Annotated in this window: 104 protein-coding genes, 2 pseudogenes and 1 riboswitch; of the genes and pseudogenes, 43 read left to right on the plus strand and 63 right to left on the minus strand. The window is 56.0% G+C overall.

The window, feature by feature from the left end; genetic code table 11:
• The 7 genes and pseudogenes from uca to CKF42_RS17160 all read right to left on the minus strand — a co-directional run.
• The coding region (gene uca, locus CKF42_RS17130; protein WP_111208720.1) for an urea carboxylase at positions 1 to 3388 on the minus strand (3388 nt) is incomplete at its 3' end.
• A 163-nt stretch (positions 3389 to 3551) separates the two neighbouring features.
• Complete coding sequence (locus CKF42_RS17135; RefSeq protein WP_111208721.1) at positions 3552 to 4187, minus strand: urea amidolyase associated protein UAAP2; 636 nt, start codon at positions 4185 to 4187, stop codon at positions 3552 to 3554.
• A gap of 10 nt (positions 4188 to 4197) precedes the next feature.
• Positions 4198 to 4926, minus strand: coding sequence for an urea amidolyase associated protein UAAP1 (locus tag CKF42_RS17140; RefSeq protein ID WP_111208722.1), 729 nt, complete (start codon positions 4924 to 4926; stop codon positions 4198 to 4200).
• Entirely contained in the window at positions 4923 to 5708 is a 786-nt protein-coding gene (locus tag CKF42_RS17145; protein WP_111208723.1) for an ABC transporter ATP-binding protein, read from the minus strand. Before CKF42_RS17145 ends, CKF42_RS17140 begins: the two co-directional genes overlap by 4 nt.
• Positions 5705 to 6520, minus strand: a pseudogene (locus CKF42_RS17150) (ABC transporter permease). The gene CKF42_RS17145 and the pseudogene CKF42_RS17150 overlap by 4 nt, the downstream one beginning before the upstream one ends.
• 24 nt (positions 6521 to 6544) lie before the next feature.
• On the minus strand, positions 6545 to 7603 hold the full coding sequence (locus tag CKF42_RS17155) for a putative urea ABC transporter substrate-binding protein (protein WP_111208724.1): 1059 nt from the start codon (positions 7601 to 7603) through the stop codon (positions 6545 to 6547).
• Between the two features lie 60 nt (positions 7604 to 7663).
• Positions 7664 to 7762: riboswitch (guanidine-I (ykkC/yxkD leader) on the minus strand.
• A gap of 355 nt (positions 7763 to 8117) precedes the next feature.
• Entirely contained in the window at positions 8118 to 8504 is a 387-nt protein-coding gene (locus CKF42_RS17160; protein WP_009092973.1) for a cupin domain-containing protein, read from the minus strand.
• 290 nt (positions 8505 to 8794) lie between these two features.
• Between CKF42_RS17160 and CKF42_RS17165 the strand changes: the two genes are divergently transcribed.
• Entirely contained in the window at positions 8795 to 9592 is a 798-nt protein-coding gene (locus CKF42_RS17165; RefSeq protein ID WP_009092972.1) for a MetQ/NlpA family ABC transporter substrate-binding protein, read from the plus strand.
• 150 nt (positions 9593 to 9742) lie between these two features.
• On the opposite strand, the gene CKF42_RS17170 is transcribed toward CKF42_RS17165, so the two are convergent.
• Positions 9743 to 10450 carry a phage antirepressor KilAC domain-containing protein gene (locus CKF42_RS17170; RefSeq protein ID WP_009092970.1) on the minus strand — a complete coding sequence of 236 codons (708 nt, stop codon included), beginning with the start codon at positions 10448 to 10450 and terminating at the stop codon, positions 9743 to 9745.
• A gap of 377 nt (positions 10451 to 10827) precedes the next feature.
• Here CKF42_RS17170 and CKF42_RS17175 point away from each other — a divergent pair, with 377 nt between their 5' ends.
• Together CKF42_RS17175 and CKF42_RS17180 are read left to right on the plus strand one after the other, a co-directional pair.
• Positions 10828 to 11262: a 6,7-dimethyl-8-ribityllumazine synthase gene (locus CKF42_RS17175; RefSeq protein ID WP_009092969.1), complete on the plus strand. Its 435-nt coding sequence runs from the start codon at positions 10828 to 10830 to the stop codon at positions 11260 to 11262.
• A 63-nt stretch (positions 11263 to 11325) separates the two neighbouring features.
• Complete coding sequence (locus CKF42_RS17180) at positions 11326 to 11799, plus strand: nuclear transport factor 2 family protein (protein ID WP_111208726.1); 474 nt, start codon at positions 11326 to 11328, stop codon at positions 11797 to 11799.
• 45 nt (positions 11800 to 11844) lie between these two features.
• Here CKF42_RS17180 and CKF42_RS17185 read toward each other — a convergent pair whose 3' ends face one another.
• Positions 11845 to 12240 carry a hypothetical protein gene (locus tag CKF42_RS17185; protein WP_046102667.1) on the minus strand — a complete coding sequence of 132 codons (396 nt, stop codon included), beginning with the start codon at positions 12238 to 12240 and terminating at the stop codon, positions 11845 to 11847.
• A 362-nt stretch (positions 12241 to 12602) separates the two neighbouring features.
• Here CKF42_RS17185 and CKF42_RS17190 point away from each other — a divergent pair, with 362 nt between their 5' ends.
• From CKF42_RS17190 to CKF42_RS17200, 3 genes are all read left to right on the plus strand, one after another.
• The gene (locus CKF42_RS17190) at positions 12603 to 13373 is read left to right on the plus strand and encodes a MerR family transcriptional regulator (RefSeq protein ID WP_111208727.1); all 771 of its coding nucleotides are present in this window, start codon (positions 12603 to 12605) and stop codon (positions 13371 to 13373) included.
• A 124-nt stretch (positions 13374 to 13497) separates the two neighbouring features.
• Entirely contained in the window at positions 13498 to 13887 is a 390-nt protein-coding gene (locus CKF42_RS17195; protein WP_009092965.1) for a DUF1090 domain-containing protein, read from the plus strand.
• 455 nt (positions 13888 to 14342) lie between these two features.
• Positions 14343 to 15617, plus strand: coding sequence for a Glu/Leu/Phe/Val dehydrogenase (locus tag CKF42_RS17200; protein ID WP_111208728.1), 1275 nt, complete (start codon positions 14343 to 14345; stop codon positions 15615 to 15617).
• Positions 15618 to 15657: 40 nt separating this feature from the next.
• On the opposite strand, the gene CKF42_RS17205 is transcribed toward CKF42_RS17200, so the two are convergent.
• Positions 15658 to 16827, minus strand: a complete 1170-nt coding sequence (locus CKF42_RS17205; protein ID WP_111208729.1) for an ROK family transcriptional regulator — start codon at positions 16825 to 16827, stop codon at positions 15658 to 15660.
• 293 nt (positions 16828 to 17120) lie between these two features.
• Between CKF42_RS17205 and CKF42_RS17210 the strand changes: the two genes are divergently transcribed.
• The 5 genes from CKF42_RS17210 to CKF42_RS17230 are packed head-to-tail and all read left to right on the plus strand — an operon-like array spanning position 17121 to position 22150.
• Positions 17121 to 18368, plus strand: coding sequence for an extracellular solute-binding protein (locus CKF42_RS17210; RefSeq protein ID WP_111208730.1), 1248 nt, complete (start codon positions 17121 to 17123; stop codon positions 18366 to 18368).
• 9 nt (positions 18369 to 18377) lie between these two features.
• Positions 18378 to 19286, plus strand: coding sequence for a carbohydrate ABC transporter permease (locus CKF42_RS17215; protein ID WP_009092961.1), 909 nt, complete (start codon positions 18378 to 18380; stop codon positions 19284 to 19286).
• Positions 19276 to 20115, plus strand: a complete 840-nt coding sequence (locus tag CKF42_RS17220) for a carbohydrate ABC transporter permease (RefSeq protein WP_111208731.1) — start codon at positions 19276 to 19278, stop codon at positions 20113 to 20115. The genes CKF42_RS17215 and CKF42_RS17220 overlap by 11 nt, the downstream gene beginning before the upstream one ends.
• A gap of 2 nt (positions 20116 to 20117) precedes the next feature.
• Positions 20118 to 21065, plus strand: a complete 948-nt coding sequence (locus tag CKF42_RS17225; protein WP_111208732.1) for a carbohydrate kinase family protein — start codon at positions 20118 to 20120, stop codon at positions 21063 to 21065.
• Positions 21066 to 21067: 2 nt separating this feature from the next.
• The gene (locus CKF42_RS17230) at positions 21068 to 22150 is read left to right on the plus strand and encodes an ABC transporter ATP-binding protein (protein WP_111208733.1); all 1083 of its coding nucleotides are present in this window, start codon (positions 21068 to 21070) and stop codon (positions 22148 to 22150) included.
• Between the two features lie 121 nt (positions 22151 to 22271).
• Here the strand turns inward: CKF42_RS17230 and CKF42_RS17235 are convergent, their stop codons facing one another.
• Entirely contained in the window at positions 22272 to 24212 is a 1941-nt protein-coding gene (locus tag CKF42_RS17235; RefSeq protein WP_111208734.1) for a methyl-accepting chemotaxis protein, read from the minus strand.
• A gap of 520 nt (positions 24213 to 24732) precedes the next feature.
• On the opposite strand from CKF42_RS17235, the gene CKF42_RS17240 reads away from it, so the two are divergent.
• Positions 24733 to 25860 carry a Fic family protein gene (locus CKF42_RS17240; RefSeq protein ID WP_111208735.1) on the plus strand — a complete coding sequence of 376 codons (1128 nt, stop codon included), beginning with the start codon at positions 24733 to 24735 and terminating at the stop codon, positions 25858 to 25860.
• A gap of 65 nt (positions 25861 to 25925) precedes the next feature.
• Here the strand turns inward: CKF42_RS17240 and CKF42_RS17245 are convergent, their stop codons facing one another.
• The 4 genes and pseudogenes from CKF42_RS17245 to CKF42_RS21380 form a co-directional block, all read right to left on the minus strand.
• The gene (locus CKF42_RS17245) at positions 25926 to 27320 is read right to left on the minus strand and encodes a glycoside hydrolase family 1 protein (protein ID WP_111208736.1); all 1395 of its coding nucleotides are present in this window, start codon (positions 27318 to 27320) and stop codon (positions 25926 to 25928) included.
• Positions 27321 to 27332: 12 nt separating this feature from the next.
• Positions 27333 to 29195 carry a PTS beta-glucoside transporter subunit IIABC gene (gene bglF, locus CKF42_RS17250; protein WP_111208737.1) on the minus strand — a complete coding sequence of 621 codons (1863 nt, stop codon included), beginning with the start codon at positions 29193 to 29195 and terminating at the stop codon, positions 27333 to 27335.
• Between the two features lie 136 nt (positions 29196 to 29331).
• Complete coding sequence (gene licT / locus CKF42_RS17255; RefSeq protein ID WP_111208738.1) at positions 29332 to 30165, minus strand: BglG family transcription antiterminator LicT; 834 nt, start codon at positions 30163 to 30165, stop codon at positions 29332 to 29334.
• A 162-nt stretch (positions 30166 to 30327) separates the two neighbouring features.
• A pseudogene (locus tag CKF42_RS21380) lies at positions 30328 to 30430 on the minus strand (hypothetical protein); the annotation flags it as partial.
• 411 nt (positions 30431 to 30841) lie between these two features.
• Here CKF42_RS21380 and CKF42_RS17260 point away from each other — a divergent pair.
• A complete protein-coding gene (locus tag CKF42_RS17260) occupies positions 30842 to 31117 on the plus strand; it encodes a hypothetical protein (protein WP_009092952.1) in 276 nt (91 codons plus the stop codon).
• A gap of 64 nt (positions 31118 to 31181) precedes the next feature.
• Here the strand turns inward: CKF42_RS17260 and CKF42_RS17265 are convergent, their stop codons facing one another.
• The 3 genes from CKF42_RS17265 to CKF42_RS17280 all read right to left on the minus strand — a co-directional run bounded on the left by CKF42_RS17265 (position 31182) and on the right by CKF42_RS17280 (position 34427).
• A complete protein-coding gene (locus tag CKF42_RS17265) occupies positions 31182 to 32807 on the minus strand; it encodes a cholesterol oxidase substrate-binding domain-containing protein (protein WP_111208739.1) in 1626 nt (541 codons plus the stop codon).
• Positions 32808 to 32835: 28 nt separating this feature from the next.
• Complete coding sequence (locus CKF42_RS21530) at positions 32836 to 33096, minus strand: phage holin family protein (protein ID WP_071987832.1); 261 nt, start codon at positions 33094 to 33096, stop codon at positions 32836 to 32838.
• Between the two features lie 1004 nt (positions 33097 to 34100).
• A complete protein-coding gene (locus tag CKF42_RS17280) occupies positions 34101 to 34427 on the minus strand; it encodes a YebG family protein (RefSeq protein ID WP_009092949.1) in 327 nt (108 codons plus the stop codon).
• Positions 34428 to 34659: 232 nt separating this feature from the next.
• Here CKF42_RS17280 and CKF42_RS17285 point away from each other — a divergent pair, with 232 nt between their 5' ends.
• The gene (locus CKF42_RS17285; RefSeq protein ID WP_111208740.1) at positions 34660 to 35622 is read left to right on the plus strand and encodes a benzoate transporter; all 963 of its coding nucleotides are present in this window, start codon (positions 34660 to 34662) and stop codon (positions 35620 to 35622) included.
• A 102-nt stretch (positions 35623 to 35724) separates the two neighbouring features.
• On the opposite strand, the gene CKF42_RS17290 is transcribed toward CKF42_RS17285, so the two are convergent.
• The 12 genes from CKF42_RS17290 to CKF42_RS17345 all read right to left on the minus strand — a co-directional run bounded on the left by CKF42_RS17290 (position 35725) and on the right by CKF42_RS17345 (position 46339).
• Complete coding sequence (locus tag CKF42_RS17290; protein ID WP_146239951.1) at positions 35725 to 36141, minus strand: hypothetical protein; 417 nt, start codon at positions 36139 to 36141, stop codon at positions 35725 to 35727.
• 23 nt (positions 36142 to 36164) lie between these two features.
• On the minus strand, positions 36165 to 36959 hold the full coding sequence (locus CKF42_RS17295; RefSeq protein ID WP_009092947.1) for an SIR2 family protein: 795 nt from the start codon (positions 36957 to 36959) through the stop codon (positions 36165 to 36167).
• Positions 36956 to 37516 (minus strand): non-canonical purine NTP pyrophosphatase, encoded by a 561-nt coding sequence (locus tag CKF42_RS17300; RefSeq protein WP_009092945.1) that lies wholly within the window; start codon positions 37514 to 37516, stop codon positions 36956 to 36958. The genes CKF42_RS17295 and CKF42_RS17300 overlap by 4 nt, the downstream gene beginning before the upstream one ends.
• Positions 37517 to 37672: 156 nt before the next feature.
• Positions 37673 to 38524: an ABC transporter substrate-binding protein gene (locus CKF42_RS17305; protein ID WP_369974607.1), complete on the minus strand. Its 852-nt coding sequence runs from the start codon at positions 38522 to 38524 to the stop codon at positions 37673 to 37675.
• Between the two features lie 53 nt (positions 38525 to 38577).
• Positions 38578 to 39372, minus strand: a complete 795-nt coding sequence (locus tag CKF42_RS17310; protein WP_009092943.1) for an amino acid ABC transporter ATP-binding protein — start codon at positions 39370 to 39372, stop codon at positions 38578 to 38580.
• On the minus strand, positions 39356 to 40288 hold the full coding sequence (locus tag CKF42_RS17315; protein WP_046102680.1) for an amino acid ABC transporter permease: 933 nt from the start codon (positions 40286 to 40288) through the stop codon (positions 39356 to 39358). Before CKF42_RS17315 ends, CKF42_RS17310 begins: the two co-directional genes overlap by 17 nt.
• 9 nt (positions 40289 to 40297) lie before the next feature.
• On the minus strand, positions 40298 to 40810 hold the full coding sequence (locus tag CKF42_RS17320; protein WP_009092941.1) for a GNAT family N-acetyltransferase: 513 nt from the start codon (positions 40808 to 40810) through the stop codon (positions 40298 to 40300).
• A 9-nt stretch (positions 40811 to 40819) separates the two neighbouring features.
• Positions 40820 to 41761 carry an ABC transporter substrate-binding protein gene (locus CKF42_RS17325; protein ID WP_009092940.1) on the minus strand — a complete coding sequence of 314 codons (942 nt, stop codon included), beginning with the start codon at positions 41759 to 41761 and terminating at the stop codon, positions 40820 to 40822.
• A gap of 11 nt (positions 41762 to 41772) precedes the next feature.
• Positions 41773 to 43086, minus strand: coding sequence for an LLM class flavin-dependent oxidoreductase (locus CKF42_RS17330; RefSeq protein WP_111208743.1), 1314 nt, complete (start codon positions 43084 to 43086; stop codon positions 41773 to 41775).
• An 84-nt stretch (positions 43087 to 43170) separates the two neighbouring features.
• Positions 43171 to 44322 (minus strand): amidohydrolase, encoded by a 1152-nt coding sequence (locus tag CKF42_RS17335; protein WP_111208744.1) that lies wholly within the window; start codon positions 44320 to 44322, stop codon positions 43171 to 43173.
• A 23-nt stretch (positions 44323 to 44345) separates the two neighbouring features.
• Positions 44346 to 45344, minus strand: a complete 999-nt coding sequence (locus tag CKF42_RS17340; protein WP_111208745.1) for an MsnO8 family LLM class oxidoreductase — start codon at positions 45342 to 45344, stop codon at positions 44346 to 44348.
• A gap of 260 nt (positions 45345 to 45604) precedes the next feature.
• A complete protein-coding gene (locus CKF42_RS17345) occupies positions 45605 to 46339 on the minus strand; it encodes a GntR family transcriptional regulator (protein ID WP_009092935.1) in 735 nt (244 codons plus the stop codon).
• Positions 46340 to 46758: 419 nt separating this feature from the next.
• On the opposite strand from CKF42_RS17345, the gene CKF42_RS17350 reads away from it, so the two are divergent.
• The 7 genes from CKF42_RS17350 to CKF42_RS17380 all read left to right on the plus strand — a co-directional run bounded on the left by CKF42_RS17350 (position 46759) and on the right by CKF42_RS17380 (position 55979).
• Entirely contained in the window at positions 46759 to 47208 is a 450-nt protein-coding gene (locus CKF42_RS17350) for a PTS sugar transporter subunit IIA (RefSeq protein ID WP_111208746.1), read from the plus strand.
• Positions 47209 to 47256: 48 nt separating this feature from the next.
• Positions 47257 to 47538, plus strand: coding sequence for a PTS sugar transporter subunit IIB (locus tag CKF42_RS17355; RefSeq protein WP_009092933.1), 282 nt, complete (start codon positions 47257 to 47259; stop codon positions 47536 to 47538).
• Between the two features lie 29 nt (positions 47539 to 47567).
• Positions 47568 to 48941 (plus strand): PTS ascorbate transporter subunit IIC, encoded by a 1374-nt coding sequence (locus CKF42_RS17360; RefSeq protein WP_009092932.1) that lies wholly within the window; start codon positions 47568 to 47570, stop codon positions 48939 to 48941.
• 510 nt (positions 48942 to 49451) lie between these two features.
• Positions 49452 to 51014 (plus strand): aspartate aminotransferase family protein, encoded by a 1563-nt coding sequence (locus CKF42_RS17365; RefSeq protein WP_009092931.1) that lies wholly within the window; start codon positions 49452 to 49454, stop codon positions 51012 to 51014.
• 1 nt (position 51015) lies between these two features.
• On the plus strand, positions 51016 to 52308 hold the full coding sequence (locus CKF42_RS17370; RefSeq protein WP_046102688.1) for a lysine N(6)-hydroxylase/L-ornithine N(5)-oxygenase family protein: 1293 nt from the start codon (positions 51016 to 51018) through the stop codon (positions 52306 to 52308).
• A 1-nt stretch (position 52309) separates the two neighbouring features.
• Positions 52310 to 54664 carry a GNAT family N-acetyltransferase gene (locus CKF42_RS17375; protein WP_111208747.1) on the plus strand — a complete coding sequence of 785 codons (2355 nt, stop codon included), beginning with the start codon at positions 52310 to 52312 and terminating at the stop codon, positions 54662 to 54664.
• Between the two features lie 79 nt (positions 54665 to 54743).
• Positions 54744 to 55979, plus strand: a complete 1236-nt coding sequence (locus CKF42_RS17380) for an MFS transporter (RefSeq protein WP_111208748.1) — start codon at positions 54744 to 54746, stop codon at positions 55977 to 55979.
• A 71-nt stretch (positions 55980 to 56050) separates the two neighbouring features.
• Here the strand turns inward: CKF42_RS17380 and CKF42_RS17385 are convergent, their stop codons facing one another.
• Both CKF42_RS17385 and CKF42_RS17390 read right to left on the minus strand, forming a co-directional pair.
• A complete protein-coding gene (locus tag CKF42_RS17385; protein WP_158526770.1) occupies positions 56051 to 57103 on the minus strand; it encodes an NAD(P)-binding domain-containing protein in 1053 nt (350 codons plus the stop codon).
• Positions 57072 to 57479 (minus strand): FAD/NAD(P)-binding protein, encoded by a 408-nt coding sequence (locus tag CKF42_RS17390; protein ID WP_111208750.1) that lies wholly within the window; start codon positions 57477 to 57479, stop codon positions 57072 to 57074. The genes CKF42_RS17385 and CKF42_RS17390 overlap by 32 nt, the downstream gene beginning before the upstream one ends.
• A gap of 358 nt (positions 57480 to 57837) precedes the next feature.
• Here CKF42_RS17390 and CKF42_RS17395 point away from each other — a divergent pair, with 358 nt between their 5' ends.
• Together CKF42_RS17395 and CKF42_RS17400 are read left to right on the plus strand one after the other, a co-directional pair.
• On the plus strand, positions 57838 to 58977 hold the full coding sequence (locus CKF42_RS17395; RefSeq protein ID WP_111208751.1) for an amidohydrolase: 1140 nt from the start codon (positions 57838 to 57840) through the stop codon (positions 58975 to 58977).
• Positions 58978 to 58997: 20 nt separating this feature from the next.
• Positions 58998 to 59843 carry a VOC family protein gene (locus CKF42_RS17400; protein WP_111208790.1) on the plus strand — a complete coding sequence of 282 codons (846 nt, stop codon included), beginning with the start codon at positions 58998 to 59000 and terminating at the stop codon, positions 59841 to 59843.
• Positions 59844 to 59899: 56 nt separating this feature from the next.
• Here CKF42_RS17400 and fhuE read toward each other — a convergent pair whose 3' ends face one another.
• Positions 59900 to 62122 carry a ferric-rhodotorulic acid/ferric-coprogen receptor FhuE gene (gene fhuE, locus CKF42_RS17405; protein WP_111208752.1) on the minus strand — a complete coding sequence of 741 codons (2223 nt, stop codon included), beginning with the start codon at positions 62120 to 62122 and terminating at the stop codon, positions 59900 to 59902.
• 434 nt (positions 62123 to 62556) lie between these two features.
• On the opposite strand from fhuE, the gene pagP reads away from it, so the two are divergent.
• Entirely contained in the window at positions 62557 to 63135 is a 579-nt protein-coding gene (pagP, locus tag CKF42_RS17410) for a lipid IV(A) palmitoyltransferase PagP (protein ID WP_304598459.1), read from the plus strand.
• 8 nt (positions 63136 to 63143) lie between these two features.
• Here the strand turns inward: pagP and CKF42_RS17415 are convergent, their stop codons facing one another.
• Positions 63144 to 64193 (minus strand): site-specific integrase, encoded by a 1050-nt coding sequence (locus CKF42_RS17415; RefSeq protein ID WP_111208792.1) that lies wholly within the window; start codon positions 64191 to 64193, stop codon positions 63144 to 63146.
• Between the two features lie 371 nt (positions 64194 to 64564).
• Here CKF42_RS17415 and CKF42_RS17420 point away from each other — a divergent pair, with 371 nt between their 5' ends.
• Positions 64565 to 66739: a TonB-dependent siderophore receptor gene (locus CKF42_RS17420; protein ID WP_186806401.1), complete on the plus strand. Its 2175-nt coding sequence runs from the start codon at positions 64565 to 64567 to the stop codon at positions 66737 to 66739.
• A gap of 87 nt (positions 66740 to 66826) precedes the next feature.
• Here CKF42_RS17420 and CKF42_RS17425 read toward each other — a convergent pair whose 3' ends face one another.
• Complete coding sequence (locus tag CKF42_RS17425; RefSeq protein ID WP_111208754.1) at positions 66827 to 67936, minus strand: SDR family oxidoreductase; 1110 nt, start codon at positions 67934 to 67936, stop codon at positions 66827 to 66829.
• A gap of 571 nt (positions 67937 to 68507) precedes the next feature.
• Between CKF42_RS17425 and CKF42_RS17430 the strand changes: the two genes are divergently transcribed.
• Together CKF42_RS17430 and CKF42_RS17435 are read left to right on the plus strand one after the other, a co-directional pair.
• Positions 68508 to 68729 carry a hypothetical protein gene (locus tag CKF42_RS17430; RefSeq protein ID WP_009092919.1) on the plus strand — a complete coding sequence of 74 codons (222 nt, stop codon included), beginning with the start codon at positions 68508 to 68510 and terminating at the stop codon, positions 68727 to 68729.
• A 378-nt stretch (positions 68730 to 69107) separates the two neighbouring features.
• On the plus strand, positions 69108 to 69464 hold the full coding sequence (locus CKF42_RS17435) for a hypothetical protein (protein ID WP_009092918.1): 357 nt from the start codon (positions 69108 to 69110) through the stop codon (positions 69462 to 69464).
• Positions 69465 to 69518: 54 nt separating this feature from the next.
• On the opposite strand, the gene CKF42_RS17440 is transcribed toward CKF42_RS17435, so the two are convergent.
• On the minus strand, positions 69519 to 70136 hold the full coding sequence (locus CKF42_RS17440) for a TetR/AcrR family transcriptional regulator (RefSeq protein WP_111208755.1): 618 nt from the start codon (positions 70134 to 70136) through the stop codon (positions 69519 to 69521).
• 165 nt (positions 70137 to 70301) lie between these two features.
• Here CKF42_RS17440 and CKF42_RS17445 point away from each other — a divergent pair, with 165 nt between their 5' ends.
• The 3 genes from CKF42_RS17445 (at position 70302) to CKF42_RS17455 (ending at position 73728) form a co-directional block, all read left to right on the plus strand.
• Entirely contained in the window at positions 70302 to 71501 is a 1200-nt protein-coding gene (locus CKF42_RS17445; protein ID WP_111208756.1) for an MFS transporter, read from the plus strand.
• 710 nt (positions 71502 to 72211) lie between these two features.
• Entirely contained in the window at positions 72212 to 72922 is a 711-nt protein-coding gene (locus tag CKF42_RS17450; RefSeq protein ID WP_111208793.1) for a bacteriorhodopsin, read from the plus strand.
• 23 nt (positions 72923 to 72945) lie between these two features.
• Entirely contained in the window at positions 72946 to 73728 is a 783-nt protein-coding gene (locus CKF42_RS17455) for a Brp/Blh family beta-carotene 15,15'-dioxygenase (RefSeq protein ID WP_111208757.1), read from the plus strand.
• A 7-nt stretch (positions 73729 to 73735) separates the two neighbouring features.
• Here the strand turns inward: CKF42_RS17455 and CKF42_RS17460 are convergent, their stop codons facing one another.
• Positions 73736 to 74626: a LysR substrate-binding domain-containing protein gene (locus CKF42_RS17460; protein WP_111208758.1), complete on the minus strand. Its 891-nt coding sequence runs from the start codon at positions 74624 to 74626 to the stop codon at positions 73736 to 73738.
• 117 nt (positions 74627 to 74743) lie between these two features.
• Here CKF42_RS17460 and CKF42_RS17465 point away from each other — a divergent pair, with 117 nt between their 5' ends.
• Positions 74744 to 76276 (plus strand): MFS transporter, encoded by a 1533-nt coding sequence (locus tag CKF42_RS17465; RefSeq protein ID WP_111208759.1) that lies wholly within the window; start codon positions 74744 to 74746, stop codon positions 76274 to 76276.
• A gap of 3 nt (positions 76277 to 76279) precedes the next feature.
• Complete coding sequence (locus CKF42_RS17470; protein ID WP_111208760.1) at positions 76280 to 76981, plus strand: O-methyltransferase; 702 nt, start codon at positions 76280 to 76282, stop codon at positions 76979 to 76981.
• Here the strand turns inward: CKF42_RS17470 and CKF42_RS17475 are convergent.
• Positions 76968 to 77993 carry an NAD(P)-dependent alcohol dehydrogenase gene (locus CKF42_RS17475; protein ID WP_111208761.1) on the minus strand — a complete coding sequence of 342 codons (1026 nt, stop codon included), beginning with the start codon at positions 77991 to 77993 and terminating at the stop codon, positions 76968 to 76970. The genes CKF42_RS17470 and CKF42_RS17475 overlap by 14 nt on opposite strands.
• A 106-nt stretch (positions 77994 to 78099) precedes the next feature.
• Here CKF42_RS17475 and CKF42_RS17480 point away from each other — a divergent pair, with 106 nt between their 5' ends.
• Positions 78100 to 79020, plus strand: a complete 921-nt coding sequence (locus CKF42_RS17480; protein WP_111208762.1) for a LysR family transcriptional regulator — start codon at positions 78100 to 78102, stop codon at positions 79018 to 79020.
• Between the two features lie 438 nt (positions 79021 to 79458).
• Positions 79459 to 80079, plus strand: coding sequence for a protein phosphatase CheZ (locus CKF42_RS17485; RefSeq protein WP_111208763.1), 621 nt, complete (start codon positions 79459 to 79461; stop codon positions 80077 to 80079).
• Between the two features lie 55 nt (positions 80080 to 80134).
• Here the strand turns inward: CKF42_RS17485 and CKF42_RS17490 are convergent, their stop codons facing one another.
• The 4 genes from CKF42_RS17490 to CKF42_RS17505 all read right to left on the minus strand — a co-directional run bounded on the left by CKF42_RS17490 (position 80135) and on the right by CKF42_RS17505 (position 82409).
• On the minus strand, positions 80135 to 80623 hold the full coding sequence (locus CKF42_RS17490) for a DinB family protein (RefSeq protein WP_111208764.1): 489 nt from the start codon (positions 80621 to 80623) through the stop codon (positions 80135 to 80137).
• A gap of 161 nt (positions 80624 to 80784) precedes the next feature.
• Positions 80785 to 81303, minus strand: a complete 519-nt coding sequence (locus CKF42_RS17495) for an anti-virulence regulator CigR family protein (protein ID WP_111208765.1) — start codon at positions 81301 to 81303, stop codon at positions 80785 to 80787.
• Positions 81304 to 81590: 287 nt separating this feature from the next.
• Positions 81591 to 81941 carry a DUF3147 family protein gene (locus CKF42_RS17500; RefSeq protein WP_009092904.1) on the minus strand — a complete coding sequence of 117 codons (351 nt, stop codon included), beginning with the start codon at positions 81939 to 81941 and terminating at the stop codon, positions 81591 to 81593.
• Between the two features lie 132 nt (positions 81942 to 82073).
• Positions 82074 to 82409 (minus strand): DUF305 domain-containing protein, encoded by a 336-nt coding sequence (locus CKF42_RS17505; RefSeq protein WP_369974608.1) that lies wholly within the window; start codon positions 82407 to 82409, stop codon positions 82074 to 82076.
• Between the two features lie 175 nt (positions 82410 to 82584).
• On the opposite strand from CKF42_RS17505, the gene CKF42_RS17510 reads away from it, so the two are divergent.
• A complete protein-coding gene (locus CKF42_RS17510; RefSeq protein ID WP_111208767.1) occupies positions 82585 to 82968 on the plus strand; it encodes a Rid family hydrolase in 384 nt (127 codons plus the stop codon).
• 13 nt (positions 82969 to 82981) lie between these two features.
• Here CKF42_RS17510 and CKF42_RS17515 read toward each other — a convergent pair whose 3' ends face one another.
• On the minus strand, positions 82982 to 83902 hold the full coding sequence (locus CKF42_RS17515; RefSeq protein ID WP_111208768.1) for an AraC family transcriptional regulator: 921 nt from the start codon (positions 83900 to 83902) through the stop codon (positions 82982 to 82984).
• 105 nt (positions 83903 to 84007) lie between these two features.
• Here CKF42_RS17515 and CKF42_RS17520 point away from each other — a divergent pair, with 105 nt between their 5' ends.
• Positions 84008 to 84841, plus strand: coding sequence for an oxidoreductase (locus tag CKF42_RS17520; RefSeq protein ID WP_111208769.1), 834 nt, complete (start codon positions 84008 to 84010; stop codon positions 84839 to 84841).
• Here the strand turns inward: CKF42_RS17520 and CKF42_RS17525 are convergent.
• Positions 84838 to 86316 (minus strand): MFS transporter, encoded by a 1479-nt coding sequence (locus tag CKF42_RS17525; protein ID WP_111208770.1) that lies wholly within the window; start codon positions 86314 to 86316, stop codon positions 84838 to 84840. The two genes, CKF42_RS17520 and CKF42_RS17525, sit on opposite strands and share 4 nt — an antisense overlap.
• 97 nt (positions 86317 to 86413) lie before the next feature.
• Positions 86414 to 87160, minus strand: a complete 747-nt coding sequence (locus CKF42_RS17530) for an SDR family NAD(P)-dependent oxidoreductase (protein ID WP_111208771.1) — start codon at positions 87158 to 87160, stop codon at positions 86414 to 86416.
• A gap of 124 nt (positions 87161 to 87284) precedes the next feature.
• Between CKF42_RS17530 and CKF42_RS17535 the strand changes: the two genes are divergently transcribed.
• A complete protein-coding gene (locus CKF42_RS17535; RefSeq protein ID WP_111208772.1) occupies positions 87285 to 88145 on the plus strand; it encodes a LysR family transcriptional regulator in 861 nt (286 codons plus the stop codon).
• 24 nt (positions 88146 to 88169) lie between these two features.
• On the opposite strand, the gene CKF42_RS17540 is transcribed toward CKF42_RS17535, so the two are convergent.
• The 8 genes from CKF42_RS17540 to CKF42_RS17575 form a co-directional block, all read right to left on the minus strand.
• A complete protein-coding gene (locus tag CKF42_RS17540) occupies positions 88170 to 88787 on the minus strand; it encodes a DUF308 domain-containing protein (protein WP_233501055.1) in 618 nt (205 codons plus the stop codon).
• 29 nt (positions 88788 to 88816) lie between these two features.
• Positions 88817 to 89392, minus strand: coding sequence for a hypothetical protein (locus tag CKF42_RS17545; RefSeq protein ID WP_146239952.1), 576 nt, complete (start codon positions 89390 to 89392; stop codon positions 88817 to 88819).
• A 207-nt stretch (positions 89393 to 89599) separates the two neighbouring features.
• Entirely contained in the window at positions 89600 to 90190 is a 591-nt protein-coding gene (locus CKF42_RS17550) for a TetR/AcrR family transcriptional regulator (protein WP_111208775.1), read from the minus strand.
• A gap of 54 nt (positions 90191 to 90244) precedes the next feature.
• Complete coding sequence (locus tag CKF42_RS17555) at positions 90245 to 90826, minus strand: cytochrome b (RefSeq protein WP_111208776.1); 582 nt, start codon at positions 90824 to 90826, stop codon at positions 90245 to 90247.
• Positions 90826 to 91869 (minus strand): catalase family peroxidase, encoded by a 1044-nt coding sequence (locus CKF42_RS17560; RefSeq protein ID WP_111208777.1) that lies wholly within the window; start codon positions 91867 to 91869, stop codon positions 90826 to 90828. The genes CKF42_RS17555 and CKF42_RS17560 overlap by 1 nt, the downstream gene beginning before the upstream one ends.
• Positions 91870 to 92184: 315 nt before the next feature.
• Positions 92185 to 92754, minus strand: coding sequence for a DUF4142 domain-containing protein (locus CKF42_RS17565; protein ID WP_111208778.1), 570 nt, complete (start codon positions 92752 to 92754; stop codon positions 92185 to 92187).
• Between the two features lie 93 nt (positions 92755 to 92847).
• Positions 92848 to 93033 (minus strand): general stress protein, encoded by a 186-nt coding sequence (locus tag CKF42_RS17570; protein ID WP_072215481.1) that lies wholly within the window; start codon positions 93031 to 93033, stop codon positions 92848 to 92850.
• Between the two features lie 600 nt (positions 93034 to 93633).
• Complete coding sequence (locus tag CKF42_RS17575; protein ID WP_111208779.1) at positions 93634 to 94326, minus strand: SOS response-associated peptidase family protein; 693 nt, start codon at positions 94324 to 94326, stop codon at positions 93634 to 93636.
• A gap of 135 nt (positions 94327 to 94461) precedes the next feature.
• Between CKF42_RS17575 and CKF42_RS17580 the strand changes: the two genes are divergently transcribed.
• Positions 94462 to 94665, plus strand: coding sequence for a hypothetical protein (locus CKF42_RS17580; RefSeq protein ID WP_009092886.1), 204 nt, complete (start codon positions 94462 to 94464; stop codon positions 94663 to 94665).
• A gap of 98 nt (positions 94666 to 94763) precedes the next feature.
• Here the strand turns inward: CKF42_RS17580 and CKF42_RS17585 are convergent, their stop codons facing one another.
• From CKF42_RS17585 to CKF42_RS17620, 8 genes are all read right to left on the minus strand, one after another.
• Positions 94764 to 95456 carry an amino acid ABC transporter permease gene (locus tag CKF42_RS17585; protein WP_111208780.1) on the minus strand — a complete coding sequence of 231 codons (693 nt, stop codon included), beginning with the start codon at positions 95454 to 95456 and terminating at the stop codon, positions 94764 to 94766.
• Between the two features lie 16 nt (positions 95457 to 95472).
• On the minus strand, positions 95473 to 96162 hold the full coding sequence (locus CKF42_RS17590; RefSeq protein ID WP_199559888.1) for an amino acid ABC transporter permease: 690 nt from the start codon (positions 96160 to 96162) through the stop codon (positions 95473 to 95475).
• 79 nt (positions 96163 to 96241) lie between these two features.
• Positions 96242 to 97057 (minus strand): transporter substrate-binding domain-containing protein, encoded by an 816-nt coding sequence (locus tag CKF42_RS17595; protein WP_058957115.1) that lies wholly within the window; start codon positions 97055 to 97057, stop codon positions 96242 to 96244.
• A gap of 20 nt (positions 97058 to 97077) precedes the next feature.
• The gene (locus tag CKF42_RS17600; protein WP_111208782.1) at positions 97078 to 97815 is read right to left on the minus strand and encodes an amino acid ABC transporter ATP-binding protein; all 738 of its coding nucleotides are present in this window, start codon (positions 97813 to 97815) and stop codon (positions 97078 to 97080) included.
• A 12-nt stretch (positions 97816 to 97827) separates the two neighbouring features.
• Positions 97828 to 98394 carry a peroxidase-related enzyme gene (locus CKF42_RS17605; protein WP_046102724.1) on the minus strand — a complete coding sequence of 189 codons (567 nt, stop codon included), beginning with the start codon at positions 98392 to 98394 and terminating at the stop codon, positions 97828 to 97830.
• Positions 98391 to 98873 carry a CMD domain-containing protein gene (locus CKF42_RS17610; RefSeq protein ID WP_046102725.1) on the minus strand — a complete coding sequence of 161 codons (483 nt, stop codon included), beginning with the start codon at positions 98871 to 98873 and terminating at the stop codon, positions 98391 to 98393. Before CKF42_RS17610 ends, CKF42_RS17605 begins: the two co-directional genes overlap by 4 nt.
• Complete coding sequence (locus CKF42_RS17615) at positions 98870 to 100324, minus strand: NAD(P)-binding domain-containing protein (protein ID WP_111208783.1); 1455 nt, start codon at positions 100322 to 100324, stop codon at positions 98870 to 98872. The genes CKF42_RS17610 and CKF42_RS17615 overlap by 4 nt, the downstream gene beginning before the upstream one ends.
• A gap of 346 nt (positions 100325 to 100670) precedes the next feature.
• Entirely contained in the window at positions 100671 to 101630 is a 960-nt protein-coding gene (locus CKF42_RS17620) for a LysR family transcriptional regulator (protein WP_111208784.1), read from the minus strand.
• A gap of 246 nt (positions 101631 to 101876) precedes the next feature.
• Between CKF42_RS17620 and CKF42_RS17625 the strand changes: the two genes are divergently transcribed.
• Entirely contained in the window at positions 101877 to 102578 is a 702-nt protein-coding gene (locus tag CKF42_RS17625; RefSeq protein WP_111208785.1) for an aspartate/glutamate racemase family protein, read from the plus strand.
• A gap of 102 nt (positions 102579 to 102680) precedes the next feature.
• On the opposite strand, the gene CKF42_RS17630 is transcribed toward CKF42_RS17625, so the two are convergent.
• Positions 102681 to 104159, minus strand: a complete 1479-nt coding sequence (locus tag CKF42_RS17630) for a SulP family inorganic anion transporter (RefSeq protein WP_111208786.1) — start codon at positions 104157 to 104159, stop codon at positions 102681 to 102683.
• 520 nt (positions 104160 to 104679) lie between these two features.
• Between CKF42_RS17630 and CKF42_RS17635 the strand changes: the two genes are divergently transcribed.
• Complete coding sequence (locus CKF42_RS17635) at positions 104680 to 105963, plus strand: DUF2254 domain-containing protein (protein ID WP_369974606.1); 1284 nt, start codon at positions 104680 to 104682, stop codon at positions 105961 to 105963.
• Between the two features lie 173 nt (positions 105964 to 106136).
• On the opposite strand, the gene CKF42_RS17640 is transcribed toward CKF42_RS17635, so the two are convergent.
• The gene (locus CKF42_RS17640) at positions 106137 to 106316 is read right to left on the minus strand and encodes a general stress protein (protein ID WP_009092874.1); all 180 of its coding nucleotides are present in this window, start codon (positions 106314 to 106316) and stop codon (positions 106137 to 106139) included.
• A gap of 1129 nt (positions 106317 to 107445) precedes the next feature.
• Between CKF42_RS17640 and CKF42_RS17645 the strand changes: the two genes are divergently transcribed.
• From CKF42_RS17645 to CKF42_RS21255, 3 genes are all read left to right on the plus strand, one after another.
• Positions 107446 to 107814 carry a hypothetical protein gene (locus CKF42_RS17645; RefSeq protein ID WP_111208788.1) on the plus strand — a complete coding sequence of 123 codons (369 nt, stop codon included), beginning with the start codon at positions 107446 to 107448 and terminating at the stop codon, positions 107812 to 107814.
• Between the two features lie 64 nt (positions 107815 to 107878).
• A complete protein-coding gene (locus CKF42_RS21105; RefSeq protein WP_071987830.1) occupies positions 107879 to 108172 on the plus strand; it encodes a hypothetical protein in 294 nt (97 codons plus the stop codon).
• 132 nt (positions 108173 to 108304) lie between these two features.
• Complete coding sequence (locus tag CKF42_RS21255; RefSeq protein ID WP_199559887.1) at positions 108305 to 108556, plus strand: hypothetical protein; 252 nt, start codon at positions 108305 to 108307, stop codon at positions 108554 to 108556.
• The last annotated feature ends 226 nt before the right edge of the window (positions 108557 to 108782 follow it).

The following is a 108782-nucleotide window of genomic DNA, read 5'->3' on the forward strand; positions in this document are numbered from 1 at the left end:
CCTGCTCCCCGGCCTGAAGCGGCGCGTCTCCCGTTTCCGCCACCTCACTCTCCTGCGTGGTGTAATGTGCCTGTCCGCTGGCTAGCCAGCGGTCACGCTCAGCTTTGAACGCCTGTTGCTGATGTTGACGAAACGCGCTGATGCTTCCGGCTTCGCGGTCGAGGAAATGCTGATATTCCGCCAGCCGCAGCGTGCCCTGTTCTATGCGCAGCGGATAGCGTCCTACGGGAAAATCGCGACGGATCTGCAGCAGCTCATCAGCCGAAACCGGATAGAAACGAATCTGGTCGAAAAAGCGCAGCAGCCAGGGCTTACCGCCAAAATCGGCGACATCGCGATAGCGATTCCACATCTGCAGCGTGCGGCCAACAAACTGATAGCCGCCAGGCCCTTCCATGCCGTAGACACAGAGATAAGCCCCGCCAATGCCCACCGAGTTTTCGGCTGTCCAGGTGCGTGCCGGATTATATTTCGTGGTGACCAGACGATGGCGGGGATCCAGCGGTGTGGCGACGGGCGCGCCGAGATAGACGTCGCCCAGCCCCATCACCAGATAGCGGGCATCAAACACCGTCTGCCATACGGCTTGTTTATCCGGCAGATCGTTGATCCGGCGGATGAACTCCAGGTTGTCCGGGCACCAGGGGGCGTCCTGCCGCACGGTGGTCATATATTTTTCGACCGCTTTCTGACAGGCGGGATCGTCCCAGGAGAGCGGCAGATGCACCACGCGCGTCGGCACCTGAAGGTCATCACTTGTGCAGACCCCCTCCCACGCCTCCCGCACCCACGCCAGCAGCGCCTCCGGAGTCAGGGTTTCCGGCTGGAAATGGATCTGCAGGGAGCGGATGCCGGGCGTGATATCAACGACCCCCGGACGGGATTGCGCTTCCATCGCCTGCATCAGCGCGTGGATGCGAAAACGCAGCACCAGATCCAGTTCCGGCTCGCCAGCTTCCAGCAGCAGATGCGTATCGCCTGAGAGACGCGCCACCAGACGCTTATCCTCTTTACCGCAGGTCATCACGACAGGCGACGTGAGCGGTGCCGGCTGCCAGGCGATCGTCTGTGGCTGAAGCGTTGCCAGCTCGGCACGTCCTCCTGCGGCCAGTCGGCGGGCGGTGGGAATATCCACCGCCACAAACTGCACCTTATCACCGGCTTTAAGCTGGCCCAGCTGCCAGAGATCCGCTTCGATGACCGTCACCGGGCAGACGAAGCCGCCCAGACTGGGGCCATCGGGACCGAGAATGACCGGCATGTCGCCGGTGAAATCCACTGCGCCAATCGCGTAAGGATTATCATGAATGTTGGAAGGATGCAGTCCCGCCTCACCCCCGCTCTCGCGGGCCCAGATCGGCTTCGGTCCAATCAGGCGAACACCGGTACGGCTGGAGTTGAAGTGCACTTCCCATTCGGTGGCAAAGAAAGTCCCGATATAGTCGGGCGTAAAAAACTCCGGCGCGCCGTGGGGGCCATAAATTACCCTCAGCGTGCGCACTGCGGCCAGCCCCGTGCAGAGCGAGGCGGGCAGTGCTGTGCCCGTCACGTCTGCCGGGCGCGGTGCCAGGTGAAGCACATCGCCGCTGCGCAGCGCCCGGCCTCCGTGTCCCCCGAACTGACCGAGCGTAAAGGTGCTTTTGCTCCCCAGATAATCCGGCACCTGAATCCCGCCGCTCAGGCAGAGGTAGCTTCTGACGCCTGGACCGGCGATCGCGCCCAGCTTCAGCGTTGAGCCTGCCGGAACAGCAAAGACAGTATTCATCGGCTGATCGACCCCCTCCAGCGTGACGGGGAGCGGCGCTCCGCAGACCACCGCCTGCACATCGGTATTCAGTTTCAGGGTCGGGCCGTTAAGGGTGATCTCCAGCGCGGCGTCGCCCTCAGCGTTGCCCAGCAGGCGGTTGCCGAAGCGCAGCGCGCGGTCATCCATCGGTCCCGAAGGCGGCACCCCCACCGCCCAGTAGCCAAGACGGCCGGGATAGTCCTGCACGCTGGTCTGGGTTCCGGCACTCAGCACCTCCAGCGTGGCCGCCTGATAATCGAGCTGCTCCAGACAGCGGGTCCAGGGTTTCCCCGTGGTGAATGGCGCAAAAGCCAGTATCTGCAGCAGATAGAGGCGATTGGTCTCGACGCCATATAACCGGGTTTCCGCCAGCGCCTGAGCGAGCGTGGCAATGGCTTCGTCGCGAGTGGGACAGCAGGCGATGGTTTTCGCCAGCATCGGATCGAAAAAGGGCGGCACTTCACTGCCCGCTTCTACCCAGCGGTCGATACGCAGCGTTTTTCCCCCGGCTGGCGGGAAAAAAACATCGGTCAGCAGACCGGGTGATGGCTGAAACTGCCGTCCCGGATCTTCCGCGTAGATCCGGGCCTGAATGGCGTGGCCCTGTGGTTTCAGCGTGGCGGCTAAACGATCCAGCGGCGGGAGCTCCCCGGCGGCCAGTTCTATCATCCACTGCACCAGGTCAACCCCCCACACCTGCTCCGTGACCCCATGTTCGACCTGAAGGCGGGTGTTCACTTCCAGAAAATAGAAGTGCTGCGCAGCGCTGTCATAGACAAATTCCACCGTTCCGGCGCTGCGATAGTTCACCGCTTTGCCCAGCGCGATGGCGGCGGAACAGAGTGCCTCTGCCATGCCGTCAGGCAGATTGGGTGCCGGTGTCTCTTCAATGACTTTCTGATTACGGCGCTGAACCGAGCAGTCACGCACCCCCAGCGCGATCACTGCGCCTTTGCCATCACCGAAAATCTGCACCTCAAGATGACGGGCGCGTTCGATATATTTTTCGAGAAAGACCCCGGCATCGCTGAAGTTGTTCTGGCCAAGACGCTGCACCGTGTCAAACGCGTCGGCGAGTTCATCCTCATCGCGGCAGACGCGCATACCGATGCCGCCGCCGCCTGCGGTGCTTTTCAGCATGACCGGATAGCCGACCTGGGCCGCTGCCCGGCGGGCTTCATGGCGGTCCGCCAGCAGTTCACTTCCCTCCAGCAGCGGAATGCCTTCGGCTTTTGCCAGCGCGCGTGCCGTGTGTTTCAGGCCGAAAGTACGCAGCTGCTGCGGCGTGGGACCGACAAAAATCAGGCCCGCCGCCTCGCACGCCTCGGCAAAGGCGGCATTTTCCGAGAGGAAACCGTAGCCGGGGTGGATCGCTTTCGCCCCGCTCTGCCGTGCGGCGGCGATGATCTTCTCCACCACCAGATAGGTTTGCGCGGCGGGCCCGTCGCCCAGGCTGATCGCGCTATCCGCCTCACGGATATGCAGGCTGCTCAGGTCAGCCTCAGAATAAACGGCGACGCCTTTCACCTGCATGGCGTGCAGGGTACGCAGGATGCGGCAGGCGATCGCGCCGCGATTGGCAATCAGTAACGTATCAAACATAGGTGATGCTCACAGGGAGGCGGGTCGTCCCGCAGAATTTGCTATTCCCTGGGGCCGTCCCCGGGGATGACCGGCACCTGACAGTGCAGCGGCGGTAGAGGCAGACAGGCGATCGATCAGAGCGGGAATGTCAGGCCCGGCTGTCGCGCAGTCGGATGCAGATTCAGTTCCACACCAGCACCTCTGCAGGCGTCGGGTTCCAGCCGTTGCAGGGGTTATTGAGCTGGGGACAGTTCGAGATCAGCACCATCACGTCACACGCCGCGATCAGATCAACATATTTGCCAGGGGCTGACAGTCCATCTTCAAAGGTCAGCCGCCCTTCCGGCGTCACCGGAACGTTCATAAAAAAGTTGATATTGGCGCCGATGTCGCGCTTGTGAAGGCGGCCATCATGCAGGCAGGCGCAGAGAAAGTTATCCCGGCAGCTATGCATGTAGCGCTTATCGTGGGCATAGCGCACCGTGTTGCTCTCCTGGGAGCAGGCCCCGCCCAGGGTGTCGTGGCGTCCGCAGGTATCGGCAACCAGGGCCAGCAGCGGATTACCAAGATTGGAGTAGAGCACGCTGCCGGTAGTCAGATAGACCTTTCCCTGACGACGCAGGGTGCGCTGGGGATCGTAACGCTCGCGGGGGTTATCGGCGCGATAGAACAGGGTATCGATCGCCTGGTTACCTTCGAGATCGAGCAGCCGCAGCCGCTGCCCTTTTTTGACCTCGAACAGACAGGGCTCCCCGGCCGGGATCACATGACGCCAGACTGCCGTTTCAGGATGATAATCAGGGGTAATCGCTGTCATCACAGCCTCCTTACAGGGAAAAGTGTTGGGTGTTTTGCATGGCGCGCTGATTTTCATCGCGGGTGAAAATGGCGTCGCTAAGGGCCTGACCCGCATCGGCCTGATACCAGTTCAGCTGAATCGGGCGCGGCAGATACTCAGTGGCGGGATCCTGAGGATGAGGCAGCGCGGTCAGGACGATCAGCACGTCCATCGGCGCATACAGCTCAACAAAATCGCCGGGCTGACTGTTGCCTGAAATGAAGGCAAAGCGCCCCGCCTCATCCACCGTGACTTTGCTGAAAAAGTTCACCACCATCAGCAGGTCTTGCAGGCCGAGATCCCATTTACCCATCTCCACCAGCAGGTTATCGACGCCGTTACGGTAGAAACCGTTGCGCAGTTCCTGATAGCGTCCGCTGCCGTACTTGTCGTGCGTCTCTTCGGCGTTAAGGACGCCGCCGAACGGGTCATGCCAGCCGCAGCTGTCCGCCACGATAGCCGCCAGGACGCGACCCATATCAGAGTAAAAACAGTGGCCGGTGGTCAGCCGCGCGGTGTGCTGACCCTTGAGGGTGTCGGGCAGGTTCAGCCGTTCACTTTTTTCGTGCGGATTGAGCATCATGGCGCTGACGTTAGCCCCGCCATCAATATCGGTCAGGCGCAGGATCCCGCCCTTACGCAGGATCAGCGAGGTATGCGCGCCGCCAGGAATCTGCTCTTCGCGCAGGCTGGGGCCGGAGTGAAAAAGTGCAGTCATTGAGCGATCTCCTTTAAGGGGTAAATGTTGTCTTTGCGGCCAGTCGCCAGCTGGGACAGCCGCGTCTCGTTGAGCGGAATGTCATAGGTGATACGCGCTCCCCACGCATTGGGTGCCTGGGGATCGAGGCGCACCTTGTCAAAAACCAGCAGCCGGGTACCCAGGTTGAACCCTTCGGCAAGGTCGTGCGTGACCATAAAGACGTTCATGCGGGTTTCGCTCCAGAGCTGAAGCAGCAGGGCGTGCATATCTTTGCGGATGCCAGGGTCGAGTGCGCCAAAGGGCTCATCCAGCAGCAGCACCCGTGGCTGCATGACAAACGCCTGGGCAATCGCCAGCCGCTGCTGCATCCCGCCTGACAGCTGCGCCGGATATTTGTCGAGCGCGTGGCTCAGCCCCACTCGCTCCAGCATCTCTCTGGCCTGCTGACGCGCCTGACGTTTTCGGGCGCCCAGCAGCCGGCCCCACAGCGGTGACGCCGGCAGTTCCAGACCGATGGTGACGTTATCCAGCACGTTGAGATGAGGAAAAACCGAGTAGCGCTGAAAGACCACGCCGCGACTGCGATCGGGCTCCGCCGGCAGCGGCTCACCATCGAGCGTGATGGTGCCGCGCGTTGGTTGCTCCTGACCGAGCAGCAGTCGTAAGAAAGTCGATTTCCCGCAGCCGGAGGCACCCACCAGCGAGCAGAACTCCCCTTCCCTGACCTGCAGATTGATGCGCTCCAGCACCACGTGGTCGCCATATTCCTGCCAGATGTTTTTGATATCGATAAAACTCATTCCCGGCCTCCTTCCGCCCACGGGAAACAGGCTTTGTGCAGCTGACGCAGCGCCAGATCCATCAGCCAGGCCAGCAGGGTTATCCAGATGACATAAGGAATGATGACGTCCATCGCCATGTAGCGGCGGACGAGGAAGATGCGGTAACCCAGCCCGGCGGTGGCAGAGATGGCTTCGGCGGAGATCAGGAACAGCCACGCCGAACCCAGCAGCAGGCGCAGCGAGGTAATGAGTCGCGACAGCAGCTGGGGCAGCACTACCCGCAACACCACCGTCCAGCTGTTCGCGCCCAGCGTCTGGGCTTTGATGAAAAGCTCGATCGGGATCTCCCGCGCCCGCTGTTCCAGGTCGCGGGCCAGCATCGGGGTGATGCCGATGACGATGAGCATCACTTTTGACAGCTCATCCAGCCCGAAGACGATAAACAGCATCGGCAGCAGCGCCAGCGGCGGGATCATCGACACGACGGTCATAAACGGCGACAGCGCCGCGCGGGTCATGGGAAACACCCCGGCGGCAATACCGATGCCCAGGCCGATCAGCGCAGAGATCATCAGGCCCGTCAGCAGACGGGTGAGACTGATCAGCGTATCCGCCCACAGCAGAAACTCACCGCTGCGTTTATCGGGCGTGAACGCCATCCGGTCAACCGCGGCGATCATCTGCGACAGACCGGGCAGCAGTTTATCCTGCGGGTTTGCTTCCAGCCGCACCGCCGAGCTGATAAACTAGGCGGCGATCAGCAAGACAAACGGCAACAGCATCAGCGTCAGGCGCATTCCCTGTCGGGGATAACGGTTAATGTGGCGCATGGCGTAAGCTCCTCAGCCCGGAATTCAGAGCTGGCCTGCCGCGGCCATCTTCAGATAGCTGTCGTCAAAGCGCAGTCTGATGTTGGCTTTGTCCCCGAGGGTCTGATTGCCGGGAAAGGCCATACCGATGAAGTCAGCGCTTTGCGCACCCTCGCCGAGCAGCCCCTTATCAAAAGAGAACGCGGCCACGCGCTGCATGGTTTTTGCCAGGTCGGGCGAGGCGACAAAGGCCTCTGTGGCGGCAGCGGTCCAGAACAGATGGGTGGTTTTGAGCTGTGCCTGATAACCGGCGAGGTCAGTGCCGGAATCCGCGGCCATCGCACTCAGCGCCTGGGTATCGCCCGCCTGCATTTTTGCCATCATCTCAAACCACGCACCGGTCAGCGCTTTGCCCAGTGCGGGGTTATCGTGGAGGGTTTCTGTGTTCACGACCATCATATCGATCAGCTCGCCCGGCACGGCGGAGGAGCTGAACACTTCTGTGGTCTGCGGGCTCTTTTTGATGACGGAAAGCTGCGGGTTCCAGGCCACTGCGGCTTTGACACCGCTGGTGCCAAAGGCGGAGACGATATCGGCATCGGAGGTGTTCACGACCTTAACATCCTTCTCCTGCAGTCCGGCCTTTTCCAGACCGCGTACCAGCAGATAGTGCGATACGGACAGCGCGGGCAGATAAACCGACATGCCTTTCAGGTCGCTGAGTTTTTTATTCACGCCTTTCAGAACGATGCCGTCGTTACCCTCGGAGTAGCTGCCGGTGATCAGCGCCGTGGAATCGACGCCGCCCGCGGCGGGAATGGTCAGGGCATCCATATTTGTCATGGTGCAGCCGTCGAACTGCCCTGCGGTGTACTGGTTGATCGATTCGATATAGTCATTCAGCTGGACGATATTGATTTTAATGCCATATTTGCTGGCCCACTTATCGATGATTTTTTCATTAGCGATCGTGCCCCAGGGCATCCAGCCCGCATAGATGGTCCAGCAGACGTTGAACTCTTTTTTAACTGCGGCGAAAGAGGGCACACTGGCCAGCAGTGCCAGGGAGAGAATGAGCGTGCGGAGAAGGGAAAATGTCTTCATGGTTGACCTCTGGTTGGCACAAAAAAACGGGAGCAGCGCAAGACACCAGATGGTGCCGCTGTCTCCCGGGCTTTTGTCCCGCCGTGTAACCTCGCAGAGGTCGCCAGCTCTCGGACCAGACATTCACCTGCGTGAACCGGAACCCTAGCCAGCTATTCAGTATCAGTTGTGTAGTGCGCTGCTTACTGAACGGGTTATTGCAATTGGCGTACCAGAATTTAAATTCTATTTAATCATGCACTTATAAAGGCTTTAAAACGACAGGCCCCGTGATGGTGAGTCAGCAGCGTGCGTTGCACATAATCAGTGCCGGGATTCACTCCTCTTCAGGATGCCATTTCTGCGCGCACGTGAACTCAGCTGTGACGCGCCTCGCCTGTCGCTAAAACAGCGGTTTCAGGATGTGGATATGCAGGCTCTGGCGAATCGCTTATCAGGGAAGTGAATGACTGCGGCGGCGCTGCGGGCGGGATGAATAACGGCAGCGCGCTGCACTGCCGTTTTTGCAAGGGTGTCAGAACTCTTCGGGTTCCCCCGGCAGTGGCTCGGTCAGCGCCTGTCCTTTGACCCCGGCATAGGTAATTACCAGCTCGGCGGGCTCCTCCAGGGTGTAGCCGCGGTGCGCACTGTTAACCGTCTCATTCAGCGCTTCTCCGGCGTGGAAGGTACGCTGCTCCCCGCTCGCTTTGTCTTCCACAATCAGGGTGCCTGAAAGGATAAACGCCGCATTCGGCATCGGATGCGTGTGCCACGGCAATGACGTATGGGCAGGCAGTGACAGGCGCATTACGGTCAGTTCCGGCTCGCCGTGCGGATAGGATTCAATGACCTCTCCGTTCCAGGCCTCCCCGCTGCGCATGACTTCAACCGCTTCGATCCCGTTCTTTTCATCTTTTGACATCAGTATTCCCTGTTAACAATCAATGCAATGCTGCGAACCGCAGGCTTTAAGCGTAGAAGAGAATGCGCGTACTGGCTGAGGGGATGTTGACCGGATGAGTGCGCCAGAGGAATAAAACCGCCCGGACAGCCGTGAATGGCATCGGTTAATTCACGGGCATAAGCCGCCGACCTGATGAATTAATGAACAATATCCGGTATGTGGTTATAAGATATATCCCTCCGTCAGTTCGCAACCTGACATTTCTGTATTATCTTTGAAGCCATCAATTCTCTGAGGGATTTCTGATAATGAAAGGTTTGTTTGCCGCATTACTGGCCAGTTCTGTTTTATTATTATCCGCCTGCTCTAAAGATGACGATAACAAAGTCAAAGTGGCGATTAATACCGGGCCGGACGAAGCGATCTGGCAGGTGGTGAAACAGGTTGCAAAAGATAAATATCAGCTCGATGTCGAAGTGCTGAACTTCAATGACTATGTGCTGCCGAACGAAGCGCTGAATAACAAGGAAGTTGACGCCAACGCTTTCCAGAGCCTGCCTTATCTGGAAGATCAGTCTAAAGAGCGCGGCTATAAATTTGCGGTAGTTGGCAAGACGTTCGTCTTCCCGATTGCTGCCTATTCGCACAAAATCAAGAACATCAGTGAGCTGCAGAATGGTGCGACAGTGACCATCTCTAACGAAGCCACTACCCTGGGACGCAGCCTGCTGCTGCTGCAGGCGCAGGGCCTGATTAAGCTGAAAGAGGGTGTGGGCTATTTACCCACCTCACTGGATATCATCGAAAATCCTAAAAACCTGAAACTGGTTGAAGTGGATACGCCGCAGCTGACCCGCACGCTGGATGATCCGAACGTGGCGTTCTCGATCATTAATACCAACTTCTCGGCTCAGGCGGGATTATCCGCTCACCGCGATGGTTTATTTATGGAGAGCGCCTCTTCGCCTTACGTCAATGCGCTGGTTTCACGCGAAGACAATAAAGACAGCGATAAAATTCAGAAGCTGAAAGCGGCGCTGCAATCGCCTGAAGTCGCGGCTAAAGCGGAAGAAGTTTATAAAGGCGATGCAATTAAAGGCTGGTAATCGCCCGCAATGCATCCCTGAGATCAAAAAATCAAAAAAGGCCGCATTCCGATGCGGCCTTTTTTATGTCAGCACAGTATGTATGAGCGGATGCCTGCGCCTTAACCTCTGCCAGTCACGCCGCGCCAGCCCGCCAGGCCAGAGGCACCGCTACGCAGCGGCCCCTTTTGGCTGAGCGGAAAGATGCGCTGCCCACAGGCTTGCCACCCATTTCACCCCTTTTGCAGTAAAACGCGCCTGTGAGAAGGCGTGCTGGTTTTCGCCGGTGCCGGTGTGCAGCGTAAAGTAGCCGGCCTGCAGATGGTAATGCTGCGGCGTCAGGGTACCTTTGGCGCGGTACATGATATTGCGCTCCAGCAGAAACTGACGAAACTCCGGCTCTTTCGCTTTCAGCATTTTGCAGAGCTGACGAAAGCCCAGCGAGTCATCCACCTGAACGAAGTTATCAAAGAAGGCGGCCTTAGGCGCGGAGAGAGCCAGCTGCTGCTCCGCCGCCTGACGCTGTTCAAACTGTTCAGCCCAGGCACGTGCAGCCTCAGCCGGGTTGGTAAAGTCCGGCAGATGGGTGGTTCTTTCCCGGTCCTGCCAGCGATCCAGCACTTCGGCCGTAAAGCCTGGCGACAGGCGTGCCACGGCCAGCAGGGAGTCACGCTTGCTCAGGCGGTACTCCTGACGCACCTCCCCTTCGCGCTCATAGTCATTCACTTTGAGCGGCTGAGAAAGACGCTGAGCCGTTTCCAGACTTTTGATTAACCGCTTCACTTCTCCATGTGTAATACCGGTCATCTGAGCCAGCTCACGGCTGCTCATTGTGACCGATTGTTCCAGAGATTTGAGGCTTTCAGTCGAAATCATCATGGGTTCACCCCTCGCTAACGCTACCAATACCCGGCGGGCAGTCCATTTATTATACAAAATACTGTTCAGATATCCAGTATTTTATTTAAGCAGTTTCATAACCGGAAGCTGTTACGCAAACCGGGCGGTGAAAGTGATTTTGCGGGCAGGATCAGGCGTCTGAACGGCTCTGGCGGTTGTCTGACAGGGTTTAATGCCCGCAAAGAGAGGAAAGGTTATTCACACATAATGACAATGGTGGACACAGGATGTTTACATTACAGTATAGTGATGAGAGTCAGCAGGTTACCGGCCTGTCCGGCTTAACGTTTCATCCGGGGTTCAGGGACGTCATCGCGCTCATTACCACGGGATATTACCTTTTACTGGAGTAAGTCATGCAGCCGTTGAAAGTCGCCTTTATTAAAGCTAACTGGCATAGCGAAATCGTTTCTCAGGTTCTGACCGGATTCGAACAGGAGCTGGAGAGCCGGGGAACCTCCTATGAGATCAAAACCTGGGATGTGCCAGGCGCCTTTGAGATGCCGCTACTGGCACAGCGTCTGGCACAGACCGGCAACTTTGATGCGATTGTCTGCGCGGCGCTGGTCGTGGATGGCGGCATCTATCGCCATGACTTTGTGGCTCAGGCGGTTGTAAGTGGTCTGATGCAGGCCCAGCTGGCCACCAACGTGCCGGTCTTCTCGGTCTCCCTGACGCCGCATAACTTCCAGCCTTCGGCGGAGTTTATCGACTTCTACACCCAGCACTTCGTGAAAAAAGGTCAGGAAGCGGCCCGTGCCGTCTGCCAGATCCACGCGCTTGAACTTTAATATGGCCGTAACTCAGCCCGGCTAGCGATAACATCCGGGCCTTTGCGCCATTAAGGAGAAACATTGGAAACTTCACGTCCGCCCTTACCCCCTTTTACCCGGCCTGAAGAGGCGGCAGAGAAAGTGCGTCTGGCTGAGGATGGCTGGAACAGCCGCGATGCCGGGCGGGTAGCCCTGGCCTATTCTGTGGACAGCCAGTGGCGCAACCGCGATATCTTCCTGACCGGCCGCAGTGAGATCATCGCCTTTCTGGAGCAAAAATGGCAGCGGGAGCAGCAGTACCGGCTGATTAAGGAGCTGTGGAGTTTCGATCAAAACCGGATAGCGGTGCGCTTTGCCTATGAATGGCACGATGAGCGGCGGCAGTGGTATCGCTCTTATGGCAATGAGAACTGGGCGTTTGACGAGCAGGGTCTGATGAAGCAGCGCTTTGCCAGCATCAACGATCTGAAAATCAGCGAAGCGCAGCGGCTTTTCCACTGGCCGCAGGGACGCCGGCCTGACGATCACCCTTCCCTGAGTGAACTCGGCTTATAACCGTGGCGCGTTCAGCGGAGAGCGTTGCTCTCCGCTGTCCTCTGCTTAGCCCTGCTCGTCCTTGTTCTCGACAAAGGTGGCTTTGTTACGGGTGACCGTATAGGCCACTTTCTTGACGTCCTGAGGTGACGTGGTCACTTCCACCGGTGCGATGGTGACGCGCCCCATCCCGAACAGCGTCGGTACATAACCGCCAATCTGGTGTTTTCCGGCCGGAACGTGCAGCAGCATGCTTTCGCCATTCGGTAATTTACCGGCATCTTTGCCATCTACCGTCAGGAAGACGCTTGAACCATCATCGGCACGGGTTTTAATGTGTGAGACATCAATCTGCGTCGGACCCGCAGCAAATTCATCTGGCGTATCGCTGGGCGTCTGTTTCGCACAGCCGGTTAATAACGCAGCAACCGTCAACGCGGCGAAGGTAAAACGATAAGGCATTGGGCACTCTTTCTCCTGATCATCAGAACCCCATATTTTAGTCGTTTGCCTGGCAGATAAAAGAGGAGGAGAGATCGGCATCCTCTTAAAAAAGTTAAAATATCCCTCGTTTGCCCGGTATAGTTGCGTAAAGAATATTTACTGAATAAATAACCAGTCTTTTTTTTCACGGGCCGCAGATTTTTTAACCTGCTGATCAGCCTCAATTTACCCGGCTGCTCACGACGAATAAACGCAGCGTCACGCCGCGTGGCCGCTGTTTTTCCTCCGGAGCCCCCCTGTTCATTAGCGGTTATCAGGTTCATAGTAGACGTTCATCCCCGGTTAACCCCGGCGGCCATTCCCTCAACAGAGGGCACGATATGCTTTTTCATACAACGGAAACGGTCTGTGCAATAACCGGCACGCATCCTGCGAACCTGAAGCGCTGGGTGAAGCAGGGGTTACTGACACCCAGACAACACGCTGAACACTGGAGTGACGCACAGCTCAGTGAAATCCGCACCCTGGTTGACTTAACTGCCACGGGCGCGACGCCTGAGGAGATCAGACAGGGTCAGCAGACCGCCACCTCGATCATGACCCACGGCTGGGCGGCGCGTAAAGGTGACATGCTCTGGCAGCTTGAGTTCGGGTCACCCCTGTCGCTTTCGCGCCAGATGAACAATATGTCCGGTAACTACAGCGGTGATGACTTCATTATTAATCTGCTGCGCCCTCTGAGTGTCTGGCTTCACGCAGACCGGCGTCAGGGTGCCACTCGCCGTCTTGATCGATTTGAAAAAACGGTGCAGCAGCAGGCTGACCTGATGATGCGTGACGCGGCGCGAAACCACGCCTCTGTTCCGCTGTTTCTGGAAGCTGTGAGCGTCATGGACAAAACCGAAATCTGGCTGGAAGCCATTCGTCTGACCACGATGGGTTTTACTGTCGAGGTGGATGCCACTGCCAGCGGACAACCGGCATTTAACACCGGACGCCATGCGCATCATGTCATGTGGTGTGGTGCCGGCATCAGTCAGGTGATGCAGGACTATTTCAGACAGCAGAGTCAGCAGGGGCATCCCGTCATGCTCAGTGGTCCTGATTGCCGCCTTAGCCTTGCTCAATCAACCGCCTCAAGCGCTGCCTGACAGCAGGCAGCCTTTCCCCCTCTCCGCTTTTTCCGCGCCAGTGAATATTTTTTTCTGTTAAGAACCGCTTAAGGCGGCTTCGTATACTGTTGTCTCTACCTCCTGACTCATAGATGAGACGACAATGAAAAAGACCTTACTGGCCCTCAGCCTTTGCCTGCTGCCCCTGACCTTCACGGCGGCGCATGCCGACTCTGCGTTAACCGGTTGTGCAGCGAAAAAGCAGGAGATTGAAACGCAGCTCTCCTTTGCCCGACAGCACAATAATTCTCACCAGATTGCCGGGCTGGAAAAAGCGCGGCGTGAGGTTGAAGAGCACTGCACCGAAAGCGGCCTGCTGAAGCAGCGTCAGGAAAAAGTGGCCGAAAAGCGCAGCAAGGTTCAGGAGCGCGAACAGGAACTGGCTCAGGCGAAAGCCGAAGAACGCAGTGCCAGCAAAATCCGCAAGCGTGAAGAGAAGCTTGCTGAGGCGCGTCAGGATCTGAAGGAAGCGGAACAGGCGCTGACGCACTAATCTGATAAGGCCAGCCAGCGATGCTGGCCTCTTATTTTTTAATTTTTCCCGTCTGTTTTCTAACCTGCTGAATAATCACCGCTATTCACTTTCTTTCCATTACTTAATGTAATCGGTTGATTACTTATTCTCATGCACTTAATTGGTGCAATAAAGTCAATATCGCGTCGATCAATTCTTTAACTTTTTGAACGCCTTCAAAGAATTGAAAGATAGCGAGTTTTCTCACGCTATGCACAAAATACGCACTTCACGCGCATCATTATTCGCCTTGCTCGGGGTGTAATCAGCAAACTATTCACTTTCTCTGCCCCGGAATGGGGCATAACCCGGTCGGGACCGGGCGCCTGCCACATCTTATTTGTTTCAGGAGTGTTAGATTATGACGGCGCAAAACAGTACGCGCGTCATCCACGGCTCCACACAATAAATAACTTCATTAAGAAAGGTTTTTTATGGATAAGTTATCTTATGCGTCTGAAAGCAGCACATCTGCCTGGTCAACCTACCTGCAGCAAATCGACCGGGTGGCGCCCTATCTGGGCGATCTTTCACGTTGGATAGATACTTTACGTCATCCCAAGCGGGCACTGATTGTCGACATTCCCCTGCAGATGGATGATGGCTCAATTCGCCATTTTGAAGGGTATCGCGTTCAGCACAACCTTTCACGCGGTCCCGGCAAAGGGGGCATTCGCTATCATCCGGATGTCGACCTTAACGAAGTCATGGCGCTTTCCGCCTGGATGACCATCAAGTGTGCGGCCGTCAACCTGCCCTACGGTGGCGCTAAAGGGGGCATCCGCGTCGATCCTTTTAAACTTTCTGAGGGCGAGCTGGAGCGTCTGACACGCCGGTATACCAGTGAGATTGGCATCATCATCGGGCCGCAGAAAGATATCCCGGCTCCGGATGTCGGCACCAACGGTAAAGTGATGGCGTGGATGATGGACACCTACTCCATGAACCTCGGCACCACCGTCACCGGCGTGGTCACCGGTAAACCCATTCATCTGGGCGGCTCGCTGGGCCGTGAGAAAGCCACCGGCCGCGGGGTGTTTATCACCGGACGCGAAGTGGCGCGTCGCGCAGACATTGAAATTGAAGGTGCCCGCGTGGCGGTTCAGGGGTTTGGTAATGTCGGCAGTGAAGCGGCCCGTCTGTTTGACGAGGCGGGCGCACGCGTGGTGGTGATTCAGGATCACACGGCCACCCTGTTCAATGCCGACGGTATCGACATGGCAGCCCTGACGGAATGGCAGATTGCGCACAAGCAGATAGCCGGTTTCCCGGGCGCGCAGAGCATTGATAAAGAGGCGTTCTGGACGACGGAGATGGACATTCTGATCCCGGCGGCGCTGGAGGGTCAGATTACCCGTGAGCGTGCAGAGGTGCTGAGCTGCAAAATCGTGCTGGAAGGCGCGAACGGCCCCACCTACCCTGACGCCGACGACATGCTCGCTTCACGCGGCATTATCGTGGTGCCGGATGTGGTCTGCAATGCGGGCGGCGTAACCGTCAGCTATTTCGAATGGGTGCAGGACATGGCCAGCTTCTTCTGGAGTGAAGATGAGATTAATCGTCGCTCAGACAAGATCATGACAGAAGCGATGGTTCATGTCTGGGACAAGTCGAAAGAGAAAGCGTGCTCGCTGCGCACCGCGGCCTACATCGTGGCGTGTGAGCGTATTCTGATGGCGCGTAAAGATCGCGGGATCTATCCGGGCTGATCCCGGTGGCGCTGTTGTCTGCAACAGCGCCATTTCCTCTCTACTTCATCAGCACCTGAAACTGCGGGTTAAACTCATCGAATATGGGCAGCGCGGCGGCACCCAGCGCGGCGGTATCGCTGCCGGTCATGCCGGTCTTCAGTCGCATTGCATTCAGATAGCGTCCGCGAACCGACTGATAGAGCGGCGGTAACTGCGCGACCATCTGCTCCAGCAACGGCGCGGGCATCATCCCGCCGATAATCACCGCTTCTGCATCAAACACCGACTCCAGAATATTGATTGCCTGGCGCAGTGGCGTCTTTATGCTTTCAATCCAGGCACTGAAACGCGCAGGATCAATCTGCAGCAGGTCGTCAGGCAGCGCCCGCATCGGATCGAGGCCGCAGAACTCATAGGCAGCCTGTAACGAGACATAACGCTCAAGACAGCCCTGATTGCCGCAGTAGCAGTCGCGCCCGTCCGGCTCGACCACGATGTGGCCGATCTCCCCCGCGTTATGGGCATGGCCGGTGTAGATGTGGCCATCGGTGAAGATCCCTGCGCCCAGGCCGGTGCCGATATAGAGATAGATAAAGGAGTTAAGCTGACGGGCGATGCCATGAAACCGTTCACCAATGGCGGCCACGGTGGCGTCATTCTCCAGCGTCACCGGCAGGCCACTGATCGCGCCAAGTTCAGCTTCGATATCGACCTGCTCCCAGCCGTTCAGGGTGGTCGGCCCCACTGATGAGATGCCCTCTACGCCAAACGGTCCCGGCATCACCACGCCTATGCCTAACACTTTCTGCCACTGCGCGCCGAGAAAGGCCCGCATCTCCGTCAGCACGTCAGCAATGCACGCCAGGGTGGCAGCAGGCTGGGGCTTCTGCACCAGCAGGAGGCGGCGGAAGTGGACTTCGCCGCTGAGATCGACCAGAACCAGCAGCAGGGTCTGGTGATCGAGGTGAATCCCGATCGACCAGGCACTGGTCGGATTCAGCGTGACCGGAATGGAGGGCTGACCACGCCCGCTGCGGCGAGGTTGGCGGCTGGTCAGCAGTTCAGCCTGCTCCAGCTCTGCCACGATGTTGGAGACGGTCTGCGGCGTCAGCGCCGTCAGCCGTGCCAGTTCGGCACGGGTCAGCTCACCATGCAGACGAATCGCTTCAATCACCACACGGCGGTTATGCGCCCGCGCATGTTCAAGGTTGGTGCCTGAGGTTCTCATGTTGTTTTCCCTTACAGCGCGACCTCACAGTATTGGTATGCGGAGGAATGGAGGCAAACAATATCTTTGATCGTGTACGCAATTTCCGCGGTTCAGGATAGGCAAGGCGGCGATAAAAGCGCAGGCTGGGCGCCAGCGTTGTTACGACGTTGTTAATGTTACCGCCCTTTACTGGCACGTCCTTTGCTTAATTCCTGACAGGTCAGCCTGCCCGCTGACCATTACGTCCCTGATTAAATCAATCAAATTGATTTAATTAACCGACAGCCTGTTGCTGCATAGTGGAGAAGACCATGTCACAGCGTTATACCCCCCGACTCAAAGCCGGCTTTGCCGCCTTACTGATGTTAAGCGCAGGCAGCGCAACGGCGGCCACGCAGATTAATGCCCTGTTTATGACGCAGGCCGCCTACAGCGAAAATGATATCCGCGCCATGACGCAGAACTTTCAGAAAGCGCATCCGGATGTCAGCGTCAATCTGGAGTTTGTTCCCTATGAAGCCCTGCATGACAAGATCGTGGCGGCGCGTGGTGCGGGCGGCAATGGCTATGACGTGGTGCTGTTCGATGCCATCTGGCCGGCAGAATTCAGCCGGTTCGATCTGCTGCAGGATGTCTCATCACGCATTACCCCCGACGAAAAAGAGAAGGTTTTCCCGGGTGCGATGAACACGGTGGTCTTCAAAGGCAAAACGCTCGGCATGCCGTGGATCCTCGACACCAAGTACCTCTATTACAACAAAGCGATGCTGGCGAAAGCGGGCATTACGACGCTGCCAGAAACCTGGCAGCAGGTGCTGGATGACGCGAAAATCATTAAAGAGAAAAAGATCGTCAACTATCCGCTCGTCTGGAGCTGGTCTCAGGCGGAAGCGCTGGTGTGTGATTACACCACGCTGGTCTCCGGCTTTGGCGGCCAGTTTTATCAAAACGGCAAGCTCAACTTCTCCAGCCCGGCCTCTCTGAAGGCGCTGGCGCTGATGAAAAGCTCACTCGATCAGGGGCTGAGCAATCCGGCGTCGCGTGAATATCTGGAAGAGGATGTGCGTAAATCGTTCTCCAATGGCGATGCGGCGTTCGCGCTGAACTGGACCTACGTGTACAACATGGCCAACGATCCAAAGCAGAGCAAAGTGGCGGGTGAGGTGGGCATCATGCCTGCGCCGGGGGATGCACCGGGCAAAGTGGGTGCGGTCAACGGCTCAATGGGGCTGGGTATCACCAAAGGCAGCAGCCATGCGGATGAAGCGTGGCAGTACATCCGCTATATGACCTCTCAGCCGGTGCAGAATGAGTATGCGAAACTCAGCCTGCCGATCTGGAAATCGTCCTATCAGGATGAGGCGGTGAAAAAAGGTCAGGAGAGTCTGATCGCCGCGGCGGATAAATCGCTTAACGTGATGCTGTCACGTCCTGAGACGGCCGACTACTCGCGCCTGTCGAACCAGCTCCAGCAGCAGTTGCAGCAGGTGTTACTGGGCAAAACGTCGGCCCAGGATGCGATGGCGACGGTCGATAAAAGCGCCGCCCGGCTGCGTTAAGGAGTGATGATGCTGAGTCTGCGTCAACGCGAACAGCGTCAGGCATGGGTGCTGCTGGCACCCATGCTGCTGGTGATGCTGCTGCTGACCGCCTGGCCCCTGGTGCGCACAATCTGGCTCAGCTTTACCGATGCTGCGCTGATTGGCAGCGGGGAAACGCCAGGCTGGGTCGGGCTGGAAAACTACCTCTATGCGCTGAGCGATCCCGATTTCCGGGCTTCGATCTGGCGTACCCTCTATTTCACCGTGGTTTCTGTCATCTGTGAAGGGATCATCGGCGTGCTGGTGGCGCTGCTGCTGAATCAGCGATTCCACGGACGCAACGTGCTACGGGTGCTGGTGATCCTGCCGTGGGCGCTGCCCACGATTGTCAACGCCATGATGTGGCGGCTGAACTTCAACCCCGACTACGGCAGCATCAACGCCCTGCTCACCCAGCTGGGCATTATTGACGGCTATCGCAGCTGGCTGGGGTCGCCGGATGCCGCGCTGAATGCGGTGATGTTTGCAGACATCTGGAAAAACTATCCGCTGGTGACCCTGCTGGTGCTGGCTGCGCTGCAGTCGATCCCCGACGATCTGTTTGAGGCGGCGCGACTGGATGGAGCCTCCGCCTGGCGTCGTTTCCGGGCGATCACCTTCCCGGCGATTGTCGCGCCGCTGGGCGTGGCGCTGGTGTTGCGCACCATCGATGCCTTTAAAATTTTTGACATTATCTATGTGATGACGCGCGGCGGGCCGGTGGACAGCACCAAAACCCTGAGCTTCTTCGTCTATCAGGAGTCGTTCAGCTACCTGCGTGCGGGCAGCGGCGCTGCCTACGCGATCCTGATGACCCTGATGTGCGCCCTGCTGATCACGCTCTATCTGCTGATGTTATGGCATCAGCGCCGCCGGAGTTCCGCCTATGAAAACTAAACTGCGCCAGGGGCTGCGTTACGGGGCTGCGCTGCTGGTCGCCCTCAGCATCCTCGCCCCGATGGGCTGGCTGTTTCTGATGAGCGTCAGTTCCGCCAGCGATCTCTCACGGGTGCCGTTAGAATGGCTGCCGCGCCAGTGGGATTTCAGCCGCTATCAGGGGCTGATTTCGCTGGCACCTGGCCAGCCGGGCGCGATTTTCCTGCATGCGCTGGGAAACAGCCTGCTGGTCGCGTCGGTCGCCACGGCGATCTCCCTGCTGCTGGCGATCCCGGCGGCGTTCAGCTTCTCACGCTACAGCGGTCGCGAGGCCTGGCTTTCCGGCGCCCTGGCGATCTATATGGTGCCGCCCGTGGCCTTTGTACTGCCGCTCTACTTCCTGCTGCAACAGCTGGGCCTGCTCAACACCCGTCCCGGTCTGGTGATGGTCTACTGCTCGCTGATCCTGCCGTTTCTGACCTGGATGCTGAAGAATCAGTTCGACGCCCTTCCCCGTGATATTGAACAGGCAGCCCGGCTGGATGGCCTGCGCTTCTGGCAGGTTCTGCTGCGCATCACGCTGCCGCTGGCAAAACCGGTGCTGGGTGCCGCTGCCCTGTTTGGCTGGCTGCTCGCCTGGGATGAGTTTTTTTACGCGCTGCTGTTCACCAGCAATCTGTCGGCCCAGACCCTGCCGGTCGCCATAGCCGGTTTTACCGCCGGACGGGCGACAGATGACGGGCTGATCGCCGCCATTGGCATTCTGGCATCGGTACCGCCTCTGTTTATCGCCATCTGGCTGCAGAAAACGCTGGTCAGTGGTCTCACCAGCGGGGGAAGTAAGGGATAACTATGAACCATTCCACTGTCGCCACCCTCTATGTGGTGGGTAATATCAACGTCGATTTAATCATGAGTACGCTCAGTGACTGGCCGCAGCGCGGCACCGAAGTGATGCTGCAGCACAGTGAGCTTCGTCCCGGCGGCTCGGCCGGAAACTGCGCGCTGGCGCTGGAGGCGATGCAGGTGCCGCATCGCGCTATCGCCAACCAGGGTAATGATGGTCTGAGTCACTGGCTGGCCAGCCATTTTCCGCACAGCGCGAAGCAGTGGCCGCGCTACGCCTGCGAGACGTCACTGACGGTGGGCGTCACTCACCCTGATAACGAACGCTCCTTTCTCAGCAACTACGGGCACATCACCCTGCTGACCGTCGACGATGTGCTGGCTCAGCTGCCGCCGCAGGCCGTCCCGGGTGACATCGTGCTGCTGTGCGGCACCTTTCTCTGCCTGGAACTTTATGCACACTATCCCGCGCTGCTGGCCACCTTACAGCAGCGTGGTTTTTGTGTGGCGGTGGACACCGGCTGGCCGCCAGCGGGCTGGAGCGATGCCCTTCGCTTACAGATTGCGGCATGGCTAGCGGACTGCGACTGGCTGCTGCTGAATGAGGTGGAGGCGCTGGGTCTGGCGGGCGCAGAGCTGCTTGAGCAGAGCGGCAAACAGCTGTCAGCGCGGCTCAGCGGCCGCGGCGGATGTGTGATCAAGTGCGGCGCGGAGGGCGCACGCCTCTGGTCTGCCGCCTCTGTGCAATTTGCCGCCGCACAACCGGTGACGGTGGTCGACACCATCGGTGCGGGGGACAGTTTCAATGCCGGTTTCCTCACGGCTCTGCTCTATCAGCACTCCTCTCATACCGCCCTGCGCTGGGGCATTGACGTGGCGTCACAGGCAATCAGTAGCTCACCGCGCCGCTATCCCAGCTGGCAACAACTCCAACTTTCAAATGAGGTGCGCTGACCATGGCCAGTGTTGAACTTGTACAGGTGGCGAAGCGCTACGGTAAACAGAGCGTACTGCAGCCGCTGGATTTAACCATTCCTGACGGCACTTTTACCGTGCTGGTCGGTCCCTCCGGCTGCGGTAAATCCACCCTGCTGCGGCTGCTTGCCGGTCTGGATAGCGTCTCTGACGGCGACATCCTGCTCGACAAAAAGCGCATCAACGATCTCGACCCCGCCGACCGGGATATTGCGATGGTGTTTCAGAGCTACGCGCTCTATCCGCACCTGACCGTCGCTGAGAACCTGGCGTTTCATATGCAGGTGAAAAAGGTGAAGCGCGAGGAGCAGAAGAGCAAAATCGCCCGGATTGCGGGCATTCTCGGCATCGATCAGCTGTTGCAGCGCTATCCGCGGGCTTTATCGGGCGGACAGCGGCAGCGCGTGGCGATGGGCCGGGCGATGGTGCGCAACCCGCAGGTATTTTTGTTCGATGAGCCGCTCTCGAACCTGGATGCGCAGTTGCGGATGGAGCTGCGCGCCGAAATCAAATCGCTTCATCAGCGTTTTAAAACCACCATGGTTTATGTCACCCACGATCAGGTCGAAGCGATGACGCTGGCCGATCAGATCGTGGTGATGAAGGATGGCGTTATCGTGCAGCAGGGTGCGCCGCTGGCGATTTATGATCGCCCGGTTAACACCTTCGTGGCGCGGTTTATCGGCTCACCGCCGATGAATCTGCTGGATGCCCGCTTTGAAGTGCGGGACGCCGTGCCTGGCGTCTGCTGTGGTGAGCAGTGGCTGCGGCTCCCTTCCCGCTGGCACCGTGCCGCACAGCAGCAGGCGGGTCAGCCGGTCACGCTGGGCGTGCGCCCTCACGATCTGATCACCGATGTCACGGGGCAACCGGCGACGGTGAATATCGTTGAGATTACGGGGGAGTCGACGCTGTTACATCTCACGTGGCAGGGATTTTTGCTGCATATGCAGCTGAGCGGCCGCAGTGATGCCGTGCCGGGTGGCACGCTGCCGGTAACGGTTAATCCGGACAAGATGCACCTGTTTGATGCCGTCAGCGGTGAGCGTCTGACGGAGGCGTAATGAATCTGCATCAGGCAGCCCACACAGAGGGCTAACCCGCCAGGGATGGCGGGTGTTGCGACTTTGCGGAAGGCATCTGCGCCGTCGCCCTGCCTGGCAGCGACGGCGTTGTCAGTGCGTTTTATGCCAGGTGAAACTGCTCCACCGTCTGCGCCAGCTGCTGCGCCTGATCCTCCAGTGAACTGGCGGCGGCGGACATCTGCTGCACCAGCGCGGCGTTCTGCTGAGTGGTGCCATCCATCTCGTTGACGGCAATCGTGACCTGACTGATGCCACGCGCCTGTTCGTCAGAGGCGGTGACAATCTCACCGATAATTCCCTGCACCGAGTTCACCGCCTGCATCATCTCCTGCATGGTCTTACCGGCATCGTTCACCAGCCGGACGCCGCTTTCGACCCGCACGCTTGACTCTTCGATCAGTGCGCCAATCTCTTTCACAGCGTTGGCACTGCGCTGGGCCAGATTACGCACCTCACTGGCGACCACGGCGAAGCCGCGTCCCTGTTCACCAGCACGCGCCGCTTCCACTGCCGCATTCAGCGCCAGAATATTGGTCTGGAAAGCGATGCTGTTGATCATCGTGGTGATATCGCCAATTTTTTTCGAGCTGTCATCGATCTGCGCCATGGTCTGCACGACCTCACCGACCAGCGTGGCACCGCGGCTGGCGATGTGCGTCGCGTTTTCGGTCAGGCTGGTCGCCTGCTGCGCGTTGTCGGCGTTCAGACGAATCGTGGCGCTAATCTGCTCCATGCTGGCGGCGGTCTGCTCCAGCGCAGCAGCCTGCTCCTCGGTGCGCGACGCCAGGTTGAGGTTGCCGCTGGCAATTTCCCCCGCTCCCTGACGCACCGATTCACTGGCATCTTTAATCTGTCCGACAATCTGTCGCAGCTGGGTCTGCATGGTCTCAAGGGCAAAGAACAGGCTGCTGCGATCGCCCTTCTGCACGGCAATCGCGTTATCCAGTTTGCCATCGGCTACCGCCAGCGCGATCTGAGCCGCTTCAATCGGCTCGCCGCCAATCGGACGCAGCACTTTACGGCTGAACAGCATACCCAGCACCGTACCGACCAGCAGAATGCTCACCACCATCAGGATCACTGCCCACATCAGCTGGCGGTTGGCGGCGGCCATCACCTGGCTGACCGGCGCGACCACACCCAGATACCAGGGCTTATCGCTGTTGCCGATCACGACCGGCTGCCAGGTGACCAGCGCCTCTTCACCCAGTATCCCATCAAAATGCTGCACCACCTTCGAGGTAAAGTTATCGGTTTGGCCTTTCCAGGGTTTTCCGGCCTCCTCTTTAACCGGCGATGAGACCACATTGCCGCCATTGGAGAGCAGCAGCGCATAGCCGGTGCCCTGCCACGGTTTAATCTGGTTCACTTTTGCTTGCAGCGAGGCCAGCGAAATATCTGACGTGACGACCGCCTTCAGCGTGCCCTGATCCATAATCACCGCAGCAACCGAAGTGAGTAATGTCGGCACGCCGTTATAGGCGTAGCTATAGGGTTCGGTAAGCGTATCTTTTTGAGACTTTTGCGGGATGAGATAGTAGTCGCCCTGTCCCGGCGTGAGGTAAGAAAGCAGAGGATGCATGGCGTAATGGCCTGAGGCATCACGGTCAACAAACCAGGCATAGCGGCCCTGTGGCGCCTGACCCTGCTGGGTAGCGAACTCCGCATCGCGGCCATCGAACGCATTCTGTTCGAATATCACTGACATCGACAGATACTCCGGATTGGCGCGCAGCGCATATTCCATCACTTTGTCCGCTGCCTTGCGATCGGTAATGCCTGCATGCGGTAAAGCGATCAGACTTTGTCCAAGATGACTGGCCACATCGCGTGCATGTGTCAGCTCCTGCTGCACCTGCAGACCCCGGCTCTGGGCAATCTGCTGCAGATACTTCTCTGCCAGCGCTTTCTGCTCTTTACCGGACTGCCAGCTGAGGACACCGATGGTGACGGTAAAGCCCAGCGTGATGGTTAAACCGCCCATGAGCAGCATCTGCGCACGGGTACTCATTTTTTTCTTTTTTAGTAACGAACTGGACATAATTTTTTCCCCTGGAAATGATCCTGCTCTTTACCTCCTTGTGGTTATAGTGCTCCTGAGATCATCTATCGGCGGCGTTTTTTTGAACTTTACCCTGCGCTAAGCCTGCGGCACCCAGAACGCTGCCTGATTATTTCGGGGAAATTGATCGCTAAGGGATTATGTCGTGAATGATGAACGGGATTTTTTTGATCTGCGACAATACAGCCGCTCTCCACAACTGTCAGTTTATGTAAAACATTGCTGCAGACCCTTATCACTGTGGAGAGAAATCAATGATTGGTAAATTCGGTTTAACAGGTGGGTTAATTATCTGGCTGGCTTATGTTGCCTGGATTGTACATTACTACTCAGACACCTTTATTCAGTTCTCCCGCTAAACAGACAGGGCCTGCGGGCCCTTTTTTCTGTCTTCAGGTTCGCCAGCGTATTCTGTGAGCCGATTGTTTGGTATTATCGCCTCATTCTGTGAGCCGAATAAGGTGCGTGATTCAGCTCATTTCCTGACCCTGAGCTGACTATGAACACCCACTGGATCTGGCAACAGGCCGACTGGCCCCACTTTCACTGGCAGGATGCCGTGCTGTTACCGCGCCTGCGCCATCTGCAGCAGCAGCGCGGCCTGCTGCTGGGCCGCGCCAGTCTGCACCCCGACAGCGAAAGCCAGACGCTGGATACCCTGCTCAGTAATATCCTCTCCTCATCGGCCATTGAAGAGGAGCGGGTTAACGTGCAGTCGGTCCGCTCGTCGCTGGCGCGTCGGCTGCGCGTCACGGAAGAGCAGCCCTGGCCGGTCTCTGACCGCTCAGAAGGCCTGGCGGCGATGATGCTGGACGCGATCAACAACCGCAGCCAGCCGCTGACGATGGAGCGACTGTATCAGTGGCATCACTGGCTGTTTCCGGCAGATGAATGGACGGTGCAGCGTCTGAGCGTCGGGATGTTGCGTGGCAGCGAGCCGATGCAGGTAGTCTCAGGGCGTATCGACCGGCCCACCGTCCATTTTGAAGCCCCGCCGCGTGACGGACTGGAGCCGCAGCTGGCGCAGTTTATTGCGTGGTTTAACCAGAGCCAGCAGGACGTCATGCTCGACCCGTTGCTGCGGGCCGCGATCTGTCACCTCTGGTTTGTGACCCTGCATCCCTTTGATGACGGCAACGGCCGCATCACGCGGGCACTTACCGACCTGGCACTGGCGCAGGCCGACAGTCAGAGTATCCGTCTCTACGCCATGTCTCCCGCCATTCTGGCGCACCGTGCGGACTATTACCGCATTCTGGAACAGACGCAAAAAGGCGACACCGACATCACCCGCTGGCTGGTGTGGTTTCTGGATATCCTTGATGAGAGTCTGCAACAGGCGATGAGCGTGATTGACCGCACGCAGATTAAGGCGCGATTCTGGCTGCGCTATCAGGGAACGGGACTGAGTCAGGAGCAGGTTAAAGTGCTGAACCGGCTGCTGGATGGCGGCGAACAGGGATTTGAACAGGGGATCAGCGCCAGTCAGTATCAGAAGGTGGCAAAAGTCAGTAAAGCGACTGCAACCCGACATCTGGCGGATCTGGTCGAAAAAGGGTGCCTTTACCGGCTGGAAGGCGGCGGCAGGAGCACCCGCTATCAGGTTAATACCGGCGAGACACCCTGACTCAGCCGGTTTTGCACGGAGGAAAAAGAGATCGCAGGCAGCGCGATGCCGCTTTCCCGCGGCGATTATCCTTTCAGCGATCCTCCTCGGGTGGCGATGACCTCTTTATACCAGTAGAAGCTTTTCTTGCGGCTGCGCGCCAGTGAACCCTCACCGTTGTCATCGCGATCGACGTAGATAAATCCGTAGCGTTTTGAGAGTTCGGCTTTCGATGCGCTGACCAGATCGATCGGGCCCCAGCTGGTATAGCCCATAACCTCCACGCCATCTTCAATCGCCTCACGGACCTGCACCAGATGATCGTTGAGGTAGCTGATGCGGTAGTCATCCTGCACGACGCCAGCGGCATCGGGTTTATCTTTCGCGCCAAGCCCATTCTCAACGATAAACAGCGGCTTCTGATAGCGATCCCACAGCAGATTGAGCAGCGTGCGCAAGCCGATCGGATCAATCTGCCAGCCCCATTCAGACGCGGGCAGATGGGGGTTCGGTACCATACTCAGGATATTGCCCCGCAGCTGCTGATTCAGCGCGTCATCGGCGGTGACGCAGCCGGTCATGTAGTAGCTGAAAGAGATGAAATCGACGGTCGATTTCAGCGCTTCACGGTCGGCGTCGGTGATCTCAAGGGCAATATGGTTGTCGCGGAAGAAGCGCAACATGTAGCCCGGATAAGCGCCACGGCACTGAACGTCGCCAAAGAATTGCCATATCCGGTTCTCCTGCAGCGCTTCCAGAACATCTTCGGGTTTGCAGCTCAATGGATAGACCAGCCCACCCAGCAGCATGTTGCCGATTTGGGCGTCAGGGATAATCTCATGGCAGGCTTTTACCGCCAGCGCGCTGGCGACCAGCTGATGATGAATCGCCTGATACACCTCCCCTTTGCTGGCGGTTTCCGGCAGACCCACCCCGGTCAGAGGGGCATGCAGCGACATGTTAATCTCATTAAAGGTCAGCCAGAGTCTGACTTTATGCCGGTAACGGGTAAATACCGTGCGGGCGTAGTGACTGAAGAAATCAATTACCCGCCGATTGCCCCAGCCCCCATACTGCGTCACCAGTTCCCAGGGCATCTCATAGTGTGACAGTGTCACAAGTGGCGTGATGTTGTGCGCGGCCAGCTCGTCAAACAGCCGGTCATAATAAGCCAGACCCGCCTCTTCAGGCTGCTGCTCATCACCCTGCGGAAAGATGCGTGTCCACGCAATTGAGACCCGCAGGCAGCTGAAGCCCATCTCGGCAAACAGGCGGATATCTTCCGGATAGCGGTGGTAAAAATCAATCGCCACATCCTTGAGGCTGTGACTGCCCGGGCCCCGCTCGCAAACCGGACCAAAAATCCCCTGCGGCTGAAGGTCGGAGGTCGAAAGGCCTTTACCCGCCTCACGCCAGGCTCCTTCCACCTGATTTGCGGCAACGGCGCCGCCCCATAAAAATGAATCCGGGAAAGTTTTCATGCTGTTCTCCTGTTATTGATGGCTGAGGCTGAGTAACGGTTGTCCGGCCGTCACGGTGCTGGCTGCAGCAGTGATGACATCAGCGTAGTCATCGCTGTTACTGATAATGATGGGGGTGGTCAGGTCATAGCCGGCAGCAAGAATCGCCTGACGATCAAATTCCAGCAGCAGATCGCCCGGTTGAATTTTGTCGCCTGCGCTGACGTGTGCGATAAACGGCTTGCCGTCGAGCTTTACCGTATCGATGCCGACGTGGATCAACAGCTCGACGCCGCTATCACTCAGTAAGCCGATGGCGTGCCGGGTCTGAAACAGCGAGGCGACCTCACCGGCAAACGGCGCGATGACTTTGTTATCAAGCGGAATGATGGCGACACCGCGCCCCAGCAGGCCACTGGCGAACGTGGCGTCCGGCACCTGATCGAGCGCCAGCACGGTGCCAGACAGCGGGGAAAGGATCGCGTTTTCGTCTGAGGAGAGGGGTGTCGCCGCCACAGGGGGGGCGGCTTTGGGCATACCGGCAAGCAGGGTCATGCCACAGCTCAGAACCAGCGCCAGCACTGTTCCGGCAATCCCGCCCCATAAGGTGGCATCGACCCCGCCGGGCGGGATCATCTGAGCAATCGTGAAGACGTTGGCAAAGCCAAAGGAGTAAACGTGTGTGTGGCTGAAGCCGACAATCGCCCCGCCGATAGCACCCGCCACGCAGCCAAAAATAAAGGGACGGCGCAGCGGCAGATTGACGCCATACACAGCCGGTTCAGTAATTCCAAAAATCCCTGCTGTCACGGATGAGCCAGCCAGGACCTTCTGCCGGGCATCACGGCTGCGCAGGAAAATCCCCAGCGCGGCGCCAACCTGACCCATGACGGCGGGCAGCAGCATCGGCAGCATTGAGTCGTGCCCCAGCACCGCCAGGTTGTTGATCATGAGAGGCACCAGCCCCCAGTGCAGACCAAAGATCACACAGACCTGCCACAGCGCACCCATGGCGGCGCCAGCCAGCCAGGGGGCCAGCGCATAAATCCACTGGTAGCCGTTGGCCAGCATCATGCTCAGCCAGGTGGCCACGGGGCCAATCACCAGAAAAGTCAGCGGCACGGTAACGCCCAGGCAGATCAGGGGCGTAAAAAAGTTCTTCATGGAGGCAGGAAGCCGCCTGTTGCTCTGTTTTTCCAGCCAGCAGCTCACCCATGCGGCAAGAATCACCGGAATGACCGACGCACTGTAGTTGAACCAGGTGACAGGGATACCCAGAAACGCGTCCGCCATTGCGCCGGTTTGCTGGCTGGCATTAAAAGCAGCGATCATGGTCGGATGGGTGAGTGCCCCGCCGATCACCATGGTGATGAAGGGATTGCCACCAAACTTCTTACCGGCGGTATAACCCAGCACCAGCGGGAAAAAGAAGAACAGCGCATCACTGGCAGCAAACCAGATTTTATAGGTGCCGCTCTCAACGGAAAGCCAGCCGCAGACCACAGCCAGGGCCAGCAGGCCTTTAAGAATGCCCGAAGCGGCCAGAATGCCGATAAAAGGGGTGAAAATACCTGAAATGATGTCAATAAGCCGGCTGAAAAGGTTACCGCCACTGTCGTTTTCATCCGTTGCGACAGGAGCGTCATCGCGCAGTCCCGCTTCAGCGCGAACCGCCTGCCAGACCGCATGCACATGGTTGCCGATGACGACCTGGAACTGCCCGCCGCTTTCAACCACCATAATCACACCCGGGTTTTTCTTCAGTGCCTCCGCATCCGCCTTCTGACTCTCTTTCAGTCTGAAACGAAGCCGGGTGGCGCAATGCTCCAGGCTGACGATGTTCGCTTTACCACCCACATGGCTGAGGATCTCCTGCGCCAGTTTCTGATATTCCATCTCTCTTTCCTTACAAGCGATGTCCGCAGACATCCGTTGAGGGAGCCAAAAATAAAAAAACCTGAGAACGACCTCTTTTCAGAGGCCGCGCTCAGGTTTTGCCTGCACGACGCAGTAACAATCCAGGTTAAGGAGTTTAACGCCCCTCTTTTCTCACCCGTTCGATATGAATGGCGAGAAACATCATCTCTTCCGCTGTCAGATCACGCTGATAGCTTTGCTGCAGATGCTGCGCGATCTTCACCGCGCATTTCCACGCTTTGGGATAGTTCTCTTTAACCGCGGTATGGAGTGACACATCATCGTCATCAACGACGGTGCGTGTCAGCATCCGCTGGGCAAAAAACTTCAGATGAGTGACGAACCGCTGGTAACTCAGCGATGACTCGTCATAGTCCAGCTGCAGCTGATACTTCACCAGTTGCAGGACGTCCTGCATCACCCGCGTCACATCCATCACTTCCGGCATTTCGTTGTTGAGCTGAGCCGTTACCAGATGAAGCGCGATAAATCCGGCTTCATCTTCAGGCAGTTCCACATTCAGACGACGGGCGATGATGGCGCGGGCTTCCTGACCCAGCTCAAACTCCCGGGGATAGAGTCGCCTGATATCCCAGAGCAGCACGTTTTTTATCGCCAGCCCCTTCTTCTGCCGCTCGATGGCAAAGAAACAGTGATCCGTTAATGTGATGTAGAGACTCTCCTGCAGTTTCCCTAATCGCTGTGCTGCCAGGTTGATAATCCGGTCGCAGGTCGTCATGACCTCAGCAGGGATCTGGTTCAGTAACTCCTCAAGACGGCGCACCAGAAGATCGCTTTGCAGCGCGAATACTTTCTCAATCTGCGCGGTATCAAGACTGTCCCCGACACGCTTCTGAAAAGCCAGTCCGCATCCCATCACGACCTGCTCACGTCCCTGTTCGTCCTGAACCACCACCACATTGTTATTAAGCACTTTGGCGATTTTCATCCAGACCCCAAAAACAAAAAACCTGACCTCCGGCTGACGCCAGAAATCAGGTTTTGCCTGCCTGAGCAGTAACAATCCAGTACGCGCACTCTACCATTTTTGAAACGGACCTCAATCTGCCTTGGTGAAAAGCGTGACGGCGATCCTGCTGCACAGGGAAATTTAAAATGTCACCACGGTTTTACGTTTCGTCACCCAGGCATCCTGAGTGCGGGCGATGCCAGTACTGAATGCCGGGCTGCAGTTCCAGCCAGCTGAAGGGACGAGCAAGGCAAAAAAAACCTGAGCGTCTCACAGTGGCAGAAACCGTGAGACGCTCAGGTTTTTCCCGTTAACCAGTAATAACCCTTTGCAGATGATGGGGCCACACTCATATCGAACGCGGGCAGTGAAAAGCCGGGGAATTTCTGTTTGAGAAAAGCGTGAGCGAATTAACATGCCACCGATACTGAGATCGCGACGGCACAATAAAAACCGGAAATAGACATCCTGAATAATGACAAATAATTTAAACGACTCCTTCCGGATATCAGGCTGGAGAAGATTTATTATTTTATCATGAAAAGAGGTTGGCTTCCGGATTATTGACAGCCTGTCTGGCTTATGCAACCATCAATTGAAGGCGGAATTATTTTGTAATAAATTTGCCATTTATTATTGTGATAAGGAAATTTCAATGCGTGAACTTACTATAAGCGAAGTAAACTCAGTCTCAGGTGGCAACGTTGGTGAAATTATTGTTGGTGGTGTAAAGCTGATTAACGACTTATTCAATACCCCCCTGCTCTCTTTTCCAGGGAGACTTTTGGATGCCATCGGCTTAGGAAGCATTCATCACGCCCTTGACTCGATTGGCTTTGCTATATTTACAACGATTGCTTCATTAGGCAGTGCGCTGGGTGGCGATGCCAGTCAGATTAACTACCATTTCAATGAGGAATGGGGTGATTAAAAATAAGCTATCCGGATATGAAGCCACCGTTTAGGTGGCTTCATTCACAGTGACCGAATGATGACTACAGGGTCGCTTTAAAAAGCCTCATGGTTAAAGGTGAAGAGTAGAGGTAGTGAGGGTCATACTTATCGAGCGTCGCTTTTGCAAAACGCCAGTCATACCCATCGGTGATACCCTGAGTTAAGCTATCAGGAATAAGGGTGTCGATAACCGTCTCATTATCCCAGGCATCTTTTTCTGAATATCCCCAGCCTTTGCTCCACTCAACGCGTACCGTTGCATAATCGCCAGAATAGTGATTGAACACCCACTCTTCCAACTCTCTGAAAAACTTCAGTGAGTCAGGAGTACCAGGCATTGTCAGATTATCCAGCCAGATTGCAACATCCCATTCAGGGTGAGCATCAACAGGCCGGGCTGCGGAGAGTGCAGGAGGAACAGCACCAGCAATATCGGTATCAGCTGGATTATCTAAACCGGTCACACGAATTTCAATCGGACCATTCATGGGATAAGCGTTAGATTTTTTATAGATATCCACCATGCTCTCATATTTCGCCTTAAATTCACTGAGTACCTTTTGAATGTTCTCTCTGCGGGTGATGATGACATAGCCGTTAGCCGTCACCCGAAGCGTGTCTGGCTTGATATACATCAAGACATCTTTGCTCCACCCCCACAGGTCGCTACTGATTGTCGCACCAAGTCCGATATTGACCAGATTGAACATCAGGTTTCCTAATGAAGGTGTGAGTTCCGGAAAGCCATTGTGAATCTTCCTGACCAAATCGGAAACCTGAACAGGAATATTATCCGAAAAAGGATAGTTAAAGGGAGAATGGACGGGTTTAGATATCCTGTTGTAGGCTGGAGACTCTGTCCAGATTTTTAACCATGGTGTGGTAGTAAACGGAAACCAGATGATCTCAGCACGCCCGCATTTATCCAGATAGGAGGTATAGGTTCTGATACCTTCACCCTCCTGACCAAATAATTCGACGGCGGGAACATTGACAAAACTTTGGCAGCGTAAACGCTTGTTGCGCGGCACCTGAAGTTTAACTTCATAAATAAATGCTCTCCCGACATGAATCATAAAGGCTGATATCTCCGGGTTGGTTCTTTCGAACGTTTTTAGCACGTACTGCTTAAGATTGTCATCCCACACAATGGCTTTGAGTTCGACAATGTTATTGCTGACGGTTCCCCAACTCCCCCCTGCGGGGCGTTCTTCATTGACAGAGGCGATGCCGGTCCCATGTCCTCCTATTGCGAGGACACCGCCAAGCGTCAGATCGCCTGGTGCAGGCATGCTGTAAAAGCCTAGTTTCTTTTTCTCAAGCAGAGTAACAAGAGCTTCCATCTGAATGCCGGTCTGAGCCGTGATATAGCCGTAATCACCATGTTTAACTATCGTTGCAGCATTAAGATGTTTCGTCATGTCAACCAGGACAACATCACTGTTGTCAGCATTATTATCAATAGTCAATCTTGACCAGTTATGCTGAATACCTACCGGGCGAACTTTGAATTTATTATCAACAGCCCAGTTAATGACATCGAGTAATTCAGCACTGGTCTTAGGTGAACATGAGAGAATGTTTTTTCCGGATGTCTCTTTTGACCAGTTTAAAAAATCAGTGCGGAACGTTTTTAACGGGAATGCAGTTGTAATCTGGTTGTTCATAGAATGTCCTTATTTAACCTCTTCAGATTTAACGGTAAACACATCCACCACAGAAAAATGAGACAGACCCACTTATAACAATGGCTTCATACAGACTTAATCCATAATTAACACATATAATACCTCCAAGAAGTCCCCAGAAAATTGAGATGGTCAGCGCAGATAAAAGTGTTTGTATCGTTGGCGCTGCTCTTCCTGCGTAAGCACTTAACAGATATCTTGTTACGCCCCCGAAAAAGGATATCAGCAAGAAGATCATCAGCCAGATTGTTTCAGGTTCATTTCTCATATATCTCCCCTGACATGTTAACGCCTCCTGTCGTGCCTGGAGTGGATATAGTGATAATGAAGATCAGCGCAATGCTCAAATAAAAAACAGAGTGCGACGTGTAAATTTCCTGAACCAGGTCATTTTCTTTTGTAAAAAGAAGTAGAGCTTTTCATTACAGGTGATAAAAACGAGGCTTTTGGGTATAAAAAACTGAACGCCTTTGCTTTTTGAGTAAGTCAGATTCAAAAGGGGGTCTATTATCTGAACTTTTTTTCTCAACAGATAGAAAAGTTGAGAGATATTATTGGCAGAGATGGATTTATATCTTGCTTCCCATACCTGTAAAATTAAATCGGCAACATCAATCTCCCTTGCCTTCCTGCTTTTGATCATAAAAATAAAAAGTGTGAATTCGTTCCTGCTCAGGGAAATTACCTTTCCTTTACAAAACAGGCTTCTGGTTTTTTTATTCACAAGTATAATCAAAATTGAACCTCCTCTCCGTTTTTATGATTTCTATACATGACAGGCGGTAGATGTTAATTAAAAAAAAGTCCAATATGATAATTTTTTTGGAAAGCGCGTTTTTAACGTACAGGTTCATAAAAGAATTAAAAAATTCAGTAGCATCTTCCTGGTCAATGACTGGGGAAGGGTTTTCACATTTTCTTTCCGGACTTAAGCAGGATTTACTCTGTTTCAGGATGCCTTATTTACTGCCAGGAGAGATTGATAGAGGCGGAACAGGCATGCTGACCCTGTCTGAGCACTACTGTCATCACTGATGGGTCGCACAGAATGGCAGAGGGAGAGTGCGGGCAAAGAATTTTGATGAGCTTATATTTTTCAGAAAAGAATTTTAATGTGCATTACTCCCCGCCTGTTCTGTCAGAATCAGGGTGCTCAGGAATAACGATGAACGATGGGGCTCATTTAATGAGCTAATACGGATGAGACGGGAAGAGAATCTTAATTCAGAAACAGCAACGCCGGAAGGTTCGCTTCCGGCGTTGAAGTGAAGATTAGGCCGCTTTTACTGCGCGCACTTTCTTCGCCGCAGGCTCATCAGCCTGGCTGTCAGCATCGTCTGAGCGGGAAGCGTGGGTCGTCGCCTCCGGCAGTTTGCTGGTGCGAAGGATATGCTGTACCGACTCTTTCTGCTCAGCAATCAGCAGGCCAAGCGTTTCCGCCTGTGCTTCGTCCATCGCGGGCTGATGCTGTAACAGCCAGTCGGTGAAGGCTTCGGCCATATCGAGCATTTTGTCGTAGGCATCGGCCTCTTTCTTATTGGCAAACGTCATCTTCTCTTCACCCTTTCTGACTACTACAAATTTTGTTTCAACAGCCATCTTTTCGCCCTCAGGTACTGTGTATACATACAGTATATCATGCTCAGTTTGCTTTGCCAGCAGAGAATGGAGTTTAACGGAGACGTGCAATTGAACCTTATCATCGCGCAGGCTTTTCTCCGATCAGGACGTTAATCCGGCGATGGGGTCAGATTCCCCTGTCTGACGCAGCTTCAGGCGGGGGGCAGAAAGATTCTGTCAGGAGGGTGGCAGTAAAAACGCTGGAAAGTGTATGGAAAGCGTAAAACAGCAGGTACAATCCGCAAAAAATAAAATTGATGATGATGGCAAAAGGATTAGTTCGCCAATGATTTACGATTGTTTCCTGTACTATGATGAAGATATGCTTCTTGAGCTGCGTTTAAATACACTTTATGAGCATGTTGACCGCTTTGTCATCGTTGAGTCTCTCTATACTTTCACGGGTAAGCGACGAGAAAAACTTAATTTCAATATTGACCGGTTCGCCGCGTTTCGCGAAAAGATCATCTATGTGATAAATGATTCCGTTCCCACGATTTATCAACATGAATTCCTGTCCGGCAGTTCTGTGGTGAAAGCCGGGGAATCCGATCCGTGGGAAAATGAAACCATTGCGCGTAACAGCATTATGCATGGTCTGCGCCATGCTCAGGACGACGACATCATCATCATTTCCGACGTTGATGAAATTCCTCACCCTGCTGCCCTTACGCAGTTCAGTCGCCGTCATCTGTGCACGACGCTGTATCAGAACTTTTTTAACTATAAATTTAATGTTCAGGTACTCAACGATGATGGCTCGGCGCGCTTATGTCGCCTGCCGAAAATGACGACGATGAAAAACCTTAAGGGCTTTTTTCAGGGACAGCCAGAGTTGTTACGCAACGTGAAGCGTAAAGGCACCCCAATACGGGATAGCTGGTGGCGCTGGAGACTTCTTAAGATGCGCACCCGGATTGTCATGAACGCGGGCTGGCATTTTTCCTGGGTAATGACCGATGCACGCATCAGCGAGAAGATGGAGACAATTTCCCATACAGAAAATAATCTTCCCGAGTTCAATAATCCGGATCACATCCGGCGCTGTGTTGATAAAAATATAGATATCTGGAACCGGCCAAGGAAGATGGTCATCCGGCCTATTGATTATGAATATATGCCTGCGTGGCTGGTAGATAATCAGGAAAAATTCGAAGAGTTTATAAAACGATAAGATCTTTAACCTGACAGCCCGCTCTGAGCGGGCTGTTTTATCGCAACAACCAGCCAAAGGTGGCCGTTTCCAATGGCCTGAATCGTCGCGATGCTCAGTACACTACTCTGACGCGAACTCAACGCTGAGTTTGCCGCAATCCAGCATGCCGTACTGCTTTCTGCCCGTAATGCGTTCTGCATAAAAAGGAACCAGCCATTGCTCAGCCGGGCCGCTTATCTCTGCGTCAATGAACCGTATGCCCTTCTGGCGGGCGACTTCGGCTGCTTCATGCCAGTTTTGCCAGTCGTTGGGTTGTCTCAGCCAGGCGCTCAGCACGATCTGTTTTGCCTGCTCAACCGTGTAATGTTTGCACGCCGCAAGGTTTTCCTCACTGTAGTACTGGTCACCTGTTTTCAGATAGATCAGCGTTCCTGTCCCTGTCAGGGCCAGCAGAACAAGCCCCGTAAAACCGATCACTGTACCCTTCACAACACTTCTGATCATAACGCCACGCATTGATTGATTGTAAGCAGCCACTCTCTGAGCAGGCGATACAGGCATTACACCAGCAACTCTTCCAGGAACTGTGCCAGCGCTTTACGCGGATCATCCTCTTCCGAGACGATCACTTCGATCCCCCACTGCCCCAGCACCTCTTTTGCCACCGGGTTGTTGCGGTTGGTAAACAGGTACGATTTTGGCCGGGCCGTTGCCAGCCCGGTGCGGCCCCACATTTTCGTCAGGCGGTAAAAGAGCAGGCGAATGTTGAAGTCACTGATGCTGTAGCCGACAAACAGCACCGAATTGCCCATCACGTCGTGGGTGAGTTTGATGTCGAGCGGCGAGTCGAAATAGAGACGCTCAAAATAGCTGCTTTCATCCAGCACAATAGAGGTATCGTCGTCGAAATCGCCGTGAAGTTTGATGATATGTCGCTTCTCTTCGGTCAGCGACACCAGATCGGCGGCATTCGCCACTTTATAATAGGGAACCCCGTGCGCATCGTGCGCCGCCTCCAGCCAGCGATCGTAGTTAGTGGTGTAGATACGCGAGAAATTACCCTGCGTAATCATGGTGTGAATTTCAGAAGAGCGGACATCAATATCGGGCCGGTGCCATTCGCGATCCATCCAGCTGCGCAGCGGGCCCAGCGAGCCTTTTTTCTGTTTGTAATACTCCGCCAGCGACAGGTGCGTGCCGTAAGTATTAAAGATTTTTGGATCGTAGCCCAGTTCATGCGCGAGGTGAGCAATCAGCTCATGCCACTCCGGCAGGCCGAAATTGCGTGAGATACCGGCACCGGCAAACAGGATCAGTTTGCCGGAATCATAGGCGCGTTTGAGTTCAGGTTTCATGCCACTCCCCGGGCGGTTTTCAAAAAGGTGGCGAAGCGATCCAGCGCGATACGCCGCATGGAGATCTCATTCTTGAGTTCACCCATTTCCGCAAAGGTCTGCTCATAGCCTTCGGGAATAAAGACGCAGTCCCACTGAAAGCCGCGCGTGCCGGCGGGTTTTGCCGCGATGGTGCCGCGCAGCTCGCCTGAAAACTGATACATCTTGCGGCCGTCACAGTAACCCAGCACCGTTTTGGCCGTGACGGCCTGGCTGTCGAGTCCCTGCACCAGCGCCGTAAAGCGCTCAGCGTCGAGGCGATTCCAGAAGATGCGGGTCAGACCCGCGGGTAACCCATTCAGGCCATCCAGATAGAGGCCGGTGTGCTCAACAAACAGCGGCCGCCCGATCAGCGCGAAAGCTTTGGTCAGCTTGTCACGCACCAGGTCAAGCTCGTTTTCTGTCTGTATTTCTTCGATGCGACGGGCGATAGGCAGCACTTCGACCCCGACAGGTTCGAGTATCTTGCGCACCTCCGCCAGCTTTTGCTCATTGGCAGAAAGGAATCTGATTTTCATGGGCTTCCAGGGCTGAAACTCCGCCACACAACAGAATTTTTTATGAGTTTGAGGGGGCAGGATAAAACAGTCACGCCGGAGAGTGTAGTGCAATTATCGGGTTATCAGCATGCCGTGCACCAGACCGGTTAGCGCAGTGCAACCGGTCTGGCGGTGTCAGTAAACGATACCCGGCGGGTTTATCAGGGAGTGGTCGACGGCCTCATCCTGTTCACCCCAGCGGGCCAGCACCTGCTGATACTGGCCGCCCGCGATGGTGCCATCCAGCGCAGTCTGGAGAGCGGGGGCCAGGCCATTGCCCTTTTTGGTGGTGACGGCGACCCAGGCACGAAACGGCCCGTTGCCCACCAGTCGGGTCTGGCCGCGCGAGGCGGCTTTCCAGGCGGCCATGGAGTGCGGGCCAAACAGGGCGTCGGCCCGTCCCGACAGCAGCGTCAGCGTCGCAGAGGCATCATCGGTCAGATAGATTGGCGTCACGGCAGGCAGGCCTTTCGCCCGGTTCTGCGCATTCCAGCTCAGCAGGATCCGCTCCTGATTGGTGCCCGACGACACGATAATGCGCTTCCCGGCAATGTCAGCAGGGGCACTAATCTGTCTGATCGGACTCTCCTTTTTCACCGCGAAAGCGTGGTTGTCAGCACGATAGGTGGCAAAGTCGAACTTCTTCTTACGCTCTTCGGTGACGGCGATATTAAACATCGCCACATCATAGCGCCCGGCGCTGATCCCCAGCGGCCAGTCCTCCCAGGAGGCCGGCACCAGCTTCAGCTTTAACCCCAGACTGTCAGCCAGCAGCCTGGCGATGTCGGGATCGCTGCCGATGCGGGTCACGTTGTCAGAGGCCAGCAGCGCCAGCGGCGGCGAGTTTGTGGCTGAGGTCGCCACGGTCAGGGTGCCCGGCTCGATAAAATGATAGTTCGCCGGAATTTTAGCGATCGCCAGCGGATTAGCCGGAGCATGGATGGGCGTTTCGTTGCGGCGGATGTCGGGCTTTTCCGGGGCGGCCATGGAGAGCGCCGGGATCAGCCCCACGAAAGCCAGCGCCAGGGGAGTCAGGCGCCTCATAAGACGCGCGCCAGGAAGCGACGGGTGCGCTCGTGACGCGGATTGCTGAGCACCTGCTGGGTCGTGCCCTGCTCCACAATACGGCCATCCACCATAAAGACCACATGGTCAGCCACTTCGCGGGCAAACCCGATCTCGTGCGTCACAATGACCAGCGTGGTGCCGGAGCGCGCCAGCTTCTTGATCACATCGAGCACTTCGCCGACCAGTTCCGGGTCCAGCGCCGAGGTGGGTTCATCGAACAGCATCACCCTGGGATTGAGCATCAGCGCCCGCGCGATAGCGATGCGCTGCTGCTGCCCGCCTGACAGGTGGCGCGGCCAGGCATCGGCTTTGTGGCGCAGGCCGACAATGTCCAGCAGTTCACCGGCCCGCTGAATCGCCGCCTGCCGGGAGAGCTGGCGATGCGCAATCGGTGCTTCAATCAGGTTATCCAGCACGCTCAGGTGCGGGAACAGGTTAAAGTTCTGGAAGACGTAGCCGACGTTTATGCGCTGCCGCAGAATCGCCTGCTCCTTCAGCTCATAGAGCTTGTTGCCGCGCTGCTGATAGCCAATATAGTCGCCATCAATCTGAATAAAGCCTTCATCGACCCGCTCCAGATGATTAATGGTGCGCAGCAGGGTGGATTTACCGGAGCCGGAGGGGCCGAGGATCACCGTGACCGAGCCAGGCGGCAGGGAGAGCGAGACATTATCCAGCGCTTTATGTTTGCCAAAACGTTTACTGACGCCGGTGATGCTGATGGCCCCGCTGGTGTGAGAAAGACGATAATCAATGGCTTCGGACATGGCTGATCTCCTCGGTCGGTTGAAGTGGCGAGACGCGGTTGCGCCATTGACGCCAGCGAGAGGGTTGCGGTTCACGCGTCACGCTGCGGGCCATCCAGCGTTCTGCGTTGTACTGAATGACGGAGAGCACGGTGGTGATAATCAGATACCACGCGGCACCCACCATCAGCAGCGGGATGACCTCCTGATTGCGGTTATAGATCATCTGAATGGTGTAAAAGAGCTCCGGCATGGCCAGCACATAAACCATCGCCGTGCCTTTCGCCAGGCTGATGATCTCGTTGAACGTGGTCGGAATAATGGTGCGCAGCGCCTGCGGCAGAATGATGCGGAAGGTGCGGCGCGTGGCAGAGAGGCCGAGCGCAGAAGCCGCCTCCACCTGCCCCTGATCGACACCGAGAATGCCGCCGCGAATGATCTCCGCGCTGTAGGCCGCCTGCACCAGTGTCAGGCCGATGACCGCAGCCGGAAACTGTCCCAGCACATTGATGGTCTGAAACGCGCCCCACGACAGGCCGGTAAACGGAATCCCTATCGAGAGCGTTTCATAGAGATAGGAGAAGTTATAAAGAATAATCAGCACGACGATCAGCGGCAGTGAACGGAACAGCCAGATGTAGCCCCATGCCAGCGTGCTCAGCAGCCAGGAGGAGGAGAGGCGCGCCAGAGCCAGCAGACCGCCAGCCAGCAGGCTGAAGATCGTCCCCAGCAGGGTGAGCAGCAGCGTCTGTCCCAGACCGTGCAGGATCACCGGATCAAAGAACCAGCGTGCAAACACCCCCCACTCCCAGCGCGGATTAAAGGCCACCGACTGCACGACGCCTGCGAGGATAAACAGCGCAACGATCGCGCCAGCGGTGCGTGCCGGATAACGGGCCGGCACCACCTGTAACTGTTGATGCTGAGGTTTACTCATCGTCGATCCTTAACTCGCTTCCGCGACGTTATACACGCCGATCACTTTAATAAAACGCAGTCGCCCGTCGTGGGGCGGCTGACCGTAACGCTCCAGATCGCCGCTGAGATCGAACTGAGGCTGATAACCGTGACCGGTGTAGAGCCGGACGGCCTCGGGCTGACGGAAGCCGGTGGTGAGAAACAGCCGCTGGTAGCCCGCCTGCAGGGCCCGACGCTCCAGCTCCTGCAGGACCACCAGCGCCAGGCCCTGACGGCGCAGATCGCTGCGGGTCCAGATGCGCTTCAGCTCGGCGGTCTGCAGGTCATAAGGTTTGTAGGCGCCCATCGCGATGATCTCGCCGTCGCGCTCCAGCACAATAAACAGCCCCTGCGGCGGCAGATACCACTCTGTCAGCTCCTGCTCCTTAAGCCGGGCAAAATAGTCGCCATAGCGAGCGGCATATTCACCGAACAGGCCGCCCAGGATCGGTTGCAGCTCCGGCGCCTCGGGCGACACCTCGCGAAACGTTAATTCACTCATCTCAGCTCCTTAATCGCCCAGTCCGGCGGGATTAACTTCAGAATGACCAATCTGCTCAACGCCTTCGCCCCAGCGGTTAAGCACCTTCTGATAGTCGCCATTGCCGATCACGCCATTCAGCGCCGTACTGATCGGTTCGGCCAGACCGCTGCCTTTTTTCACCGTCACCGCAATGTGAGCCGCTTTTGGCCAACCCCCATCCACACTCCCCACCAGCCGGGTTTTCCCGGTCAGAGCCGCCTTCCAGGCCCCGATCACATTCGGCCCGAAATAGGCGTCTGCCCGACCCGACTGGAGCGCCAGCGTCTGTGCGGCATCATCTTTGGCATAGATCGGCGTAAAGGGTTTCAGGCCCTTAGCCTGATTCTCTTTATCCCACGCGAGCAGGATCGCCTCCTGATTGGTGCCGGATCCCACGATGATCCGCAGCCCGGCAATCTCCTCCGCTTTGGTCAGCGACTGAATCGGGCTGCCGGTCCGGACATAAAAGCCCAGCGAGTCTTTGCGATAGGTCGCGAAGTCGAACTTCTCTTTGCGTGGCTTCGTCACGGTGATGTTCGAGATTGCCGCGTCATACTTGCCCGAGGCGACGCCGAGCGGCCAGTCCTCCCAGGAGGTCGGGACGACATTCAGCTTCAGTCCCAGGCTGTCGGCGACCAGCCGGGCGATATCCACCTCGCTGCCGAGCAGGGTTTTGTTGTCGTCAGAAAAGACCGTAAGCGGCGGAGAGTTAAGCGCGGCCACCGCCACGGTAAACGCGCCCGGCACCACAAAATGGTGACCGGCGGGCAGCTGCGCGATGGCCTCCGCATTTTTCGCGGTGTTGATCGGCGTTTTATTGGCTTCCACACTGACACGCTGGCCGTTGTAGGAGACGCTGGTGCCCTCTGCCAGAGCGTGGCTGCTGGCGGCCAGCATAAGCAGAGCGATGAGACGTAAGGGTTTTTGCATGATCCGGACTCTTATTGTGAGGTGAACTGATTAACGGGGGATTTCAGGGCGAAGCTGTCGCGCAGGGTGGTGCCCGGATAGTCACGGCGCGTCAGGCCGCGTGCCTGCAGAATCGGCACCACCCGATCGACAAAGCGTTCAAAGGTGTCAGGCGTGCCGCCATTGATGATGAAGCCGTCAGTGGCGTGGGTTTCAAACCAGAGCTGCAGGCCATCCGCCACCTCTTCAGGCGTGCCGTGAAACAGGGGGCGCGGGGTGGCCGCTTCCAGTGCCGCCTGACGCAGGGTGTGCCCCTGCTCTTTCGCTTTGCGTTTGATCTCGTCGGTGGTGCTGCGGAAGCTGTTCTGTCCGATGTCGCCGATATCGGGGAACGGCTGATCCAGCGGGTACTGCGAAAAGTCGTGATGGTCAAAGAAGCGTCCAAGGTAGTTCAGCGCATCAGTCACCGAAACCAGCGCCGCAGTGGTCTGGTACTGCTGTTCGACGTCATCGGCGTTATCGCCCACAATCACGCTGACACCCTGAAAGATGTGCAGATCTTCCGGCTGACGGCCATTGGCCACCAGTTGCTGCTTCACATCCTGATAGAAGGCCTGCGCCTCTTCGCGCGTTGGCTGATGGGTGAAAATGGCGTCGGCATGGCGCGCCGCCAGCTTTTTGCCATCTGCGGATGCGCCCGCCTGGAAGATAATCGGACGCCCCTGCGGCGTACGGCCGATATTCAGCGGTCCCTGCACCTGGAAGAAGTCACCGTGATGATCCAGGGTGTGCAGCTTCGCCGGATCGAAAAACTGCCCGCTCGCCTTGTCCCGCACAAACGCATCCTGCTCCCACGAATCCCACAGCCCTTTCACCACCTGCAGATACTCATCGGCAATGCGGTAGCGCAGTGCATGTTCCGGATGCTGCTGGCGGGAGAAATTTTTTGCCGATCCTTCCAGCGGTGACGTCACCACGTTCCAGCCTGCGCGCCCGCCGCTGAGATGATCGAGGCTGGCGAACTGACGCGCCACGGTAAACGGCTCGCTGTAGGAGGTGGAGACGGTGCCGACCAGCCCCAGATGCTCCGTGACACCGGCCAGCGCCGAGAGCAGCGTCAGCGGCTCAAAGCGGTTGAGAAAGTGGGGAATCGATTTCTCGTTGATAAACAACCCGTCGGCGACAAACAGAAAATCGAGTTTGCCCTGCTCCGCCTTACGGGCGATTTTTTTGGCGTAATCCAGGCTGATGCTGGCATCGGCCTGGGCCGCCGGATGGCGCCAGGCGGACATGTTGCCAGAGGCGCCATGCAGAATGGTGCCCAGCCGAAGTTGTCTTGTGGTCATGATGTTCTCTCTTTTTTAGTCGTCGCGGTGCCTGACGACGCTGTTCAGCACCGTCGTGCGGTTACGGCAGCAGATAAATGCTATTCAGAGTGGGAGGGACGCCTGACATCGCGCACTGAGATGTTGCAGCGCCTGGCGAGCCAGTTGAGCGAAGTAGTTAGCGGCGGGCGCAATCAGCGCCTCGTCGGGGGTAAAGCTGGCGTGATGCAGGCCAGACTCGCTGGCGCTGCCGATGCTGACAAAGGCGCCGGGCACCTGCTGCAGATAAAAAGCAAAGTCTTCACCCAGCAGAAGCAGTTCGGCGGTCTGCACCCGGTAACCCGCCTGGCCGGCCACATCGCTGCAGAATTCTGCCCAGTGGGGATCGTTGATCAGCACCGGCGGGCCAGGCTGCCAGGTCAGGGTCGCCTGCGCCCCATTGGCCGCGGCAAACTGCTCAACCAGGGTACGCACCCGCTGCTCCAGGTCGGCGCGCACCTGCAGATCGTGCGTACGCGCCGTGCCGCCAAATTCCACCCCGCCCGGCAACACATTCCAGCTTTTGCCGCCGTCGATGCGGGTGATGCTGAGCACCAGGCTGTCGAAGGCGCTAAAACTGCGGCTGGTGAGCCCCTGCAGTGCCTGAATAATCTGGCTGGCCGTCACGATGCTGTCGACGCCCTGCTCCGGGTAGGCGGCATGCGCACCTTTACCGGTCACGCGGATGATGAATTTGTCGGCATTGGCGTAGAACGCGCCGCTGCGGGTGGCAAACGTACCAAGCGGCAGCGAAGGTTCGTTGTGCATCCCGAAGATAGCCTGCACCTCATCCAGCACGCCCGCCCCGATGAACTGCCGGGCACCACGCGCAATCTCCTCGGCGGGCTGAAACAGGATGCGCACCCGTCCGGGCAGGGTGTCGGCCTGAGCCTGAAGCTGCAAGGCCGCGCCCAGCATCACCGCGCTGTGCAGGTCGTGACCGCAGGCGTGCATCACGCCGGGATGACGGGAGTGAAAACGCACCCCGCTCGCCTCATTGATGGGCAGCGCGTCAATGTCGGCGCGCAGAGCAATCACCGTTTCACCCTGGCCGATTTCAGCGACCACACCGGTTTCCAGCGGGTAATCGCGCAGCCGGATGCCTGCGGCCTGCAGCCAGCCGCGCAGCCGTGCGGTCGTCGCAAACTCCTGTCCGGACAGCTCCGGCCAGGTATGCAGTTCGCGTCGCCATTCAATCAGTTGTGATTCAGGGTACATGATGACTCTCCGCTGGCTGGGGATCAGGCCGCAATCAGATGATGGGTGGCCAGCAGTTCCAGCGAGCGCTGGCGGGCAACCGGATCGGTGACGGGCGTATCGATGACGAACTCGTCGATAGCAAAGTGATGATGCAGGGCGTCCAGCTGAGCATGCACCTGCGCCGCCGTGCCTTTCAGCAGTGACGGGGTGCGAGGTTCAATCTTATAGTCGCGATAGCCTCCCTGACGCACGAAGCGCTCCGCCTGCTCCAGGCTGGCGACGTTGACACCCGGGCCCCCTTTTACCGCCACATGATAGTGGCGCAGAGAGGCAACCAGCAGGTCAGCTTCAGCGGGCGAGTCAGCCACCACCACCTGAACCGCAACCAGCGCGCGCTGACCGTGACTCAGGCGGGTGTAGGTACTCAGCGCATGCTCAAGCAACGCGCGGTCACCATTCAGATGCGCCGCAAAGACAAACTGCCAGCCCAGCGAGGCAGCCAGCCGTGCGCTCTCTTCGCTGGCCCCCAGCAGAAAACGGCTAGCCGGACGTGCAGGCAACGGTGTCGCCGCCAGCCCCTCTTCATCCGGTTTCGGCTGATCTGGTTTCAGCCAGCTATCCAGCAGCTGAAGCTGTTCGGCAAAGCTGCCTTTGCTGGCGGCATCAACACCCCGCTGCAGCGCCTGGGTGGAGAGCGGTAACCCGCCTGGCGCTTTCCCGACGCCGAGATCGATGCGCCCCGGCGCCAGCGAGGCGAGCAGGTTGAAGTTTTCGGCCACTTTATAGGGGCTGTAGTGCTGCAACATCACGCCGCCCGATCCGACCCGGATATGGCGGGTCTGCGCAATGATCCAGGCGATCAGAAGCTCCGGTGAAGGGCTGGCAAGCTGTGCAGTGTTGTGATGTTCCGCCAGCCAGAAGCGGTGATAGCCCCACGCCTCTGCCCGCTGCGCCAGTTGCAGCGTGCGCTGAAGCGCCGCCGCAGGCGTCTCGCCCTGCAGGATGGGCGCTTTGTCTAACAGACTTAATTGATATGCCATTCACCTGGTCCTTATTGATTCCGGTTGCTGACCAGTGTGCTGCGCAGGCGATTATTGGTAAAACATCATATTGTTTTATGCTTTATTGAATTCGTCATATTGGCGGGGCGCGGCGAAATAAAAGACAAATAAGCGACGAAAGCCCCGAGGCCGGGCCTGTTATCGCCTTATCAGGGCGGGTTCAGGGTGAATAAAACGTGCAGAGTGGCAAAGGATTGCACAAAATCGTCTTATGTGAAGCGCTGAATTACCGGCTTTATTCAGGGGCGCTGAGAGTTCTGCTTCAGTGGAAAAAAGCGGGTGTTGATAATCGCCACATTAACCTCGCAGGGAACGCCATCATCGAGAAAAACCGTCTCATTAATCTGGATAACCGCATCCCCCGCCCCTAATTTCAGTAATGCCAGCGTCTCAGCCTGCGTCAGGTTAATGGCCGTTAAATGCTGGTCGCGCAGTTGCACTTTTTTTCCGGTCACTTCCTCAATATAGGCATATTTCGACACTTCCAGCTTGCTGAACTCCATGCTGTTAAACATATTCACCGGCAGATGGATATGTTCCAGCGCCACCGGCGTCTCATCGAAGCACATCAGTCGTAATATTTTGTAGATCGGATCGCTGGTTTTAATTCGCAGCGCCTGCGCCATCTCTGCCGATGGCACCCGGATAATGCTGGCAGAGATAATTTTACGGACGCCTTTGTGCCCGTTTCTCTGCGCCTGATAATCAAACGGGGAAAGCACGTGATATCGGTGAGCCTGGCTACTGATCTCCGTCGCACCCACAAATATCCCCGATCCCTTCACCCGATAAATACGCTGCTGCTCCACCAGAATTCGGGTCGCTTCACGCACCGTTGTGCGGGTGATACCGAGGCACTTTGCGATGGCTATTTCCGTATCCAGCTTTTCACCGGGTTGAAGGCCGTCATCTTTAATCCGGGTGAGGATGTAATCGACCACCTCTTTCTGCTTTTCAGTCATGCCATCAGCCATCGACGTTCTTCCCATTTGCGTGAAGGAGAGACTCCCTGTATCCGTGCCACTCCCTTTCTGCCTGACATTGCCGGAGAAGTACTACTCCGGTCAGGTGAATATGTGACCAACCTATCAAATTGGCACAGATGTTAAGCCTGTGTAGCCATATTTTAATTTTAGCGGTTGTGTCCCTACACGTCGAAGGACATCATCAGGATGACTAGACATCTTTAACCTGTACAGATGTGTTGCCGGGTCACTCATCCACCGGCTGGCCCCCCTCACTGAGGGAAGTCGTCAGGGCGAATCTCTGGAAAGTGTCTGTACAGGTTCAGGGAGAGTTAACGAACGCAGCCATGCCGAAGAGCGCGGCGACGCGCAAAGGGTATCTGCGTGACGTTAACTTTGAACGCGCAACGAGAGACAGGATTACAGCGATGTCACATCTGGCGAATTGGTTGAATAGCGAGCGAATTCAGTACGTGGAGCGCGTGGCTGACTGGCAGGAAGCGATTGTGCTGGCAGGGCGTCCTCTGCTCAGCGAAGGCGTCATCTCACAGGCTTACATTGATGCCATCATCCAGCAAAAAAAGGCGATCGGCCCCTTTTTTGTTATCGCTCCGCAGATTGCCATGCCTCACGCTCGTCCGGAACAGGGCGCGCTCGGACTGGGGCTGTCGGTGCTGCTGCTGGGAACGGCGGTGAAATTTGATTCTGAAGAGAACGATCCGGTGAAAGTCCTTTTTATGTTTGCCGCACCGGACAGTAACAGCCATATCGAAATGATTTCCCAGCTGGCGGAAGTCCTCTCCGATGAGAACATCATGGCGCAGGTTTTTAATGCAGACAGCCATGAAGCGCTGCTGGCAATTTTGTCAGGCGTCTGATTTACCCGTTAACACGTTAATTTTGATCACCAGAGAATGAGGTCGGATATGAAGATGATGGCAGTGTGTGGTTCAGGTCTGGGCAGCAGTTTCATGATGGAAATGAATATCAAAAAAGTGCTGAAGACATTAGGGGTGGAGGCTGAGGTTGAACATTCCGATCTCGGCTCGGTAACGCCCGACGTGGCGGATATTTTTGTGATGGCAAAAGATATTGCCTACAGCGCCAATCTTCCGGAAGAGAAAATCATCATCATCAATAACATTATTGACCTGAAAGAGATTGAGCAAAAAATACGAGATTATTTTGAGAAAAACGGACAGTTATAAGCCGATAAACACTTACCCTCGAGGTTAATATGTTTACTCAAAATCTTTTGCAGTTCGTCGTCGACGTGCTGAAAGTGCCCTCTATATTAGTCGGACTGGTGGCATTTTTCGGCCTGGTTGCGCAGAAGAAACCCTTCCCGGATGTGATTAAGGGCACGGTAAAAACGATTCTGGGCTTCCTGGTGCTGGCCGGTGGCGCGACCGTTCTGGTCGGTTCCCTGACGCCGCTTGGCGACATTTTTAAACATGCGTTCAATGTTCAGGGCATTATCCCGAATAATGAGGCGATGGTTTCTATCGCACTGGCAAAATATGGTGCGCCGACCACGATGATTATGGCCTTTGGCATGGTCGCCAATATCCTCGTCGCCAGGTTCACCCGGCTTAAATATATTTACCTGTCAGGGCATGTGACCTTTTATATGGCCTGCATGATCGCGATCATATTGTCGGTCGCTGGTTTTGAAGGCATTCAGCTCATCTATACCGGTTCGCTGGCACTGGGGATGCTGATGGCCACGTTTCCGGCGATCGCTCAGCCCTATATGCGGAAGATCATTGGTGGTGACCAGGTGGCGCTGGCGCACACCGGCACCATCGGTTATGTCCTGTCGGGCTGGATCGGCTCTCTGGTCGGAAAAGGCTCGCGCTCGACCGAAGAGATGAACATGCCAAAAAACCTGAGTTTTTTGCGCGACAGTACCATCTCCATCTCGCTGACGATGATGATTATCTACTTAATCCTGTCGATCTCGGCCGGTAAAGCCTATGTGGAATCCACCTTCAGCAATGGTCAGAACTACCTCGTTTACTCGTTTATTCAGGCCATTACCTTTGCCGCAGGCGTCTTCATCATTCTGCAGGGGGTTCGCTTAATCCTGGCTGAAATTGTCCCGGCCTTTACCGGCTTTTCAGAAAAACTGGTGCCGGAAGCCCGCCCGGCGCTGGATTGCCCGATTGTCTTCCCCTATGCCCCGAACGCGGTTCTGGTTGGCTTCATCTCCAGCTTTGCCGGGGGGCTGGTGGGGCTGTTTGTCCTTGGCCAGCTGCACTGGGTTTTGATTCTGCCAGGTGTGGTTCCTCACTTCTTCTGCGGTGCCACCGCGGGGGTGTTTGGTAATGCGACCGGCGGCAAACGCGGGGCGATTTGCGGTGCCTTTGCACATGGGCTGTTAATCACCTTCCTGCCGGTGGCGCTGCTGCCCGTGCTTGGACAGATTGGGCTGACCAACACGACCTTCTCGGACACCGACTTCGGCGTCACAGGCATTCTGCTGGGCAACATGGCTCACTTTATGGATAAGGGCACCATTACCCTGATCGTTACCGGTATTTTCGCCCTGTTAGTGCTCTATAACTTCACCGCCAGAAAGAAAATGCCTGCCGAAACCGATGCCGGTTAGTTTCCATTTTTGATCCCAACCAGAAAGGGCAAGCGTGACTTTCTGGTTGTTCCTTTTCAGGTGAGTGCCGCCCTTCTCAGACCCGTCAGACGCCCCTTTTTCACCCCCTCTCCGTTAACTTCTGCTCCGCCTCAAGGCGCTATTTTGCCTGTTTCACTGCATTTTGCTGGCCCTGAAAGCCGCAAAAAAAGGACTATTCCGATTCAGAAAAGTGATCTGAGTCACACTTTCAACATTAGATGCGCTAATAAATAAAATTTAACAACAAAACATTTGAATGATAATGATTAACATTTACACTCTCATCCGCATATAACAACGCGATAAACGCGGCCTAATCCACAAAAAATATGCGGTATTTACCAGTTTCAGGATGAAAACCCTGGTCCCCAGGATTGTCAGGGCTTTTATCTGGTTAGTCATTTTTATGTTTACTGGAGTTTTGAGCGGATATCCCACGCTGCTGATTCAGGTCGGCAGGGTTATGGTTTTAACGCACAGGAACTGAACATGCTTTTACGCTCATCTATTCAATCGGCACAGGACTTCGAACCGGCCTCCACTGCCTGCACGGCCGAAACGGCGATTTTCAACGATCGGCAACTGGCTGCCTGGTCGCAGCAGACGCAGGAGGTGCTGGCGCTGATGACCCGCACCGTCACCGGTGTTGAGAAGCCGTTCAGCGGCATCCTGCCTCATGAACTGGCGGCGGAATTCAGCGATGTCGATCTTGACCGTCCTCTGGGTAACAACGATGACGCTCTGGCGGAGCTGAGTCAGCTCTATCTGCGTGACGCCGTCTGGTTCCATCACCCGAAATATCTGGCACACCTCAACTGCCCTGTTGTGCTGCCTTCGCTGATGGCTGAACAGATCATGGCGGCGGTGAACAGCTCGGTGGACACCTGGGATCAGAGCGCAGGCGGCACCCTCATTGAGCAGAAGGTGATCGACTGGACGCTGGGCCGCATCGGCCTGCCCGCCGGGTCAGACGGGATCTTCACCAGTGGCGGCACCCAGTCGAATCTGATGGCGATGCTGCTGGCGCGTGACAGCTGGTGCGCGGCGCATCATCCCGGTCACCTGATCAAGCAGCGCGGCCTGCCGGAGACCGCTCCGAAGTGGCGCGTCTTTACGTCGAAGCTGAGCCACTTCAGCATCCAGAAATCGATGGCGATTCTGGGGCTGGGTTACGATGCGGTGATTGCTATCGATCACGACGAGCAGTTCCGCATGGACCCGGCCCTGCTGGCGCAGGAGATTGAGCGCTGCCGCAGCGAAGGGCTGATCCCGATTGCGGTTGTCGCTACCAGCGGCACCACCGATTTTGGCAGCATCGATCCGCTGCCGGAAATCGCCCGTCTCTGTGACGATTACGGTTTATGGATGCACGTTGACGCCGCCTATGGCTGCGGGCTGCTGGTCTCTGAGCAGCATCGCTCACGTCTGAACGGCATTGAGCGGGCGGATTCCGTCACCGTCGATTATCACAAATCCTTCTTCCAGACTGTCAGCTGCGGGGCCTTCTTCGTCCGGGATAGCCAGAACCTGAAGCATGTCACCCACCATGCCGACTACCTGAATCCGCTCAGCGCCCAGCAGGAAGGGACGCCAAATCTGGTCAACAAGAGCATTCAGACCACCCGCCGTTTTGATGCCCTGAAAATGTGGCTGACGCTGCGCGTCATGGGGCCGGCGGCGCTGGGTGAGGCCTTCGATACCCTGATCGCGCTGACGCAGACGGCGCATCAGCTGCTGAGCGATCACCCGTCTATCGAAGTGCTGCACGCCCCGGAGCTGACCACCCAGATTTTCCGTTACGTACCGGGCAAACACGCCAGTGATGCGCAGATCGACGAAATCAACGCCGCAATCCGCAAAGCGCTGTTCCGCTCCGGAAATGCCGTGATTGCCGGCACCAAAGTCGACGGCCGTCAGTACCTGAAATTTACCCTGCTAAATCCGACCACGACCCCTGCCGACCTCGAAGATGTGCTGAGCCTGATTGCGCACTATGGCCGCGAGCAGGTCCGGGCGTCTGCGCTGCGCGCGGCGAACCAGGGAGAGATGTGAAATGAAGAGTCCTGTTTACGATTTTATTGGCATCGGCATCGGCCCTTTCAACCTGAGTCTCGCCTGCCTGAGTGAGCCGGTTGAGGGTCTGAACGGTCTTTTCCTGGATGAGAATCCGGGATTTGACTGGCACACCGGCATGATGCTGGAAAGCGCCCATCTGCAGACCCCGTTCATGGCTGACCTGGTGACGCTGGCCGATCCGACCAGCCCGTACAGCCTGCTTAATTACATGAAGGAGAAGGGGAAACTCTACTCGTTCTACATCCGGGAAGACTTCTTCCTGATGCGCAAGGAGTACAACCAGTATTGCCAGTGGGCCAGCTCAAAGCTGTCGAATCTGCGCTGGAACAGTCACGTCGAGTATGTCAGCTACGATGAGGCCTCCGGCCTCTATCAGCTGGAGGTCAGGGAGACCCGCAGCGGCGAGAAACAGCGTTATCAGGCGCGTCATCTGATTCTCGGCACCGGCCCGGTGGCCTGGATGCCGGAGTGCAGCCAGCCGCATCGTCAGCGCCTGACCCACTCCAGTCACTATCTGGCGAACAAAGCCGCGTTGCAGCAGAAGCGGTCGATTACCGTGCTGGGCAGCGGTCAGAGTGCAGCGGAGATCTACTATGACCTGCTGACCGATATCGATCGCTTTGGTTATCAGCTCAACTGGATCACCCGTGCGCCGCGCTTTTACCCGCTGGAGTACACCAAGCTGACGCTGGAGATGACCTCGCCGGAGTGGGTGGACTACTTCCACGCCCTGCCTGCCAGCACCCGCGACGAACTCAATGCCCGGCATAAGAACCTCTACAAGGGGATCAACAGCAGCCTGATTAATGACATTTACGATCTGATGTACGTTAAACAGCTCGATGGCGATCTGAACGTCAATCTCTTCACCCACTCGGCCCTGACCGCGATGCGCTGGCTGCCGGAGGGGGAATTTGAGCTGACGCTGCATCAGGAGGAGCAGGACTGTACCTTTACCCGCCGCACCGAAGGGCTGGTGATGGCAACCGGCTATCACTATCGGCCACCGATGTTTCTGGAGGGGATCACCGCGCGTCTGCGCTGGGATGAGAAAGGCCGTTACGACGTGCAGCGCAACTACAGCATTGACCATCACAATCAGGTCTTTGTCCAAAACGCCGAGCTACACACCCACGGCTTTGTCACCCCGGATCTGGGGATGGCCTGCTACCGCAACTCGGTGCTGCTGCGCGAACTGACCGGACGCGAGGTTTACCCGATCGAGCGTCAGATCGCTTTCCAGACTTTCCCGGCTAAAACGGAGCGCTGAAATGAGTTCATCTGTCCTGTTCAGCGCCCGCCGTCCCGCGGGTCTGTTCACCCTCCGGCCGATGCAGGCCAGCGATGCGCCGCTCATCCACAGCTGGGTCACCCGCGACTATGCGCGCTTCTGGGGCATGCAGCAGCAGAGCCTGGAGCAGGTCGCGGCGTTCTATCAGACACTGACGGCAAAGGATCCCAAAGCGGCACTGATTGGCTGCTGCAACGATGAGCCGATCTGTCTGATTGAGTGCTATCGCGCCTGTGATGATGAGATTGGAAAATTCTACCCGGCTGCGCCCGATGACTACGGCATGCATATCCTGATTGCCCCGGCCAGCAAGCCGATCCGCGCCTTCAGCTGGCAGGTCTTTTCGCTGGTGATGGACTATATGTTCAGCCGTCCCGAAGTGAACCGCGTGGTGGTCGAGCCGGACGTGCGCAACGAGAAGATCCACGTTCTGAACAGGCGTGCCGGTTTCCGCTATCAGCATACCCTCGACCTGGGCCATAAAACCGCCTGGCTGGCCTTCTGCCAGCGGGAAGATTATCAACACGCGTTACTGCAGGAGTCGCAGACTATGACCACCCCCTCTTCACTGATGAACGGCACGCATCTGACGGGCGACAACTGGGCGCAGGCAAACCGCATGCTGATCCGCAAAGCGATTGCCGAGTTTGCGCATGAAAAAATCATCGCGCCGCAGGAATCCGGCAACGGCAGCTATCAGCTGGCGGTGCCGGGTGGCGAGGCGAGCTACCATTTCCGCGCGGCGCGGCTGGCGCTGGATCACTGGGAGATTGACGCGGGTTCACTGCGTAAGCAGGAGAATGGCCATGATCTGCCGCTGGATGCGCTGAAGTTTATCGTGGAGTTCAACGGAGAGATCGGCATTCCCCAGGCGCTGCTGGCTACCTACATGGAAGAGATCAGCAGCACACTCTGCAGCGCTGTCTATAAGCTGCAGAAGCACAATCCGGACAGTCAGGCGCTGGTCTCCGCGGATTTCCAGACCGTTGAAGCGGCCATGACCGAAGGTCATCCCTGCTTTGTCGCCAACAACGGCCGCATCGGCTTTGATGCGCAGGACTACCTGGCCTATGCACCCGAAGCCGCCGCGCCGGTTCACCTTATCTGGGTCGCGGTCCACCGCCGCAATGCGCATTTCGCCAGCCTGAGCGAGCTGAGTTACGAGCAGCTGCTGCGTGATGAGCTGGGCCAGAACACCGTTGAGCAGTTTAATGCACAGCTGGAGCAAAAAGGGCTGGCGGTTGAGGAGTATATCCTGATGCCGGTGCACCCGTGGCAGTGGCAGAACAAACTGCTGACGGTTTTCGCCGCGGACATCGCGAATCACGATATTGTCTGGCTCGGCACGGGCGACGACGCCTATCAGGCGCAGCAGTCCATCCGCACCTTCTTCAACCGCAGTCAGCCGGAAAAGCGCTACGTGAAAACCGCGCTTTCGGTGCTGAACATGGGCTTTATGCGCGGTCTGTCGCCCTACTACATGGCGACCACACCGGCCATCAACGGCTGGCTGGAGCAGCTGGTGACAGGCGATGCCTGGCTGAAGAAGTGCGATTTCCGCATCCTGCGCGAAGTTGCTTCGGTCGGCTATCACAACCGCTATTACGAGCAGGCGATTAAAGGCGACTCCGCTTACAAGAAGATGTTTGCCGCCCTGTGGCGCGACAATCCGGCGGCCAGCCTGCAACCCGGTCAGCGTCTGATGACCATGGCCTCCTTCCTGCACGTCGATCACCATCAGCAGGCGTTGCTGCCCGCGCTGATTGCCGATTCCGGTTTACCCGCGAAGCAGTGGATTGACCGCTATCTGGCCTGCTACCTCAGTCCGCTGCTGCACTGCTTCTATCAGCATGACCTGGTGTTTATGCCGCACGGCGAAAACCTGATTATGCTGCTGGAGAACAACGTACCGGTCAGCGCCTATATGAAGGATATCGGCGAGGAGATCGCGGTGATGAACCCGGATGCCGTGCTGCCGGAAGGTGTGCAGCGACTGGCGGTGGATGTGCCGGAGGAGCTTAAACTGCTGTCGATCTTCACCGACGTCTTTGACTGCATTTTCCGCTTTATCAGCGCGATCCTCGACCAGTCAGGCACACTGCCTGAGGAGCAGTTCTGGCAGTCGGTAGCGGAATGCGTGAAGGATTATCAGCAGGCGCATCCGCAGCTGGCGACGAAGTTTGCGCGTTATAACATGTTTGCGCCAGAGTTCACCCGCTCCTGCCTCAACCGCCTGCAGCTGGCCAACAACCAGCAGATGATTAACCTCACCGACCCGGCGGAAAACCTGAAATTTGCCGGTACCCTGGTCAATCCGATCGCGCGCTGGCGCTAAGCGTTACCCTGTCACGTAATGGTCAGGCGGTCACCTGGGTGGCCGCCTTTTTTTTAATGAGTTATCGCAGGAATCTGTAATGTCCTCTTTTATTCCGGTCGCAAAGCTGACCCGGCGGCATCTGATCTTTCCCCTGTCGCTGGTGCTGTTTGAGTTTGCGACCTATATCGCCCATGACATGATCCAGCCCGGTATGCTGCTGGTGACTCAGGAGTTTAAGGTGGGGCCGGAGTGGGTCTCCACCTCCCTGACTGCTTACCTGGCCGGTGGCATCCTGCTGCAGTGGCTGCTTGGCCCGCTCTCGGACCGCATCGGACGGCGTCCGGTGCTGATCGGTGGCGTGACCTTCTTTATGCTCTCCTGCATCGCAACGCACTGGGTACAAAGCATTGAGCAGTTCGTTCTGCTGCGCTTCCTGCAGGGGATCAGCCTCTGTTTCATCGGTGCAGTGGGTTATGCAGCGATCCAGGAGGCGTTCACCGAATCGCTCAGCATCAAAATGATGGCGCTGATGGCCAACGTCGCCCTGCTGGCTCCGCTGGCCGGGCCGCTGGCGGGCGCGGCGTTTCTGACCGTGGGAGAATGGCGCACGCTGTTCTGGCTGATTGGCGCTGTTGCGGCGCTGGCGCTGGCCGGGCTCTGGTATGCCATGCCTGAAACGGCGGGCGATCGTCAAAAAGCGCTGTCGCTGCGATCGATTATCAGCGGTTACGCGGCGTTGCTGAAGGATCGTCAGGTGATGCGCGGTTCACTGGCTATCGGACTGGTCAGCGTCCCCTGCATTGCCTGGGTGGCGCTTTCACCCGTCATCCTGATCCACGGCGCGCAACTGAGCCGCATCGACTATGCCCTGCTTCAGCTGCCGGTCTTTGCCGCGATGATTGCGGGCAACCTGACGCTGGGCCGTTTATCCAGCCGTCTGCCGATTGAACAGCCGGTAAAGCTGGGTGCCTGGCCAGTAGTCTGCGGACTGACCGTTGCGGTGGTTGCCACCCTGCTGAATCCGCAAAGCTATCTGTGGCTCACTGCCGGAATGAGTCTCTACGGCTTCGGCACCGGGCTGATTAACGCCGGACTTTACCGTATGACGCTCTTTTCCAGCAGCGCCGGAAAAGGCAGCGTCGCGGCACTGCTGGGCATGGTGAGCATCCTGATTATTGCGCTGGGCATTGAAGCCGCGAAAACGGCTTATTTCAGCTTCGGCACCGGCGGCTTTAGCCTGGTGAATCTGACCTGCGGTCTGCTGTGGCTCGTTCTGGTCAGCGCGTTTCTGCGCGATAGTCAGTGTCGCCAGCAGCCACTCTGTACTGAGTAGCGTCTCGTCAGGGTAAGGGGCCGGACGCAGGCCTCTTGCTCTGACGGCATCACAGCGCAGTCACTCAATCCTTATAATCTTTTGATTTGTTGTGCAATTCTGTTCACCTGTTCGACCGCGACAAACAGCGCATTCACCACCGGGACGGACAGATGCGTTGATATGCCTGCCAGCCAGACAGATTCAGGCGACACCCTGTGGGCCAGGTGCAGCTGCAAATGGTTATTCAGCCGGGGCGGTGCGGCTGAAGCGTCACGGGTATCCGCGAGGATCAGCCCATTATGGGTCATCGAATGTCTGGGCGGTGTGTAGCCGGTGGCACAGACAAGGGCGTCAAAGTGTGTGATTTCGCCCTGCGGGTTGCTGAGGGTCCAGCCCGAATCTGATTTCTGCAGAGAGTCAGCCCTCAGCTTTTCAACGCTTAATAACCCGCTATCAACATAACCAAGCAATTTTTCGGCATTCTTTAAGGGCATCGCGCTGATATAGCGTCCCGTTGCCCGCAGAAAGGCGCTCAGGGAGTGCTTAACCGCCTCGGGGAGTGTGTGCGAATGCTGGTTGATCGCGTTAATCATTCCGACAATCCTGTACTGCCATTCCGTTTTGTCCTGACGCGCCAGTTCACTCTCTTTCCGCAGTCGCTGGATACTCTCCGTCTCTGCGACAAACTGCTCTCTGAGGGAGGTCGCCGAGGCGTGAGCCAGCAGCCGGATCACCCATTTTCTGATGTCCGGCCTGACCTGTTCACTGATTACCGCGCTGTCTGTAAGCCAGGCGAGTCGCGAAGCCTGAATGGGTCTGAGCATGACGGCAGAGCGCACCGCCGGCAGGTCGCCGGAGGGAGAAACCAGGCTGACCCGGCAACCCTGTCGGCAAAGAACTAATGCCGCATCTATCGCGGAGAGCCGTGTTCCCACGATGAGGACATGACTATCCGGCCGGATCTTTTCCAGCATCAGTTTTTCCGGATAGGGTGAAGCAAAAAACAGAGGATCGCCCTGATAGGATGCCAGGGCCTCAGGAATCGCGGGATGCGTGTAACCGGTGCAGACGATTACCGCATCGGCAGCAAGGGTGCCGCTCTGCCGGGTTTCAATCAGATAATCTCCGCCCGGCTGACGCATAATCTGTTTCCCCGCATCCCTGATAAAGGAGACGCTTATGCCCTGCTGATAAGCCAGAGAGATAACGGGTATATCGATCCTGAATATAATCTCCGATGATTTTACGGGAAACAAAATCTGCCAGCGTAATCTCGTTATTTGTATGCTCATGCAGGTAATGAAGTAAATCGTGATAGTGCGGCGGTAACAGAGACATTAATTCAACAGAGGTATTACAGAGGAGTTCCGGATGCTGACTGGCATAAACCTGCCCGATTGCAGGCCCCGACGCGTCCAGCAGTGTAATGCATTTGCAGGCCCCCTGTCGGACAAGGGCAATAAACGCGGCCACGCCGGTTGCGCCAGCACCAATGATAGCAACATGCAGATTATTCATAGAAACTCCATCGGGATAGGGTTATCTGTTAGCTACGAACAAAATATGCACAATTATAACCCCAATCATAGAGAGTGGCGGATGATTCGACTGGTATGAGAAGCTGACAGCAATCCGCATTTATTTTTTTCAGATAAGCTTTGACCAATTCGTTTCTTTATCTGCGCCCTGCGTCATTCGATGATGATTCCGCCTGCTGAGGCAATTAATAACAAAGGAATTTATCATGAAGACGTTATTTCACCCTGCGCCATGCTCTCCCTGCCCGCTCTGATTTGTGCCCAACCTTTTTTGCCTGGGCCAGCCGCCTGACGCTGACGCCGGGCGAGCCTTTTCTGCCGGAAAAACAGGGATAACCATGACATTGCCTTTAACCGAACAGCTGGTGCAGTGGCGGCGTGAACTGCACCAGCATCCTGAACTCTCCAATCATGAATTTGCCACCACGGAACGCCTGAGCCGCTGGCTCACCGAGGCCGGGATACGGCTGTTGCCGCTGGGGCTGAAAACGGGCGTGGTGGCAGAAATGGGTCACGGTGAAGCGCTCATCGCCCTGCGTGCTGACATAGATGCGCTACCGATTGAGGAGATCACCGACCGCCCGTGGCGATCCCGTCAGCCGGGTGTGATGCACGCCTGCGGTCATGACGTTCACAGCGCCGTCATGCTGGGCGTTGCCCTGCAGCTGAAGCAGCAGGAAAGCACGCTGCCAGGCCGGGTGCGGATTCTGTTTCAGCCTGCTGAGGAGACCTTCGATGGTGCGCAGCAGCTGATCGCGGCGGGTGCGCTGGAGGGCGTGAAGGCGATATTTGGCCTGCATAATGCCCCCGACCTGCCGCTGGGCACCCTGCGCAGCCGCCCGGGCGCGTTTTATGCCAATGTGGATCGCTTTGTGATCCGCGTTGCGGGCAAAGGCGCGCATGCTGCCCGCCCCCAGGAGGGCATCGATTCTATTGTGGTGGCCAGCCATATTGTGACGGCCCTGCAGACCCTGCCGAGTCGGGTGTTCAGCTCGCTGGAAACCGTCGTGCTGAGCGTCACGCGCTTTACCGCCGGGAATACCTGGAATGTGCTGCCCCAGACCGTCGAACTGGAGGGAACCGTGCGCACCCACAACAGCGCGATCCGCGAGCAGATCCCGCATCGCATCCGGGCACTGATTCAGGGTATTGCTGGCGGATTTGGCGCGACCGCGGAACTGGCATGGACGGCTGGCCCGCCTGCGCTGATCAATACCCCGGCGTGGGTGGAGGTCGCACTGGACGTCGCCCGCGAGAGCGGCTATCTCGCTGAACAGGCGGAGACGCCACAGATGGGTGGCGAAGATTTTGCTTTCTACCTGCAACAGGTGCCGGGCGCCTTTGTCAGCATCGGCAGTGCCAGCGAGTATGGTTTGCATCACGCCGCTTTCGATCCGGATGAGGCGCTGATAGGCCCGGCCGTGGCGTACTTTACCCGGCTGGTGCCGCGCGCGCTGCAGAGAGTGGTAGCGCTATGACGAAAAAAAAGCGTACGACGATCGCTGTTCCGGTGCCGCAACCGGTTCTCGACCACGCGGTCATTAATGTGGCCGACCAGCTGGACAACGCCAGCGCCCGCTTCCGGCGGCTCGGCTTTCAGCTCACCGAGCGGGGCCACCACTCGCTGGGATCGAGCAATCATCTGGCTATTTTTGGCGAAAATTATCTGGAGCTGCTCGGCTATGAGCCCGGCAAAGGCAGCCAGCGTGCCGACCTGTGGAATTCACCGCTGGGACTAAGCGGACTGGTGTGGAAAAGCAGCGATGCAGAGAGTGAGTTTCTGCACCTGGAAAGACAGGATCTGGATGGCGATCCGCCTGCTGCCTTCTGGCGGCCGGTGACCCTGCCGGATGGCTCGGTCAGTGAAGCGCACTTCCGGACCGTGCGGCTGCGTGCCTCATTGATCCCCAATGGACGATCCTTTTTCTGCCAGCATTTAACGCCGGACACGGTGTGGCAGCCCGCCTGGCAGCGCCATCCCAATGGGGTGCAGAATATCAGTGAGTTTGTCATCGTCGCGCAGGATCCGGCGCATGCGGCGCAGGTCTACAGCCGGCTTTTTGGTGCCGCAAAGGTTCTCGCCTGTCCGGAAGGCGCTTTCGTGCTGCGCGCCGGGGCTGCCACGGTGCGCTTTGCCTCCGCTGACTATGCGCAACAGCGCTTCGGTCCATTGCCGGAGGATTATGATGGCAGCGCCCGGATGGTAGCGCTGGGGTTTGCCACAACGGATCTCGCCCTGGTGAAAAACGCGTTGCTGACAGGGAATATTCTGTTCCACGAGCAGGCTGAGGCGATTGTCGTGGCGTCCGGAGAGGGCTTTAATCTGGCGCTGCGTTTTGCCTGAAGGCGGCGTGATCCCAAAAAAAACGCCCCGGCTGAGGCGTTTTTCATGGAGTGCGATCAGAAGGTGTAGCTGGCGGTGACCGAGAAATTACGCGGCTCGCCGTAGACCACCGAACTGGCGACGCTGGTGTCATACGCCTTGTCGAACAGGTTATTCAGGTTGCCCTGCAGCGACAGATTTTTATTCACCTGATAGCGGGCAAAGAGGTCAACCAGCGCGTAGCTGCCCTGACGCGCCCGCCAGGTGCCATTGCCTTCCGGCGCACCGACATCGTTCCAGATGTGGGTCTGCCAGTTGACGCCGCCGCCCAGCGTCAGTGCCTGCAGGGCAGGCAGACGGTAGCTGGTGAAGAGGTTGAAGCTGGTCTGCGGCAGTTGCGGATTGAACGTCGTGCCATCGCGGTTTTCTGCGATGTAGCGCGTGCCGCCAAAGGTCATCTGCCAGTCATCGGTTAATGCGCCGTTGACCTCAAACTCCACGCCGCGACTTACCACGCCTTTGCGGCCAATATAGGCCACATCGCCGGAACCCTGAACGATCTGCGTGGTGGCTTCTCCGACATTATCCAGTTCGGTGCGGAACACGGAAAGTGAGGTAGTGAAGCGGCTGTTCATCCAGTCTGATTTCAGACCGGCCTCATAGTTTTTGCCGATCACCGGCGACAGGTACGCCCCGCTGACATCGCGATAATCCTGCGGCTGGAATACCGAGGTGTAGCTGGCATAGGCAGACCAGTTTTCGGCGAAGTCATAAATCAGACCGCCATACGGCGTGGTGTTGTTCTTCTCCATCTCACCGCCGGGTGTTTCGCGATTCCAGTTGGTGTAACGGGCACCAAGGATCAGATGCAGCGGATCGGCCAGCGACAAACGGGTTGCCATATAGGTCGACTTCTGGTGCACCAGCTGGGTATCGCTGGCCGGCAGGCGCGGTGTCCAGGCCGATTCCGGATACTGGCCGTTGAAATCGTTGAAGTTGCCCAGCGATTCAGGCGAGATGTTCTCAAACGTACTGAAATATTTATTATCCTGACGGCTGTAACTGACCCCCACCATCAGCTCATGCTGACGTCCCAGTAGCTCATACGGGCCGCTGGCAAAGGCATCGACCGCATCCACCTTGCGTTTGCCGGTGTTGTAGCCGGTTCCGCCCACCACCGGGTAGTTGGCATAGGAGGAGACACCCGCGCCGCTGTTGCGATCGAAGAAGCCATCGAGATAGATCTGCTTACTGTCCAGACGCATCTCATTGTGCGTGCCGTTCAGCGTCAGGTTCCAGCCGTTAGCGAAGTCCTGTTTCAGGTTGACGAAGAGCTTGCGGTTCTCTTTGTCGTTGTAGGCCCAGTCAGGCGCGGTGTTATAGCCGCGACGGGCGTGGATCTGCGTCCCGTCGGTATACCAGCGCGGCGCGCCCCCCCACATCGTGGAATCGGTGTTAACCTGGCTGAACTCATACCCGACCGAGAGCGTGGCAGAGTCGGTCAGATCGGCATCAACCACGCCATAGATAAACTGTTTTTTAGCGCCGTAGCGCTCAATGAAACTGTTGTTATCCTGCCAGCCCGCGATCAGCCGGCCACGGACATTGCCGCTGTCACTGAGCGGTGCCGAGAGATCGGCCACATAACGCTGTTTGTTCCAGCTGCCGTAGCTGGCGGAGACGGTGCCGCCGAACGTTTTGCTGTCTGCATGTTTGCGCACCATGTTAATGGCGGCCGAGGGATTGCCCGGACCGGTCAGCAGACCGGTTGCCCCGCGCACCACTTCAACACGCTCATAGAGCGCCATGTCAGTCTGCGCGTCACCCAGATTCCAGCGCTCGGCAAACGCGGTCGGAATACCATCGACCATATAGTTGTCGATCAAAAAGCCGCGGGAGTAGTAGCTGGTGCGATCCATATCGACACTGACGCCGCGGATGCCGGTGGTGTTAGCCAGAACGTCATCCAGCGACTGCAGTTGCTGGTCAGCCATCCGTTGCGAACTGACGATGCTGACAGACTGTGGCACATCCCGCACGGTACCGAGCATTTTTGTCCCTGCACGGGTAACCGGTACGCTGTAATCGGTAGCTGGTGACGTTGTCACGCCGTCGTCGGCAGAGGCGCTGACGGTGAGGGTCTGTTCATCGCTGACGGCGGGCGCCGCGCTTTCTGCAGCGCGGGCCATGTTCTGTCCCAGTGAGGTGGCGACCAGGGCAGCCAGCAGGGAGAGGCGGAACAGGCGGTGCGAAGCCGTCGCGCCCGTTTCCCCGGCACGCTGAAATTCAAATGCGTTCATTTATTCCTCAGTTATCTTTATGATTTTTATCTGCCACTGTCACGACCGTGCATCCTGCGGACATCGCTGCCCTGCTTTTGGTTTGAGGAACCAGAAACGTTTTCCCTGTGCGCCTGAGGCGGGTGTGATAAACCTTTAAAGCAAATGAGAAATATACGCATTGCGATTTTCATTGCAAGATTTTGTTAACAGATGATGCCGGTTTTTTCAGGAAATGATCGGTGCCGGAGAAGCCGGGAAGAGGGAGATGGGAAAAGCTGCCCGATAAATCCCGGCGGCTTTATCAGAAAAATTCGGGTGCCGTTTCGCTTACCGTCACTATAATATCCCGTAAGGGCCGTTCATTGACCTGAAGTTGTCACTCTTCATGCCACAATACCCGCCTTAACCCTTTTATTACCTTATTAAACACCAGAGATTGCAGGAATTCGCACATGCGCAATACATCCCTTTTCAATGCGCTGATGACGACGACCGTTTTGAGTCTGTTTTCAGCCCCTTCTGCCTGGTCTGCCACGCTGGTGCAGAATGTCAGTGCTGGCTGGAACACCTTCAGCAATAACGTTGCCACGACCTGGCAGCAGCCACAGGGTATCGATTTTTACCTGCCCGCTATCACGTGGCACAACCGTGCGACCTACGACCGGGAACATATTGATAAATATAACGAAAGGCCCTGGGGCGCCGGTGGCGGTATCTCCCGCTACGACGAGAAAGGCAACTGGAACGGTATCTACTTAATGGCGTTCAAGGACTCCTTTAATAAGTGGGAGCCCTTTGGCGGCTATGGCTGGGTGGCGACGTGGCGTCCGCTGGCCGATCAGAATTTCCACTGGGGTGCGGGTTATACCGCCGGTGTGACGGCCCGTCACAACTGGGATTACATCCCGGTGCCGGCGATACTGCCGCTTGCCGCCATCGGCTATGGCGATCTCGATTTCCAGATGACCTACATCCCCGGCACGCACAATAACGGCAACGTCTACTTTGCCTGGCTGCGTTACCACTTCTGACGGTCCGGTCAGCGCGCCATCGCCATGATGGCGCGCTCGTCGAGTAACAGGGTTTCACCCTCATAGCGGTGTTGCATCTGATGATAACTTTCGCAGGCGATGATCTGCTCAACGGCAGCAGAAAAACGGTTCATGGCGATGCGCATCTGGCTCAGGTAGTCATGCGTGTCATAAACCCGATCGATCCCTTCCAGCGCATGGTTCATGATTTTGCGGGCAACGTCGTTGGGCGTGTCGAGCGCAGAGAGTTTGGATCGCGCGGTGCGGCGCAGGTCGCGCGGCGTGAAGGCTTCCAGTCCCAGCCCGCGCGGGGCGCGGATCATCCGGCGCAGCGCCTGATTGAGCGCGCCTTTAGAGAGCGGCTGCTGCGGATCGCGGGGTGCGGGCACCAGCCAGGGGGAGTCCGGATCGGCGGCCTGTAGCAGAGCCTCGATGCACTGACGCATCAGCGGTGAGATTGGCAGCACATGCTCCCGCTGCGATTTATTACGGGTGCCCTGCTTCCAGAGTTCCAGCTGCAGATCAAACTCCGCTTTCTGCGCCTGCACAATCTCATCCGGTCGCCGGGCGCTGACCAGACACAACCGCAGCGCCCAGCGCGCCTGTTCCGACAGTGCCCAGTTGTCCAGCCCGTGCCAGAAAACCCAGATCTCCGCATCGCTCAGCTGGCGACTGCGCGGCGGTGATGCCCGGCCCGCCACATCGCGCTTTTTCATTGAGGCAATCGGGGAGTGATCGAGATAGCCCTGCATCTCGGCCCAGGCCAGAAACTGTTTCGTCAGTGCAAAGACCCGCCGCGCCTCCTCCTTTTTCCCTTCCGCAATCAGGATGTTATAGAGCCGGTTGAGACGCAGACGCGTCAGGTTTTTCAGCGGCTGAGAACCGATACCGGGCAGAACATGTTTCAGCAGGGAAGAAACGGCGATCTCCGGGCGGCGGCGGCTGATCAGCAGCGACAGTTTGACCCAGACCTTCATCACCTGCTCTACGGTTCCTTCATCCCCGAAGTTATCCAGCTCACCTAACGAGGCGGCTTTAACCTGCTCCAGCCAGATCATAACGTGCTGGCCGACATGCGCGGAGCGCACCGGGCTGGATGTCCGATCGATCACATTACTCTCCCTTTCACTCTACAGGCGGGCCATTCTACTGACTCAGTCGCTGTGACTCCAGACCTATTAAGTCTGGAGTCACGGAAACGCATTCTGATGAAATCTGAGAATTAAAACGGGCCATGACACAGAACCAGATACCTCCCGGCTGTACGTTTTCCGCACGAATTTGCCGCTCTCTGAGGCGACAGCACGATCGCGAATGCGGGAATGTAAAGATCCCCTGCTGCGATATACAATGCGAACTATTATCATTATCATACGCATTTGCTTACATACATTAACGATTCAGGGAGAACTTCTAAGTGAATGTAACCATGCGTGTCCATAAACGCCCTGCTGCGCTGCTGCTGGCTGGCGTATTAAGTACTTCTGCCAATGGGGCGAGTCAGGAAGAGACGGAGAAGCTGGCTGACGATCAGACCATGCTGGTCACCGCCGAAGAGGAGTTAAAGCAGCAGCCGGGGGTATCGGTGATCACCGCGCAGGACATCAGAAAGAATCCGCCGGTCAATGACCTCTCCGATATTATCCGCAAAATGCCGGGTGTTAATCTTACCGGCAACAGTGCTAACGGCGTGCGCGGCAACAATCGCCAGATCGACATTCGCGGCATGGGGCCGGAAAACACCCTGATTCTGATCGATGGCGTTCCCACCACGTCGCGCAATTCGGTTCGATACAGCTGGCGCGGCGAGCGTGACTCCCGCGGTGACTCTAACTGGGTGCCACCTGAAATGGTCGAGCGGATTGAAGTCATTCGCGGACCGGCGGCAGCCCGCTATGGTTCTGGCGCGGCCGGCGGTGTGGTGAACATCATTACCAAACGTCCCACCGATCACTGGAGCGGTTCGCTGTCGCTCTACACCAACCAGCCGGAAGATAATAAAGAAGGCGCAACGCGCCGCGCCAACTTCAATCTGAGCGGGCCGCTGGCAGGCGATGCGCTGACCATGCGTCTCTATGGCAATATCAACAAAACCGACAGTGATGCCTTCGATATTAACCAGTCGCAGAACGGCTCGGCTGCCGCCGGTCGTGAAGGTGTACGCAACAAAGACATTAACAGCGTGCTCTCCTGGAAGATCACGCCGCTTCAGGTGCTGGATTTCAGTTACGGCTATAGCCGCCAGGGCAATATCTATGCCGGTGATACGCAGTACAGCAACGGGGCCGGTAATGCGCTGATCGAATCGCTCGATGGCGCGGAGACCAACCGGCTCTACCGTCAGACCTGGGGGCTTGCCCACAATGGGATCTGGGACTGGGGACAGTCGAAACTCACCTTTAACTATGAAAAAACCAACAATACCCGCCTGAACGAAGGCACAGCCGGTTCAGGTGAAGGCCGGATCAACAGCAGAACCTTTTCGACCAGCCGTTTCGACAGTTATCGCGCTGGCGGAGAGATCAGCTTCCCGCTGGAACTGCTGCGTGAACAGACCGTGACGCTGGGCGCCGAGTGGAACCGGGATGAGCTGAACGATCCCAACTCCATGAACGGCACCCGTGCGCCAGGCGTTTCGATCAATGGAGTCAGTGGTGACCCCGGCAGTCGCAACAGTAAAAACAGCGCCACGCTCAGCTCCCTCTACGTTGAAGATAACATCGCCCTGACGGACAGCACTGAAGTGATCCCCGGATTGCGCTTTGATTATCACGATACGTTCGGCGCGAACTGGAGTCCGTCGCTGAATATCTCGCAGGGACTGGGCGACAGTTTTACGCTGAAGGCGGGTATTGCCCGTGCTTTTAAAGCCCCCAACCTCTATCAGTCCAGTGAAGGGTATTTACTGGCGACCCGGGGCAACGGCTGTCCGGTCAATGTTGCGCGCGGCAGCTGCTATCTGCTGGGTAATGAAAATCTTGATCCCGAAGTCAGCGTTAATAAAGAACTGGGTATTGAGTACAGCGAGCAGGGGTATATTGCGGGGCTCACCTGGTTCCGCAATGACTATAAAAACAAAATCGTCTCCGGTACCGAGGTGCTGGGCTACGCCTCCAATGGCAATAATATTCTGCAATGGAGTAACGGCGGCAAAGCGGTGGTTGAGGGGCTGGAGGGTAACGTCACGATTCCGCTGGTCCGGGACACACTGGAGTGGCGCACTAATGCCACCTATATGATCGAGTCTAAGGATAAGGAGACCGGAAACCCGCTGTCGATCATCCCGAAATATACCATTAATACCCTGCTCGACTGGCAGGTTACGCAGGATTTCTCGACTGACCTGAACTGGACCATGTATGGGCGTCAGAAACCGCGCCGCCATGCCGAGTCGCGGACGGAAAATGGATCGATGTCTGATCGTGAAGTGGGTGCTTATTCCGTCTTTGGCATTAACTTTAATTATGATATTACTAAAAACCTGCGCGCCAATGCCGGGATTAATAACCTGCTGGATAAACAGCTGTATCGCGAAGCTGACGGGGCTTCAACGTATAATGAACCGGGTCGTGCCTATTATGCCGGTCTGACGTTCACCTTCTGAAAATAACGCGCTTCCCTCCGGAAGCGCTTTTTCATTTTCACATCAACTCCTGAGCTCAATACCCCAGCTATCCACGCCCGGACTCTGCTATTTAAAGTCCACCTGCATCAGTTCTGCAATCGTGGAATTGCGTGTCGTCACCACACAGCGATCCAGATAATCGGTGAAGCGTGAAGGCCTGCTCATTCCCAACTGCAGTAATTTTGAATTATCAAAGACCACATTCAGATTGGAAAAATGACCATATAAATTCATGGCTCGCAGCATGATGCGTTCGTTACAGGGCCCGAACAGATCTTTAAAGGTTCTTCTGCTCTCCGCCAGGTGTTTATAGGAGACCTTCTGATAATCCGGTCCCAGGGCTTTTTCACCGGATGCTCTGGCCATCGCCTCGTCAATTTCCGCGAAGGTGACACTGCTCTGCGCCCCGGCAGAAATGTGAATGACCTCATTGATCACCGCTTCCGCATCAAGCAGCAGTACCAGTGCCTCTGCGCAGTAATCAACCGGCACCACATCAATCCGATCGCCAAGTTCGCAGGTGAATTTACCCAGCGCCAGCACCATCCGGAACACCCAGAAAATGCTGGCTGATGGCAGACAACCCTGATCGGAATGGCCCACGACAATCGAAGGACGCGCGATAACCAGCGGCAGCCCGGGCAGCTTTTCCGTCATCAGTTTTTCAATTGAGGCCTTACTCCAGGTGTACTCGACAACGTGCTGATCGCGGCTGGAGTCCAGCTCGCTCTCGGTCACCAGCGATCCCGGTTCCGGGGCGCAGGACATGGCCGTACCCACGTGGATAAACTTCTTCAGCCCCGCAACCCGGCTCATGCGCTCGGCAAACTGAAACGTGCCCTCAACATTCACTTTCCAGATAAAGGGGTTATTGCCAAAGGATGCGACGGCGGCGCAGTTAATCACGTGCGTCACGTCGTCAAGGCGCGTGTCGTGGATAAAGTTTTCCGTGAAGGCGAGGTCGCCCAGAAGAATATTGTCACTCTCTATCGTGCTGATTAATGACTCATCTAACCCAAAGTTTTTCAGGTTTGTTTTAACGCGGTTTACCCCCTCCTCAACATTTTCGCCTCTGACAAGGAGCAGCAGTCTGTCCCTGGGAATGTTCTGCAATAAACGGGCGACGACAGCGCCGCCTAAAAAACCTGTTGACCCGGTAATGAGTATATTTTTCATGATAGTGTCATTCGTTCTGGTTAATCACAGGAAAGCATTAAAGAATGTTTTCCAGAACAGGAGTGAAATTCAGTTCAGTGAACTCCCCTGCATGGCGTTAAATAATTTCACCGTGCTCATCTATTTAGATTTTGTTTATCTTTCAGCTGAGAAAGCTAAACAATAATTAAATAGCCGCCGGCTGAACCTGCCGCCTGATTTCAACAACCTTTGCCATATGGGATCAACTCATTTTTTAATTTTTTTTCGCTGAACTAATAAACATTTTCAGGAATGAAAATAAAAACGGACTATTTATTTTTTTTGCTTCATTACAGTCTTCAATATTCTCACCACGGGTTAAACAGAGAGAAAAGAGAGGATCGCATTCTGCTTTCGTTTATCTGGCGTTTAATTATGATCCAGTATGACACCCGTTGAAATAAATCACGCATTGCGGTCAGGAACGACAAAAGCGTAACGACCGGTAACTAACTTCGCGATAACTCTGACCGGGCCAGCCTGAAGTGAAAAAAAGTGGCTATGCTCTGTCGGCATGAACATACAACCACGATCACCAGGATAGGAAGAGATGAAAAAATTATCAGTTATCGTTATGGCTACCGGTCTGTTTTTGTCCGTCAACCTGCAGGCTAACGCTGCCGGATGTCTGAAGGGTGCCGTAGCAGGCGGCGTGGCAGGTCATCTTGCCCATCATGGTGTGGCTGGCGCCGCAGCCGGATGCGCAGTCGGTCATCATATGGCGAAGAAAAAACAGAAAGAGGCTGAGCAAAACACGCAGGCACAAAAATAAACTGACCGCACGCCGCATAATCAGGACGTCGCGCACAACAAAAGTTAATGCGTTGAGATAGCGATTATTCTTAATCTTATCCTAATATTTCTCCTGTACGATGGCGGAAGCAGACAAATATCAGATTGTGTGCATACATTCTGCTGGAACGATTAGCCTGCCTCGCGCAGGCTTTTTATTAACCCAAATCCGCCCCCGCCAGGCCTCCTCTTTTCGCGCTTCGCTTTCTGGTAGTGCCAGCCAGAACTGGAATAAAAATCACGGACGTTACAGTATCCTTAGATATCTATATTTCTCATTAAAAAACAGTAACTTCTCCTCTGGTTACAGTTCACCTATGCTGGGGGCTCACACCGTTCCGCGTCAGAGGGATCTGTTATGTTTGATATGCCGTTATCCTACAGTGCAAAGACAGTTCAGGGCCTTTATGAGGTGCTTCATACTTTCAACCTTAACGGCGCACGCTGCCATGTCATCTATGACGGAAAAGCCACCCGCGCAGCCGTGATAGAGGCTAAATCGAGCGTTAAAGGGGGAGAGATGCGGCATCAGGTGCTTGCCGTGCTGGAGATGGAGCGCGTCGCCAGGATCAACACCACACTGCGTATTAAATCGTTCTGGGCTGATCCCGACGGCGAGCAGTCGGAATGTGGCGTGGTGGAACCTGACCGTCTGGCTAAAGCGCTGTATGAAACGCTGACCGCCCGGAAACGCATTACGCTGGTCGGCCTGTAGGCGTATTCAGCCCGCCCGGTGCGGGCTTTATGATGAAACGTCTATGGCTTCAGGCTATGCCGCCTTCGTTGTAAACCTCTCCCAGACTTTCAGCGCAGCCGTCACGGCTGCATCCAGTTCCTCTCCCGTTGCCCCATCCCGCGCTTCCGTCGAAAGTCCTGTCTCAAAACTGTGAAAGGTCTGTGCCAGCGCGCGCGCGTCGGTGTCGGCAGCCAGCTCGCCCGCCTCTTTGGCTCTGACGACACAGCGCAAAAACCCCGACCGGGTGCGCTGGCGTTGCGTTGCCAGTAAGGTGCGGATGTGCTCGTTTGAAGGGGAACAGGTATTTACGGACAAGGCGATCAGACAGCCGCTGGGATGCCCCGGATCGGTCTGCATCTTTGCGGAAGCGCGCAATGCCTGTTCTATGGCATCAAACGGCCTGAGCTCGTCGTCCCAGAGACAGTCGTTAACCTGACCGTATGAGGAGAGATAACAGTCGACAACCTCTTCAAACAGCGCCTCTTTTGAGCCAAATGCGGCGTAGAAACTCGGTGCGGTAATGCCGTTGCCGAGACTGGCCTTGAGCAGAGCAAGCGAGGTGGACTCGAAGCCATGCTGCCAGAAAAGAAACATTGCCTGACGAATCGCCTCGTCCCGGTCAAACGAACGTGGACGTCCCATCTGAGCCATAGCCCCTCCTGTTCATGCCTGTGAGACTTAAATACTAATCGATACATATGTGCTTGACAAGTGACGACCCGTTCTCTAGTTTCGATAAATATACCAATCGATACAGATGTCACGAAGTCCGCTGTCAGCGGCTTCCTTCCTTCAGTGAGATTAAAAGAGGTTAACGTGTCCGCCCATATCGAACCCCGTGAAGTCACCGCTCAGGCGGGTCTGCCGCTCGCCTCCCTGCTGGCCTTTGCCATGACCGGCTTTATCGCCATTCTGACCGAAACCCTGCCGGCCGGTCTGCTGCCGGACATCAGTCAGGGACTCGGCGTCTCTCAGGTGATGGCAGGACAGTTAGTGAGTCTCTATGCTCTGGGGTCACTACTGGCGGCGATCCCGCTGACCGTGCTGACCAGCGGCTGGCGCCGCAAAAAAGTCCTGCTGCTCGCTATCGGGATCTTTGTGATTTTCAACACCATCACCACCTTTTCTGCCAGCTACTGGCTCACGCTGGCGGCCCGTTTTATGTCCGGTGTGGCGGCCGGGCTGGCCTGGGGAATGCTGGCGGGCTATGCGCGGCGTCTTGTTGCGCCCGATTTACAGGGTCGCGCCCTGGCCATTGCGATGGTCGGCATTCCGGTTGCGTTATCCCTGGGCACACCCGCAGGCTCCTGGCTGGGAAACATGCTGGGATGGCGGGTCGCCTTTGGCGTGATGGCTGCCCTGGCGATTGTGCTGTTTATCTGGGCATGGGTTGCCGTTCCTGATCTGCCGGGACAGAAGGCAGACCGCCGTCTGCCCGTCTGGCAGGTTTTCAGGATGCCGGGTGTTCGCCCGGTGCTGGCGGTCATCTTTCTCTGGATGACGGCCCACAATATTCTTTATACCTTTATCGGGCCCTTTCTGGCGCTGTCGGGCATGAGCCACGCTGTCGGTCTTATCCTGCTGGTGTTCGGACTGGCCGCATTAACCGGGATTGGGATAACCGGCATCTGGGTCGATCGCCACCTGCGCAGGCTGGTGCTGCTCAGCCTGGCGGCACTGGCTGCGGTCTCTGTGGTGCTGGCTATGGGCATGCGGGAACAGGTTGTTATCTTCCTTGCGGTTATCGTCTGGGGATGGTCATTCGGTGGGGCATCAACCCAGATGCAGACGGCCGCCGCTGATTCGGCTGGCAACCATGTGGATGTGGTTCAGGCGATGGTGACAACCGCGTGGAATCTGGCGATCGCCAGTGGCGGCATTCTCGGCGGACTGTTGCTCAATCGTGCCGGTGCCGCTTCATTTCCGTGGGCGCTGATGGCGCTGATGGCAGTGGCGTTTGTGATCGCCTTGCTGGCTAAACAGCAGGCTTTCCGCCCTGGTGCCAGACATCACTGACCGGTTGCAGCGTTCACGCAGGCATAATCATGGCGCAGAGAGCAAAACAGATACGGTCTGCGCAACACGCAGCGGTGAACCGAAAGACTAAAGCAGATAAACGAATGACGATGCGGGCCTGACTATTTCCGTCTTCTTCCCGCACTTATTAGCGCCCTCGCCTCAGCCGCGACGATCGTTTACAGGATATTTCCCTTTCCTGTCGGGTCACTATTCAGCACGCCGTTTCGGGTTTTTTGATTATCCTGGTGGGCAATAAGAGGTGCTGACTTCTGTTATTTCACTCATCGCTGACCTGAATCCTGATGTCGTCACGGGATTGACTTAGTACAGCGTGTTCATTTTTCCAGATAAAAATATTTTTCTTGTACTTTCTCTTTTTTGGTTGAAACAGAAACTCCATTTTTCAACACACGCAGACAATTGAATTTTAAGCAGAAAATAACCAGCAAGCCTGACGGTAACCCGACAGCCGATCGGAAAACGAAACGCTAAGAAACAGAACGTAACATCACCGTTCTTTTTTAAATCAGATAACGAGGGCTTTTCACCCTCTTTATTTTAACCCGCAGGCGGAAATCGTCCTGACAATGAGCAGGCTGCTGAAATCGCCATATACTGAATGCATATTCTTTTCGGAATATAAACGCATTCAATTTATGGCAACGCAGCAGGCGGCATTTCCGCGCTACTGCTCAGGAGAGATTAACATGGATCAAACCGCATTTTTGATCGGGTTTTCGGTCATGGCAATTGCGTCACTGGTTATTTACGCCACCGGCGGCAAAACATTTCCTTCCCGTCATCATACCCTCATGCATGCATCCGTCCCTTTTATCGCCGCCACCGCCTATCTGGCCATGGCGTTCGGGTTCGGTAATCTGACGCTGGACAGCGGCAGCACCGTCTATCTGGCGCGTTACGCTGACTGGTCGATTACGACGCCGATTTTACTGGCAGGACTGGTTATGCTCGCCTTCCATGAACACGGTAAACCCGGTGAAATAGGCGGTTTTCTCACTGCCATCATCGTGCTGGATGTCATGATGATTATCACCGGTCTGGTTTCGTCACTGGCTGAAACGGCGGCGGCGAAATGGGTCTGGTACCTCTGGTCCTGTGCCGCGTTTCTGGGAGTGGTTTACCTGCTCTGGGGACCGCTTCGCACCATGGCGGCCAATCGCGGCAGTGCACTGGCGGGTGCCTACAATAAAAATGTCGCGCTGCTGACCGTCGTCTGGTTCATCTATCCGATTGTGTTCCTCGTCGGTCCGGAAGGCCTGAAAATCATTACCGATCCCTCATCGGTCTGGGCATTTTTAGTGCTGGATATCATCGCGAAGGTCTTCTATGCCTTTTACGCGGCGGCTAACCTGGAAAAAGCGCTCGATCATACCCGCCGCACGGGTACCGTGAAGTGATAACACGATCAGGGGCCGGATGGATGGCTCTGTGGGGGGCAGCCCTGGCTGCCTCCTTCTGCCCGCTGTCCGTACAGGTGCTGTTTGCGGTTATCGCTATCGGGATTATCGGCATGGCGCACGGCGCCAGCGATCTGGACGTGGTTCAGCGTCGCCGCCGGCTGCCGTTTCTTGCCCTGTATGGCGCAGTGATTGCGCTCTGTCTGCTCTGGTGGCACCGCGCGCCAGGGCTGGCGTTGCCCGGCTTTCTGATCGCCTCAGCTGTCCATTTTGCCCTTGAGGATGCACCGCACGGCGGACTGACAGAACGTCTGGCGCGGGGGATCACGATGATAGCGGCCCCGGCCACCCTTCATCTGCACGCGTTCAGGTCTATCCTGCATCAGGCCGGGCTGGCATCCGTGATGCCGGGGTCTGTGACGGCGGCCCTTGCGATCCTCGGTGGCATCGGTGCGCTGGGGCTGACCCTCACCGGGCTTCTTCGGCGGGATGGACATCTTATCGCGGGCATACTGGCGCTGCTGCTGCTGCCGCCTTTCGTCGGCTTTTCGATGGGATTTTTGATTCTGCACGCGCTGCCGCAAACCCGACTGCGTCGTGACCAGCTGGGCTTTACCACGTACGCGGGCTATCTCCATCTGACCTGGCCGATATTGACCGCGGCCATACTGCTGGCCTCGCTGATCATTTATATGATGTTACCCGGTGACGCTGCGGGCATCCGGTCGCTGTTTGCCGCCCTTGCCGCGCTCGCCCTTCCGCATATGCTGGTGACACCCTGGTTTGAACCGCCGCAGCAGGCGTGACGCGGCCTTAAAGGGCCAACCCTGATTCAGCAATAAAATCGATAAAGCAGCGGACCCGGGCGGAGAGGTAGCGGCCGGAGGGCCACACGGCGGAGAAGTGCCCCTGCTGTGTACAGCAACCCTGCATCACTTCTTTCAGTTGTCCCTCAGCCAGCGCGTCGCGAACGATGAAGTCGGGCAGATAGCTGATACCCATTCCCGATAAGCTCAGGCCAATCGCCGCTTCAATGTTATTTACCGTCAACACCGATGCCGCTCTGGGTTCAGCGCCGGGCCGCAGCCCCTGAAGCTCCCATGTCTGTAGCAAGCCGGTGGCGGGCAGGCGGAAAAAAATGCACCGGTGTTCAGCCAGATCATCCGCTGACGCCGGAACCCCAGAATTGTTCAGATAAGCGGGACTGGCGCAGAGGAGGAAGCGGAAATGACCCAGCCTCTTTGCCGTCAGCCTGGAATCAGCTAACTCACCGCTGCGGATCGCCACGTCAAATCCTTCGTCGATGATATTCACCAGCCGATCGCTGAAATCCAGATCCAGTTCGATCTGAGGATAACGGCGGGTAAACGCGGGGAGCGCAGGAAGCAGTAATCTGTAGCCCGCGGCGGGGAGTGAGACCCGGAGTCTGCCAGCAGGTTCTGCGGCACTGCTCGCCAGTGCTGACTCGGCTTCCTGAAGCTGTTCCAGGATCGCTTTGCATCGGGTGAGTAGTGCCGCCCCTTCCGTCGTCAGGCTCACATTTCTTGTGCTGCGGTTAAAAAGCCGCACGCCCAGTTTTTGCTCAAGTCTGGCGACGTTTTTACCGACTGCTGACGCTGAAATCCCCAGCAGTCGCGCAGCCTGAACAAAGCTCAGCGTCTCGGCTGTCCGCACAAAAGAGGTAAGAGAAGTCAGGCTATCCATCGATTATAAACTTTATGTCCATTGAGACCGTCCATCCAGTCTATTTATCCGCTCAGATGTCCGCAATAACATCGCAGCAGTTTTCACTCATTCGCTGTCAGGATAAAAGGTCTTGTTATGTCATACAGAGCCCGCGCGCTTTTTCGCCACACCAGAACCCCAGCCGCCCTTACCGTTTTTATGGCGGCGCTGCTTTTGCCCTTGAGTTTCACCGGCGGTGTGGTTACCACGCCTGCCATCCAGCACATGCTGGGCGGTTCCCCTGGCGAGCTGTCATGGCTGACGAATGGATTTATGCTGACGTTTGGCAGTTTTCTGCTGACAGCAGGCATTGCTACAGACGCCCTCGGCAGAAAACCTGTTTTTATCGCTGGCGCAGCGCTGTTCTGTCTCAGCAGTCTCATCATCGGCGTGATGAACAACCTGATAATGCAGGGCCTGCTCAGGTCCCTGCAGGGGCTGGCCGCGGCCATGCTCTTAGCCAGCGGCAGCGCGCTGCTGGCCGGGATCTATGAGGGCGCAGACCGGACGCGGATGTTCAGCCTGCTCGGCACCCTCTTCGGCGCTGGCTTAGCGTTTGGACCGCTGGCGGTGGGCTTTATTACCGATACCCTCGGCTGGCGCTGGGTCTATATCCTGTTTGCGCTGCTTTCAGGGGGCGTGCTGCTCGCTGGCAGAGCATACCTGCCGCTTTCGGCGCTGAACGCCTCTCATCCGGCAGATAATGCCGGGCTGACGCTGTTTACCGCGGCGCTGATTCTGTTTACCACTGCGATGATGCTGTTATCCACGTTCGGGTTTTTATCCCCTCTGCCGCTGGTGCTGTTCCTCTGCTCCATGCTGCTTCTGGGTGCATTTATTGTGCGTTGCCAGCGTACTGCCCATCCTGTGCTCGATATTTCCCTGCTGCGCAGCCCGCGCTTCGCCGGGATTCTGCTGCTGCCGGTGGCAACCTGCTACTGCTACGTTGTGCTGTTGATCATCGTTCCGCTGCACTTTATGGGGGGAAATGGATTCAGTGAGTCGCGAAGTGCGCTTTTCCTTATGGCCCTGACTGCACCGATGCTGGTTCTTCCCGCCTGCGCCGCCGTGCTGACGCGCTGGTTTTCACCGTCCGTGGTGTCAGCATCCGGGCTGATGATCGCGGCAGCCGGGTTACTTTTCCTCGGGCAGGCGTTACAGGGTCACAGCGCCCTGCTGCTTATCGTCGCATTGCTGATAACCGGGGCAGGCGCGGCGCTGCCGTGGGGGCTGATGGATGGACTTGCCCTTTCTGCGGTTCCGGTTGAAAAAGCCGGGATGGCGGCCGGCCTGTTCAACACCGTTCGTGTAGCGGGAGAAGGCATCGCGCTGGCGATGGTTTCCGCCTTTCTCACCAGAATGAACGCTATGAACCTCAGCAAAAGCGTTCAGGGGCTGACATCAGCGGAGATTCACCAGGCGGCAGCCTGGCTGGGAGGCGGCAATCTTCAGCAGGCAATAACACTTTTACCCGGCGTTTCCCGCACAGTGGTCCAGAATAGTTATGACAGCGCCTATCTGTGCCTTTTCAGGGTGCTGGCAGCCATCACACTGTGTTGCGCGCTGGCTGTGCTGGCCCTGTCGGGCCAGCCGCGCCGGGAAAACACCTTTTCTGAGGAGAGTGAATAACCTATGCGAATCCCTGACTATCCCTCGACAGATTCAGATAAGTGGGCACAGGTGGATGCCTGGTTTTCTGAAAAGCTTGCGCCCGAAGATACTGAATTAAATTTCGCGCTCTCTAACAACGCAAAGCAGGGCTTACCTGCTCATGATGTGTCTGCTTTGCAGGGAAAAATGTTGTCACTGTTCGTCCGGATGTCTCAGGCCGTCCGCGTTCTTGAAATCGGTACGCTTGGTGGATACAGCACGATCTGGATGGCCAGAGCGCTTCCTCAGCATGGAAGCGTGACCACTATCGAATACAGTGCGCATCATGCAGAGGTCGCCCGCCAGAATATCCATCAAGCCGGGCTGACGCACTGCGTTACGCTGCACACTGGCGCAGCGCTTGATATCCTGCCTGACCTGGAGGCGCCCTTTGATCTGATTTTTATTGATGCCGACAAGGTGAACAATCCACGTTATCTGGAATGGGCCATCAGACTCTCTCGCCCGGGCACAGTTATCGTCGGTGATAACACGGTGCGTGGCGGACAGGTGCTTGATGCGGAGAGTCACGATCCTAATGTCCGGGGCCTGCGTGAGTTTGTCCGGATGATTGCTGAGGATGAGCGGCTTGACGCCACCGCCATTCAGACGGTGGGTGAGAAGGGATGGGATGGTTTTGTGCTGGCCCTGGTTAAGGCCGGGCGCGCTGTCAGTCCACGCTGATAACAATCTTCCCGAATGCGCCCCGGTCAAGATGCGCCAGTGCCTCAGGCAGTTCATCGAACCGGTAGGTTTTATCGATGACCGGCTTCAGGTTTATGACATCCACCGCCCGGACCAGATCTTCCAGCGCCCGCCGGTGCCCCACGCCGATGCCCTGAACCGTCGGAGACTTGAGCAGCAGCAATCCGCCAGGGGCTGACGTATCGTGCGTGTCCATCATCCCGATCAGAGAGATGCGGCCATGTGAGGCGACAGCGCGGACAGAATCGGCGAAGTTACGCCCGCCGACGGTGTCTATCACATGGTCAATACCCCGATTGTGCGTCAGGCGGTAAACGGCTTCGACCCACTCTTCCTTTTGACGGTTAATGCCATGGGTTGCCCCCAGCGCGGTTGCTGCCGCCAGCTTCTCATCACTGGAGGAGGTGATAAAGACCTCTGCACCCATCGCACGGGCGATCTGAAGTGCAAACAGAGCCACCCCGCCGGTTCCCTGCACCAGAACGCTTTCGCCCGCTTTAAGGCCGCCGCGTTCAATCAGTGCAAACCAGGCGGTCAGCCCCGCACAGACCAGGGTGCTGGCTTCCGCATCGTTCAGCGTTTGCGGCGCGTTGACCAGCCACGCTTCGTTCATCACCACATATTCTGCCAGCACGCCCTGCAAGGTGTAGCCGAGGGTGTTGTAGTGCGGATTTCTGGCGTTGTTAACCGCCTTTCCGTCGATCCAGTCTGCGTTAAACGAGGAGATGACGCGATCACCCTGTTTAAAACGAGACGTGCCCGGACCGACAGCCTCAACTACGCCGGCCATATCGGAACCCGGCGTAAAAGGCATCGGCATTTCTTTTCCCATCCCACCTTCAATAATGACCTTATCCCGGAAGTTAAGGGCAACGGCACTCACCCGGACCAGCACTTCGCACGGACCCGGCTGCGGGATGGCTGTCTCCGTGAGAGTCAGATGCTGACGGCCAATCTCATTCAGTGTCCAGCGTTTCATGGTGTGATTCATCGTGATTCCTGTAGGGGTTAAGAGCAGAGAGTCACAATCGTAGCATTGCCTTTTAAGATACGACGGCGATACTATTTCTCGTCATTGATTCCGCTGAGGCGACAATATGAAAAGCGAAATGAACACCATTCCGGTATTTGTGGCCGTGGCTGAATCCATGAGTTTCTCTCAGGCAGCTGAGCGGCTGCACGTTACGCGCTCTGCCGTCGCAAAGACCATCGCCCGTCTCGAAGAGAGACTTGGCGTCACGCTGTTTAACCGCACCACCCGCAAACAGAGTCTTACCGATGAAGGCGCGCTCTATTATGAATATTGTCGCCGGGCGATGAACGAACTCAAGGCTGCCGAAGATCTGCTGGAGAGCGGCAAGCTGCAGGCCAGCGGTAAACTTCGCGTATCGGTGCCGGTGCTGCTGGGGCACCTCTGCGTCTCGCCTGTCTTCTCCGCGCTGGCGAAAGCGCACCCGAAGCTGGAACTTGAGATATCTTTCAGCGATCGTCAGGTCGATTTGTCCGGGGAGGGGTTCGATCTGGCAGTCAGGATTGGCGCGCTGGCTGACAGTAGCAGCCTGATAGCCCGGCGGCTGGCTTATCACACGATGGTCTTCTGCGCGTCACCGGACTATCTCAGCCAGGCTGGCGAACCGGCTTCCCCGGATGAACTTCGGCACCATGCGGCAGTGGCCTACATCCGTGGCGGACAGGTGCTGAAGTGGCAGGTCAAAAATGAACGGGGTGACGCGGTGGAGATTTCGCCGCCTGCCCGATTCACCCTGGATGATATGCAGGCGGTAAAAGATATGACGCTGACGGGGGCCGGTATCGCCTGGTTACCCTACTGGCTGGTGCGGGACGACCTCATCAGCGGCAGCCTGAAACAGATACTGAAAGAACATACCTCCGGAAGCTGGCCGGTTTCTGTCGTCTGGCTGCGCACGCCGCATCAGTCGCTGAAAGTCAGGCTGGCTATTCAGGCGCTGTTCAGCGCCCTGCCGGCAATGATGGACGCCGCCGAAGCGCAGGTCTGATGGCGTGCCATAAACATCAGACACAAACCTGATGCGTGATGACAGCGCCGGGGCTGTAACGCTGTGTGTTGCCGGCTTTATGTCCTGGCGAGTCATTGAGCTGAGCAGACCGAAGAGATCCAGCCCAAAAAAAAAGCCCTGACAGGATTGCCAGGGCTGAATAAAAATCTCTCGAGGGTCATCTACCCATCGTTAAAGCCAATCTATCACAAAAAACACCAAAGTAAATAGCAAGCGATAAAATCGCTGATTTATTTATAGCTTGCTATTCACATAGCCGCATAAACGCTTTTCTCAGACACGACGCTGACGTTTCTTCATGCTGTTTCAGCCGCCTTCCCATCCCCCTCCCCCGCCGTCAGGAGGAAAAAATCAAATTCCGCCAGGAACTGCCGATAACAGCAGATAGCGACATTGCCTACGCAGGAGAAAGCACCCATGTCATTACCCGATACCCATAGTGAGCAACAGGAAATCACCGAGATCACGGCGCGTGCGGGCGCTATCCTGCGGACGCTTCGGGACAGTCTGCAACAGCTGGGACTGGATAAAACCATTGCCGAGGTTGCGGGAAGCATCCCCAACGCGCGTGAAAGGCTGGGCTACGTGGTCACACTGACCCGTGAAGCCGCAGATGAGGTTATTAACAGCGTTGAAATCACTCAGCCGGTGCAGACTCAGCTGACAGAAAAGGCGGATCGATTACTGCAGCGCTGGAATGCCACGTCAGCAGAATCCCTGACGAAAGAGCAAACACATCTGTTAGCGGCAGATACCGTTGCCCTGCTGGATGATGTCCCTCATGCCACGAATCTGACACGTCAGCATCTGCACGCCATTATGATGGCGCAGGGATTCCAGGATATTACCGGACAGATCGTGCAGGCGATGATGGCGGTGCTGAATCAGGCAGAGCAGCAGTTAATTCAGGTAATCCGCGATAAATCAGCCTCGCCAGCCAGCGCCGCGCGCGCTACGCCGCCGGCACCTGCATTCTCAGCAGAACCTGCCGCCAGTCAGGATGATGTGGATGATCTGCTGGCCAGTCTGGGGATTTAGACCGGCTGCGTGAAGACGTATGGCGGCCATCAACGCCGCCAGAAGATCCTTCCTGTCAGTGATTGTGATCCCGCAGAAAAACGGTCAGCACATCTTTTGGCGGAACACCGCCGCACTCCGAGATTAACCAGCCTGTCGCGCCGCGGTGGTAGCTTCCATGCAAAAGCATGTGATTCAGCATATCAACGGCCCTCATTCTGCCCTCGCCTCCATCGACAAAACGGAATGTAATCATTTCGTCTAAATCGGCGGGAGAGAGTGCGCTGACATATTCAATATAGCCGTTGGTACAGGCGGCCATTTTAACTTCAAGCTCTTCTGCTGAGGGTGTTTCAGGCGTGTTCAGGGCCGTATAGCCGTGCGGCTTGCCCGAAATATTGGCGCTGAAAATCATGTCTGTCACATAGATGTGGTTCATCAGCCTTAACATCAGGTGACGTTTATGTGCATCAGCATTGTCGCTAAGGCCTTTAATCGTTTTAAGAGTTTCGGCATCAATCCAGCGTTTGAATTTTAAAAGTGTAACCAGTGTGTCCCTGTCCATGCTTTTTCCTGATTAGCCTGTTCTGATAGCCTGACAATAATACACAGCTTGTCGCAGCATTTAATCTTTCAGGTATTACCTGCCCTCACCCGTTTTGCAACCTGACGATGAACCTGGCTGATAAGACTCCGCCAGCGTTGGGCGGAGTCTCTGTTACGGGGTTAATCAAACACACCGTTAATGACGGCGGTCACGACTGCCGTACTCAGGGCAATCAGCACTAAATCGTCGCCCACGGCTCGCCACTCGTAGCCCGGGTAGTAAGGCAGATCGTTTAGCATGGAAGCGGGTAACGCTTTTTTCGCAATGCCGGGCGGCAACGGTTTACCGCGTGCCACTTTCTTCGCGATGCCCGGCGGCAGGGACTGATAGCCAACCAGGCCATAGTTGACGGCAAGGCTCCGTGCACGAGAGAAGTTAATGTCGGCGTCTACGCGATCGGGCTTCCCGGCATTTTTACGATGTCCATGTTCGTTTTTTGATTTTGCGTTACCCGGCCCTTTATTGCCGTGCGCGCCATTGTTCCCGTGATTCCCGTTACCCTGACCTCCGCCGTAACCGTTGCCATTGCCATTGCCATTGCCATTGCCATTGCCAGGATTTGCATAAACCGGTGCAGCACAGACGGCCAAACCTATAACCAGCGCAACGGCTGCTTTAAGAGTACGTTGCTTAAGCATGATAGAATTCCTTAATATCGATTGCGTCTCTGAAATATTAGCTAACGTGGCAAAGTTAACAATCTCACGATCTCTCAAAGCCGCGTTTCCTGCTTTAAGAAAAAGATTATTTTAACGTTCGGACAGACAATGAAGAAATGGTGTTTTAACGCAAACTGGCCGCATAAAATAGTCATTCTGATTCTGTCTGAGGATTTAATTACCGCCACTTCATGGTGACAGATGCCGGTATTAAGGCAGCAAGTCGAATGGCCTTTTTCAGCGCTTATTAACGCATGCAGGCTTATTCAGAGAAGAATGATTCCAAATCGCTTCAGTAATATTGCCCAGAGGGCAAACAGCACGACGGTTATCGCGCAGGCGATGAGCAGTGTCAGCCAGAAGCCAGCACGCGGGTAAATAAAGGGGAACAGGATAAACATCGGCAGTGTCGGCACCACGTACCAGAAGGTATACCAGGCGTGAGCGGCAATTTTTTCCTGTGCCTGCCCTTCCAGCTTCATCCAGATAAGCACCAGCAGGGTCACCAGCGGCAGGGCCGCGAGCAGGCCGCCGAGCCGGTCGCTGCGCTTTGCCACTTCTGAGATCAGTACAACCATAAAGGCCGTTATCGCATATTTTGTCACGAGCCAGATCATCACACTCTCCTGAATCTTAAACCCACAAGTCAGCCCTGCGGGTTTAACAAAGCACCAGCAACGGCCGCAAGACTCTCTGGCGGTAACGTTGTGAATATCATCACGTGAATGCGCTTCACGCCATCTCAGCCATTATTTCTGCAGCCATTTTTCCAGCTGTTCGATTTCACCCTTCTGCGCTTTGATAATCTCCTGCGCCATCTTTCTCATTTCAGGATCTTTACCATATTTCAGCTCCGTTTCAGCCATAGCAATCGCTCCTTTGTGATGCTCGGCCATGCCGCTGGCAAAGGCCCTGTCAGGATCCTGCTCCTTCATTGCCGCCATCATGTTGTGATGCATCTTCTGCATGCCCGCCATGTACTCTTTTGATGCGGGAGAATCCGGCATGTCGTGCGTCATGTTCATCTCTGCTTTCTGCGCCATGGCCGTCAACGGCATAACCACCAGCAGTGATAGCAGGGCCATCTGTGACTTTTTCATGTTCTCTTCCTTTTGCGGATTAAGAATTCTGAGTGTAGCTGACGGCAACCTGCATTTGCGCTAACCTGGTGATTAAGCCGGTCTGGTCCGATTTGACCTCTGAGCAGAGATCGGGATGCAGAACAGACCTGAACCATTAAGCTCATCAGCGTGAGAGATCATGAAAAAACCCATCGTCCCTGAAGACTTTAAACACTATTACCATGACTGGCACTTCTCTCCGGTTATCGAATCCGATGGCACATTCTATCTCTCAGGGGTTACCGCTGCGCGTAAGGACAAACCGATAAGCAAAGATCCTGGCGAGCAATTTCATGATGCGTTTTATAAGCTGGGCATCTACCTGAACGCTGCCGGTTTAACCTATGACCACATTGTGGAGATGACCACTTTTCATATCGACCTGAAAAAACATATCGCCCTGTTTTCCAGCGTGAAAGATGCCTATATCAAGGCCCCCTATCCGGCATGGTCTGCGATCGGCGTGTCGGAATTCATTCCGGAGAATGCGCTGGTGGAAATGCGGATTGTGGCCAGAAAATAGTGTCAGCCCGGCGTCAGTGTGAAGAAACGAAAACTGAGGCGTCCTGCGCAGGCGGAACAGCAAAGTGTTTCTGCATGCGTTTGATCTCCTCTGCCGGAGGCAGACCAAACAAGCGTTTAAATTCACGATTGAACTGCGAAGGGCTCTCATAGCCCACGGCGAAACTGGCCGAGGCCGCGGTCATCTGCTGACGAACCATCAGCATTCGCGCCTGGTGGAGGCGTACCGATTTCACATACTGCATCGGTGGCAAGCGGGTGATCGCTTTAAAATGAAGATGAAAGGTCGGCACGCTCATGCCCGCTTCATGAGCCAGCTCACTCAGCGTCACGGATTCTGCATAGGTGGCATGGATGCGCTGCAATACTTTTCCTATCCTGCTGAACTGCCCCTGTAACGCCAGCGCGGCTCGCATGGCGTTACCCTGCGCACCGGTCAGTACGCGAAAATAGAGCTCCCGCAACCGCGCCTGGCCAAGAATCTCAGCTTCAAGCGGATTGTTCAGGACCTTAAGCAACCCCTCTACAGCTGACCTCACCGGCTCATCCATCGGGCTGGAGATCATGCTCTGTGGCGCGGTTGCAGGGTGCAGCGCCTCATGCTGATCGATCTGCAACATAAGCTCAGCGGCCAGCTGAAAATCCAGATGCAGATAAATGGCCAGCAGGGGATGCGCTGCTGACGCGTCGGTTTCCATCGTAAACGGAACCGGCACGGACACCGCCAGATAGTGCTGTTCATCATAGATGTAGGTCTGCTGGCCAAAATAACCGCGTTTGCTGCCCTGACAGACAATCACGATCCCGGGGTCGTACAGCACCGGCGTTCTGGCCAGCGGGCGATCGGACCGCAAAATGCGCACACCCGATAACGCGGTCAGGTTATAGCCCTCCTGCGGGGCAAGGGCTTTTATCAGGGTGATCATGTCGGACATCGCTGCACCTCATAAGATCAGGCAAGAAAACGAGAAGAAAGGGCCTGAAAATCCGGCTCCACAGAGAATACCATGCAATTCCGACAATTCATGGAGGTTCTGGTTATGACAACGGCAAAAACAATCCTGATCACAGGCGTCAGCAGCGGGTTTGGTCTTGCTCTGGCACAGGAGGCACTCAAAGCCGGGCATCGGGTCATCGGCACGGTGCGTAACCGTGCCGCGCTGGAGGCATTTGAGGCGCTGGATCCTGCGCGTGCGGCAGGCCGTCTGCTGGATGTGACAGAGGCTGAGCGTATTGATGAGGTGGTCAGGGAGATTGAATCTACCTTCGGTGAAGTTGATGTGCTGGTAAACAACGCCGGTTACGGCCACGAAGGCATCATGGAGGAGTCTTCTCTGGAAGAGATGCGCCGCCAGTTTGACGTTAATGTCTTTGGCGCGGTCGCGATGATCAAGGCTCTGCTGCCGGGCATGCGTCAGCGCCGTCGCGGCCATATCATTAACATCACCTCGATGGGCGGTTTTATCACCCTGCCCGGCATCAGCTACTACTGCGGCAGCAAGTTTGCATTAGAGGGCATTTCAGAAACCTTAGGCAAGGAACTGGCACCCTTTAATATCGCGGTTACCGCTGTGGCCCCCGGCTCATTCCGCACAGACTGGGCGGGGCGTTCGATGGTAAGAAGCGCGCGCACGATCCCGGACTATGACGCATTATTCGACCCCATCCGTCAGGCCCGTGAAGAAAAGAGCGGAAAGCAACGCGGTAACCCCGCAAAGGCTGCCCGGGCCATACTGGCACTGATTGAAAGCCACAATCCACCCGCTCATCTGTTGCTGGGCAGTGATGCCCTGGACTTAGTGCGCCAGAAGCTGACGGCACTCAGTGCGGAGATCGATCGCTGGGAAACGGTTACGCGCTCGACGGATGACTAACCGGTTCCGCGACGGCGGGATGAAAGGGAAACGCTGGCTGAGACGTCCGTGCGCCCGGAGGTGCGCCGGATTAAGCGGATACTCAGCCCTGCTCCCACCGCCAGGCAGCCAGCCATCGTCAAAAGCGCAACGATAAACGCCTGCGAAATCCCGGCTGCACTTTTATCACTGCCGAGCAGGCTGTAGAAAAGTCCGCCGATGACGGCCACGCTGAGCGCCGTGCTGATTTGTAACGCGGCGCTGGTGACGCCCGCAATCATCCCTGAAAACGGCGCCGCAACCTGGCCTGTCACCATCCGCACCAGCGTTGGCATGGCCAGCCCCTGACCCAGCCCCGTCAGGAAAAGGAGCGCCGCGAGCGGCAGCATGGCGGGAGAGTGGCCTGTCTGCGTCGTGGCGATCAGCCATGCCAGCCCCGCCAGTCCCGCGGTCTCGCATCCCATCCCGATGGCGCTGAGCAGATTGCCGACAAAGCGTCTCAGGTAAGGGGTGAGCAGTGGCCCGATCAGAAATCCCAGACCAAAGGGCAGAAAAAGCGTGCCTGCTGTCAGCGCGTTCAGATGCAGCGCGCCCTGCAGATAAACTGAAAACAACAGAAAGAAGGTACCAATCGAATAGAACAGTAGAACGATGACCAGTCCCTGCCCCAGGCCCGGCGCGCGCAACACAGTCGGATTCAGCAGTGGTGTTCCGCCCTTCAGGCTGAGGCGATGCTCATAACGCCATAATGCCGAGGCCAGCAGCGGGACCGTCACAAAGAGCAGCCACGTCCACCAGGGCCACCCTGCCTCCCGGCCTTCAATCAGCGGAACAATCAGCGCGCTCAGCGTCAGCGTTGCCAGTAGTGTGCCAACAGGATCGAGTCGCTGAGCGGAAGGTGCCCGCGTTTCCTTCAGCAGCGGCAGGCCAAAAAGAACAACCAGCAGCGCTACCGGCAGGTTAACCAGAAAAATTGCCCGCCATCCGAGATGAAACAGATCGGCCTGAATCAGAATGCCCCCGAGCACCTGCCCGATAACAGAAGCCAGCCCAAACACGGCACCATAAATACTCAGCGCCAGCGGTCTCTCCGCTTCAGGAAAAATAGCCTGAACGGAAGCCAGCGCCTGCGGGGCCATAATGGCGGCTGTCACCCCCTGCAGTAGGCGTCCGGCAATCAGAACCCAGGGTGACCAGGCAAAACCACACAGCACAGAGGCAGCGGCAAAACCGATCAGCCCCAGAAAGAACATTTTTCCACGACCATAGATATCACCCAGACGTCCTCCGGTAATCAGCGTCACCGCATACACCGCGGCATAGGAGGAGATCACCAGCTGCTCCGCCGAGGATGACGTACCCAGTTCATGCTGAATCGCGGGCAGTGCCACGTTGACGATAAAGAAATCGAGCGGCGGCAGGAAAGCGCCGACCAGTAAAATGATAAACATGGCCCAGCGACGCGGCTCGGCCTGCGGGATGTGATGTATGGACATTAATCACTCCTTAGAAAATGGGAACGTCCCCCGTCAGGGACATGAGGCAAGGGATCGGAAGGGGCGTGTCGCCCCTGTCAGCCCAGCGGCGCGACAATCAGCGCATACCGCCGGAGGCCAGTATCACTTCACCGTATATCCAGCCCGCTTCCTCTGAAGCGAGAAAAGAGACGATCGGTGCAACATCGTCCACCTGACCGATACGGCCGAGCGGCGTCTGCGCTTCATTCCACGTCTGAAACGCTGAATTCATCGCGCCAGCGCTGTGACTTCCTTCTGTTTCGATCAGACCGGGATTGACCGCATTTACCCGGATGCCGCGCGGGCCGAGCTCTTTTGAAAGAACCCCTGTGATGGCATCTATCGCGCCTTTAGCCCCGCTGTAGATGGCGCTTTCGGCGATGAAGACGCGGGTGACAAACGAACTGATGTTGATGATGCTGCCTCCCCTGCCCATGTAAGGGACGGCCGCCGCGGTGACTAACAACGGCCCCAGAACATTGATGTCGAACTGGCGGCGATAGAGCGCTTCGGTGCTCTCCTCAATGGCAGCGAACTGATAAACACCGGCGTTGTTCACCACAATATCCAGCTGTCCGTAATGCGCGAGCGTGGTGCTGACCAGAGCTTCAACGCCGGCCTGGCTGGTGACATCGGCCGCCACAGCCAGCGCCTCACCCGCGGCCGCGTCGATCGCGGCGACCACCTGCTCAGCCCCCTCTCTGTCTGAGAGGTAACTGACAACCACTTTTGCCCCCTCGGCGGCCAGCTGACGGGCTATTGCGGCTCCGATACCTTTTGAACCACCGGTAACAAGAGCGACTTTGTCTTTTAATCTCTTCATAGTTAGCTTCCTGAAAAAGACGCCTGCGGCGACCCGATGAAAGCTATGTTGATACCTTCAAAGTTGTTTGAGAACTGACACTTTTGTATATTCGATGTTCATTTTTGTACGGAGGGGCGCGGCTGTGGAGTGGAGTGATGTTCAGGTATTTCTGGCCGTCATGCGTAACGGCTCTTACGGGAAAGCGGCCCTGAGTCTGGGCGTGAGTCATCCGACGGTAGGACGCCGCATAAAGGCCCTGGAGGATGAGGCGCAGCAGGCACTGTTTCGCCGGACACAGGATGGCCTGGTGCTGACCGATGCCGGTGACGGCGTGATGAAACTGGCCGAAGCGATGGAAAATTCGGCGCTGGCGATGGAGCGACGCCTGGCCGGAAATCATGAACGCCTTGAAGGGATTTTACGTATCTCAGCGGCAGAGTGGTTTACTAACTACGTGCTGGCACCGGTTCTGAGCGAACTGACGCGCCGTCATCCGGCGATCGTGCCGGAGGTGATCGCCAGCTTTCGCCTGCTCGATCTGTCGCGCCGCGATGCCGACGTCGCATTTCGAATTGTGCCTTTTACCGATCCCGACATCGTTCAGCGACGTCTGATGAGCGTGCCTTATGCCCTTTACGGGACGCCAGAGAAGGCGGAGGCGCTGTTAAGCGCCCCCTCTTCGGTTGGGCTGATCCTGATGAACAGCGCACAGTCACACTTTCCTGACGTTTCCTGGCTTCTGGAACGGTTTCCGCAGTCGGCCCCGGCATTCAAAAGCACCAGCCGGGCTGTTCAGGCGCAGATGTGCCTGCGCGGGATGGGCGTCGCCGTGCTGCCTCAGCCACTGGGGGACGCCACGCCGGGCCTGCAGCGCATTGCCACGCCAGATATGCCGCCTTCAAGGGATATCTGGGCAGGTTATCATCAGGACCTCCGTCATATGGACCGGCTGCGTGCCCTGCTTGATCTTGCAGAAACGATGCTGGCCCCGGAGCCCGACTGACAGGGCATGACGGCGTCAGGTGGCTTACACCGTCACTTTACGCCTGCGACCATTTTTAAGGGTCAGCGTGATGGCGGAAATCAGGAAATAGAAGACGCCAAACGCCGCATAGGGGGCAACCGTGGTGACATCCAGATGCATATCACTGCTCGCCTGCCTGAACATAAAAATGCCCGCCAGCGCAGATTGCGCACCACTTAAAATCATCGCCCACTGCCCATTGGAAGATTTCCAGCGGCGGAGGGACGCCGAAAGCTGAAGCAGGCCCGAAAATATTGCCCAGATGCCAAAGACTTTAATGGTCGCATTTATGCTGACGGAGAGTGACCAGATAATGGCCGCCGCAACAATCAGGCTCACAATCAGGTTAAATTTCTGCGGTGGATTTACCGCTAATCCGCCTGACTTACTGGCATCTAAATAATTTGCCAGGGCATCCCAGGCCGGATAGATAATAAAGAGAACGGCTCCGATGCCGGGATGATCTTTACCAATCAACACCGCGAGTAAAATCCATATAACAGATGCGGTCGCACGGATATAGTAATAAGACTGAAGCCATTGGTTCTGGGCGTGCGTAACAGATGGTTGAGGGGTCTGCATAATAACTCTCCGGTTTGATCTGAAGGTAAATACTTTCACAGGCGCTGACTGACTCAGTGCCCGGCGTTTCAGTGAGACGGGGCAATATCATTCAGGTCGTTTTCGATGATTCCCCTCCGGCGATAACCGGCTTTGTTTATCAGACGAACACTGCGTATTCGCAAAGGCCCTCCTCTGGGGCTCAAAGCCGGGAACCGGACGATCTCAGGCGCAGTCCAGATAACAATCGGCGTTAACGGGCTCACACTCCCTGGCGGGTAAGGTAGCGGGCAGACAAACGGCACGTCCGGGATCAGTGAATAAACGTCAGCGTCACATCTCAACGCGAGTTCATTTTTATTCATCAGCTGGCACGGCAATGAAGCAGATTCACGATGCTCTGCCGCATGGCAGACGACCTCTGAGACTCGCTTTCTGTCCGCCAGCAGTTGCGCAAGAAGGGCATCAATGTGCGTACGCTGGGGAGTGGCAGCGATTGCTATTTTTTGTCCGGCGGGCAGCGGGACCTTATGAGCCAGTGAAAGCCGGACCTGATTCTGCAACTGCGTCTGAAAACCGGCTGCAATGGCGTCAGGCTGGTTACTCATTCTTAAACAGAATGAAGAGAGAACAGGTAATGATGGCAGAGCACGAACTGTCGTCATAAATAACTTCCTCGTGTTTGCTGAGACAAAAGCTATCTGGTCCGCCAGCGGATGCATGGCAGAGATTCCGGATAATGTAATTACCGGGGATAATTAACCGTTCTTCTGGATAGCCCGCAATAAAATTCAGCAGCAGCGCGCTGAATTTAAATGAAAGCTGGAAAATATTAACAGGTGTCGCAAAGGCGGCTATTTACCCGGACTCGATTAGTGGCTTTTCAGTAGTCGTTTTATTACCGGCTCGACAATTTGCAAAAATATATCGGGATTATTAAAAGCGCGTGCAGCAATAATCGCACCATGTACCGTCGCCATAACCGATTTCGCTTCTGCTGCTGCACTTTCCTGCAGGTTAAACACGTGGCTCTTATTTCCCCTGTCGAGCACGGCGGTCAGCCATTCCGTGAGATCGCTGAAATGTCCGGTCACTTCCCGAGCGACCTCTTCCGGTAAAACCGGTAACTCCACAGCCAGCATCACACAGATACAGAAAGGCGAGTTGTTCTCTTTTATGCAGGTGGCCCAGAAGTTCACATAGCTGTTAATTTCCCCCAGGGCATCTCCGGCGAAGTGCTGACTGATTGCCGCCATGCCTGTCTGTGCCTGCTGACGATAATCATTCACCACCGCCTGCACCAGATCCGCTTTGGCGGGGAAATGGTGATGAATACTGGATTTGCGGATTTTTACCCGCTCAGCCAGATCGGCATAGCTGAAGCTGTTATATCCGCCGGAGGTGAGCAGCATTCGGGTATGGTGCATTATTTCTTCGGCTTTCTGTGAACGTTCGGTACTCATGCATGCTCCGGCAGTTGAGATCAATTAACGGCAAATCGGTAAACGGCCCTGAACCTACTGACCGCCATGCGGGTTGTCAAGCGAGCCTGGCGCGCCTCCTTTACGCTTACTCAGGCCAGCCATACTGCTGAACACCCCATCACGCAGTATCAACCCATGGAACAGGGCAGCGGCAAGATGCAACATCACCGTCATGAAAAGGGCCAAAGCAACCCAGCTGTGAAGCGGCCGCAGCAGAGCATAAGCGTCGTTGCTGACAGGAAAAATGGCCGGCAGCACCCGGTTACCCAGGGTAATGGGATAACCAGCGGCCGACTGCATCGCCCAGCCGATGAGTGGCTGAGCCAGCATCATGGCATACAGCGCCCAGTGGGACAGATGCGCTAACCCCTTCTGCCAGCCCGGTAGCGTGGCCGGCAGCGCAGGTTTGGCGGTAGTGAAGCGCAGCCAGAGCCGCACAATCACCAGCAACAGAATCATCAGGCCCAGCGGTTTATGTATGGCCACCAGCAGGCTGTGCCATGACGACACCGTGGAGACCATGGCGACACCCATAAACAGCATTGCCATGATGGCCGCGGCCATCAGCCAGTGGATGATGCGCAGTGCCGGGTGAAAAGTGTTTTTCTGTTTCATCAGTGAGCCCCGGCCTGTTCGTGGGTGCGAGCATTATAAGATTTGGCATACGCAGATGAACGCGCATTCAGAAGCGGGTCATCCGAAGCTGCAATGCCATCCGGTAAAATCAGCGGATCGTAATTGATGCCGTTACACGCGCCATCCTGCTGAGCCGTCATCGTATGGATGGTGAGGGTTCCGGCAGTGATCTTCCTGCGGTCTTCTGGCCACGCCACCGACGCATCATTGCCTTTATCCCCTGCATCCGCCTCGGTGATGATCAGGTCCCACTGCTGCGGCCCCTGCGTGAGTCGCTGCTGCAAATCGTTCCGTAAGAAGTCAGCGTCCCCCTTCTCTTTTACCGCTATCGGCTGATAGTCAGCGTGCGGCACCATACTCCAGCGCACCAGATGGGAATGGCCTGCGGTATCGATAAAATTAAAGGCGTTCAGGCTGTTAAAGCGATCGCTAATCCAGCTGGAAGAAGGCACTGCCTGCTTTGCCCAGCCAAAAAAGCGTTTAATCTCAGGGTGCTGCTGCACAAAAGCCTGAACTTTAGCGGGATCGGGTTTACCCGTTCGGGCATCCGGCAGCGTCGCGGCCTGCAGATCGTAAAAACCCTCCACGCTCTGGACCGGAAAGAACGGCATCGCATTCATGCCGGTTCGCCACTGTTCACCATTTTTCTGATAAAAGGCCAGCGCCATGCTGCGCACCGGCACCGTATAGTCAGGCGCATGGGGATTGCCGCCTGCAATTGCCAGACGACCCACCACAGGCGTCACTCCTGGCGCGAACAGCGCGGCGCGCGACAGGGCACTGGCGTTACCGTTTGACGAAAAGTCGCCCAGAATACAGACGCCTTTAGCATGATTGCGGCGAAAGCCTGGATGCCTGCCGCCCGACTTTTCTAAAGCCGTGACCAGCTTATCCGATGTCAGCCGCGACCTGTCCAGCCAGCCACCCGCCCACAGTAAGAGCGCAATCAGCAGTAACGGTATAACAGCGATTATCGCCAGACGCGCTAATTTCTGACGGTCAGAAAGAGAAGATTTATTCATTAATACACTCAACATTGCAGAAATTAACGTCAACGCTCATTCGCGCGTCATCCTTCACGTTTTGCCTCTGACAGAACGATGAACCCGTAAATCGCGCCGGGCCTGCAATGAATCTACTAGTAGGTAGGCTAAGGTGTCAAATGACTTTGCGTCTTTCTTTTAATCATCTGTGCTTCAGAGAGGAAGCTGGATGAGGGGCGTAGCAGGAGTTACAAACAGCGTCTTGTCCGGCCGGTACATCGCGACAAATGGCGTCCACTCTTCCGGACGCCCTGCCCACCCGGCACGCTGTTTACTCAGTAAACCCTGAGCCGGTTACTGCGACATCTGTTGGGCAGATTTCAGATGCTCCCCGACAACCGGGGTATGCGCGTCGGCCAGCGCTTTTACATCCGGATCTTTTATCGTCTTAGCATCACTTTCCAGCGTTGACAGCACCATTTTATGGTCTTTCAGGCCGGCATTTTCCATATACATTTTGTCAAATGCCCCGCCGCTCTGCTTTTCCAGTTCCAGGGCCATCGCCTTATGGGTGGCATCCGGCTCAGTGGGTAGCGCGACCCCTTTTTGCTGAGCGACCGTCTGCACTTTGGTCAGGGCAGCGCCGTGATCGGCAACCATCTTCTGAGCGAAGGCCTTGACGTCAGCGCTTTGCGACTTACTGAGCGCGATTTTTGCGGCGGCAATTTCGTTGATATTGGCCTGCGCCATCTCTTTAACCGCTTTCTGGTCGCCGGCGCTGAGTTTTTCGTTCGATGCGGAGGAGGCGGGATTACCGCTTTGCGGTGTGTTTGTCTGCGTCTGAGCCTGCACGCTGGCACTGCAGAACAGGGTCACCACTGCTGAGACAGCCAGCAGCCCTTTCACCGTTTTTGTATATTGCATTGTGTGCTCCTGAACAGGGCGGGAGAAAATGAACTCTGCACGGCACAAAGTTCCGGACAAAATAGATCTGAATACCGTGCAGAAATAGCGGAGTCAGGCACGGGTTTCCTGCGTTTTACCGCGACGGCTCACTGAACCCCCTTTACGTCCCGCTTCAACGGCCCGTTCAGGGTTATTTTTAAAATTCCCACTACTGGCTTTTCCGCCAATCCGTCCCGCTTCTGAAGCCCGCTGGGGATTTTCTGCGAAATTACCCGATCCGCCTCTGTGCTTGTTCATATTCATCTCACTTTTAATGTTAATGACTTAACAAGCGTGGTTTGAATGGTGTTTAAACACAACTTTTTATTATTAATTTCTTCAGGAAATAATCGCGCTGATTATTCCCGTTTCGATTAAAAATAAATATATAGTCTTTATAAGCAATAGCTTCACCCTGATATCTGTACCGGGCCGAAATTCACTGTATAGTTTCTTCCATGAGCTTTTAAGACGATTCTTAGCCCCGCCAATTACTCAGATAACCTGCTGACTGATCAGGATGTTAAATAATCTTACGAGCATGATGCTACGCATAAAATCAGCAAGAGTGGCGCTAAAAGAAGAAAATCACAGACTGTTTTTACGAAATAAAGCGTAAGCGGCAAAAAAATAAAAAGCAGGAATGAGACAAAATCGTGAAGCTGGAATTTTCAGTAAATGTTTCCTGTTTCCGGTCCAGCCGTTGTCATGGATGGCAGATAAATGAACTGCGCCAGTAAAGTACCGCTTCCCTTAAAATGTGGCAATCTGTCAGAGGGCCAGGAGCAATCCCGAATCGATGAAAATAAATTTTACGGGATTACTGCCAGCGGCGCGGGACGCAATCCGGAAATCAATTCAATCTGCGTTTCCGACTGAGTCAGGTTCAATGGCCTCAATCAGAGATTTACCCTGATTATGAATGTTGCCGACTTTGCGGGTAACAGGATGCCAGGTAAAGGCCGTCTCAGGTAAGGCTGCGTCACGTGCGATCTCCTGCGCACGTTCTGGCGTGGTTTCTGCACTCAGCCATTCGCGTACTGCATCGGCACGCAAAACCAGCGGGCGACGGTCATGAATATCGACCATGCCTTGATTGCTCGCGGCCGTTACGATGACAAACCCCTCGCGCCCGTGATCCCTGCCGTAAGGCGCCCTGCCAATCGCAGCAAAGAACAGCGGCTCCTGCTTTTTATGGCAGATAAAATAGGGCTGTTTTGCTTTGCCGTCCCTCTTCCACTCAAACCAGCCATCTGCCGGAACAATGGCGCGTCCATGCTCCCAGAGAGGTTTAAACATACGCCCTGTGGCAGCCGTCTCACCCCGCGCATTGATGAGTGGCTGCTTGTGCCACCACTCCGGACCATAACCCCAGTTGACCGGGTCAAAGTGGATCTCCTCCTCCCGCTCATTGAGCAGCAGGACGTTTGTTCCAGGCGCAACGTTGTAGCGCCCTATCGGTTCCGGATCGTAAATGACCTCATCGGGCGTCAGCCCCAGTGCGTCAAAGTATTCATCTCTGCTGCTGTACTGCGCAAACCGTCCACACATAGTCACCTCCTCTGCAAAGGATAGTGTGTTACGGGCAGGCCGCTCAGGCTATTTTCAGGATGCGCTACTCTTATTCTGGTCAGCGTCAGCGAATACTGAGGTCACGACGCAGCTCATCAGAAAGAGGACGCGAAAATGAAAATTACGGTGGTTTTTGAAGATACAGGCGTGGAAGAAGAGCATGACTTTGACGCGAAACCCCGCGCAGGCGATTTAATTACGTTGCCGCGCGACGGAAAAGGAGAGGATTTTATCGTGCTGATTGAGCCCGATCCTGATCACACGCATGACGATGGCCGCGACGGACATCCCACTAAGGCCAGGGTCCGGCCTGCGTAGTGCCCCATTTGATCAAAATCGGCGAACCTGCGTTTAACCGATCCTGGCCGCCCGGCATATGCCACACCGGGCGGCCCTTCATGACAACGCAATAACCATCAGGTGCGCACGCGCAGTGCGGCCTCAATCCTGTCGGCAATTTTCGTGACCATATAGGCAATCACCATGTAGAACGCTGCCGCAATCAGGAAGGCTTCGAGATAGTAGAAGTTCAGGGCTGCCGTTAACTGGGCCTGAGCAAAAATATCCACCACTTCGATGGCAAACGCCAGCGACAGGGCTTTCATGATCACCATAAACGCATTCGCCAGGTCGGGGATTGCCGCCACGATGATCTGTGGAAACATCACCCGATGGAACAGCTGTCCGCCGCTGTAGCCGAGCGATAAGGCGGCATCCGACTGACCGCTGTCGAACGAATTCAGCGCGCCTTTCCACACTTCAGCCTGGAACGCCGCTACGCAGGCACTCAGCGCCACAATGATGATGACCCAGTTCGGCAGCGAGTGAGCATTGACCGCTATTCCGGACAGCGTGGCGACAAAGTGGAGCGCCGGGGGCAGACCGTAGTAGGCGAGAAAAATCACCACCACCATCGGCACACCTTTGAAGGCAATTTTGTAGGCGATGACCAGCTGCCGCAGCACCGGGATGCGCTGATACTCAATAAAGGCAAACAGTCCGCCCAGCAGCGTCGAACAGATGAATATCGTCACGGCCATCAGCAGCGTTACCGGCACCGCATCCAGAATGCTCCAGAAGTCCGGCAGTAACACCTCAGCATCAAACATAGTTTTTCTCCCCTGCTCAGACGCTGGTGGTGAACTTCACGCGCGGTGCAGACTTAGCGCTGTACTTCGCATGACGTTGTTCGAAGAAGCGGATAACCAGCCACGCCACACCGCACAGCAGTGAATAGAGCACGGCCAGCACCAGATAGGTGCCGAACTGATACTGGTTGTAATCGCGTTCCATAATCAGGTGCGCGGTCGCCATCACATCAGCTGCACCGATGTACATCACCAGCGCCACATTATGAATCAGATAGATAATGGCATTTCCGTAGCCCGGCAGCGCAAAGTGCACCGCCTGTGGGCCGATGACACGCAGCATTTTCTGACGGAAGCTGTAGCCCAGGCTGTCGGTGGCATCGTGCTGACCCCGCTCAACCGCAAGATAGGCCGGGCGCATCACTTCCGACAGGTAACCCCCGTGATAGAGGCTCAGGCCGATCATCGCCGCCACGTTGGCGGTGAAAAAGTCGCGAAAACCGAAGTTATCGGTAATCAGTGGCATGCCGTAGAAGGCGACAAACAGCTGCAGCACCACGGGCACGCTGCGCGCGTAAGAGACATAGAGATCGGCCAGCTGGCTGATCACGGGAAGACGGCGCACGCGGAAAAACGTGACGATAAGCGCCAGAAAGAACCCGATAATCATCGCCACAAACATGATGCCGAGCGTCAGAGGCAGCGCCGACAGCAGTTCTGGGATCATGGAGGATAGATTCACGGTGAAACACTCCTGCTAAAAAGGACAGCCTGCGCCCGATCTGACACCGGGCGCAGTGAATCTGTTACTTCATGTACTTCGTCACGTCTTCGCCAAACCATTTCTGCGCCAGCTTATCCAGCGTGCCATCCGCTTTCAGCGCCTTTAACGATTGAGCGATGTCATCACTCAGCGCCTGATTCTCAGCGGAGCGGTGGATCAGCACATAGGTGTTATTAATCACCACCGGCTCACTGGCTTTGATTGCCAGCTTCTGGTTGTCGATGACCGTCTGCTCACCCAGATTTGACGGCAGGATCAGCGCGTCATATTTCCCGTTCTGCACCTCTTTCAGGCGATCCGGGTAAGGCACACCCGCGCTGGACGCTTTGATGGTGATTTTGTCGTTCGGGTTATCCTGCTGCCACTGGGTGACAAACTTATAGACACCGCCGCCTGCGGTCACCGGCACGATATTCTTACCGACCAGATCTTTCATGCCGTTGATGTTGCTGTCGCTACGACTGTAAATCTTCATCAGACTGGCACCGATCGGTGCATCCGGGATCAGGAACTGTTTGCTGCGGGCAGGCGCTTTATAATATCCGCCCGTCGCCATGTCATATTTGCCGGTCACCAGGCCGGTTTCCTGGGCGATATCCGCCGCGCCTTCCATCACAAATTTATACTGTGGCAGTTTCGCGTTGATCGCTCTCAGTACGTCCGGCTCGTAGCCCTGTGGCTCATGGCCGATTGCGCCCCATGACAGGGGTTTGGACTCTGCTGCGGTAGCGATCTTAATGGTGCGAACGGCATCCGCAAAGCTGTTACCGCTGATCAGGGCCAGTGCGATGATGCCAGGCGCGGCCAGGCGACGTAATGTGGTTTTGATTGCAGGCATGTCTCTGACTCCTGTGTTTATTAGAATACTTTTTCTGAGTTGAGGAACTGGGCAAGGCGCCGCAGCGTGGGGTTATCAAACATCTCTGCTGGCGTCCCCTGCGCAGCCACCACACCCTGATCCATAAACACGATGCGGTTCGAAATGCTCTTCGCAAACTGCATTTCGTGCGTCACCAGCAGCGAGGTAATGCCGGATGACGCCACATCTTTGATCACTTTAAGCACTTCCCCCACCAGCTCGGGATCGAGCGATGAGGTCGGTTCATCAAACAGCATCACGTCGGGACGGACTGCCAGCGCCCGGGCGATACCCGTACGCTGTAACTGCCCGCCAGACAGCTGTGACGGATAGTGATGGTGCTTCGCCCCCAGGCCTACGCGCTCCAGCTCCTGCACGGCGATGTCGCGCGCCTGCTGTCGGGTTTTACGCTGGATGACGATCAGCGGGTCCATCACGTTCTCCAGCACCGTCATGTTCTTGAAGACGTTAAACTGCTGAAACACCATGGCGGTACGCAGACGGATCGCCTGAATCGCCGCTTTGTCGGGAGACTGATAATCCATGCGGATCTGATCGAGCTGAATCGTCCCCGCGGAGGGCTTCGCCAGATAGTTGATGCAGCGCAGCAGCGTGGTTTTCCCGGTGCCGCTTGGCCCGATGATCGACACCACATCGCCACGTTTGACCGACAGGTCGACGCCTTTAAGAATCGGGTTGCTGCCGTAAGCGAGCGTAATATTGTTGAGTTCTAACATCCGGTGCAGCCCTTATTTGTTCAGGTCAGCATGGCCGAGCACATGCATCAGACGGTTGGCCCAGCCAAAGATGGCAATGGCGTGGATGAGATCGATGATCTCCTGATCGTTCATGCCGACAGCGCGCAGAGCGGCCACATCGTCCGGCGTCGCCTCAGAGGGCGTGACCGATAAACGACGGGCAAAGTGATAGATCGCCGCGTCGCGTTCACCTAATACATCGGCCCTGTCGAAGTAGACCGCACTGACCACCGCGTCATTCCCGGCCAGCTGGGCATGACGGCGCGCATGCACCACCGCACAGTAGCGACAACCGTTGACGATGGATGCACCGAGCGCGCCCAGCTCTCGATCCGCGCGGTCCAGTCCCCCTTCAACATACATAATGGCGTTGAACAGGCCGGTGCGGGCGGTGTAACTTTCAGGATCGTGCACCAGCGTGCGCACGTACTCTGAGATTTTCTTGTTGGAGGGCGTCACCTTCATCGCATCAAGCTGCGCCGGTGTCGCCTGTTCAACCTCGACCGGCGTGATATAGGGATGCCAGTGCAGTGGTTTAAGGTTAACTGACGGAATCATGCGGACCTCATCAGGCGTAAGCCAGCCGCGACGCGCGTCTGGAAGTTAACAAAGGCGATCAGTTCCGAGAGCGCGACGATTTGCGGATTGCTTAACCCGGCCTGCTCAAGCAGCCGGATATGCTGTTCGGTCGCCTGAATGGGTTGCTGCGTCACCAGATCGGCATGGCGCACAATCGTTGCCAGCGGCTCTTCACTCACCCCACCGCCCGCGGCCAGGGTCAGCAGCACATCAGACGGGTTTAACGCAGCCAGCTGAGCCTGGTAATCCCGTTGCAGCGCGGCATCGTCGTTCTGGTGTGCCATGCGCTGGGCTAGCGCCAGACGCAGATCCGCCGGTAAACCCTGTTTATCTTCGGGTGCCAGCACGGACAGACGGCACGCTTCTGCACCCTCAACAAATTCGGGGCGCAGGCGGCGCGTCTGATACAACGCCTCATCGGGTGTTAACCCGGCTGCCTGATCAATAACGTCGATCACAACGCGTTCTCCTGTTTTAGTTGCGGGGTTGAATCCACCCATTCATCGCCCTGCAATTCAGGGGTGTCATAAGCCTGTAAACTGGCGAAGTGCTGTTCGACATCCTCGGCAAACAGCGAGGCCGTTATGCCGCGCACCAGACGATCGGCCCCCGCACTCACGGCCGGGATATCGCCGGAGACTTTGCCGTGCGTCAGCATCGCGGCATCGTTAAAGCAGTGGATGTGTGCCAGCATCGGGCAGGCCCCCGGCGTCACTTCGCGAAACTCAAAGGAAGGTCCCAGATCCGGCGCGTCCAGCAGGTTCTTACGTGCAGGCCCCATCTCTGGCTGATAGCGGCCGTCGGCCCAGCTGCGGATATGCGGCGCGATGGCAGCAAACTCCGGCCGGCCGTTGAAATCGTTGGTGAAACCGGTGGCGGCAATCAGGAAGTCGTAGCGCAGTGCGCCCTGGGTGGTTTCAATCACCAGGCCCTCTGCTTCCTGCCTGACGGCGTTAATGGCACAGTCGAGAAAGAAACGCGCATTGTCATGGCGGGAGACGCGCAGGGTTGACGCGCGAGGCGGCGGCGTTTGTGTCGCGGCGGTGTAGTCGACAAACTTCCATTTCCACGCATCCGGCAGAGAGTGCATGCCGTGTATCACCCCCTGGCTGCCGATGCCGGTCATCTTGTTGATACGCGGCATCGCCTTGCGCCGGATCAGCAGATCGACCGCTGCGGCACCCTGCTCCAGTGCGGTAGCGGCGTTATCCATTGACGACGCGCCTGCTCCAATTACCGCCACGCGTTTGCCCTGTAACGCCGCAAAATCGATCTCATCGGCGGAGTGTGCCCAGAACCGGCGATCAATACCCTGCAGGAAATCCGGAACGGCAAACCCGCCCAGTCCTGAACGTCCGGTAGCCAGCACCAGACGACGTGTGTAAACACGGCCGGTTTCGGCGCCGTCCAGATCCAGCGCAATGACATCTCCGGCCTGTGCGATAGTGCAGACCCGCACGTTGTTCTGCACCGGCAGATTCAGCACCCTGCGATACCAGATCAGATAATCCATCCACTGCGCTTTAGGGATTTTATCCAGCGCCTGCCAGGCTTCCTTGCCCCACTGCGCCGTAAACCATGCGCGGAAGGTCAGCGGTGCAAGACCCAGTGCCGGGCCCTGCAGCGTTTTCGGCGAGCGCAGGGTTTCCATGCGTGCAAAGGTCACCCAGGGGCCTTCCCGCCCTGCCGGTGCGGCGTCATACGCCACCACATTGCTGATGCCGGTGAGCTGTAATTTAGCGAGCGCAGCCAGACCGCACATACCGGCACCGATGACCACGACATCGCGAACCGGCGCCCCCTGCCAGGTGCGCTCCGGCACCCAGGATTTGGCGGGCAGTTCCAGACATTCCAGATCCTGCTGCAGCTGAGCTTCAAGCGCGGCAAGGCCTTTGGCGGCATACGTCATATAAAGATTTCCCTGGTGTCAGCGATCGCCGGATAGCGGGCGAAAACGATTAAAACGCGCCGATGACCCTGCTTTTTATTATCTTAAAAACACATAGTAAGCGGATAAGAATCATCATAACGCATAGTAAGAACTCAGTTTTCGCATATTCCTCTTGCCCCAAATCGGAGTCAAGAAGCACGCTCACCCATTGACCAATGGATTTCTTATATCTTATGCCGTATAAGTTATAAGTATTGAAATTACAGGGATTATTCAGAAGCCTGCGCCCGGCTAACCCTGACGGGTATCTGTTAATTTTGGCAGGACGAGAGGTCACCCTGCCGGGTGACCGGGAGAGGCGGTGTTAATTCTGGTTGATAATACGCATGATGCGGGGATGTTCACTGGCTGTCAGACGTTCAAACCCCGGCAACAGGTGTGCGGCAGCATCGGCCAGGGCCTCCACCAGCGCCTGGGCCGCACTGGAAATCTGGCGGCCCTGCGGGGTGATGACGCCAAAGAAGTATGGAATATCTTCCTGAATCGGGCGGATTGCCACACCGGCCAGCGGCATCCCCCAGCCCGTTACCGGTTCGAGGATCGCCACGCCTAATCCAGCCCGCACGCAGCCCAGGATATTGGCCGAGGAGTTGGTTTCAATGGTTTCCAGCAGCGGGGCCCTGACCTTTTTCAGCGCTTTTTCATAGCGTCCGCGTAAGCGCTGCGGGCTGAAGGGAGCGATCAGCCGGCGGCCTGCCAGCTGGCTCAGCGAAAGCTCACTGTTCGCCGCCAGCTCATCCTCTTCCGGCAGCGCCACGACGCACTGCGACTGTCCAATCCAGTGCAGTTCAACCGCATGATGTTCCAGCGGCAGACTGCATAAACCGATGTCAGCCTCTGCGGTGATCACCGCGTGCGCCGTCTGAACGGCAGATTCACTGATGATCTGGACTTTGTTCTGCAGGTTGAGTGCGGCCAGCGCCTGCGGCAGTAATCCCGCCGCCAGCGCAGGCGTAGCAGCAATACTGAGCGGGCGATGCTGCTGATGCGCAATCTCCTGGGCGCGTAAGCGGATCTGCTGCAAAGAGAGCAGTGCTTTTTGCACATACTGATGCAGCTGTAACGCCTCTTCAGAGGGATGAATGCGTGGGCCGTTGCGGATAAACAGAGGGTAGCCCAGCGACTGCTCCAGCTCCTGAATCAGACGGGAAACAGCGGGCTGCGAGCGGTTCAGTGCTTTGGCTGCCGCCGTGACGCTGCCCGCAGAAATTACCGCCGAGAAGGCCTCCAGCTGACGCAGATCGAGGTCATTTAACATGGTCATCGCGAAGATACTTCCCTGAGTCGTTGATCGTTCCCGACAGAGAGTCGGAAAAAAGTCATCATAGAGAGAGTGTGCAGAATTAGCCACCACGAGCAATCTGCGGGGCAGCGCAGTCCGTCATCCGCCATCACCCTGCTGCGTGTGAACTCTGGTAAAGAGATAACGGAAATGTCACCCTTCCATGATGCTGATTACTCAGGAAGGTCCGGGTATCCGGAAAGAGAATTAAGGAAAGGAGACGCTGGCGTGACGGTTTCTATAGGTGTACTTGCAGGTATGGGACCCCGTTCTACGGCCCCGTTCATTGATATGCTGGTGACAGAGTGCCAGCTGGGCTATGGTGCAAAATATGATCTGGATTTTCCTAAAATGCATATCATCTCTTTGCCGACCCCGTTCTGGCCCGGCAGGGACATTGACGATCACGCTATGGTTACCGCCCTGCAGGAGGGCATTGCCGACCTTGTTAAGGCCAGAGTCAGCCTGATAGCCGTTCCCTGTAATCTTGCACACTGCTATTTCGCCGAAATGAAAAAGGCCTGTGGAGATATTCCCCTTCTTCATATTGCAGAGAGTGCCCTGGCGTCGCTACCCGCAGAAGCCAGCAGAATCGCAGTACTGGCGACAGAACCTACCCTCGAAGCCGGTTTCTATCAGGCACGCATAAAAGCGTCTGGCCGCGAGATGATTGATTCACAGCGGCTTCGTGAAATGACAACAGCTTTAATCGGGCAAGTGAAAGCAAAAGGCTTCCAGGATGCTGAGGTGCAGGCAGGATGGAAGACGTTAGTCGCTGAAGTGGAAAGGCTTGAGGCAGAGGCGCTTCTGATTGCCTGTACCGATCTCAGCCCCCTGATAAAGGATCACTCTTACCGCTTTACCATTGCCGATACTGCAGCAACGCTGTCCAGGGCAACCATCCAGACCTTCAGGCTGCTAAGTGGTTAAAGATAAAAAAGATCCAATGCCGTGGTGATCGCCACGGCATTGCGCTTTCAACTGATGACACGGCTGGAAGCCGATCCTGTATCACCATAAATCATCAATGAATTAGTGGCCGCTCATCAGCTTTTTTACCTCTTCAGGTTTGTCATGCACGCCGAACCGGTCAACCAGCGTCCGGGTCGCGTCGTTCATTCCCCTGATGTCGACATCGGTGCCCTCACGGCGAAACTTAATCACAATGCGGTCCAGCGCATTGACTGCGGTGATATCCCAGAAATGGGCGTGCGTCACGTCGATCACCACACGATCCAGCTTCTCGCGAAAATCGAAATGGCGGGTAAACCGGTCAGCTGAGGCAAAGAAGAGTTGTCCGCTCACGGTATAGGTGCGGGTATTGCCCTCTACGGCAGAGGAAACGGCCATAAAGTGGGCCACCTTAGTGGCAAAGTTCAGTGATGCAATCAGTACCCCGGTCAGCACGCCAAAGGCCAGATTATGGGTGGCGACCACCACGGCCACGGTCGCCAGCATCACGACGCTGCTTGAAAGCGGGTGGGTGCGCAGGTTCGCAAGGGATTGCCATGAAAAGGTGCCGAAGGAAACCATAATCATCACCGCAACCAGCGCCGCCATGGGTATCTGCGACACCCAGTCGCGCAGAAATACCACCATTAACAGCAGCACCACGCCCGCCGTAAGCGTGGAAAGCCGTCCCCGCCCACCCGATTTAACATTGATTACCGACTGGCCAATCATGGCACAGCCCGCCATCCCGCCAATAAACGAAGTGCAGATATTGGCAATACCCTGTGCTTTGCACTCGCGGTTCTTGTCACTCGCTGTGTCGGTCATGTCATCCACAATCGTGGCGGTCATCATGGATTCCAGCAGCCCTACCACGGCCAGCCCCGCCGAGTACGGCAGAATGATCAGCAGGGTCTCAAGGTTAAGCGGAATATCCGGAATGAGAAACACCGGCAGGCTGTCAGGCAGTTTACCCATATCGCCCACCGTGCGAACGTCCAGGTGCAGCCATACAGAGATAGCGGTCAGCACGATGATGCAGACCAGGGGGGAAGGAATCGTTTTATTCAGGTACGGGAAGAGATAAATAATGCCGAGCCCGGCAGCGGTGAGCGCATAGACGTGCCAGGTGACATGCGTCAGCTCCGGTAACTGCGCCATAAATATCAGTATCGCCAGTGCGTTCACGAAGCCGGTCACTACCGAGCGCGACACGTAGCGCATCAGGCTGCCGAGCTTGAGATATCCGGCTATCAGCTGGAACACGCCCGTCAGCACAGAGGCCGCAAGCAGATATTCCAGTCCGTGGTCTTTAACCAGCGTGACCATCAGCAGTGCCATCGCACCGGTTGAGGAGGAGATCATCGCCGGGCGGCCACCAAAGAAGGCCATGACGATGGGAATACAGAAGGCGGAATAGAGGCCGACCTGGGGATCGACACCAGCAATGATGGAAAAAGCGATCGCTTCCGGAATAAGGGCGAGCGCGACAACAATACCGGCAAGGACGTCACCACGGACGTTACCCAGCCAGTCCTTACGCGTCGAGGACAGCAGCATAATAATTTCTCAGATTTTGAATAAAGTCAGCCCGCAGGGGCAATAATTTTCAGATACGAAAAGATCCATCCGCAGACGGGATGTTCAGGGCGCGCAGCTGAGCGGGCTCAGTGCGACAGAGGAGGGGTAAGACTCAGGGTGGCGTAAGACGCATGATTTTAGGTTCTCCTTTACGGCTACAAAGTGCCTTCAGGACGGAAGTCATCCCGCGCAATGCTGTTCTGAACGCGGGCCGTGATATCTGATCAGAGCGAAAAGCTGAACAGACAGACCCGTTACTATAAACGAAAGCCATGACCGATCAACCCCGCTTGCAACAGGTCAGCGCCTTTCCGCGCAGGGCGAGCGGGTGTCAATGCGCCAATCCGTGGCTATTCTTACCTTGCAACCAGCGAGCTCTGTAAGCGAGGCGTCTGCCCGGTCCAATGGTCAGAAAAGAGAGGCGACAGAGTGGTTTTGTGAGGACAGCGGACGAAGGCCTGATGTGAAGCCGCGACGATAAACTGATTAAAAAGGTGACATGATGTCTAAAACGCGGTGGCTTCTTCTCCGGCTGACCCGACAGCTCTGGTTTCGCAGTTCATTATTCGCGCTGCTGGCGATTATCACTGCCCTTGTCGCTATCGCCATTAAACCCTTTATACCGGTTTCGGTATCAGGGATTGTAGGCAGTGACGCAGTCGATAAGATCCTGACGATACTCGCCTCAAGTATGCTGGCCGTCACCACTTTCTCGCTCAATATCGTGGTTACGGCTTATAACTCTGCCAGCAGCAGCGTGACGCCACGCGCTACGGTGCTGCTGCTTGAAGATGGCACAACGCAGAATGTGCTGGCGACCTTTATTGGCTCCTTTCTTTACAGCCTGGTGGGCATCATCGCCCTTGGCATGGGCGCCTATGGTACCCAGGGGCGGGTGATTCTCTTTTTTGTCACCCTGGTGGTCATTGCCACGATTGTCGTAACGCTGCTGCGCTGGATACAGCATCTGGCCCAGTTTGGCTGCATGTCTGACACATCACATCGCGTCGAAGAAGCCACCACGGCAGCCCTCCACGATCGCCTCCGGCAACCCTGTATGGGCTGCTCTGCCTGGAACGGTGTTCTGCCGGAGAATAGCGCCCCGCAGAGCATCTTTCATCCGCAGACCGGCTATCTGCAACATGTTGACCTGCAACATCTTTCCGACTTCGCTCAGGAGAACGACTGTCATCTTTATCTTGCCGCTCAGCCGGGCAGTTTTATTCATCAAGGCGCCCCGCTGCTCTGGTGCGATCGGCCACTGGAGGAGGATGAGATGCAGAGAGTGTGTCATGCCTTCACCCTGGGTGAGCAGCGTTCCTTTGAACAGGACCCCCGCTTTGGGCTGTGTGTCCTGTCCGAAATCGCCTCACGCGCGCTATCTCCGGCGGTTAACGATCCGGGCACTGCGATCGATATTATCGGCCGGGCGGTCAGGTTGTTCACCCTGCCCGCCTCTGCAGACTCTGCCACCACGCACTACCCGCGGCTCTTTATGCAGCCCGCACAAATCTGCGACATGTTTGACGATATTTTCACCGGGATTGCGCGCGATGGTGCCGCACTGGTCGAAGTTCAGTTGCGCCTGCAGAAGGCGCTGCACTCGCTGGCGGTGATTTCACCTCAACGTTATGCCGCAGAGGCGCAGCGCCATGCCCTGCTTGCGTTGACGCGTGCCAGTCACGCGATGCATTGTGAGGCAGACAAAGAGGCAGTTAAACGTGCTTATGGCTGGCACTATTTAAACGGGACGGGAATAAGTGAAGAAGAGAGCCTGATATGAAACAATATTGGCTGGCGGAGAAAGGATTTAATAAACATTGACAGTAACACTGCGGCAGCGATTATTTATTGATAATGGTTTCGTAAATTAACCCTCATCTCTCAATGTATTAAAAATGAAAGCCCCGGCAGGAATGCCGGGGCCTGAGGCTAAATCAGAATTAACATTTCTGATTATTCAGACTTACGTCCGCCCCCGTGGCTATTCTGGCCACCTTTTTTGCCCGCTTCTGAAGCTTTTTCACGGTCATTGGCGAAGTTACCGCCACTGTTTTGCCCGCCTTTTTTACCCGCTTCAGATGCTTTCTCAGGGTTTTCTGCAAAATTACCTGAACCACCACGATGTTCGGCCATATTATCCTCCTGGATAACTTTTCTAAAAATAGATGGTAACCGGCATGATAAATATCGCCAGCCGTATTCGTGTTGCACTGTTTATTCTAGAGGGGGCAAGGATGTTTGCAAGCGGACCCGTTTAAACTCTGCGGGGAAAAAGCATAAGCGAGACGCACGCCAGGCGAAATAAGCCAGACGACAGGGATGAAAATTTTAAAATTAAAACAAATTCTTATGACACTGAGTTGAAAGTTATATTTTCCGCACCCCGTTAATAAAATATTACCTTTGTTAAAATTTATAAAAACAGAGCACTGTGACGCTGTGCTGAAGCATGCTTGTTCAATCGAAAAGAGTTCAGGTGGGTTCTGACTCACTCATGCTGCAGAAAGAGTGGCAGATAAGCGTAACCGAGTCTGTAAAAGCCCGTATGATTTTACTCAGTTCCAGGTTCAGAAAAACACCAGGTGCAGTTTGTTAGCAGCCTGATGGATCTGCAGCGCGGCTTGGGGCGCCTGGCCATCCGCCGGAAACACACCTTAAGGATTCAGCCCTTTCAGTGGCTATCTCACAATAATTTACGCTGGCAAACAGTCTGTTTTAGTCAGAATCAGCAGGCGTTTTGACTCCTTTCTGATGTGCGATCCGCTTAACCCAGCTCCTCTGGATTCGTAGTGTATCTTCAGCGCGCCTGTTGAAGAGCCCTCCAGCCTCGCCGTGCCAGTTTGTCCTGAATGCAACAGATCTGCTCTTAAACAGTTTCTGCATTAATCATTAAATAATCAGAATTAAAGAGGTTACAACCTTCTGAAATGCAATTTTTTCATTAACTATCCAATTTTTTAGATAAACATAAAATTAATGCTTAATAAAAATGTAATACGTTTCAGCCTGTAAAAGCTGTTACCGTGAACTGTATATCACTTTCAGAGCTGGCCTGACAAAACAGCACCCGCCAGAAAGATACATTAAAGATCTAACAAACCTACCTGCTACTTTACACACAACAGTTAATCACCAGACACTTCTTATTACATCTGCATCCCTTCTCTTTTCATGCTTTTTTTAATTTACTTCAGGCAACCCCACGGCGGGGTTATCAGCAACGTGTTTTTTACTCATGTATTTCTTACTTTAAGGATGGACTATGAGACTCAATAAAATCACTTTTGCGTTAGGAGTTTTGCTAATTATGTCATCCCGGCTATCAGTCGCAGCGCTGTTGGACAGTGAGGCTATTAAATCCGACTCTGCGAAGCCCTATGTGTTAATCGGCGATGCGAATGGCGCTGCAGGTGCTGCAGGAGGTAATGGGGGGAATGGTGGGAATGATAATTCACCGGGAGCGCCAGGCGGGGATGGCGGCAATGGTGGTAATGGTGGTAATGCCGATAGCGGGAATGGCAGCAGCAATGGTAATGACAGTGGAGATAATAACGGTACCGGTAATGGTGACGGAAGCGATAATGGCGACGGAGATGGCGGAGGAGATAATGGTGGTGATGGTGGTTCATAACAGGCTGCTTTAATTTTAATACGCGGCGAATGATTTCTCCGCGTTTAATTTATGGAGATATAAAATGAAAGTTCGTTCATTAACCATCAATATAGTTATCCTTTCAACTATTTTAGTCAGTGCTTTGAATGCTCAGGCCTCAAACAGGCATCATCATAAACATAATGACTGCTCATATCTGAATGGGAAAGATGGCGGCACGACTAAAAGCGGTGACGCTAATGGTGAGAATGGCAGGCAAGGTGTGTCGGGAACCCCATGTATCAATGGCGGCAATGGCGGTAATGGCGGTAACACGCCTGATGGAAACGCAAATGGCGGAAACGGTGCGCCCGGAGCTAATGGAGCTAATGGATGAATAACAAAATAAATACATTTTTCTCGTTAAGCCTGTTTAGCGTAGTAATTCTCAACTCAATGACCAATGCCTGGGCAAACAAGGAGAAAAAAATTGTAATACCGGCTTCTCATTTGTTTCATCTGACAGCTGATGGCGGCAATGGTGGTGATGGCGGAAGTGGCTCAGCCGGGGGCAATGGCGGGAATGGTGGAAATGGCGGGAGTGGGCCTGATGGTGGCAATGGGGGCAACGGCGGGAATGGTGGAAATGGTAATAGTGCTGATTCACCCGGCGGGAACGGAGGTGACGGTGGTGATGGGGGCAGTAATAATTCACCTGGCGGAAATGGCGGTGACGGTGGAGATGGCGGGGATGGGGGGAACACTTAATCAGATAATGTAACAAGTTCATTTAAGGAGAGTCTGAATGCAATATTTTAGTTTGCGCGTCTTTTTAAAGTCATCAGTCATAATAACTCTCATAACACTTCGGGTATTAATTTTTTGCACACCTTCTATTCTGTTACCGGCATTAACTTTTGCCATTAGCTTTAATACTACCGCAGACGATGGAGATGGAGGTGATGGAGGTGATGGCTCCGGCAATGGTGACGGCGGTAACGGCGGAA

It is taken from the genome of Pantoea sp. ARC270, assembly GCF_003236725.1.
Lineage (GTDB): Bacteria > Pseudomonadota > Gammaproteobacteria > Enterobacterales > Enterobacteriaceae > Pantoea > Pantoea anthophila.

Bases quoted from the DNA above. Each gene is read 5' to 3' on its own strand.
- CKF42_RS17135 (WP_111208721.1), bottom strand. From the start codon at position 4,187: ATGACAGCGATTACCCCTGATTATCATCCTGAAACGGCAGTCTGGCGT.
- CKF42_RS17140 (WP_111208722.1), bottom strand. From the start codon at position 4,926: ATGACTGCACTTTTTCACTCCGGCCCCAGCCTGCGCGAAGAGCAGATT.
- CKF42_RS17145 (WP_111208723.1), bottom strand. From the start codon at position 5,708: ATGAGTTTTATCGATATCAAAAACATCTGGCAGGAATATGGCGACCAC.
- CKF42_RS17155 (WP_111208724.1), bottom strand. From the start codon at position 7,603: ATGAAGACATTTTCCCTTCTCCGCACGCTCATTCTCTCCCTGGCACTG.
- CKF42_RS17160 (WP_009092973.1), bottom strand. From the start codon at position 8,504: ATGTCAAAAGATGAAAAGAACGGGATCGAAGCGGTTGAAGTCATGCGC.
- CKF42_RS17165 (WP_009092972.1), top strand. From the start codon at position 8,795: ATGAAAGGTTTGTTTGCCGCATTACTGGCCAGTTCTGTTTTATTATTA.
- CKF42_RS17170 (WP_009092970.1), bottom strand. From the start codon at position 10,450: ATGATGATTTCGACTGAAAGCCTCAAATCTCTGGAACAATCGGTCACA.
- CKF42_RS17175 (WP_009092969.1), top strand. From the start codon at position 10,828: ATGCAGCCGTTGAAAGTCGCCTTTATTAAAGCTAACTGGCATAGCGAA.
- CKF42_RS17185 (WP_046102667.1), bottom strand. From the start codon at position 12,240: ATGCCTTATCGTTTTACCTTCGCCGCGTTGACGGTTGCTGCGTTATTA.
- CKF42_RS17190 (WP_111208727.1), top strand. From the start codon at position 12,603: ATGCTTTTTCATACAACGGAAACGGTCTGTGCAATAACCGGCACGCAT.
- CKF42_RS17195 (WP_009092965.1), top strand. From the start codon at position 13,498: ATGAAAAAGACCTTACTGGCCCTCAGCCTTTGCCTGCTGCCCCTGACC.
- CKF42_RS17200 (WP_111208728.1), top strand. From the start codon at position 14,343: ATGGATAAGTTATCTTATGCGTCTGAAAGCAGCACATCTGCCTGGTCA.
- CKF42_RS17205 (WP_111208729.1), bottom strand. From the start codon at position 16,827: ATGAGAACCTCAGGCACCAACCTTGAACATGCGCGGGCGCATAACCGC.
- CKF42_RS17210 (WP_111208730.1), top strand. From the start codon at position 17,121: ATGTCACAGCGTTATACCCCCCGACTCAAAGCCGGCTTTGCCGCCTTA.
- CKF42_RS17215 (WP_009092961.1), top strand. From the start codon at position 18,378: ATGCTGAGTCTGCGTCAACGCGAACAGCGTCAGGCATGGGTGCTGCTG.
- CKF42_RS17220 (WP_111208731.1), top strand. From the start codon at position 19,276: ATGAAAACTAAACTGCGCCAGGGGCTGCGTTACGGGGCTGCGCTGCTG.
- CKF42_RS17225 (WP_111208732.1), top strand. From the start codon at position 20,118: ATGAACCATTCCACTGTCGCCACCCTCTATGTGGTGGGTAATATCAAC.
- CKF42_RS17230 (WP_111208733.1), top strand. From the start codon at position 21,068: ATGGCCAGTGTTGAACTTGTACAGGTGGCGAAGCGCTACGGTAAACAG.
- CKF42_RS17235 (WP_111208734.1), bottom strand. From the start codon at position 24,212: ATGTCCAGTTCGTTACTAAAAAAGAAAAAAATGAGTACCCGTGCGCAG.
- CKF42_RS17240 (WP_111208735.1), top strand. From the start codon at position 24,733: ATGAACACCCACTGGATCTGGCAACAGGCCGACTGGCCCCACTTTCAC.
- CKF42_RS17245 (WP_111208736.1), bottom strand. From the start codon at position 27,320: ATGAAAACTTTCCCGGATTCATTTTTATGGGGCGGCGCCGTTGCCGCA.
- bglF (WP_111208737.1), bottom strand. From the start codon at position 29,195: ATGGAATATCAGAAACTGGCGCAGGAGATCCTCAGCCATGTGGGTGGT.
- licT (WP_111208738.1), bottom strand. From the start codon at position 30,165: ATGAAAATCGCCAAAGTGCTTAATAACAATGTGGTGGTGGTTCAGGAC.
- CKF42_RS17260 (WP_009092952.1), top strand. From the start codon at position 30,842: ATGCGTGAACTTACTATAAGCGAAGTAAACTCAGTCTCAGGTGGCAAC.
- CKF42_RS17265 (WP_111208739.1), bottom strand. From the start codon at position 32,807: ATGAACAACCAGATTACAACTGCATTCCCGTTAAAAACGTTCCGCACT.
- CKF42_RS21530 (WP_071987832.1), bottom strand. From the start codon at position 33,096: ATGAGAAATGAACCTGAAACAATCTGGCTGATGATCTTCTTGCTGATA.
- CKF42_RS17280 (WP_009092949.1), bottom strand. From the start codon at position 34,427: ATGGCTGTTGAAACAAAATTTGTAGTAGTCAGAAAGGGTGAAGAGAAG.
- CKF42_RS17285 (WP_111208740.1), top strand. From the start codon at position 34,660: ATGGAAAGCGTAAAACAGCAGGTACAATCCGCAAAAAATAAAATTGAT.
- CKF42_RS17295 (WP_009092947.1), bottom strand. From the start codon at position 36,959: ATGAAACCTGAACTCAAACGCGCCTATGATTCCGGCAAACTGATCCTG.
- CKF42_RS17300 (WP_009092945.1), bottom strand. From the start codon at position 37,516: ATGAAAATCAGATTCCTTTCTGCCAATGAGCAAAAGCTGGCGGAGGTG.
- CKF42_RS17305 (WP_369974607.1), bottom strand. From the start codon at position 38,524: ATGGCCGCCCCGGAAAAGCCCGACATCCGCCGCAACGAAACGCCCATC.
- CKF42_RS17310 (WP_009092943.1), bottom strand. From the start codon at position 39,372: ATGTCCGAAGCCATTGATTATCGTCTTTCTCACACCAGCGGGGCCATC.
- CKF42_RS17315 (WP_046102680.1), bottom strand. From the start codon at position 40,288: ATGAGTAAACCTCAGCATCAACAGTTACAGGTGGTGCCGGCCCGTTAT.
- CKF42_RS17320 (WP_009092941.1), bottom strand. From the start codon at position 40,810: ATGAGTGAATTAACGTTTCGCGAGGTGTCGCCCGAGGCGCCGGAGCTG.
- CKF42_RS17325 (WP_009092940.1), bottom strand. From the start codon at position 41,761: ATGCAAAAACCCTTACGTCTCATCGCTCTGCTTATGCTGGCCGCCAGC.
- CKF42_RS17330 (WP_111208743.1), bottom strand. From the start codon at position 43,086: ATGACCACAAGACAACTTCGGCTGGGCACCATTCTGCATGGCGCCTCT.
- CKF42_RS17335 (WP_111208744.1), bottom strand. From the start codon at position 44,322: ATGTACCCTGAATCACAACTGATTGAATGGCGACGCGAACTGCATACC.
- CKF42_RS17340 (WP_111208745.1), bottom strand. From the start codon at position 45,344: ATGGCATATCAATTAAGTCTGTTAGACAAAGCGCCCATCCTGCAGGGC.
- CKF42_RS17345 (WP_009092935.1), bottom strand. From the start codon at position 46,339: ATGGCTGATGGCATGACTGAAAAGCAGAAAGAGGTGGTCGATTACATC.
- CKF42_RS17350 (WP_111208746.1), top strand. From the start codon at position 46,759: ATGTCACATCTGGCGAATTGGTTGAATAGCGAGCGAATTCAGTACGTG.
- CKF42_RS17355 (WP_009092933.1), top strand. From the start codon at position 47,257: ATGAAGATGATGGCAGTGTGTGGTTCAGGTCTGGGCAGCAGTTTCATG.
- CKF42_RS17360 (WP_009092932.1), top strand. From the start codon at position 47,568: ATGTTTACTCAAAATCTTTTGCAGTTCGTCGTCGACGTGCTGAAAGTG.
- CKF42_RS17365 (WP_009092931.1), top strand. From the start codon at position 49,452: ATGCTTTTACGCTCATCTATTCAATCGGCACAGGACTTCGAACCGGCC.
- CKF42_RS17370 (WP_046102688.1), top strand. From the start codon at position 51,016: ATGAAGAGTCCTGTTTACGATTTTATTGGCATCGGCATCGGCCCTTTC.
- CKF42_RS17375 (WP_111208747.1), top strand. From the start codon at position 52,310: ATGAGTTCATCTGTCCTGTTCAGCGCCCGCCGTCCCGCGGGTCTGTTC.
- CKF42_RS17380 (WP_111208748.1), top strand. From the start codon at position 54,744: ATGTCCTCTTTTATTCCGGTCGCAAAGCTGACCCGGCGGCATCTGATC.
- CKF42_RS17385 (WP_158526770.1), bottom strand. From the start codon at position 57,103: ATGCGTCAGCCGGGCGGAGATTATCTGATTGAAACCCGGCAGAGCGGC.
- CKF42_RS17390 (WP_111208750.1), bottom strand. From the start codon at position 57,479: ATGAATAATCTGCATGTTGCTATCATTGGTGCTGGCGCAACCGGCGTG.
- CKF42_RS17395 (WP_111208751.1), top strand. From the start codon at position 57,838: ATGACATTGCCTTTAACCGAACAGCTGGTGCAGTGGCGGCGTGAACTG.
- fhuE (WP_111208752.1), bottom strand. From the start codon at position 62,122: ATGAACGCATTTGAATTTCAGCGTGCCGGGGAAACGGGCGCGACGGCT.
- pagP (WP_304598459.1), top strand. From the start codon at position 62,557: ATGCGCAATACATCCCTTTTCAATGCGCTGATGACGACGACCGTTTTG.
- CKF42_RS17415 (WP_111208792.1), bottom strand. From the start codon at position 64,193: ATGATCTGGCTGGAGCAGGTTAAAGCCGCCTCGTTAGGTGAGCTGGAT.
- CKF42_RS17420 (WP_186806401.1), top strand. From the start codon at position 64,565: ATGCGTGTCCATAAACGCCCTGCTGCGCTGCTGCTGGCTGGCGTATTA.
- CKF42_RS17425 (WP_111208754.1), bottom strand. From the start codon at position 67,936: ATGAAAAATATACTCATTACCGGGTCAACAGGTTTTTTAGGCGGCGCT.
- CKF42_RS17430 (WP_009092919.1), top strand. From the start codon at position 68,508: ATGAAAAAATTATCAGTTATCGTTATGGCTACCGGTCTGTTTTTGTCC.
- CKF42_RS17435 (WP_009092918.1), top strand. From the start codon at position 69,108: ATGTTTGATATGCCGTTATCCTACAGTGCAAAGACAGTTCAGGGCCTT.
- CKF42_RS17440 (WP_111208755.1), bottom strand. From the start codon at position 70,136: ATGGCTCAGATGGGACGTCCACGTTCGTTTGACCGGGACGAGGCGATT.
- CKF42_RS17450 (WP_111208793.1), top strand. From the start codon at position 72,212: ATGGATCAAACCGCATTTTTGATCGGGTTTTCGGTCATGGCAATTGCG.
- CKF42_RS17455 (WP_111208757.1), top strand. From the start codon at position 72,946: ATGGCTCTGTGGGGGGCAGCCCTGGCTGCCTCCTTCTGCCCGCTGTCC.
- CKF42_RS17460 (WP_111208758.1), bottom strand. From the start codon at position 74,626: ATGGATAGCCTGACTTCTCTTACCTCTTTTGTGCGGACAGCCGAGACG.
- CKF42_RS17465 (WP_111208759.1), top strand. From the start codon at position 74,744: ATGTCATACAGAGCCCGCGCGCTTTTTCGCCACACCAGAACCCCAGCC.
- CKF42_RS17470 (WP_111208760.1), top strand. From the start codon at position 76,280: ATGCGAATCCCTGACTATCCCTCGACAGATTCAGATAAGTGGGCACAG.
- CKF42_RS17475 (WP_111208761.1), bottom strand. From the start codon at position 77,993: ATGAATCACACCATGAAACGCTGGACACTGAATGAGATTGGCCGTCAG.
- CKF42_RS17480 (WP_111208762.1), top strand. From the start codon at position 78,100: ATGAAAAGCGAAATGAACACCATTCCGGTATTTGTGGCCGTGGCTGAA.
- CKF42_RS17485 (WP_111208763.1), top strand. From the start codon at position 79,459: ATGTCATTACCCGATACCCATAGTGAGCAACAGGAAATCACCGAGATC.
- CKF42_RS17490 (WP_111208764.1), bottom strand. From the start codon at position 80,623: ATGGACAGGGACACACTGGTTACACTTTTAAAATTCAAACGCTGGATT.
- CKF42_RS17495 (WP_111208765.1), bottom strand. From the start codon at position 81,303: ATGCTTAAGCAACGTACTCTTAAAGCAGCCGTTGCGCTGGTTATAGGT.
- CKF42_RS17500 (WP_009092904.1), bottom strand. From the start codon at position 81,941: ATGATCTGGCTCGTGACAAAATATGCGATAACGGCCTTTATGGTTGTA.
- CKF42_RS17505 (WP_369974608.1), bottom strand. From the start codon at position 82,409: ATGGCCCTGCTATCACTGCTGGTGGTTATGCCGTTGACGGCCATGGCG.
- CKF42_RS17510 (WP_111208767.1), top strand. From the start codon at position 82,585: ATGAAAAAACCCATCGTCCCTGAAGACTTTAAACACTATTACCATGAC.
- CKF42_RS17515 (WP_111208768.1), bottom strand. From the start codon at position 83,902: ATGTCCGACATGATCACCCTGATAAAAGCCCTTGCCCCGCAGGAGGGC.
- CKF42_RS17520 (WP_111208769.1), top strand. From the start codon at position 84,008: ATGACAACGGCAAAAACAATCCTGATCACAGGCGTCAGCAGCGGGTTT.
- CKF42_RS17525 (WP_111208770.1), bottom strand. From the start codon at position 86,316: ATGTCCATACATCACATCCCGCAGGCCGAGCCGCGTCGCTGGGCCATG.
- CKF42_RS17530 (WP_111208771.1), bottom strand. From the start codon at position 87,160: ATGAAGAGATTAAAAGACAAAGTCGCTCTTGTTACCGGTGGTTCAAAA.
- CKF42_RS17545 (WP_146239952.1), bottom strand. From the start codon at position 89,392: ATGACGACAGTTCGTGCTCTGCCATCATTACCTGTTCTCTCTTCATTC.
- CKF42_RS17550 (WP_111208775.1), bottom strand. From the start codon at position 90,190: ATGAGTACCGAACGTTCACAGAAAGCCGAAGAAATAATGCACCATACC.
- CKF42_RS17555 (WP_111208776.1), bottom strand. From the start codon at position 90,826: ATGAAACAGAAAAACACTTTTCACCCGGCACTGCGCATCATCCACTGG.
- CKF42_RS17560 (WP_111208777.1), bottom strand. From the start codon at position 91,869: ATGAATAAATCTTCTCTTTCTGACCGTCAGAAATTAGCGCGTCTGGCG.
- CKF42_RS17565 (WP_111208778.1), bottom strand. From the start codon at position 92,754: ATGCAATATACAAAAACGGTGAAAGGGCTGCTGGCTGTCTCAGCAGTG.
- CKF42_RS17570 (WP_072215481.1), bottom strand. From the start codon at position 93,033: ATGAACAAGCACAGAGGCGGATCGGGTAATTTCGCAGAAAATCCCCAG.
- CKF42_RS17575 (WP_111208779.1), bottom strand. From the start codon at position 94,326: ATGTGTGGACGGTTTGCGCAGTACAGCAGCAGAGATGAATACTTTGAC.
- CKF42_RS17580 (WP_009092886.1), top strand. From the start codon at position 94,462: ATGAAAATTACGGTGGTTTTTGAAGATACAGGCGTGGAAGAAGAGCAT.
- CKF42_RS17585 (WP_111208780.1), bottom strand. From the start codon at position 95,456: ATGTTTGATGCTGAGGTGTTACTGCCGGACTTCTGGAGCATTCTGGAT.
- CKF42_RS17590 (WP_199559888.1), bottom strand. From the start codon at position 96,162: ATGATCCCAGAACTGCTGTCGGCGCTGCCTCTGACGCTCGGCATCATG.
- CKF42_RS17595 (WP_058957115.1), bottom strand. From the start codon at position 97,057: ATGCCTGCAATCAAAACCACATTACGTCGCCTGGCCGCGCCTGGCATC.
- CKF42_RS17600 (WP_111208782.1), bottom strand. From the start codon at position 97,815: ATGTTAGAACTCAACAATATTACGCTCGCTTACGGCAGCAACCCGATT.
- CKF42_RS17605 (WP_046102724.1), bottom strand. From the start codon at position 98,394: ATGATTCCGTCAGTTAACCTTAAACCACTGCACTGGCATCCCTATATC.
- CKF42_RS17615 (WP_111208783.1), bottom strand. From the start codon at position 100,324: ATGACGTATGCCGCCAAAGGCCTTGCCGCGCTTGAAGCTCAGCTGCAG.
- CKF42_RS17620 (WP_111208784.1), bottom strand. From the start codon at position 101,630: ATGACCATGTTAAATGACCTCGATCTGCGTCAGCTGGAGGCCTTCTCG.
- CKF42_RS17630 (WP_111208786.1), bottom strand. From the start codon at position 104,159: ATGCTGCTGTCCTCGACGCGTAAGGACTGGCTGGGTAACGTCCGTGGT.
- CKF42_RS17635 (WP_369974606.1), top strand. From the start codon at position 104,680: ATGATGTCTAAAACGCGGTGGCTTCTTCTCCGGCTGACCCGACAGCTC.
- CKF42_RS17640 (WP_009092874.1), bottom strand. From the start codon at position 106,316: ATGGCCGAACATCGTGGTGGTTCAGGTAATTTTGCAGAAAACCCTGAG.
- CKF42_RS17645 (WP_111208788.1), top strand. From the start codon at position 107,446: ATGAGACTCAATAAAATCACTTTTGCGTTAGGAGTTTTGCTAATTATG.
- CKF42_RS21105 (WP_071987830.1), top strand. From the start codon at position 107,879: ATGAAAGTTCGTTCATTAACCATCAATATAGTTATCCTTTCAACTATT.
- CKF42_RS21255 (WP_199559887.1), top strand. From the start codon at position 108,305: ATGGCGGCAATGGTGGTGATGGCGGAAGTGGCTCAGCCGGGGGCAATG.